The 115,343-nt window shown below is 59.8% G+C and carries 98 protein-coding genes, 1 tRNA gene and 1 other RNA gene (2 of these 100 only partly in view); 69 read left to right on the top strand and 31 right to left on the bottom strand.

The window, feature by feature from the left end:
- On the top strand, positions 1-1,214 hold the 3' portion of the coding sequence (locus ACQUTG_RS03660; RefSeq protein WP_428918084.1) for a hypothetical protein. 445 nt of this gene lie to the left of the window's left edge; 1,214 of the gene's 1,659 nt are visible here — the last part of the coding sequence; the start codon falls outside the window, past its left edge; the stop codon is at positions 1,212-1,214.
- A gap of 83 nt (positions 1,215-1,297) precedes the next feature.
- On the opposite strand, the gene ACQUTG_RS03655 is transcribed toward ACQUTG_RS03660, so the two are convergent.
- Entirely contained in the window at positions 1,298-2,488 is a 1,191-nt protein-coding gene (locus ACQUTG_RS03655) for a helix-turn-helix transcriptional regulator (protein ID WP_428918083.1), read from the bottom strand.
- A gap of 326 nt (positions 2,489-2,814) precedes the next feature.
- Here ACQUTG_RS03655 and exaC point away from each other — a divergent pair, with 326 nt between their 5' ends.
- Positions 2,815-4,335 (top strand): acetaldehyde dehydrogenase ExaC, encoded by a 1,521-nt coding sequence (exaC, locus tag ACQUTG_RS03650; RefSeq protein ID WP_428918082.1) that lies wholly within the window; start codon positions 2,815-2,817, stop codon positions 4,333-4,335.
- Positions 4,336-4,553: 218 nt separating this feature from the next.
- On the opposite strand, the gene ACQUTG_RS03645 is transcribed toward exaC, so the two are convergent.
- The gene (locus ACQUTG_RS03645) at positions 4,554-6,674 is read right to left on the bottom strand and encodes a 4Fe-4S binding protein (protein ID WP_428918081.1); all 2,121 of its coding nucleotides are present in this window, start codon (positions 6,672-6,674) and stop codon (positions 4,554-4,556) included.
- 230 nt (positions 6,675-6,904) lie between these two features.
- Here ACQUTG_RS03645 and pqqA point away from each other — a divergent pair, with 230 nt between their 5' ends.
- The 11 genes from pqqA (at position 6,905) to ACQUTG_RS03590 (ending at position 17,183) form a co-directional block, all read left to right on the top strand.
- Positions 6,905-6,976 (top strand): pyrroloquinoline quinone precursor peptide PqqA, encoded by a 72-nt coding sequence (pqqA, locus tag ACQUTG_RS03640; RefSeq protein WP_007153157.1) that lies wholly within the window; start codon positions 6,905-6,907, stop codon positions 6,974-6,976.
- Between the two features lie 52 nt (positions 6,977-7,028).
- Positions 7,029-7,958, top strand: a complete 930-nt coding sequence (gene pqqB / locus ACQUTG_RS03635; protein WP_428918080.1) for a pyrroloquinoline quinone biosynthesis protein PqqB — start codon at positions 7,029-7,031, stop codon at positions 7,956-7,958.
- Entirely contained in the window at positions 7,955-8,713 is a 759-nt protein-coding gene (gene pqqC, locus ACQUTG_RS03630) for a pyrroloquinoline-quinone synthase PqqC (protein ID WP_428918079.1), read from the top strand. Before pqqB ends, pqqC begins: the two co-directional genes overlap by 4 nt.
- Positions 8,710-8,988 carry a pyrroloquinoline quinone biosynthesis peptide chaperone PqqD gene (pqqD, locus tag ACQUTG_RS03625; RefSeq protein ID WP_428918078.1) on the top strand — a complete coding sequence of 93 codons (279 nt, stop codon included), beginning with the start codon at positions 8,710-8,712 and terminating at the stop codon, positions 8,986-8,988. The genes pqqC and pqqD overlap by 4 nt, the downstream gene beginning before the upstream one ends.
- Entirely contained in the window at positions 8,979-10,127 is a 1,149-nt protein-coding gene (pqqE, locus tag ACQUTG_RS03620) for a pyrroloquinoline quinone biosynthesis protein PqqE (protein ID WP_428918077.1), read from the top strand. Before pqqD ends, pqqE begins: the two co-directional genes overlap by 10 nt.
- A complete protein-coding gene (locus ACQUTG_RS03615; RefSeq protein WP_428918076.1) occupies positions 10,093-12,009 on the top strand; it encodes a prolyl oligopeptidase family serine peptidase in 1,917 nt (638 codons plus the stop codon). The genes pqqE and ACQUTG_RS03615 overlap by 35 nt, the downstream gene beginning before the upstream one ends.
- Positions 12,010-12,054: 45 nt before the next feature.
- Complete coding sequence (gene ercA, locus ACQUTG_RS03610; protein WP_428918075.1) at positions 12,055-13,218, top strand: alcohol dehydrogenase-like regulatory protein ErcA; 1,164 nt, start codon at positions 12,055-12,057, stop codon at positions 13,216-13,218.
- On the top strand, positions 13,202-14,866 hold the full coding sequence (locus ACQUTG_RS03605; protein WP_428918074.1) for a hybrid sensor histidine kinase/response regulator: 1,665 nt from the start codon (positions 13,202-13,204) through the stop codon (positions 14,864-14,866). Before ercA ends, ACQUTG_RS03605 begins: the two co-directional genes overlap by 17 nt.
- A gap of 67 nt (positions 14,867-14,933) precedes the next feature.
- On the top strand, positions 14,934-15,218 hold the full coding sequence (locus tag ACQUTG_RS03600) for a hypothetical protein (protein ID WP_113861418.1): 285 nt from the start codon (positions 14,934-14,936) through the stop codon (positions 15,216-15,218).
- 83 nt (positions 15,219-15,301) lie between these two features.
- On the top strand, positions 15,302-16,678 hold the full coding sequence (locus ACQUTG_RS03595; protein WP_428918073.1) for a class II fumarate hydratase: 1,377 nt from the start codon (positions 15,302-15,304) through the stop codon (positions 16,676-16,678).
- Positions 16,679-16,700: 22 nt separating this feature from the next.
- Positions 16,701-17,183, top strand: coding sequence for a CDP-archaeol synthase (locus ACQUTG_RS03590; RefSeq protein ID WP_428918072.1), 483 nt, complete (start codon positions 16,701-16,703; stop codon positions 17,181-17,183).
- Positions 17,184-17,208: 25 nt separating this feature from the next.
- Here ACQUTG_RS03590 and ACQUTG_RS03585 read toward each other — a convergent pair whose 3' ends face one another.
- Complete coding sequence (locus tag ACQUTG_RS03585; RefSeq protein WP_428918071.1) at positions 17,209-18,183, bottom strand: metallophosphoesterase; 975 nt, start codon at positions 18,181-18,183, stop codon at positions 17,209-17,211.
- A gap of 202 nt (positions 18,184-18,385) precedes the next feature.
- Here ACQUTG_RS03585 and msrA point away from each other — a divergent pair, with 202 nt between their 5' ends.
- Entirely contained in the window at positions 18,386-19,036 is a 651-nt protein-coding gene (gene msrA, locus ACQUTG_RS03580) for a peptide-methionine (S)-S-oxide reductase MsrA (protein WP_428918070.1), read from the top strand.
- A gap of 11 nt (positions 19,037-19,047) precedes the next feature.
- A complete protein-coding gene (gene msrB, locus ACQUTG_RS03575) occupies positions 19,048-19,473 on the top strand; it encodes a peptide-methionine (R)-S-oxide reductase MsrB (RefSeq protein WP_428918069.1) in 426 nt (141 codons plus the stop codon).
- A 49-nt stretch (positions 19,474-19,522) separates the two neighbouring features.
- Here msrB and ACQUTG_RS03570 read toward each other — a convergent pair whose 3' ends face one another.
- Positions 19,523-19,843, bottom strand: coding sequence for a c-type cytochrome (locus tag ACQUTG_RS03570; protein WP_428918068.1), 321 nt, complete (start codon positions 19,841-19,843; stop codon positions 19,523-19,525).
- Between the two features lie 66 nt (positions 19,844-19,909).
- Entirely contained in the window at positions 19,910-21,136 is a 1,227-nt protein-coding gene (locus tag ACQUTG_RS03565; RefSeq protein ID WP_428918067.1) for a sulfite oxidase, read from the bottom strand.
- Between the two features lie 204 nt (positions 21,137-21,340).
- Here ACQUTG_RS03565 and ACQUTG_RS03560 point away from each other — a divergent pair, with 204 nt between their 5' ends.
- A complete protein-coding gene (locus ACQUTG_RS03560; protein ID WP_428918066.1) occupies positions 21,341-22,105 on the top strand; it encodes a lysophospholipid acyltransferase family protein in 765 nt (254 codons plus the stop codon).
- A 17-nt stretch (positions 22,106-22,122) separates the two neighbouring features.
- Here ACQUTG_RS03560 and ACQUTG_RS03555 read toward each other — a convergent pair whose 3' ends face one another.
- Together ACQUTG_RS03555 and nhaD are read right to left on the bottom strand one after the other, a co-directional pair.
- Positions 22,123-23,112 (bottom strand): calcium/sodium antiporter, encoded by a 990-nt coding sequence (locus ACQUTG_RS03555; protein WP_428918065.1) that lies wholly within the window; start codon positions 23,110-23,112, stop codon positions 22,123-22,125.
- 13 nt (positions 23,113-23,125) lie between these two features.
- Positions 23,126-24,376 carry a sodium:proton antiporter NhaD gene (nhaD, locus tag ACQUTG_RS03550; protein ID WP_428918064.1) on the bottom strand — a complete coding sequence of 417 codons (1,251 nt, stop codon included), beginning with the start codon at positions 24,374-24,376 and terminating at the stop codon, positions 23,126-23,128.
- 322 nt (positions 24,377-24,698) lie between these two features.
- Between nhaD and mqo the strand changes: the two genes are divergently transcribed.
- The 5 genes from mqo to ACQUTG_RS03525 all read left to right on the top strand — a co-directional run bounded on the left by mqo (position 24,699) and on the right by ACQUTG_RS03525 (position 32,294).
- Positions 24,699-26,180, top strand: a complete 1,482-nt coding sequence (mqo, locus tag ACQUTG_RS03545) for a malate dehydrogenase (quinone) (RefSeq protein ID WP_428918063.1) — start codon at positions 24,699-24,701, stop codon at positions 26,178-26,180.
- Positions 26,181-26,336: 156 nt separating this feature from the next.
- Entirely contained in the window at positions 26,337-27,569 is a 1,233-nt protein-coding gene (locus tag ACQUTG_RS03540) for an ATP-grasp domain-containing protein (RefSeq protein WP_428918062.1), read from the top strand.
- A gap of 56 nt (positions 27,570-27,625) precedes the next feature.
- On the top strand, positions 27,626-29,650 hold the full coding sequence (locus tag ACQUTG_RS03535) for a hypothetical protein (RefSeq protein ID WP_428918061.1): 2,025 nt from the start codon (positions 27,626-27,628) through the stop codon (positions 29,648-29,650).
- Positions 29,651-29,715: 65 nt separating this feature from the next.
- On the top strand, positions 29,716-31,386 hold the full coding sequence (locus tag ACQUTG_RS03530; RefSeq protein WP_428918060.1) for an acetolactate synthase large subunit: 1,671 nt from the start codon (positions 29,716-29,718) through the stop codon (positions 31,384-31,386).
- Between the two features lie 41 nt (positions 31,387-31,427).
- Complete coding sequence (locus ACQUTG_RS03525) at positions 31,428-32,294, top strand: hypothetical protein (RefSeq protein ID WP_428918059.1); 867 nt, start codon at positions 31,428-31,430, stop codon at positions 32,292-32,294.
- Positions 32,295-32,325: 31 nt separating this feature from the next.
- Here ACQUTG_RS03525 and ACQUTG_RS03520 read toward each other — a convergent pair whose 3' ends face one another.
- Together ACQUTG_RS03520 and ACQUTG_RS03515 are read right to left on the bottom strand one after the other, a co-directional pair.
- Complete coding sequence (locus tag ACQUTG_RS03520; protein ID WP_428918058.1) at positions 32,326-33,015, bottom strand: outer membrane beta-barrel domain-containing protein; 690 nt, start codon at positions 33,013-33,015, stop codon at positions 32,326-32,328.
- Positions 32,985-33,713: an outer membrane beta-barrel protein gene (locus ACQUTG_RS03515; protein ID WP_428918057.1), complete on the bottom strand. Its 729-nt coding sequence runs from the start codon at positions 33,711-33,713 to the stop codon at positions 32,985-32,987. Before ACQUTG_RS03515 ends, ACQUTG_RS03520 begins: the two co-directional genes overlap by 31 nt.
- Positions 33,714-34,174: 461 nt before the next feature.
- Between ACQUTG_RS03515 and ACQUTG_RS03510 the strand changes: the two genes are divergently transcribed.
- The 11 genes from ACQUTG_RS03510 (at position 34,175) to ACQUTG_RS03460 (ending at position 47,047) form a co-directional block, all read left to right on the top strand.
- The gene (locus ACQUTG_RS03510; RefSeq protein ID WP_428918056.1) at positions 34,175-34,852 is read left to right on the top strand and encodes a hypothetical protein; all 678 of its coding nucleotides are present in this window, start codon (positions 34,175-34,177) and stop codon (positions 34,850-34,852) included.
- A gap of 3 nt (positions 34,853-34,855) precedes the next feature.
- A complete protein-coding gene (locus ACQUTG_RS03505) occupies positions 34,856-36,634 on the top strand; it encodes a tetratricopeptide repeat protein (protein WP_428918055.1) in 1,779 nt (592 codons plus the stop codon).
- Positions 36,621-39,470, top strand: a complete 2,850-nt coding sequence (locus ACQUTG_RS03500; protein ID WP_428918054.1) for a tetratricopeptide repeat protein — start codon at positions 36,621-36,623, stop codon at positions 39,468-39,470. The genes ACQUTG_RS03505 and ACQUTG_RS03500 overlap by 14 nt, the downstream gene beginning before the upstream one ends.
- Positions 39,457-40,314: a tetratricopeptide repeat protein gene (locus ACQUTG_RS03495; protein ID WP_428918053.1), complete on the top strand. Its 858-nt coding sequence runs from the start codon at positions 39,457-39,459 to the stop codon at positions 40,312-40,314. Before ACQUTG_RS03500 ends, ACQUTG_RS03495 begins: the two co-directional genes overlap by 14 nt.
- A 9-nt stretch (positions 40,315-40,323) precedes the next feature.
- Positions 40,324-40,644 (top strand): hypothetical protein, encoded by a 321-nt coding sequence (locus ACQUTG_RS03490; protein ID WP_428918052.1) that lies wholly within the window; start codon positions 40,324-40,326, stop codon positions 40,642-40,644.
- Between the two features lie 41 nt (positions 40,645-40,685).
- Complete coding sequence (locus tag ACQUTG_RS03485) at positions 40,686-41,351, top strand: MotA/TolQ/ExbB proton channel family protein (RefSeq protein WP_343812066.1); 666 nt, start codon at positions 40,686-40,688, stop codon at positions 41,349-41,351.
- A gap of 19 nt (positions 41,352-41,370) precedes the next feature.
- A complete protein-coding gene (locus ACQUTG_RS03480; protein ID WP_092003823.1) occupies positions 41,371-41,901 on the top strand; it encodes an ExbD/TolR family protein in 531 nt (176 codons plus the stop codon).
- Positions 41,898-42,407 (top strand): ExbD/TolR family protein, encoded by a 510-nt coding sequence (locus tag ACQUTG_RS03475; RefSeq protein WP_428918051.1) that lies wholly within the window; start codon positions 41,898-41,900, stop codon positions 42,405-42,407. Before ACQUTG_RS03480 ends, ACQUTG_RS03475 begins: the two co-directional genes overlap by 4 nt.
- Before the next feature lie 13 nt (positions 42,408-42,420).
- Positions 42,421-43,365, top strand: a complete 945-nt coding sequence (locus tag ACQUTG_RS03470; RefSeq protein WP_428918050.1) for an AgmX/PglI C-terminal domain-containing protein — start codon at positions 42,421-42,423, stop codon at positions 43,363-43,365.
- A gap of 66 nt (positions 43,366-43,431) precedes the next feature.
- Positions 43,432-46,350, top strand: a complete 2,919-nt coding sequence (locus ACQUTG_RS03465; protein ID WP_428918049.1) for a hypothetical protein — start codon at positions 43,432-43,434, stop codon at positions 46,348-46,350.
- A gap of 19 nt (positions 46,351-46,369) precedes the next feature.
- Positions 46,370-47,047, top strand: a complete 678-nt coding sequence (locus tag ACQUTG_RS03460; protein ID WP_428918048.1) for a hypothetical protein — start codon at positions 46,370-46,372, stop codon at positions 47,045-47,047.
- A 41-nt stretch (positions 47,048-47,088) separates the two neighbouring features.
- On the opposite strand, the gene ACQUTG_RS03455 is transcribed toward ACQUTG_RS03460, so the two are convergent.
- Complete coding sequence (locus ACQUTG_RS03455) at positions 47,089-47,685, bottom strand: exopolysaccharide biosynthesis protein (RefSeq protein WP_428918047.1); 597 nt, start codon at positions 47,683-47,685, stop codon at positions 47,089-47,091.
- Positions 47,686-48,013: 328 nt separating this feature from the next.
- Here ACQUTG_RS03455 and ACQUTG_RS03450 point away from each other — a divergent pair, with 328 nt between their 5' ends.
- The gene (locus ACQUTG_RS03450) at positions 48,014-49,711 is read left to right on the top strand and encodes a putative bifunctional diguanylate cyclase/phosphodiesterase (protein ID WP_428918046.1); all 1,698 of its coding nucleotides are present in this window, start codon (positions 48,014-48,016) and stop codon (positions 49,709-49,711) included.
- A 54-nt stretch (positions 49,712-49,765) separates the two neighbouring features.
- Here the strand turns inward: ACQUTG_RS03450 and ssrA are convergent.
- The 4 genes from ssrA to ACQUTG_RS03430 all read right to left on the bottom strand — a co-directional run bounded on the left by ssrA (position 49,766) and on the right by ACQUTG_RS03430 (position 52,422).
- Positions 49,766-50,131, bottom strand: a transfer-messenger RNA (tmRNA) gene (gene ssrA / locus ACQUTG_RS03445).
- Between the two features lie 73 nt (positions 50,132-50,204).
- Positions 50,205-51,623, bottom strand: a complete 1,419-nt coding sequence (locus tag ACQUTG_RS03440; protein WP_428918045.1) for a wax ester/triacylglycerol synthase family O-acyltransferase — start codon at positions 51,621-51,623, stop codon at positions 50,205-50,207.
- A 140-nt stretch (positions 51,624-51,763) separates the two neighbouring features.
- On the bottom strand, positions 51,764-52,243 hold the full coding sequence (gene smpB / locus ACQUTG_RS03435; protein ID WP_428918044.1) for an SsrA-binding protein SmpB: 480 nt from the start codon (positions 52,241-52,243) through the stop codon (positions 51,764-51,766).
- Positions 52,240-52,422 (bottom strand): hypothetical protein, encoded by a 183-nt coding sequence (locus ACQUTG_RS03430; protein ID WP_428918043.1) that lies wholly within the window; start codon positions 52,420-52,422, stop codon positions 52,240-52,242. Before ACQUTG_RS03430 ends, smpB begins: the two co-directional genes overlap by 4 nt.
- Between ACQUTG_RS03430 and ACQUTG_RS03425 the strand changes: the two genes are divergently transcribed.
- The 3 genes from ACQUTG_RS03425 to ACQUTG_RS03415 are packed head-to-tail and all read left to right on the top strand — an operon-like array spanning position 52,421 to position 54,797.
- Positions 52,421-54,040 (top strand): sodium-dependent transporter, encoded by a 1,620-nt coding sequence (locus tag ACQUTG_RS03425; RefSeq protein ID WP_428918042.1) that lies wholly within the window; start codon positions 52,421-52,423, stop codon positions 54,038-54,040. The genes ACQUTG_RS03430 and ACQUTG_RS03425 overlap by 2 nt on opposite strands.
- Positions 54,041-54,069: 29 nt before the next feature.
- On the top strand, positions 54,070-54,516 hold the full coding sequence (locus ACQUTG_RS03420) for a type II toxin-antitoxin system RatA family toxin (protein WP_428918041.1): 447 nt from the start codon (positions 54,070-54,072) through the stop codon (positions 54,514-54,516).
- Complete coding sequence (locus ACQUTG_RS03415) at positions 54,513-54,797, top strand: RnfH family protein (protein WP_428918040.1); 285 nt, start codon at positions 54,513-54,515, stop codon at positions 54,795-54,797. Before ACQUTG_RS03420 ends, ACQUTG_RS03415 begins: the two co-directional genes overlap by 4 nt.
- A gap of 7 nt (positions 54,798-54,804) precedes the next feature.
- Here ACQUTG_RS03415 and ACQUTG_RS03410 read toward each other — a convergent pair whose 3' ends face one another.
- Entirely contained in the window at positions 54,805-55,131 is a 327-nt protein-coding gene (locus ACQUTG_RS03410) for an outer membrane protein assembly factor BamE (RefSeq protein ID WP_428918039.1), read from the bottom strand.
- Between the two features lie 122 nt (positions 55,132-55,253).
- Here ACQUTG_RS03410 and fur point away from each other — a divergent pair, with 122 nt between their 5' ends.
- A complete protein-coding gene (gene fur / locus ACQUTG_RS03405; RefSeq protein ID WP_428918038.1) occupies positions 55,254-55,676 on the top strand; it encodes a ferric iron uptake transcriptional regulator in 423 nt (140 codons plus the stop codon).
- Positions 55,677-55,762: 86 nt separating this feature from the next.
- Here fur and recN read toward each other — a convergent pair whose 3' ends face one another.
- Complete coding sequence (gene recN / locus ACQUTG_RS03400) at positions 55,763-57,442, bottom strand: DNA repair protein RecN (RefSeq protein WP_428918037.1); 1,680 nt, start codon at positions 57,440-57,442, stop codon at positions 55,763-55,765.
- Positions 57,443-57,721: 279 nt separating this feature from the next.
- Here recN and grpE point away from each other — a divergent pair, with 279 nt between their 5' ends.
- The 7 genes from grpE to greA all read left to right on the top strand — a co-directional run bounded on the left by grpE (position 57,722) and on the right by greA (position 67,778).
- A complete protein-coding gene (gene grpE / locus ACQUTG_RS03395) occupies positions 57,722-58,300 on the top strand; it encodes a nucleotide exchange factor GrpE (protein ID WP_428918036.1) in 579 nt (192 codons plus the stop codon).
- 117 nt (positions 58,301-58,417) lie between these two features.
- Positions 58,418-60,343: a molecular chaperone DnaK gene (gene dnaK, locus ACQUTG_RS03390; protein ID WP_428918035.1), complete on the top strand. Its 1,926-nt coding sequence runs from the start codon at positions 58,418-58,420 to the stop codon at positions 60,341-60,343.
- Between the two features lie 78 nt (positions 60,344-60,421).
- The gene (gene dnaJ, locus ACQUTG_RS03385; protein ID WP_428918034.1) at positions 60,422-61,546 is read left to right on the top strand and encodes a molecular chaperone DnaJ; all 1,125 of its coding nucleotides are present in this window, start codon (positions 60,422-60,424) and stop codon (positions 61,544-61,546) included.
- 28 nt (positions 61,547-61,574) lie between these two features.
- The gene (gene dapB, locus ACQUTG_RS03380) at positions 61,575-62,378 is read left to right on the top strand and encodes a 4-hydroxy-tetrahydrodipicolinate reductase (RefSeq protein ID WP_428918033.1); all 804 of its coding nucleotides are present in this window, start codon (positions 61,575-61,577) and stop codon (positions 62,376-62,378) included.
- Positions 62,379-62,863: 485 nt separating this feature from the next.
- Positions 62,864-63,994 carry a glutamine-hydrolyzing carbamoyl-phosphate synthase small subunit gene (gene carA, locus ACQUTG_RS03375; RefSeq protein WP_428918032.1) on the top strand — a complete coding sequence of 377 codons (1,131 nt, stop codon included), beginning with the start codon at positions 62,864-62,866 and terminating at the stop codon, positions 63,992-63,994.
- 81 nt (positions 63,995-64,075) lie between these two features.
- Complete coding sequence (gene carB / locus ACQUTG_RS03370; RefSeq protein WP_428918031.1) at positions 64,076-67,294, top strand: carbamoyl-phosphate synthase large subunit; 3,219 nt, start codon at positions 64,076-64,078, stop codon at positions 67,292-67,294.
- A gap of 4 nt (positions 67,295-67,298) precedes the next feature.
- Positions 67,299-67,778 carry a transcription elongation factor GreA gene (greA, locus tag ACQUTG_RS03365; protein ID WP_372987798.1) on the top strand — a complete coding sequence of 160 codons (480 nt, stop codon included), beginning with the start codon at positions 67,299-67,301 and terminating at the stop codon, positions 67,776-67,778.
- A 191-nt stretch (positions 67,779-67,969) separates the two neighbouring features.
- Here the strand turns inward: greA and yhbY are convergent, their stop codons facing one another.
- Positions 67,970-68,281, bottom strand: a complete 312-nt coding sequence (gene yhbY, locus ACQUTG_RS03360; protein ID WP_428918030.1) for a ribosome assembly RNA-binding protein YhbY — start codon at positions 68,279-68,281, stop codon at positions 67,970-67,972.
- Between the two features lie 167 nt (positions 68,282-68,448).
- On the opposite strand from yhbY, the gene rlmE reads away from it, so the two are divergent.
- From rlmE to pnp, 14 genes are all read left to right on the top strand, one after another.
- Positions 68,449-69,069 carry a 23S rRNA (uridine(2552)-2'-O)-methyltransferase RlmE gene (gene rlmE, locus ACQUTG_RS03355; protein WP_428918029.1) on the top strand — a complete coding sequence of 207 codons (621 nt, stop codon included), beginning with the start codon at positions 68,449-68,451 and terminating at the stop codon, positions 69,067-69,069.
- 181 nt (positions 69,070-69,250) lie between these two features.
- Positions 69,251-71,194: an ATP-dependent zinc metalloprotease FtsH gene (gene ftsH, locus ACQUTG_RS03350; protein ID WP_428918028.1), complete on the top strand. Its 1,944-nt coding sequence runs from the start codon at positions 69,251-69,253 to the stop codon at positions 71,192-71,194.
- 101 nt (positions 71,195-71,295) lie between these two features.
- Positions 71,296-72,126: a dihydropteroate synthase gene (gene folP / locus ACQUTG_RS03345; protein ID WP_428918027.1), complete on the top strand. Its 831-nt coding sequence runs from the start codon at positions 71,296-71,298 to the stop codon at positions 72,124-72,126.
- A complete protein-coding gene (gene glmM / locus ACQUTG_RS03340; RefSeq protein WP_428918026.1) occupies positions 72,126-73,469 on the top strand; it encodes a phosphoglucosamine mutase in 1,344 nt (447 codons plus the stop codon). The genes folP and glmM overlap by 1 nt, the downstream gene beginning before the upstream one ends.
- Before the next feature lie 75 nt (positions 73,470-73,544).
- Positions 73,545-74,309 (top strand): triose-phosphate isomerase, encoded by a 765-nt coding sequence (gene tpiA / locus ACQUTG_RS03335; RefSeq protein WP_428918025.1) that lies wholly within the window; start codon positions 73,545-73,547, stop codon positions 74,307-74,309.
- Between the two features lie 18 nt (positions 74,310-74,327).
- Entirely contained in the window at positions 74,328-74,705 is a 378-nt protein-coding gene (secG, locus tag ACQUTG_RS03330; protein ID WP_428918024.1) for a preprotein translocase subunit SecG, read from the top strand.
- Positions 74,706-74,713: 8 nt separating this feature from the next.
- Positions 74,714-74,798 (top strand) — tRNA-Leu (locus ACQUTG_RS03325).
- A gap of 327 nt (positions 74,799-75,125) precedes the next feature.
- Complete coding sequence (rimP, locus tag ACQUTG_RS03320) at positions 75,126-75,587, top strand: ribosome maturation factor RimP (RefSeq protein WP_092003906.1); 462 nt, start codon at positions 75,126-75,128, stop codon at positions 75,585-75,587.
- Between the two features lie 54 nt (positions 75,588-75,641).
- A complete protein-coding gene (gene nusA, locus ACQUTG_RS03315) occupies positions 75,642-77,135 on the top strand; it encodes a transcription termination factor NusA (protein ID WP_428918023.1) in 1,494 nt (497 codons plus the stop codon).
- A gap of 18 nt (positions 77,136-77,153) precedes the next feature.
- Entirely contained in the window at positions 77,154-79,733 is a 2,580-nt protein-coding gene (infB, locus tag ACQUTG_RS03310) for a translation initiation factor IF-2 (RefSeq protein WP_428918022.1), read from the top strand.
- The gene (gene rbfA, locus ACQUTG_RS03305; RefSeq protein ID WP_428918021.1) at positions 79,733-80,164 is read left to right on the top strand and encodes a 30S ribosome-binding factor RbfA; all 432 of its coding nucleotides are present in this window, start codon (positions 79,733-79,735) and stop codon (positions 80,162-80,164) included. Before infB ends, rbfA begins: the two co-directional genes overlap by 1 nt.
- Entirely contained in the window at positions 80,161-81,087 is a 927-nt protein-coding gene (truB, locus tag ACQUTG_RS03300) for a tRNA pseudouridine(55) synthase TruB (protein WP_428918020.1), read from the top strand. Before rbfA ends, truB begins: the two co-directional genes overlap by 4 nt.
- 78 nt (positions 81,088-81,165) lie before the next feature.
- Positions 81,166-81,435: a 30S ribosomal protein S15 gene (gene rpsO, locus ACQUTG_RS03295; protein ID WP_428918019.1), complete on the top strand. Its 270-nt coding sequence runs from the start codon at positions 81,166-81,168 to the stop codon at positions 81,433-81,435.
- A gap of 500 nt (positions 81,436-81,935) precedes the next feature.
- Positions 81,936-84,050, top strand: a complete 2,115-nt coding sequence (pnp, locus tag ACQUTG_RS03290) for a polyribonucleotide nucleotidyltransferase (protein ID WP_428918454.1) — start codon at positions 81,936-81,938, stop codon at positions 84,048-84,050.
- 110 nt (positions 84,051-84,160) lie between these two features.
- On the opposite strand, the gene ACQUTG_RS03285 is transcribed toward pnp, so the two are convergent.
- The 9 genes from ACQUTG_RS03285 to ACQUTG_RS03245 form a co-directional block, all read right to left on the bottom strand.
- Positions 84,161-85,054, bottom strand: a complete 894-nt coding sequence (locus ACQUTG_RS03285; protein ID WP_428918018.1) for an alpha/beta hydrolase — start codon at positions 85,052-85,054, stop codon at positions 84,161-84,163.
- Positions 85,024-86,889 carry a DUF4105 domain-containing protein gene (locus ACQUTG_RS03280; RefSeq protein WP_428918453.1) on the bottom strand — a complete coding sequence of 622 codons (1,866 nt, stop codon included), beginning with the start codon at positions 86,887-86,889 and terminating at the stop codon, positions 85,024-85,026. Before ACQUTG_RS03280 ends, ACQUTG_RS03285 begins: the two co-directional genes overlap by 31 nt.
- Positions 86,890-86,970: 81 nt before the next feature.
- Positions 86,971-87,435, bottom strand: a complete 465-nt coding sequence (locus tag ACQUTG_RS03275) for a DUF3015 domain-containing protein (protein ID WP_428918017.1) — start codon at positions 87,433-87,435, stop codon at positions 86,971-86,973.
- A gap of 294 nt (positions 87,436-87,729) precedes the next feature.
- Positions 87,730-88,431 (bottom strand): ABC transporter ATP-binding protein, encoded by a 702-nt coding sequence (locus tag ACQUTG_RS03270; protein ID WP_428918016.1) that lies wholly within the window; start codon positions 88,429-88,431, stop codon positions 87,730-87,732.
- Positions 88,432-88,440: 9 nt separating this feature from the next.
- Positions 88,441-89,196, bottom strand: coding sequence for a high-affinity branched-chain amino acid ABC transporter ATP-binding protein LivG (gene livG, locus ACQUTG_RS03265; RefSeq protein WP_092006350.1), 756 nt, complete (start codon positions 89,194-89,196; stop codon positions 88,441-88,443).
- A gap of 6 nt (positions 89,197-89,202) precedes the next feature.
- Positions 89,203-90,474: a high-affinity branched-chain amino acid ABC transporter permease LivM gene (locus tag ACQUTG_RS03260; protein ID WP_428918015.1), complete on the bottom strand. Its 1,272-nt coding sequence runs from the start codon at positions 90,472-90,474 to the stop codon at positions 89,203-89,205.
- Complete coding sequence (gene livH, locus ACQUTG_RS03255; RefSeq protein WP_428918014.1) at positions 90,474-91,397, bottom strand: high-affinity branched-chain amino acid ABC transporter permease LivH; 924 nt, start codon at positions 91,395-91,397, stop codon at positions 90,474-90,476. The genes ACQUTG_RS03260 and livH overlap by 1 nt, the downstream gene beginning before the upstream one ends.
- 162 nt (positions 91,398-91,559) lie before the next feature.
- Complete coding sequence (locus tag ACQUTG_RS03250) at positions 91,560-92,672, bottom strand: branched-chain amino acid ABC transporter substrate-binding protein (protein WP_428918013.1); 1,113 nt, start codon at positions 92,670-92,672, stop codon at positions 91,560-91,562.
- A 197-nt stretch (positions 92,673-92,869) separates the two neighbouring features.
- On the bottom strand, positions 92,870-93,706 hold the full coding sequence (locus ACQUTG_RS03245) for a tetratricopeptide repeat protein (RefSeq protein ID WP_428918452.1): 837 nt from the start codon (positions 93,704-93,706) through the stop codon (positions 92,870-92,872).
- Between the two features lie 313 nt (positions 93,707-94,019).
- Between ACQUTG_RS03245 and ACQUTG_RS03240 the strand changes: the two genes are divergently transcribed.
- Complete coding sequence (locus ACQUTG_RS03240) at positions 94,020-94,514, top strand: MarR family winged helix-turn-helix transcriptional regulator (RefSeq protein ID WP_092006365.1); 495 nt, start codon at positions 94,020-94,022, stop codon at positions 94,512-94,514.
- 111 nt (positions 94,515-94,625) lie between these two features.
- On the opposite strand, the gene ACQUTG_RS03235 is transcribed toward ACQUTG_RS03240, so the two are convergent.
- The 3 genes from ACQUTG_RS03235 to lon all read right to left on the bottom strand — a co-directional run bounded on the left by ACQUTG_RS03235 (position 94,626) and on the right by lon (position 98,891).
- Positions 94,626-94,967 (bottom strand): c-type cytochrome, encoded by a 342-nt coding sequence (locus ACQUTG_RS03235; protein WP_428918012.1) that lies wholly within the window; start codon positions 94,965-94,967, stop codon positions 94,626-94,628.
- 63 nt (positions 94,968-95,030) lie between these two features.
- Positions 95,031-96,296 (bottom strand): PQQ-dependent sugar dehydrogenase, encoded by a 1,266-nt coding sequence (locus ACQUTG_RS03230; RefSeq protein ID WP_428918011.1) that lies wholly within the window; start codon positions 96,294-96,296, stop codon positions 95,031-95,033.
- Between the two features lie 144 nt (positions 96,297-96,440).
- Entirely contained in the window at positions 96,441-98,891 is a 2,451-nt protein-coding gene (lon, locus tag ACQUTG_RS03225; RefSeq protein ID WP_428918010.1) for an endopeptidase La, read from the bottom strand.
- Between the two features lie 221 nt (positions 98,892-99,112).
- Here lon and trxA point away from each other — a divergent pair, with 221 nt between their 5' ends.
- Together trxA and ACQUTG_RS03215 are read left to right on the top strand one after the other, a co-directional pair.
- A complete protein-coding gene (gene trxA, locus ACQUTG_RS03220; protein WP_428918009.1) occupies positions 99,113-99,976 on the top strand; it encodes a thioredoxin in 864 nt (287 codons plus the stop codon).
- 67 nt (positions 99,977-100,043) lie between these two features.
- Entirely contained in the window at positions 100,044-100,370 is a 327-nt protein-coding gene (locus ACQUTG_RS03215) for a hypothetical protein (RefSeq protein ID WP_428918008.1), read from the top strand.
- Positions 100,371-100,472: 102 nt separating this feature from the next.
- Here ACQUTG_RS03215 and ACQUTG_RS03210 read toward each other — a convergent pair whose 3' ends face one another.
- A complete protein-coding gene (locus ACQUTG_RS03210) occupies positions 100,473-101,837 on the bottom strand; it encodes a KamA family radical SAM protein (RefSeq protein WP_428918007.1) in 1,365 nt (454 codons plus the stop codon).
- A gap of 666 nt (positions 101,838-102,503) precedes the next feature.
- Here ACQUTG_RS03210 and aceE point away from each other — a divergent pair.
- Complete coding sequence (gene aceE / locus ACQUTG_RS03205; RefSeq protein WP_428918006.1) at positions 102,504-105,167, top strand: pyruvate dehydrogenase (acetyl-transferring), homodimeric type; 2,664 nt, start codon at positions 102,504-102,506, stop codon at positions 105,165-105,167.
- A 10-nt stretch (positions 105,168-105,177) separates the two neighbouring features.
- Positions 105,178-106,821 (top strand): dihydrolipoyllysine-residue acetyltransferase, encoded by a 1,644-nt coding sequence (aceF, locus tag ACQUTG_RS03200; protein ID WP_428918005.1) that lies wholly within the window; start codon positions 105,178-105,180, stop codon positions 106,819-106,821.
- Positions 106,822-107,284: 463 nt separating this feature from the next.
- Here the strand turns inward: aceF and ACQUTG_RS03195 are convergent, their stop codons facing one another.
- A complete protein-coding gene (locus ACQUTG_RS03195; RefSeq protein WP_428918004.1) occupies positions 107,285-108,394 on the bottom strand; it encodes a DcaP family trimeric outer membrane transporter in 1,110 nt (369 codons plus the stop codon).
- A 163-nt stretch (positions 108,395-108,557) separates the two neighbouring features.
- On the opposite strand from ACQUTG_RS03195, the gene ACQUTG_RS03190 reads away from it, so the two are divergent.
- The 6 genes from ACQUTG_RS03190 to astB form a co-directional block, all read left to right on the top strand.
- Positions 108,558-110,009, top strand: coding sequence for an exonuclease domain-containing protein (locus tag ACQUTG_RS03190; protein ID WP_428918003.1), 1,452 nt, complete (start codon positions 108,558-108,560; stop codon positions 110,007-110,009).
- Positions 110,010-110,103: 94 nt separating this feature from the next.
- A complete protein-coding gene (locus ACQUTG_RS03185) occupies positions 110,104-111,318 on the top strand; it encodes an aspartate aminotransferase family protein (RefSeq protein ID WP_428918002.1) in 1,215 nt (404 codons plus the stop codon).
- A 180-nt stretch (positions 111,319-111,498) separates the two neighbouring features.
- Complete coding sequence (locus tag ACQUTG_RS03180; RefSeq protein ID WP_428918001.1) at positions 111,499-112,515, top strand: arginine N-succinyltransferase; 1,017 nt, start codon at positions 111,499-111,501, stop codon at positions 112,513-112,515.
- Between the two features lie 28 nt (positions 112,516-112,543).
- Entirely contained in the window at positions 112,544-113,677 is a 1,134-nt protein-coding gene (astA, locus tag ACQUTG_RS03175) for an arginine N-succinyltransferase (RefSeq protein WP_428918000.1), read from the top strand.
- Between the two features lie 42 nt (positions 113,678-113,719).
- Positions 113,720-115,195, top strand: coding sequence for a succinylglutamate-semialdehyde dehydrogenase (gene astD, locus ACQUTG_RS03170; RefSeq protein ID WP_428917999.1), 1,476 nt, complete (start codon positions 113,720-113,722; stop codon positions 115,193-115,195).
- Positions 115,196-115,208: 13 nt separating this feature from the next.
- On the top strand, positions 115,209-115,343 hold the start of the coding sequence (astB, locus tag ACQUTG_RS03165) for an N-succinylarginine dihydrolase (protein ID WP_428917998.1). It continues 1,206 nt past the right edge of the window; the window shows 135 of its 1,341 coding nt (coding positions 1-135); the start codon lies at positions 115,209-115,211; its stop codon lies off the right edge, out of view.

Raw genomic sequence — 115,343 nt, 5'->3', positions numbered from 1 at the left:
AGTCCGCTGCCGAATTTGAAACCCAGTTTACGAATGAGGTGACAACCGCGGTTAACAAAACGCTGATCAGTGCGGAGGAGGCTGAAGCCCACTTTTACGCCTCCCAGCACGCAGACCTGCGTGGCAGCTGGGTATTCGTGGAACCCGCCGGTGAAAGTAGCAATGGCCAGGGCCCGGATGGCGAAGAAATCAATATCCTGACCTTCCTGGACGATGGCACCTACATCATTGCCCACAAGTACGGCAACGACGATCAGGGAGCGGCAACGGCGGAGTGGGGCAATTACACCTGGAACCCGGCAACCGGAGAAATGATCATTTCGGTGCTCGGCGAGTCAGAAGGTGGCGAAGGGGGGCTGTGTCCGGGCCTGGCTGCGGACCTGGGAGACTGTACGGAAACCGTCCAACTGGTGGGCGACGAGTTGCACTTTGGCAGCGAAGCAGCTGCCGCGACACCGTTCCAGTCCATCAATGATGCCAGTAACACATACGTGGGTGCCTGGTATTTGCCAGAAGGGGAAAACTTCAACGTGCTGACCATTCTGGATGACAGCCATTATGTGATCGCCCATAACGCCAATGGCGAGGTGTACACGGGTGATGATCTCGTGGAGGTTTCTTCAGAATGGGGCACTTACAGCGTTAGCAATGGCAGCTTCCAGGTGACCGACATCGAGACGGAAACGGATGGTCCGGGCGGGCTTTATGACGCCAACGGCGCAGGGGGCCTGAACGCCGCGTCGGAAGTGACGAGATACGGAGATCTCCAACTGGAACCCGCGGGTGATGGCGTGATTGCCCTGCGAAGGGTGGGGCGCTTCAGTGTGGAGCTGAGCGATCTGGCCGGCAATACCAGCAGCATTCTTGTCGAGCGTACCGGTGGTGTCTTTGCTAATGGAACGGACAAGTCATTTGAGTTTGATCTCGTGGGTGAGGGTGCAGCCGCCGAGGTCATCCTCTCAGGAAGTACAGGCTCGGTCACCTATCTGGCCGATAATGAAGAAACTGTTATTGACTTCTGGACTGTGAGCGCCGGCGGCACCCTCGTCTACGAAGAGACCAATCCTGATGACTCGTCCACCGGGAGCTGGGTATTCGCTCCCATCAAAACCGCCGACGGCAAAGAGTGGGCACTGGTGGATTTCCGGCATATTGATGGTGGAACTGAGAATCTGCTGGGCTTTTTTGTCAGTGAGCTGAGGCCGCTGCCCTAGTACTCTTGCAAGGCTTTACTGGTGTGAATGTAAAGGGCGAACTTCTATGAGTTCGCCCTTTACTTTTAAGTAGCTGATGATTTTTAGCCCAAAGCCCGAACCAGCATGGACACCAGCTCCGTCTGCTTGCGATAGCCGTTTTTCGCCAGCAGGTTCTTGATGTGTTGGCGAGCGGTATGGATGGAAATCTGCTTTCTATCGGCAACATCGCTGGCACTCAGGCCCTGGGCCAGATCGGCGGCGACAGCGGCTTCTGCCGGTGTGCACTGGAACAGCGCCTGTAGTCTCTGCTGATCCGGCTCCAATGAAGTGTCAAAACAGAACAATTCCGCCAACACGCCGTTATTTTCAGCGCTCTCGGCGATCAGGGGTGTCAGGCAGACCGCGATACGTTCATGGCCGCGACTGGTGAATACCGTTTGCGGCGAGAGAATGCCTTTGTGGGAGTGGACGATGCAGGTGGTAATGGCATCCTGCAGCTGGCGGGTAATGCGGCGATCTGCGCTTTGCAGTCGCTCGGAGCCGGTAATGGACAGGCTACTGCTGCTTTCCATAAGAGTCAGGGCCGCGTCGTTGGCCTGGGCAATATTGCCCAGTGCGTTGAAGACGATGAGCGGTTTTTTTACGTGGTTGAGTGCCATCGCCAGGTTTTCATTGTCGCTGCGCGTCTCGTACAGTTTCAGATGCAGGGCCACGGCATTCTCGATATGGGGAGCCAGCAGATTCATCTGCAGTAGTTCGTCTGTGGTATAGGGGCCGAATTCCTTGTGTCTGTTGGCAATGAACACCACATTGGTGCCATTCTCCCGGGTGGCGAGCATGCCCGCACTATCGCCCATGCCAACCTGTTCCGCCCAAACACGAGTTTGACTTTCCGGGGCGAGAACATCGAAAACGGTGCGACTGGTGTCTCCCCGCAGAAAAGAATCAAACTGGCGTGGCGGAAGTCTCACAAAGCGGGTGAGGGCTTCATCCCGTTCCGGTAGATCACTGTTGATGTACCACTCTTCGAAGCCTTCCGGATAGCCAAAGGTCCAGCCATACACCATGCGCTGTGGGTTACTGGTGAGCCCCAGGATGCCACCTTGCATAGCCTTGAAGCGATGTTGGAAGGCATCAAAGAACGGCTGGAAGCCGGTATTGTCATGCAGGCATCGGTACAGGGTGCTGACGAGTGTGTTATACGCCTGCAGATCCTCGCCTCCAAGCGAGGGGAAAGGAAAAGCGAGCTCACCCGCGGGCTCTTCAGAACGGGGAATGTTCGGGTTTGTCACAGGGAAGGCCCCTTCCATCCAAGGCATTCACATCCCGCCATCTGACGTTATATGAGGCCTCAGTATTCTTGACCATTATCAAACGACACAGTTTGTTAGGTCTCATCCTAGTCGAGCCAGGTGGATGGAAACGTAAAATAAGGTAAAAACTCCCGAATCCCACCTATGTCACACCGCTCAAGCGTCAGGACCGGCCATCTACTACCAAGGAACGAGTTTTTCGCCTCTATCGCATCATTCAACTATTCCGGATCGGGGTCTACATTGAATGGGTAAACGCGAAAGGCCGCGTTGCCCTGCGATAAACACAACAAGAGGTCGATAACATGATCTACGCACAACCCGGAAAAGAAGGTTCTGTCGTCTCCTTTAAGCCCCGCTATGAAAACTACATTGGCGGTGAGTGGGTGGCGCCCGTCAAAGGCGAGTACTTCGACAACATCACGCCGGTGACCGGCGAGGTGATCTGCGAGATTCCCCGTTCCACCGCCGAAGACATCGATCTGGCGCTGGATGCTGCCCACAAGGCCGCGCCGGCCTGGGGCAAGACCTCGCCAACCGAGCGTTCCAACATCCTGCTGAAGATTGCCGATCGCATCGAGGCCAACCTGGAACAACTGGCGGTTGCCGAAACCTGGGATAACGGCAAGGCCGTTCGTGAAACACTGAACGCCGACATCCCGCTGGCCGCCGATCACTTCCGTTATTTTGCCGGTTGCATCCGGGCCCAGGAAGGCCACATGGGTGAGATCGACCACAACACCGTGGCGTACCATTTCCACGAGCCGCTGGGCGTTGTCGGCCAGATCATTCCCTGGAACTTCCCGCTGCTGATGGCGGCCTGGAAGCTGGGCCCCTGTCTGGCTGCCGGTAACTGCACCGTGCTCAAGCCGGCCGAGCAGACCCCCGCCAGCATCCTGCTGCTGATGGAAATCATCGGTGACCTGCTGCCGCCGGGCGTACTCAACGTCGTGAACGGCTATGGCATCGAAGCCGGCCAGGCTCTGGCCACCAGCAAGCGCATCGCCAAGATTGCCTTCACCGGTTCCACCCCGGTGGGCTCCCATATCCTCAAGTGCGCTGCCGACAACATCATTCCGTCCACCGTTGAGCTGGGCGGCAAGTCCCCGAACATCTACTTCTCCGACGTCATGAAGGCCGAGCCGGAATTCATCGACAAGTGTGTCGAAGGTCTGGTACTGGCGTTCTTCAACCAGGGTGAGGTGTGCACCTGCCCGTCCCGCGCTCTGGTCCAGGAAGACATGTTTGAAGAGTTCATGCAGAAGGTCGTCCAGCGCACCAAGGCCATCAAGCGCGGCAATCCGCTGGATACCGACGTTCAGGTGGGTGCTCAGGCCTCCAGGGAACAGTTCGACAAGATCATGTCCTACCTGGAGATCGGCAAGCAGGAGGGCGCCGTCGTGCTGACCGGCGGTGACCGCGAGCATCTGGACGAAGAGTTCAGCAATGGCTTCTACATCCAGCCGACCCTGTTCAAGGGCGACAACAAGATGCGTGTGTTCCAGGAGGAGATCTTTGGCCCGGTGGTGGGTGTCACCACCTTCAAGACCGAAGAAGAGGCCCTGGCCATTGCCAACGACACCGAGTTTGGCCTGGGTGCCGGCGTCTGGACCCGGGACACCAATCTTGCCTATCGCATGGGCCGCAACATTCAGGCCGGTCGGGTCTGGATGAACTGCTACCACGCCTACCCGGCGCACGCCGCCTTCGGTGGCTACAAGAAGTCCGGCGTTGGCCGCGAAACCCACAAGATGGCGCTCGAGCACTACCAGCAGACCAAGAACATGCTGGTCAGTTACGACACCAACCCGCTGGGTTTCTTCTGAGCTGAAAGCATCGGTTCGCGGGCCTGAGGGCCCGCGCTTCGTGTCCCCACATGGATGTGAGTTATCTCTCTTGGCCCCTCCCCGGGGCTTTTTTGTTGTCTCAGGCATGACACGGGGTCTGATGAAAGCCTTCATCTGACCCCTTTTTAGGTCGAGACTCCGGGGGCTGGATTTGAAAATGGGGTCAGAAGAAAGCGTTCTTCAGACCCCGTGGTCACTTAGGCCCCTGCGGCATCCGTCGCCAGGATCCTGGCACGCTGCTTCCGCTCCTGTTTGTTACGAACGATACTGTCCACGCACTGCCCCTCGTCCCGCAGGATCACCACACACTCCAGACACTGGATGCATTCGTCGTAGTCGATCTGCCCATCCTTGCGGATGGCGTTGATACCGCACTCGTTCTTGCAGTGCTGGCAGGGTGAGCCGCAGCGGTCGATGCGCTCCAGCCAGCTGAACAGCCGGAACCGGCCCAGTACCGCCAGTCCGGCGCCGAGCGGGCACAGGTAGCGACAATAGAACTTGTGGATGAACATGCCGATCACCAGAAGTGCCACGGCATACACCACGAACGGCCAGTAACGGACAAAAAACAGGGTGATGCTGGTCTTGAACGGTTCCACTTCAGCCAGCTGTTCGGCCAGGGTCAGGGAGTAAAACGCGGTGCCGACCAGCCCCAGCAGAATCGGGTATTTCAACAGTATCAGCCGGCGGTGCCAGTGCTCGGGCACCTTGATTTGTGGGAAACGGAGTTTCTCACCCAGCCAGGCCGCCATTTCCTGCAGGGCGCCAAAGGGGCAAAGCCAGCCACAGAACAGCCCCCGGCCCCAGATAAACAGGGTGATGAAGGTATAGGTCCACAGGATGAAGATCACCGGGTCGAGCAGGAATACATCCAGGGAGAAACCGTCCCACAGGGCGAGCAACAGGGTATAGATGTTCACAACCGACAACTGGCCCTGGGCGTAGAAACCGATAAAGAACAGGGTGAAAAACAGGAAGCCCCAGCGGAATCGGTGCACCAGTTTCGGGTGACGGCTGAGGGTTTTCTGCCTGGCAAAAACCATCGTCAGCATGGTGAGCCCGGCGACCAGCAGGGCAATTTGCCACCAGCGTTCCTTCCACAGGCCGACCCAGACCGGCTCGCGGGTCGATTCCGCTGGAGTGGCGATTTCCACCGTTTCAAACAGTGCCTCATTGAAGGACACCGGCAGGTCGAAGGTGGCGCTATCTGATATCAGGTGGTTTCGCGCCAGTTCGACATGGAGCTTGAGATGTGCTTCGGCTCCGGGGTTGAAGCCAGCGTTGCCGCCAATCCGGAACAGGTTGACTGCAGCAAATCCGGGCATACCCTCTGCCATCAGGGGCAGGTTCTGATCGAGCCAGTTGAGATCCCGCATTTCTACCGCCAGGTTGTTCTGCACCAGGCCTATGCGGTCGGGAGAACTTCCGGGGGTGAAGTCCTCGCTCACATGGGGAAATACTCCCCGGGACGCAACCAGCATGACCTTGTCATTCTCCCCCAGCCGCTCCATGAACCGGCGGTAGCCGTCGTTCCCCAGCAGGTTCCGGCCAACCATTGGCGAGTTCATGTAGGCAAAGAACAGTTCGGCAAACGGCTCGTTTCCGGTGGGTTTCAGATCGGCGGCGTAATCGGACAGCGGTCGCCCGAGCTGTTCCTCCACTGTTTCGACCGGGATGGCGGCGCTGCCTAAGAAGCCTCGTTCGATCAGTTCGCTCCATTCCAGCGGTTCGAAGAAGTCGGGCCGGGCACGGGTGGGAGCAGCCTGGGCAAAGGCCTCCAGCTTTTGGCGCGCCACCTTGAGGCCGGAGGAGAGGATCGTGTCATTGATAATCAGGACCGAAACGGTGGCCTTGCTGACCCCATCGAAATACACCACATCCCCCTCCGAGGTTTTACCGGAGCGGGAGGAATTCGATGACTGCACGATGATCTGCTCCCGCAGGGACCTGCCCTCATACTGTTCCACAAACTCGAACATCGGCTCTTCACCCAGTCCATGCAGGAACACCGGTTCGTGGTGGTCCAGCACTTTTACACCGGTAAAGCGGCCCCTGGTGTCGAGCCCGATCATCATCCGGATGGGTTTGCCGGCAAAGCCCTGGAGCCGGCTCAGATCCGTGGACTCGTAGGCATATCCCAGAAGCTCCTGAAGCTGGTATACCGGGTAGACCGGGAAGTCTGTCAGCTTGTCTTCAATGACGGTGGCAGATGGGAACAGCTCCTGGATGGCCGCACGCCTGGCGTCCGTGAGCTTGGCCTGCAGAGGCATCGGGAACAGGGAAAGACACACCAGCAAAAGCACAATTCGCCCGGCCATCGGGAGACTCCTTAAAGTTATTATTTTCCTTGTTCCATGCTAGGGAGATCGGGGGGAGTCTCAATTCGACCTCGGAGCGAGGGCGGTGCTACTTTCAGGGGGCGAAGAACAGTTCTAAAGTACCATATTGGCCGTTTTCCACAGTCTCTAGTATAAGTAGGTGTAGTCGGTGATGCCGGCTGTCACACCCGATGTTCGAACAATGATGACAATGACAAGAGGTGAGCATTATGTGGACCAAACCAGCCTACGAAGACCTGCGGATCGGTTTTGAAGTCACCATGTACTTCGCCAACCGCTGAGTGAGAGTCGGCCAGCGCTGTCGGGCTGGCCGTTTCCTCTCCGGACTTTTCCATGCAGATTCATATCCTTGGTTCCGCCGCCGGTGGCGGGTTCCCCCAGTGGAACTGTAATTGCAGCAACTGCGCCGGGTTCCGTAGCGGCACCCTGAATGCACAGGCGCGCACCCAATCCTCCATTGCGGTCAGCGAAGACGGCGAACACTGGATCCTTTTCAACGCATCTCCGGACATCCGGGCGCAGCTGGCCGCGTTTCCTGCCATGCAGCCGGCCCGCGCACTGCGTGACACCGGGATCAGCGCCATCGTCCTGATGGACAGCCAGGTGGATCACACCACCGGCCTGTTATCCCTGCGCGAGGGGCTTCCCATGGACGTATGGTGTACCCGCCAGGTACACGACGATCTCAGCTCCGGATTCCCCCTGTTCACCATGCTGAAGCACTGGAATGGCGGTCTGAGCTGGCGGGAGATTGAAGCTTCGGAACAGGTGGAATTCAGCATTCCCTGCGCCCCGTCCCTGCAGTTGACAGCCATTCCGCTGCTGAGCAACGCGCCGCCATATTCACCCCGGCGCGACAACCCGCATCCGGGTGACAACATCGGTATCTTTGTTCGGGATACCCGCACCGGGACCACGGTGTTGTACGCGCCGGGGCTGGGCCAGCCGGATGAACGGATCCTTGGCTGGATGCGCAAGGCGGACATCCTTCTGGTGGACGGCACTGTCTGGCACGACGACGAGATGATCCGGCAGGAAGTGGGGACCAAGACCGGGCAGTCCATGGGACATCTGGCCCAGAGCGGGCCCGGCGGCATGATCGAGGTGCTCGATACCATGCCCGCGAGCCGCAAGATCCTCATTCACATCAACAATACCAATCCGATCCTGGACGAGGATTCCCCCGAGCGCGCCGAACTGGGCGAGCACGGCATCGAAGTGTCCAGGGACGGTATGCATATCGATCTGTCGGGGCAACCATGAACGCCAAAGCGAACAACACCGCCATGAACCGCCAGGACTTCGAGCAGGCCCTGCGCAGCAAGGGGCAGTACTACCACATTCACCACCCCTACCATAAAGCCATGTATGGCGGGCAGTGCACGCCGGAGCAGATCCGCGGCTGGGTTGCCAACCGCTACTACTACCAGATCAGGATTCCCCAGAAGGACGCCGCGATCATGGCCAACTGTCCGGATGCCCGTGTGCGCCGGCTCTGGCTGCAGCGCATCCTTGACCATGACGGCCACGACGGCGATGTCGGTGGCATCGAGGCCTGGCTGTCCCTGGCCGAGGCGGTGGGCCTGAGCCGGGAAGAGGTGATCGACCAGCGTCATGTGCTGCCGGGTGTGAGGTTCGCCGTGGATGCCTACCTGAATTTTGCTCGCCGGGCAACCTGGCAGGAGGCGGCCTGTTCGTCCCTGACCGAGCTGTTCGCCCCGGAGATCCATCAGTCCCGGCTGGACAGCTGGCCGTCCCATTACCCGTGGATCGAGGAGGGTGGTTACAGCTACTTCCGCAAACGGCTGTCCGAGGCCCGCCGTGATGTCGAGCACGGGCTCAGCATCACCCTGGATCACTTTGTCACCGAGGCCCAGCAGAGCCGGGCCCTCGACATCCTTCAGTTCAAGCTGGATATCCTGTGGTCCATGCTGGATGCGCTGACTATGGCCTACATGCATCAAACGCCCCCGTACCACACGGTCACCGACCGGCAAGTGTGGCACCGGGGGCTATGAGTGAGAGCACTATGAGCCAGATTCCCCGTTTTCGTCGTGGTTTCCGGTTCCAGTGGGAACCGGCCCAGGACTGCTATGTGCTGCTATACCCGGAGGGAATGGTGAAACTCAACGGCAGTGCCGGGGCGATCCTGAACGAGGTGGATGGGCAACGGGATGTAGATGCCATCGTGGCGTCGCTGAAGCAGCAATTCCCCGAAGCTGGCGACCTCGGGCCGGATGTCCGGGACTTTCTCAGGGATGCCGAGCAACAACACTGGATCGAATGGGTATGACTGGCGCATCACAGGCAACACCAGGAGTCGGACCGCCACTGTGGCTGCTGGCGGAACTCACCTACCGCTGCCCGCTGCAGTGCCCTTATTGCTCCAACCCCCTGGATTTCGCCCAGACCGAGCAGGAACTGACCACCGAACAGTGGCTCAGTGTGCTGCGCCAGGGCCGCGAGATGGGCGCGGCCCAGCTTGGCTTCTCCGGCGGTGAACCACTGGTGCGCCCGGACCTGCCGGAGCTGATCGCCGAAGCCCGCAAACTGGGTTACTACACTAACCTGATAACCTCCGGTTTGGGTCTCACCGAAGCCAAGGTGGACGCCTTCGCCGAGGCCGGTCTCGACCATATCCAGGTCAGCTTCCAGGCCTCCGACCCGGAACTGAACAATGCCGTGGCGGGGTCCCGCAAGGCGTTCGAGCAGAAGCTGGCCATGGCCAAAGCCGTTAAGGCCGCCGGTTACCCGATGGTGCTCAACTTTGTCATTCACCGGCACAATATCCATCAAATGCCGGACATTATTGAGCTGTGTGAACGGCTGGATGCCGACTACGTCGAGCTGGCCACGTGCCAGTACTATGGCTGGGCGTTCGAGAACCGGGAAGGGCTGATGCCCTCCAAAGCCCAGCTGGACAAGGCGGAAGCGGAAGTTAACGACTTCCGGGCCCGATTGCAGGCCAGGGGGGCGGCCATGAAGCTGATCTTTGTTACGCCGGATTACTACGAAGAACGCCCGAAAGCCTGCATGAACGGCTGGGGCAACCTGTTTCTGACCGTGGCGCCGGATGGCACTGCCTTGCCGTGCCACAGCGCGCGCCTGCTGCCGATCGACTTCCCGAATGTGAAGGATCTGAGCCTGAAAGAGATCTGGTACGACAGCCCGGGCTTCAACCATTACCGCGGTGATGCGTGGATGCCCGAACCCTGTCGTTCCTGCGATGAAAAGGACAAGGATTTTGGCGGCTGCCGGTGCCAGGCCTACCTGCTGACCGGTAATGCCGACAACGCCGACCCGGTGTGCAGCAAGTCGCCGCACCATGACCGCATTCTGGCGGCACGGAGAGCCGCCGACCACGCCACGGCCGGCCTTGACGAGCTGGTGTATCGCAATGCCAATAACTCCAGGCTGTTCTTCCGGGGCTGAACCGTCCCGGCAACCCGGGGGGACCTCCCTGTCATCTCCTTTACTGAGCGCCCATCAGGTCTGTGCCGGCCATGCCCAGCGGTCGGAACTGGCGGTTTCCGAAGCCGGGGTGTTCTGGCTGGAGGCGGATCCCGACTGTGGTGGCAATGTTATCCGGCGGCTGGGCGAAGACGGGCTCACAACCCTGCCGACCGGTACTATGGGTATCGGCAGCCGAATCAATGGTTATGGCGGCGGTTCGCTGGCGGTACTGGCTGACCGGGTAATAGCCGTCACCGACCAGCAACAACTGATCGTTGTGTCGCTGTCGTCGTTGCAGTCGGAGCTGTTGCTGGAAGAGCCGGAAGCGAACTGGGGCGGACTGGTTGCCGATGGTCGGCGTAACCGGGTTCTGGCCGTGAGGGAGACTGGCGGCCGGCAGCAACTGGTGGCAATCGCGAGCGACGGCCGCCCACAGACGTTGCACGAGGGCGAAGATTTCTACGGTGCTCCGGCACTATCCCCGGATGGCCAGAGGGTTGCCTGGATCAGTTGGCAACTGCCGGATATGCCGTGGCTGCGTACCCAGCTCTGGACCGGGGAGCTCGATGCGTCCGGGCAATTGCAAAACCTGCAATGCGTTTCGGCACCGGCAGAGGGTGCCATCCAGCAACCGGTTTTCGAGGGACAGGGCCTGTGGGTCCTGTCAGATCACAACGGCTGGTGGCAGCCCTGGCGTCTGAGCCAGCAGGGCGGGGATATCTTCTGGCATTCGTCGTCTGCACCCCGGCTGGATCACGCAAATGCTCCCTGGCAGCTGGGAGAATGCCATCATTGCCCCTTGCAGAATGGCGGCTGGGCACGGGTCCGCTATCGTGAGGGCAGCGGTGAACTGTGGGTCAGTGCCGGGAATAACGCCGAAGAAGTCCGGATGGCCGAGGGTTTCACCGATTTCCGGTCCCTGGCTCACTGGCGTGGGCGGCTGTTCTGCGTGGCTCGCTCGCCTGACCGGCTGGATGCCATTGTCGAGGTGAACCCCCGCAACAGTGAGGTGAGAATCCTCGCCGGATTTGAGCAGCCGTTCCATGACTACTCAGTCATTTGCCCCGATTCCTTTACCGTCCCGGCACAGGACAGCCATGGGTTGCCGGTACAGGGCTTCCTGTATACGCCCGAGCATGTCACCAGTGAACCTGCGCCCCTGATCCTGCTGGCCCATGGCGGTCCGACCTCGGCCGCTTACCCGGTCTACAATCCCCAGGTCCAGTTCTGGTGCCAGCGAGGGTTTGCCGTTGCTGAGGTGAACTACCGGGGCAGCAGCGGTTTCGGTCGGGGCTTCCGCCTGGCCCTGGCCGGACGCTGGGGGGAGATCGACGTGGCGGATATGAGCGCCGCCGCGGATTACCTGGCCTCCCGGGGGCGCGCGGACAGTCAGAGGACGTTCATCCAGGGACGCAGTTCCGGAGGCTATACCGCACTGATGGCGTTGATCGGCAGTGACCGATTCGTCGCCGGTGCCAGCCTGTTCGGGGTTACGGATCCCATGAGACTTCGGACAATGACCCATCGGTTCGAGTCCGGTTACCTTGACTGGCTGCTGGGATCGCCTGACCTGCATCCGGAGCGCTGGCGGGCTCGTACCCCGTTACATCATGCCGCCCGGATCCGTGCGCCGCTGATCCTTTTCCAGGGTGGGCAGGACCGGGTGGTGGTGCCGGACCAGACCCGCGCCATGGTCCGGGCCATGAAAGCGGCCGGTGGAGCGCCGGAACTCCACTGGTTTGAAGACGAGGGACATGGTTTTCGCCAGCGTCACAACCAGGCCAGCATGCTCGAGTGGTTGCACAGTTTCTATCGCCGACACAGCCAAAAGGCCAATGATCGACCAGATTACTTGAGTTAAACTGTTGGCTATTCCTATAACAACAAGCCGACGAGAACAGCCTTCATGAGCCATGACATCTCTGCGCTTCGCAAGTTTGTTTCACCGGAAATCGTTTTTGGTGCAGGGTCGCGCCGGTCTGTGGCCAATTTCGCCAGCAACTTCGGTGCCCGTCATGTGCTTCTGGTTTCTGATCCCGGCGTCGCTGCGGCAGGCTGGGTCGGTGAAATCGTCGCCCTGCTGACCGAGGCTGGCATCCAATCGACCGTGTTCACCAACGTGTCGCCCAACCCGAAGGTTGACGAGGTAATGGCCGGAGCAGAACTCTACCGGTCCAGTGAATGTGACGTCATCGTTGCCATTGGTGGCGGCAGCCCCATGGACTGCGCCAAGGGCATCGGTATCGTGGCGACCCATGACCGCAGCATCCTGGAGTTCGAAGGTGTCGATACCATCACCAATCCCCCGCCGCCCCTGATTCTGATTCCGACCACCGCCGGTACCTCGGCCGACGTGTCCCAGTTCGCGATCATTTCCGACCCTGACCGCCGCTTCAAGTTTTCCATCATCAGCAAGGCGGTGGTGCCGGATGTGTCTCTGATCGACCCGGAAGTTACGGAGACCATGGATGCCTACCTGACCGCCTGTACCGGGGTGGATGCCCTGGTGCATGCCATCGAGGCGTTCGTATCCACCGGCAGCGGGCCACTGACCGATACCCATGCCCTGGAGGCGATCCGGCTGATCAACCGCAACCTCGAGCCGCTGGTGGCCAATACCGCGGATCCGTATTTGCGGGAGCAGATCATGCTGGCTTCAATGCAGGCCGGCCTGGCCTTCTCCAATGCCATCCTGGGCGCGGTGCATGCCATGTCCCACAGTCTGGGAGGGTTCCTGGATTTGCCCCATGGCTTGTGCAACGCATTGCTGCTCGAGCACGTAGTGGCCTATAACTTCCCCTCCGCGGAGGACCGTTTCCGTCGGGTGGCGGAAGCCATGGATATCGACACTCGGGGCATGGGCAAACAGGAGATCAAGAAGCGACTGATGAGTCGTATTATCGGTCTGAAGCGGACGGTCGGCCTGGAGGCCCGCCTGGCGCAACTCGGGGTGACCACTTCGGACATTCCCTATCTGTCAGGCTATGCCCTGCAGGACCCCTGTATTCTCACCAATCCCCGCAAATCCTGCCTGAGGGATGTACAGGTCGTCTATGAAGAAGCCCTCTGATCAACAGGATGCCGGCTACGGAATAGGCGATCTGCTCGGGCTGGGAAGCCAGTCCGTGCGCAAGAACTATTACCCGGCACTGCAGGAGCGAATCGACGAACTGGAGCAGGAACGGAACCGCTACAAGTGGCTGTTCGAGAATGCCCTGCATGGCATCTTCCAGGCCAACCTCCGGGGTGGTTTCCTGGCCTGTAACCCGGCCATGGCACGTATCTGCGGCTATGACAGCCCGGAGCACCTGACACAGAAAGTGATCCGCCTGCGGGAGCAGCTGTTCTGCCGTTCGGCCGAGTTTGACGCCATCCGCCAGGAGTTGCTGGACCAGGGCAGTCTCAGTGCCCGGGAAACCTGTCTCCAGCGCGCGGACCATAGCCCGGTGCATGTGGCGATTACCCTGCTGCGCCGCCCCGATCTCGGGCCGGAAGTGGTGGAAGCCTTCGTCGCCGATATCACCGAGCGGGTCCAGGCACGGCAGAAGCTCGAACAGATGAATCTTGACCTTGAACGGCGGGTCGAAGAGCGAACTGAAGCCCTGCAGAATGCCATTCTCAGCAAGGACAAATACCTGGCAGCGGCCAGCCATGACCTGCTGCAGCCACTCAATGCCGCCCGGCTGATGATTTCCGCCCTGCAGGATAGCCAGTTGCCTGCGCAGGAAAGCCGGATGGTGCACCAGGTCCACCGGGCGCTGGAGGGAGCCGAGGAATTGCTGGCGGACCTGCTCGATATCTCCAAGCTGGATCAGCAGGCGATGCTGCCCGATCTGGCCCCGGTCAATCTGGAAGAGTTGCTGCGTGGCCTGGGTGAGGAATTCGAGGCGGTGGCCGCCAACGCAGGTTTGCAATTCCGGCTTCGCTTGTGCCCTGCCACCGTCCGCACCGACCCGCGAATGCTGACCCGGATCGTGCGCAACCTTCTCAGCAATGCCTTTCGTTATACCCGTACTGGCGGGGTGGTGTTGGCGGTTCGGAAGAAGGGGGGGCAACTCCGGATTGAAGTCTGGGATACCGGTGTTGGTATCGAGCAGAGCAAGCTCCGGGAAATTTTCACCGAGTTTCACCAGCTGTTGCCACAGGGAACCGGCGGGCGCCAGGGGGTTGGCCTGGGACTGGCGATTGTGGAGCGTATGTGCCGGATTCTCGGTTACCAGGTGGATGTTGCCTCCCGCCCCGACCGGGGTTCCCGCTTCATGGTGACTCTGGCTGGCGAGGAAGCGGTGATGGCGCCGGTCGCGAGCACCCCCGGTCCGCTGGCGGCAGTCAGTGAGGGCTTTGGAAATGCCCGGGTACTGGTGATCGACAACGAACCTGCGGTACTGGAAAGCATGGGCTTGCTGCTTGAACGCTGGGGCTGTCAGGTGATGACGGTGGCGAGTGAGGCCGAAGCCCTGGTCATGCTCGATGACGACCACGAACCGGATGTGATCCTGGCAGACTTCCACCTGAATGACGGGCTTACCGGTTGCGAGGCAATCAACGGTATTCGCCGCAGGCTGGGGCATGAGGTGCCGGCCGCGATCGTCACCGCCGACCGGAGTGACGGGACCCGCCGACTGATGCGTAGCCGGCAACTGCCGATTCTCAACAAGCCGGTCAAACCGAATCGCCTCCGGGCCCTGCTTTCCAGCCTGCTGGGCGCGGTTTCCTGATCCCACGATTTTGCCTGCAGGGTCTACACTTACCTCAGCAACCCCAGGGAAAAGGAGACCCAGCGCCATGAGCAATTCCGATACCGGACTGACCAACCACGAAGTCACCATCTGCCTGGACGGTGGCGCCGTACTCGGACCATTCAACGCGACCTGGACCAAGAACGAGGGTGGTGATGTGCGCGAACTGGTCCGTGAGTACGATGCCTTCCTGCAGGGAGAGAAGCAGCAACGCTTCAAATTTCACCTGCACGATACCTATACCAACACCGTCCACACCCTGATCCTGAATTTTGGGCAGGTGACGGGGATCTGCGACCATGTACGCCTCCGAAGCCACGCCAATGACTGAACGGATTGCGCAGTGATACGGACGCGAGGTGGCTTCGTAACTGCGGGTAAAACCTCAACGTAAACGGACGGACAGGAGGGAGCATGAGCGAATTCAGAACGGAGAAAGACAGCCTGGGTGAGGTCCATGTGCCCGTCGATGCACTCTGGGGCGCCCAGACCCAGCGAGCCGTCGACAACTTCCCGGTCAGCGGCCAGCCAATGCCGGCCACGTTCATCAAGGCGGTGGCGCAGATCAAGAAAGCGGCTGCCGAGGCCAATACCAGCCTCGGGCTGCTCGATAATGCGCGGCGCGATGCCATCGTCCAGGCCTGCGATGCCCTGATCAGCGGCGAATATGCGGACCAGTTTCCGGTGGATCGTTACCAGACCGGATCCGGCACCAGCACCAACATGAACGCCAACGAAGTAATCGCCGCCCTGTGCCGGAAGGAAGGCGTGGATATTCATCCCAACGATCACGTCAATATGAGCCAGAGCTCCAACGATGTGATTCCCACGGCGATCCACGTCAGTTCGGTCATGGCGGTGAAGGAATCCCTGGTGCCGGCTCTGACCCATCTGCGCGGGGTTGTCTACGAGCGGGAAGCGTTGTTTGCGGAGCAAGTGAAAACTGGCCGGACCCATCTGATGGACGCCATGCCGGTCACCCTCGGGCAGGAACTGCGAACCTGGCGCGAGCAGCTGGCGGCGGCACAGCAGCGTGTGGAAGCGGCAACCGACGAACTGATGGCCGTGCCACAAGGCGGCACGGCTGTGGGCACCGGTGTCAACGCCGCGCCGGAGTTCGCCGGGCAATTCGTGAAGTTCCTCAAGAGCAATACTGGCTATCCTTTCCGGTCCCTGGAGCACAAGTTTGTCGGCCAGAGTGCGGTGGACGCGCCGGTGGCGCTGTCATCCCAGCTGCGAGGCGTCGCGATTGTGCTCACCAAGATCGCCAACGACCTGCGCTGGATGAACAGTGGCCCGATCCACGGTCTGGCGGAGATCAGCCTGCCCGCGCTGCAACCGGGTTCCAGTATCATGCCGGGCAAGGTCAACCCGGTCATTCCCGAATCGGTGGCCATGGTGGGGGCCCAGGTGATGGGGCTGGACAGTGCTGTGGCGATTGCCGGTCAGTCCGGTAACTTCCAGCTCAATGTTATGCTGCCGCTGGTGGGTGGCAACCTGCTTGATATGGTCAGCCTGTTGCACAATGCGGCTACCATTTTGGCGGACAAGGCCATCAAGGATTTCTCCGTCAACACGGACAACCTGAATGCCGGTGTCGGCCGCAACCCGGTACTGGTCACCGCGCTGAATCCGGAGATCGGCTACAGCCTGGCGGCGGATATCGCCAAGGAAGCCTACCGGACGGGTCGCCCGGTGATTGATGTGGCCGAGGAACGCAGCGGTCTCAGCCGGGCGCGACTGGAACAGTTGATGGACCCGCTGAAACTGACCCGGGGCGGTCTGGACTGAAAAGCAAAAGGAGCACTGGCCGTTGCTGTTATCGCTGGAGTTGTATGTGATGCTGGTGCTCGCCAATGGTGCCCCCGTGGTGGCGGCCAGGATCCTCGGGGAGCATTGGGATCAGCCTGTTGATGGCAACCGGCTCTGGTCCGATGGCCGGCCGGTGTTGGGAAAAAGCAAGACCTGGCGGGGGCTGGTCAGCGGATGCTTGGCGTGCGCCCTGTTTTCCCTCGTCACCGGGCTGGGCTTCCTGTTCGGTGCGCTGTTCGGGTTTCTGGGGTTGTTGGGTGACATGATCAGCAGCTTCATCAAGCGCCGGATGGGCTTGCAGTCCAGTGCCCGGGCGCTGGGCCTGGATCAGATTCCGGAAGCGGCCCTGCCCATGATCCTCGCTGTCTTCTGGGTGCCGATCGGGTGGGGCAGTGCCTCGCTGGTCGTTGTCCTGTTCACGCTTTCCAATATCCTGCTTTCCCCGCTACTGCACCAGCTCGGGATTCGAGACAAGCCCCACTAGTGTCCCGTCCGGGTAATTCGCTGACCTACTGCGGACCCCGGGTCAGGGTGTGGATGGTGACTTCCGGTGGGCAGTTCAGCCGGACATTGAGCACCGATGTGCCGGCCCCGGGTGAGGTGTAGCCCTGCATGCCGTTGACCCGCCAGTAGCCGCGACCCAGATGGCGGGGGCAGTCGGAGTCAAGGGTCACAGGAATGCCGCCGGGCAGGCAGATCTGGCCGCCGTGGGTGTGGCCGCACAGGAATACGTCATACCCGGCATGGGCCGCCTCACGCCAGATTTCCGGGGTGTGGCTGAGCAGGATGCTGATGGCTCCGACGGGGATGTCATCCCCGGCCCGGTGCAGATTGTGGACCTTGTAGAAGTGAGCGTCATCCACGCCGGCCAGGTACAGCTTCTGGCCGTTGCGTTCCAGGGGGGCCATCTCATTGAGTAGTAGCTGGTACCCCATATCCTCCAGCGCCGGCACCATGCGGATACTGTCATGATTGCCCAGTACTGCGTAAGGCTTGCCTTTGATTGCCGCGCGCAACCGGCCCATACCCGCGAGCGCCTCATCCACCGGCCCTCGGGTCAGGCGCCGATAATCCCCGGTCAGTACGCACAGGTCGTAGTCTAGGGGCTCGATCTGGCGAATCACCGCCTGCAGGTTGGCCTCGTCCATATCCACATGCAGGTCGGTAAGGTGCAGGATGCTGTAGCCCTCGAAGGCCTCGGGGAGGTCGGGAATGACGAACTGGTTGTGAACGGTGGACAGTTTCAGGGTATTGGCCTGGGCCCGGCGAAACAGGCCGACACACTTGAGGCAGAACCGGATTAGTCCGGGGGCATTGGTCAGGTTTTCCAGGTGAAAGGAATGGTGGTCCTTGCCAAAGACCAGGGCCTCGGATTCTTCCTCAATGCCCAGCCTCTGGCGTGCATGGACCGGCCCGAGACGCAGGCTGAGGCGGTACTCCAGCAGTTCATTCTGGTTTTCAGGTGCACGAGCCCTTGCCGTCATTATTCTTTCCTTGATGCCGAGCGGGTTCTGGCTGAGTGCCTGCAAAAAGCAATGGCAAACCCTGTCTTTCATTATGGTTGGCTGATGGGTGGATGCAACTGGCCAGATGCGATGTTCATGTTTGGTAATGGAAGTCCCGGATTGGGGTTTGTTCGTAAAACTCTTTAAGCTAGATGTAAAGACATCCAAACCAGAGGTGACTATGACAGAGTCATGCAATATACCGGGACTGACGGTGCCGCGCAGCCGCTTTCCGGACCCGGAGCGGGATTTGCCCGCTGATGCTGGTGAGGCGCGCGTAGTGCTGGCCGGAGGCTGTTTCTGGTGCGTGGAAGCGGTATTTCTGGCTATGGACGGCGTCAGCCAGGTGACCTCCGGTTATGCCGGGGGCAGCGCCGAAACCGCGAACTACGAGGCGGTCTGTACCGGTACCACCGGCCACGCCGAGGTGGTGGAAATCCGCTATGACCCGGCGAAGGTCAGCTTTGGCGAGCTGCTGAAAGTGTTCTTCTCCGTGGCACACGATCCGACCCAGCTCAATCGTCAGGGCAACGACCGCGGTACGCAATACCGCTCGGCCATTTTCTATGAAAAGCCGGAGCAAAAAGCCGTGGCGGAGGCCTACATCCACCAGCTGGATGCGGCCGAAGTCTATCCCGACCCGATCGTGACCAGCGTGGAGCCGCTGGAGGCCTTCTATCCGGCGGAGGAGTACCACCAGAACTTTGCTGCCCGGAACCCTTATCAGCCCTACATCATGGCCGTGGCGGCCCCCAAGATGGAAAAGCTGGTGGACAGCTACGGCGACCGCCTGAAACCTGAATTCACCGACAATAAACCGGGCCAGGCCTGAGGAGGCAGATTATGACCGTATCCGTATCAGGTTACGACCTGACGCCATTGACGCAGGCTCAGGTGGACGAGAAAGCGGCGGATCTGACGCCGGACGAGCGGCGTGTCCTGCTCGATCACGGCACCGAGCACCCGTTCTGTGGCACGTTGCTGGATAACAAGAAGGCCGGTGTCTACCACTGCCGGCTGTGTGACCTGCCCCTGTTCAGTTCGGACTCGAAATTCGATTCCGGGACCGGCTGGCCAAGTTTTTTCCAGCCCTTCGACCCGGATCATATCCGCTACCTGGAAGACAGCAGCCTGGGCATGACCCGCACAGAGATCCGGTGCCCGCGCTGTGACAGCCATTTGGGGCATGTCTTTCCAGATGGCCCACCACCGACCGGACAGCGTTACTGTCTGAACTCCATTGCTATGGTGTTCAGAGAGAAGGATTGAGCGGGAGAAATCCAGATAAAAGGAAACGGGGCGCAGGCCCCGTTTTCTGTTACTTGCCGCCGGTCACTGTTGCGACGTAATGGGCGACAGCCTTGATCTGTTCTTCCGACAGGCTTTCCTCGAACGATGGCATGACGCCAACGCCCTGGGTCACGGCCATCCTCACCTGATCCTCGGTGGGTTTGAGGTCGTCCAGGTTCGGGCCGACGGCACCGGCAGATCCGGCATCGGCGAGGGTGTGGCAGATAGTGCAGGAGGGTTGGGCTTCCTGGGTAAAGACATTCTTGCCCTGGGTGGCCAGGTCATCTGCTGAAGCGTGGAGAGAAAAGGTCATCAGGCCAGTGATGGCCAATACAGCTTTTTTGTTCATCTGGTATGGATCCGATAATGATAATGACGGGGCGGCTGTTTCTCCCTGGTCAGCCGCCCCGGATGGTCAGCTTACAGTGATGGTCACTCCGTGATCCTTCCAGCCATTGTGCCCGTAGCCGCGCTCGTTCTCGGTACGGCCTTCCGGCTGGCTGTTGCCGACCATGTCAGTCGCCTTACTGACGATACGATGCTCGCCCGCCGGGAGATCTGCAGCCAGCACGAACGGACGCCAGGCGTAGGGGCCCAGAGCCGGCCCCAGGAACTGTGCCTGCTTCCAGCTCTGGCCGCCATCGGTGGAGACTTCCACCTTGTCCAGGGACTTGGTGCCACCAAAGGCCACGCCATAGATCATGTTGCGACCGGCACGGGCGGTTTCCAGCGGTGCGGTCACCCAGGACTTGACGTTCATCTCCCACATGGACGGCTGGTCGGGGGCGCCTTTCTTGCCCACGTCACGGATGCGGTAGCCGGAGGCCTGGATCTTGGCGTCGGTCTGGGTTTCGGTAAAGGCGACGTTCTTGACGTACTTGACGTTGTTAACGCCATAGAATCCCGGAACTACCATCCGCAACGGGCCGCCATGGGTCAGCGGCAGGGGCTCGTCATTCATCTCCCAGGCCAGCATCGCAGTGTCCAGTGCGTGCAGCGGCACGGACCGTTCCACCATGATTGTCTTGGGATCAATGCCATCCGGCAGGGATTCGCCACCAGTACTGGTAATGTATTTCATGCCGTCCACCGGGCCGCCCAGGGCCTCGACAACGGTTTTCAGGGGTACACCGGTCCACATGACGCAACCTGCGGCGCCAACTGACCACTGGGTGCCGCTGGCGCCGTGGGGGAAGAAGGCCCGGCCGTTACCGGAACATTGAAGCACGGATGCCACGGTGGTGACGCCCATGGTCTTGAGTTCGCCGATGGTCAGGGCGCGCGGGTTCTTTACGCCCTCGATGTTTACTTCCCAGCCATCCCGGTCGGCCACGATCTCTTCGGAAGGCGCCGGCAGATTGTTGCGGACAAACAAGCGGTCACTGGACGTGATGACCCCCTGGCCGATAGCGCCGCGCTGGGTTTCCATGGTGTTGGCACTATGAAGAATGAGTGCGTTGCGCTCCTTCCAGGCCACGTAATCCGGGAGTGTTTTGGGTTCTTCGCCCCGGGCCAGCGGGGTAAAGCCCAGCAGGCTGACGGCGGCCATGGCTCCAGCGCTGCCCAGCAGCATGGTTCTGCGTCCGGGATTTTCGAGACCTGGGTCGTTGGGTCCCCGTTTCATATCGGTCGGGTGTTTCATGGTGCCTCTCCTTTTTGGTCTTGTAAGAAGGCTGTGCCTTCCGTGGCCGATGGGCCACAGCTATATCCTTATCATTTATAGAACTAGTTCAATAATTGATCAATGCATATTTCCGCTGTTATCCAGTGGCAACGGGACCGGCTATAATGCGCGGCTACTTGTAAGGCGCTCAAAAACCGATGATCAGGAAAGGGCAGAGCAATCATGATCCGACTGAAACTGAATCCGCTGACCGAGTCCGCCACCCTCTTGCGCCGTGCCGGTGTGGTGCTCGGTTCAGTGGGGCTGACTGCTCTGTATTCACTTCTGATTCTGCTCCGGGCTTTGTTTGGCAAGCTGGATCGCGGAATCGTGGACAAGTACTGCCGGGAATGGTCGGCTGCCCTGCTGAGGCTGGTGCGGGCAAACCTGACGGTACGGGGAGAGGTGCCGGATTTCGGGGACGGCCGGCGGTACATCATCATGTGCACCCATGCCAGTCATTATGATATCCCGGTTAGTTTTGTCTCCCTGCCGGGGTCCATCCGGATGCTGGCAAAGAAGGAGCTGTTCAGTATCCCTCTGCTCGGGCAGGCCATGCGGGCCGCCGAGTTTCCGTCGGTAGACCGTTCCAACCGCAACCGGGCCGTCCGTGATCTGGAGAAAGCCCGGGATATGATGGAAAGCGGCATTGTGCTTTGGGCTGCACCGGAGGGGACACGATCACCGGACGGCAAGCTACTGCCGTTCAAGAAAGGCTGTTTCCATCTGGCTCTGGATACCGAGGCGGTGATTGTGCCGGTGGCCATCCGCGGTATTCACCAGGTGTTGCCGGCGAGAACCTGGCAGATCAATCTGGGACAGCCGGTGGATGTGCGTGTCGGCCAGCCCCTGGATGTGGCTGGCAGGTCCAAGCAGGATCTGCCGGAAATCATGGCCGAGGTGCGAATCCGGCTGGAAGACCTACTGGGAGATGGCGAGGCTGAGTGAGCCGTCCCCGCGACGGATCAGGTGGCGGATGTTCCTGCGGTTACCACGGTGGTGAGCAGGTAGCCGGTATAGGCAACGTACACCAGCAGCAGTGCGCCGCCGTCGAATCGGGAGATGCGCTTGCGCCAGCCGGTCAGGCCAAAGCCCATGATCAGTAGGCCAACGGTCAGGGCGAGCATCAGCGTCCAGTCCCGGTACAGAACCTCCGGATCCACTTTCAGGGGCTCGATCGTAGCTGCAAGCCCCACCACCGCAAGGGTGTTGAAGATGCCCGATCCCAGAATATTGCCGAGGATCAGGTCATGTTCGTTCTTTTTTACTGCAGCCAGGGCCGAGGCCAGTTCCGGCAGGGAGGTGCCGATGGCCACGATGGTCAGGCCGATCACCAGGTCACTCACGCCGAGGCTCTGGGCAATGGTCACCGCGCCCCAGACCAGAATCCGGGAACTCACCACCAGCAACACCAGACCGACCATCAGCCACAGGATGGCGGATTTCAGTGGCATGGGATGGGAGATGATCTCGGCATCGGTCTCGCCGCCGAGCGGATCATCCTTGCCACGGATACCCTGGAAAATGGACCAGCCCATCACTCCCGCAAACACCAGCAGCAGGACGGCGCCGTCCAGCCGGGTCAGGTCGCCGTCGATCAGCTGTGATCCGGCAATCAGGGTCAGGATTACCAGCAGGGGCAGCTCCTTGCGGATGACCTGGGAGTGCACTGCGATGGGCGCGATAACGGCGGTCAGGCCGACAATCAACGCGATGTTGGTGATGTTGGAGCCGTAGCCGTTCCCCAGGGCCAGGCCCGGATTGCCGTCGGCGGCCGCCATGGCGGAAACCGCCAGCTCGGGTGCGGAAGTGCCGAAGCCGATGATTACCATGCCGATCAGCAGGGTGGGCATGCCCAGATGCTTGGCGGTTGCCGCCGCCCCCTCGACGAATTTGTCGGCGCTCCAGACCAGCAATACCAGCCCGGCAATGATTGAGCCAAAAGCCATCAACATAATAAATAAAGCCTCAGTGGATGAATCGTCCGAGCATGAACACTCCGGCATAGCCCAGGGTGTAAGCCGCCAGGAGGTGGGCAAGATACCGCATGTATGCTCCGAAGGTCAGCCCTTGGATCTTGCTCATGGCCACAATCCCGGCAGCAGAACCAATGATCAGCAGTGAGCCGCCAACACCGACGGCGTAGGTCAGCCCCATCCATTCTCCCGGCGTCATGGTGATGCCTGCTTTCAGGAGGGCTGCGGTCAGCGGCACATTATCAATAACCGCAGAGAAGATTCCCATCAGGTAATTGGCGTACAAAGGGGGTAGCAGATCGTAGATCGCCACCAGGGAATCCAGGGCGTGGATTTCTTTGAGCATGCCCACCAGCAGCAGGATGCCGAGGAAGAACAGCAGAGTCTCGAATTCGATGACCCGGATGTATTCGAGGATCGGGTCCAGGTCCGAGTCATCGCTCATGAAGCGGGAGACCAGGAACATGATCGAAAGGCCGAACAGGAAAGTGAGAACCGGCGGAATGCTGAACAGGGCATTACCCGCAATGGTGCTCAGGATTGTTAACAAAAACAGGGCGCTGATCACTGCATCCACCTTCCGTACCGGTGTGGTGTTGGAACGCAGTGTCACAGTTCCTGTCAGTCCTCTCGAGAGGAAAACCGCGAGAATGAAAACGGTGATGGAGGCGGGGATGGCCAGGGTCAGCAAGGTCAGTATTTCCACCTTGTCCGCGAGAAATATCATCAATGTGGTGACGTCGCCGGTGATCAGTGAAACGCCCCCCGAGTTCACCGCAAAAACCACCAGAGTGACGAACTGCAGACGCTTTTTCAGCTCCAGGTTCAAGGACAGAATCAGGGAGCATGAGACTAAAGTGGCAGTTATATTGTCTGCTAAAGACGAGAAAATGAAGCAGAACAGACCGGTCAGGAACAGCAGTCGCCGTTCGCTTACCTGCCTCGGCATGATCAGGTAGATCACGTTCTCGATCATTCCCTTTTTGTTCAGGTAGGCGACAAAGGTCATCGCCGCGACCAGAAACAGCCAAAGCCCGGCGATTTCGGCAATGCTCTCGGTCAGTCCGGTGGTGACGGCCTCGGTTTCAGCGGGCGAGTCGCTGAACAGAAAGAGCAGCATCCAGGCCAGCGTGCCGAAAAAAAGCGTAACCTTGGCCTTATTGACGTGGGTGATTTCCTCAAAGATGACACCCAGCAGCGCCAGGACAGCAAGAATAATCAGAACAGTATCAATAGCGGACATTGGGCACCCCGAAGTGGTGACTCTGGCAAGGCCTCAGGCAGGCCATAAAAAAGACGCGCCGGATTGTAGACGTTTGACCCGTTGGGGGCCACTGTCCGTAACAGACACTCAGCACCGGATGCATGTCGGTCCGAAGCCGGCAGGATCGCAACGGTTGACATTCGCAATTTATTATTTCGGCGAAAATCGGGATAATTGCGCGCAAATTCAGACAGGAAGCACACGGCAGCGTCATTTACCTTGCGCGAGACCGGCTTCCGAGAGGCGCCGCTGCTGATCGTGGCGGTGCGAACAGGTTCATTACTAACCAGGGTACAAACCAATGGCCGTTAGACAGGCAGACGTAGTGCTGGTCGGCGGTGGCGTCATGAGCGCCACCCTCGGCATGATGCTCAAGCAGCTCGATCCGTCGCTGGACATCGTCATGGTGGAGCGTCTTGACCACGTTGCCCATGAAAGCACGGACGGATGGAACAACGCAGGCACCGGCCACGCCGGGTACTGCGAACTGAACTACACCCCGGAAACCGATGATGGCGACGTTTCCATTGAGCGGGCGCTGAAGATCAACGCCCAGTTCGAGGTTTCCCTGCAGTTCTGGTCCTACCTGGTCGAGCAGGGCGTACTGCCCGACCCGAAGTCGTTCATCAACCGAACACCGCACCAGAGTTTTGTCTGGGGCGAAAAGGATGTGGCGTTCCTGAAACGTCGTCACGAAAAGCTCAGTGCCCATCACCTGTTCCGGGAAATGGAATACACCGAGTCTCCGGATGTGCTGGAGGAATGGATGCCGCTGGTGGTCAACCACCGCGACCCCATGCAGCGCGTGGCCGCCACCCGGATCAATCACGGTTCGGACGTAGACTTCGGTTCCCTGACCCGCAGCATGGTCAAGTGGCTGGAGACACAGGACAACTTCGAGCTGATGCTCAGCTGTCCGGTGCACTACATTGATCAGCGCGACAACGGTCGCTGGAAGGTCCGGGTGAAAAACCAGAAGACCGGCGAGCTCACCAAGCTCGAGGCCGGCTTCGTGTTCCTTGGCGCCGGTGGCGGTGCCCTGCCGCTGCTGCAGAAGTCCGGTATCGACGAGGCCCGTGGTTACGGTGGCTTCCCGGTCAGCGGCCAGTGGCTGGTATGTGGCAAGCCTGACATCGTCGGGCAGCACAACTCGAAGGTGTATGGTAAGGCCCCGATCGGCGCGCCGCCGATGTCTGTGCCGCACCTGGATACCCGCATCATCAATGGCGAACCGGCCTTGCTGTTCGGACCGTTTGCCGGTTTCACCACCCGCTTCCTGAAGCAGGGCTCCATCTTTGATCTGATCGGTTCGGTTCGCACCACCAACCTCAAGCCGATGCTGTCGGTGAGCAAGAGCAACATGGACCTGACCCGCTACCTGATCGGCGAGGTGTTCCAGTCTCACACCGACCGGGTGGCCTCCCTGCGTAACTTCTTCCCGGATGCCCGGGAAGAGGACTGGAAGTTGCAGATGGCCGGCCAGCGCGTACAGATCATCAAGGAGACCGAAGACGGCGGTGGCAAGCTGGAGTTTGGTACCGAGATCGTCGCAGCCAAAGACGGCACCCTGGCCGCCCTGCTGGGCGCCTCCCCGGGCGCGTCCACTGCGGCTAATGCCATGCTGGATGTGCTTGAGCGCTGCTTCCCGGAAAAAATGAAATCCGCCCAGTGGCAGGAGCGTATCAGGGATCTGGTGCCGTCCTATGGCCAATCCCTGGTGGACGACGAGGCTCTTCTCAACAAGGTGCGCGGGCGGACGCTCTCCACCCTCAAGCTTACCTGATATAACCAATCAGTATAGATAGAGCTGCGAACGCGGCGGACAGTGGGACTAACCTCCTGTCCGCCGCGTTTTTTTTGGTCCATACAGCCGCCTTTGGTTGCGATTTATTTCAGGAAGCCTAGGGTTAATAGACACCCAGTAAAAAGGAGAAAGCCTATGAGTGAGCACAAGTACGACCCGGACAAGGGGTATGTCGCGTTACTCGGCTGGAGCCTGAATGCCGTGGAGGCAGCGGACAAGTTTGACCGCCGATATGTGGTTGTGGCTCCGGACTGGGCGGAAGCCTATTGCGAGGAGCACAATATTCCGTATGTGCCCTGGAACTTCGAGAGGCTGAACGAGCGCTCCTTTGAAATCGCCCATGCGCTAAAAGACATGGGGGTCGATGTGGCCATTCCTTTGTTCGAGGAAACGGTCGAGTGGGCGGGCGCCATCAACTCGGTTCTTATGGATAAGCCTAGGCTGTTTGGTCAGGCCATGCTGCTCCGGGACAAGGCGCTGATGAAGCGGCGTGCCCAGCTGGGCGGCATCCGCGTGGGAATCTTCGAGGAAGCCCACGACCGGGACGATGTGATCCGATTCCTGAAGCGGGTAAACCAGACGCTGCTGAAACTGGACGGCGACCCCAACGATCCCATTCACCTCAAGGCCTTCGACAAGGCCGGTTGCCTCGGGCACCGGGTGATACGCACACCTGACGAGGTGGATACCATCCCGGAGGAGGAATTCCCGGTACTGATGGAATCCCACCTGGATGGCTGGGAATTTGCCGTGGAGGCCTGGATTCATAACGGCAAGATCCGGTTCCTGAACATTTCCGAGTACGTCACCCTCGGCTATTCGGTGTTCGTGCCGGCAACGCCGGACCTGGAGAAATACCGGGCGCAGATCACCGCGGAAATCGAAAAGCTGATCAAGACTTTCGACATCGATTTCGGCTTTGTCCATCCGGAGTACTTTGTCACCAGCGATGGCACCATGTACTTTGGTGAGGTGGCCTATCGTCCGCCGGGCTTCAAGGTGTTCGAGCTGCTTGAGCGTGCCTATGGCTTCAATGCTTACCAGGGTCTGATCCTGGCCTTTGATCCCAAAACCACCGAGGACGAGATTGACGCCTTCTTCCCGAAAGAGGTTGTCGATGCCAAGGGTTATGCCGGATGCTTCGGGGTTTATCCAAGACGCCGGGTGGTCAGCCGGCTGGAGATTCCGGAAGAAACCGAGAACGACGACTACTTTGAAAGCCATGAGCTAACGCCTCCGGTGGAGGAGACGGTTACCAAGCGGACCGCTTTCGGCACGCATTGGGGCCTGGTCTATTTCTTCGGTGATGACCCTTACCGGATGAGGGATTTGCTGAAACATCAGGAAGAGCTCGATTTCTATGTATAATCGGGAGAGCAATCAATAACAAACGGGTTTGGTGCAGGCCCTCAGGAGAACGTCGTTTGAACGATCACCAATCGGGCAGTGCAGCACCGGCAGTGAACTTTGACAAGCTGGTGCAGAGACTTGATGAGTCGATCCAGGCTCTTGAAGAAAGCCGGTCCTTTGCCAGGGCCGGCAAGCTCCCGCGGGTATTTGATATTGCCCGCAGGGTGCTTTTGCAGCCGGGTGGCTGCCAGGTCATTGAGGAGAGGGCGCAACGGCTGGAGCAGGCGGGTGTCTTCGCCGGCACCGACTGGGCTGAGCCGGGCATCCTGCTGCCGTCGCTGACCACCCACTCGCTTCAGAGCACGAATACCGATACCGTGGTCGTTGAGGCCTTCAGCGAGCTGCGCCTGCTGGCGGTGGCTCGGGGGCTCTATCTGCACCCTTCGGTCTCCTCGGAGCAGGCTCACCATTACCTGACCCAGGTACTCGCCATCAATCTTGGCCTGCTGTTCGGCATGACCGGCGAAGCCGAGCGAGAGCAGGGCAAGCTGGCTTTGATCAGCCAGGCCGTTGTCCAGTACGTGGCGGAACATATCGGTTACGAGCATGTGATCGACAGCCTGATCGAGGAGATCTGGCGCATCCTGCAACAGCGGCCGATTCAGGTCACCGATGTGCGCCGGATGATCACCCAGATTGCCCTGTGCCGGGCTGATCCGAACGCCGATCTTGGCAGCGCAGGCCGGGGAGCGGACCGGCTGATCTCCAGCCTCTACGGCCCGACCCGGGCGTGCAGCGAGGATCCCGGTACCCTGGTCTATGGACAACGGCTGGAGTCGATGGATGGCCAGGCCTTGCAGAACGAGGCTACCGGGTTTGCCCGGTCCATGCACGACACCGGCCTGGTGTCACCGTATCACGCCACGTTCGTGCGTTTTATCCTGGAAGACCAGGATGCCCTGCTAAGCGAGGCCCTGGGCCTGTCCAGTACCGGTCGTGATTGCCTGCTGTGCTATAGGGAACTCGTCCACACCCTGATCCGGGAGGGCATTTTCCCGGAGACCGCCCAGGGTCTGTATGGTCTGGCCCTGATGCTGGAGCGGGGCATCCTGTACCAGCCCCCGGTGGCCCCGGCGCTCTGGCGCCAGGTCCGCTTGTCCCTGTGTCCGGAAGCCCGCGAGCGACTGCAACTGGCCTATGGTTACGAGCCGCAGCCCGCTGCCTGGTTGATCCAGGGCGTGCTGAGTATGCTGGGTCAGCCCCTGGGCGTCGGTCAGGGCAACAATCCTACCTGTCAATCGGCCCGGGCCCTGTCAATGTGGGCCTACAATGACCCGGATTATCTTCTGCAGATGGTGGCCTGGGCGGCCCGGGACAATGAAATCATGATGCACTTCGAAGGTAAGCCGGTGTCCTCGGCGCAAAGTGCCGGTGGGGTGGCTTCAGAGGTCACTCTCGATCTCGATCCGGTGTCCCTGGTGGTGGTGCCGCACCTGGATCGTATCTACGCAGAAATGGGGCGACTCTGTGCCGACCGGGAGGGCGATCCTCACAGATGGGTGAATCCGGAATTCCATGGTTGGTCCGCCGGTCGCGGTTTTGCCATCAACGTGGATGTGGGGACCGGCAAGCTGGAGGACCCCGAGGGCTTCATCCGCCATTTCTACGCCAGCTACCACCCCTACTACAACGGCAATCAGCCCCTGATCCACCCGCAGCCCGCGGGCGTTGCAGTCACCGACAGTGCCGCCCGGTTCATCGGCTGGCACGCCATTACCATCCTGCGGGTGGCGTTGGACCCTGAGGGGGAAATGCGGGTCTTTTTCTTCAATCCCAATAACGACAGTGGCCAGAACTGGGGCGATGACGTGCGGGTTAGCACCGCCGGCCATGGCGAACGGTTTGGCGAGTCGTCGCTGCCGTTCGAGCAGTTCAGCTCGCGACTTTATATCTTTCATTTCGATCCCCTGGAGCGTGGAGAGCCGGCAGATGTCAGTCAGGATGAACTGAACCGGGTCCTCGAAGGAATTTACCGGAGTTGGGGCGTGGATCGGGTGCCTGCGGACAGTCTCCAGGCAGAACCGCCCCGGACCGACTGACTACCTGCAGCGAGCGAAAAGAATGCTATGCTCGGAGGCAAATTGGCCTGACGGGGAAGCAGAGTATGACCAACGCGCAAGCCACGCCGCGTAACGGGGCGGAACTGTTCGTCCGGGCCCTGGAGAACGAGGGCGTCAAATACATCTTCGCGGTACCGGGTGAGGAGAACCTGGACCTGCTGGAAGCGCTCCGGGAGAGCGACATCCAGTTGATCCTTAACCGCCATGAGCAGGCGGCGGGTTTCATGGCGGCCACCTATGGCCGCCTGACCGGCCGGGTCGGGGTCTGCCTGTCCACCCTGGGGCCGGGCGCCACCAACCTGGTCACGGCTGCCGCCTATGCCCAGCTCGGCGGCATGCCCATGATGATGATTTCCGGGCAAAAGCCGATCAAATCCTCCAAGCAGGGCCTGTTCCAGATCCTCGACGTGGTGGATCTGATGCGGCCGCTGACCAAGTACACCCGCCAGATCTCCAACGCCAATACCATCCCGGCCAAGGTCCGGGAAGCCTTCCGGCTGGCCTCCGAGGAGCGTCCTGGGGCGGTGCATCTGGAATTGCCGGAGGACATTGCCGCCGAGGTGCCGGCACCGGATACCCACATATTCGCACCCAGCGACGCCCGGCGCCCCTCGGCCAGCCAGAAGAGCCTCGAGATCGCCTGCGACATGCTCCGTGAAGCGAAGCACCCCCTGATCATGATCGGGGCTGGTGCCAACCGGAAGCGGGTCTCCCAGGCACTGATCCACCTGGTGAACACCACCAACATCCCGTTCTTTACCACCCAGATGGGCAAGGGTGTGGTCGACGAGCGCCATCCCCGCTACCTGGGTAATGCCGCGCTGTCGGCGGGAGACTTTGTGCACCGGGCCATCGATCATGCCGACCTGGTGATCAACGTCGGTCACGATGTGGTGGAGAAGCCGCCGTTCTTCATGCGGCCGGGTGGTAAGAAGGTTATCCACGTGAACTTCTCCGGGGCCGACGTGGACCCGGTGTATTTCCCGCAGCACGAGGTCGTCGGGGACATCGCCAACAGCGTTGAGTACATGGCGGAGAACTGCGGCATCTGTCACAACCATGACTTCAGCCGGTTCATGGAGGTTAAGGCTGCCGTCGACCGGCACTTGGGGGACAAGGCTGAGAGCGACCGTTTCCCGGTGATCCCCCAACGCATCGTTCACGACGTCCGGGCGGTGATGCCGGAGGACGGCATCATTGCCCTGGATAACGGGATGTACAAGCTCTGGTTCGCCCGTAACTATCCGGCCTACGACAACAATACCGTGCTGCTGGACAACGCGCTGGCCTCCATGGGCGCCGGTCTGCCCAGCGCCATGATGGCATCCATGCTGTACCAGGACCTGAAGGTGATGGCCATCTGCGGTGACGGCGGCTTCATGATGAACAGTCAGGAGCTGGAGACGGCGGTCCGGCTGGACCTCAACCTGGTGGTGCTGATCATCAATGACAGCGCCTACGGCATGATCAAGTGGAAGCAGGCCCAGGAAGGCCTGGCCGATTTCGGTCTGGATTACCGCAATCCGGACTTCGTGAAATACGCCGAATCCTACGGTGCCACCGGTCACCGGGTTGCCCGCACCGAAGATCTGCGCCCGACCCTGGAACGCGCCCTGGCCGCCGGCGGTGTGCATCTGGTGGATGTGCCCGTGGATTACAGTGAGAACCGCCGGGTGTTTGACGAGGAACTGGCGGAACTGACCCGCCAACTTTAGCGTTGTATCATTGCGATCGATTTGACTGAAGGATGTACGCAATGATGTTTTCCCGACTCCGATGGCTGGTACTGGCCGCAGGGCTGCTGGTGCTGGCCGGATGCAGTAAACCCGAAACCCCGCAGGAAGTAGCAGCTGCCTTCTGGCAGGCCATGGCAGAAAACGATGTAGGCGATGTGGTGGAGCTCTCCACTCTGACTGACGAAGCGCAGTTTGATGCCTTCAAGCGTGACTGGACCAATGCCGTACCTTCCTTCGGCCGGGTCGTGATCGAGGAGCGGGAAGCCACCATCGTTACCCGCCTGCCTACGGAGGAAGGTTCGGAAGGCGAGCGGCTGGAGCTGGTCACTTACCTGGTGTCGACCACAGAAGGATGGCTGGTGGATTACCAGCGCACCGGCGACGCCATTCTCAACCCCTCCCCGTTCAGTGGCCTGATGGGCCAGATCAACAGTCTGGGCGAGAAGCTCTCCGCCAGCTTCTCCCGATCCTCGGAAGATCTTGAAGCTCGAATGAACGAGCTGTCTCGGGACCTGGAAGCCTACTCGGACGAGCTCCGGATCCGGGCTGAGAGTGCCATGGAAGATTTCGCCGAGGCGCTTCAGGAGGCGATGAAAGACCTCGAAGAGTCCCTGAACGAATCCCTGGAGGATAACGATCAGGCCCCACAGGAAGATCGGGTGATCCTGGAGCAGGCCTCTCGGGACCTGGATCAGAAGGCCGAAGCCCTGGATGAGCCAACGGCAGAACATCTGGCCGAGGCCACCCGGGCGGTGGCTGAAGCCGGAGAGAACCTGTCCCGCCTCAGCAGCGAGACCTGGGCTCAGTACCGGGATCAGTGGGAGGCCCGGCTCGACGAAATCCGGGCCGATACCAGGGCCTTTTTCGAGGATCTGGGCCAGCGCTGAGCGCTGGCCCCAAAATCCGCGCTGGCCGGGATCAGAAGAACAGGGTGATGCCTGAAGACAGTTCGATGTTGTGGGTCAGCTGGGATTCGCGGATCAGGTCGCTGTTGAACATGTGGTCACGGAAGTCGACGTGTACCGTCAGCCAGTCCAGCAGCACGATGCGAAACCCGGTCCCGATGGTGGTGGTGAAATTACTCTCTCCACCGAACTCGGTGTTGCCGACGCCACCGACCAGGTAGAACGCCGAGTTGAAGGTCAGCGAATCGCTGAAAAAGATCTCCCCGGGAAAGATGTTGTAGCCCACCAGGAAATCGTAGTAGCTGTAGTCCCGGTCATCGTCCGTCAGCAGGCGGACATTGGCGCCGCTGAGTTCTTCGAAGGAGGTCAGGCCGGCTTCGCTCATCCCGTAGTTGAACTGCAGGAAGAAATCCTCGGTGGCGTGGAACGCGGCGCTGACGCCAACAAGTGGTTCGCTGCTGAAGTTATCGATCGTCAGCATCCCGGCAAAGGCGCCAACCTCGAAGAACTCCGCATCGATATCCGCTTCGCTGATACTCCGGGGCTCAATGTCGGGCTCGATGACCTGCACCGGCGCCGGGCCCCCCTCTTGCGCCTGCGCCGGACCCATCGGCGTCAGCGCCAGCAGTCCGGTTAACAGCGCAGTACTGATGCCCCGCGGCTTGCGGGTGCTCAAAAGAAGGTGTTGAGACCGATTTTCCATTCGCTTAGACCTGTGCTGTCAGAGTTGGACGACACCGAGTACACCCGGTACTCGGCCCGAATCAGGAAATTCCTGCCGATGTAGTAACCCAGTCCGCCGCCAAAGGTGACGCCATCGGCATCGCCGAGCTCGCTCAGCAGTACTTTCTGTCGCGCATCAAAGGAGAACTGGCTGTAGCCGGCAAGGACGTAGGGGGTGAGGGACCACTGGTGCAGGGGCTCGATCACCAGGTTGGCGCCATAGTAGTCGCTGGTCACGGACTCGTTGTAGATCTTGCCCGCTTCCAGTTCGGCGCCGAGCCAGGTCAATGGCCGGTAGCCGGCGGTCAGGCTGAAACTCGGGGACTCCTCGAACATGCCGGCGGTAAAGCCCACCCGCCAGCTCGATTCCAGGTACTGGCCATGGGTGACCTCGGGCAGATCAGCGGGAAGACCTGTCGGTTGCAGCGTGCGACCGAGTTGCGTGGCCTTGGTCCAGCCGGTTTCGCCGGAAACGGCTTTCACCTTGTACCAGTTGGTTTTCCGCTTCAGCAGCTCGACCTGCTCGCCCTTTTCGATCACATGAAAAACCGGATAGCCCCGGCCGGGCGCCGTGTGTAGCTCGATAAAGGGATCCGCCACCTCCAGGACAGGGGCGGGATCCGCAGCCTGTGATACCCCGGGGGAGGTTCCGGCGGTCAGCACCAGCGCTGTGAACAATGCCGGTACCCACCGGTTTCTGAAATCGCCCCGGCGAGACCGGCTCAATCGAGATGTGGTTCTGCACGTCATCCTGATCACCAGCTTGACCACCCGCGTCAAATGTTAAAATACGTTAAACAATGTAAATAAATGTTTTTAAACAAAAAAATTTTGAATTGCGGGGAACTTTGGCTGCCATTCCGGCGTTGGGCAACTGTCACTTCGGTTTTTTGAGATGGCCTCCACAGAAACAAAATCAGAAGTCAAATCATTCGTTTTTATTTCGGGAAGCTGTGCTAGCGTATTTCACACAATTTGACGATTGAAGCATTCCCGAAAAGAACCTGACCGCTCCAAAAAAAGAGGCCGCGAAAAAGAGCCTTCGGAAGCAAAGTCGGGCAACCTGAAAGTCAGTCCCCTGAATGTTCATCAAGCGTTGTCGGCGTACGCCCCAGGCAGGCCGGCGCAGGAGCAGGATGGTGGCTTTTCAATTTAAAAATGGACTGAGTGGTGCTGCCGGCACCGTGTTGTGGAGCCGTCTTGGGATTCTGGTGTTGTTGTGCCTGGCCCTTGTGGCCGGGCCGGTCTATGCCGCCGAGCCGGCAACCGGAGGCCAGGAAGAATCCGGAGAATCTGCAGCGGGCGTGGCCCTGGATCGCATCATCGAGACCCCCTTGTCCGTCCGGGAGAGCCGGGAGCGGGCGCAGCGGGCGGTGAACGAGTTGTCCCGGGATATCCAGGATCTCAAACAGACCGTGGTCACCCTGAACAAGGATCTTCGCGTGCTCGAGGAAGATCTGCTGTTCCCGGCCAACACCCGGTTCCACGTTTTCGTTTCCCTGAATGTCGGTGAGTATTTCCGCCTCGAAGGTGTCGAGTTGCGCCTGGATAACCGCGTGGTGTCCACCTACCTGTACAGCGCCGAAGAACGCCAGGCCCTGGCGAAGGGCGGCAAGCACCAGCTGTATCTCGGCAATCTGAGCCCGGGTCAGCACACCCTGTCCGCATTTTTCGTCGGCCAGGGGCCCAATGGCCGCGAGTACAAGCGTGGCAGCAGCCTGAGATTCACCAAGGAGCAGGGCCCCAAGTTCGTCGAACTGGCCGTGGCTGACTCCGAAGCCCGTCAGCAGCCCGAATTCACGGTTCGGGAGTGGTAAGCCATGATTCTCCGGCGCGCACTTCAGCAGGCAAAATCCCTCCGGACGGTGGCGGCACTGATGCTTGCATTACCCTCCGCAACGATGGTTTCGGCTTCCGAAACTGAAGCCCGGGATCTCAAGTACGGAGCGGTCCTCTTCCAGTACTACCAGCAGAACTACTTCGAAACCCTGGTCGAGTACGCCTGGGCCGAGGAGCATGGTGGCATCGCCAATCACGGCACCTACCCGGAACTGCTCAAGGGTGGTGTCAGTCTGTCCTATGGCCTGGATGAGCAGGCCGAGTCCATCTTTGACCGCCTCGCGGAGAGTAACCTCAGTGAGCCAGTGCGCAACCGGGCCCGTTTCTTCCTGGGCAAGATGCAGTATCTGCGTGGTGAGGCCGACACCGCTGCCCGCAACCTGAATCGGGTCCGCGGTGAGCTGCCCGATAGCGTCGATGCCGAGTACCGCTACCTGGCGGCACTGGTCAATGTGAAGCTGGGTTACCTGGATGCCGGCAAGGCGGTGGCCGATACCATCGGCGAAGACAGTCCCTACGCGCCCTATTTTTACTTCAATCTCGCCATTGCCCTGGAAGGGCAGGGCCGCACCAGCGACGCCATCGGGGCCCTGAACCGTGTCCTGGAACTCAATGACGGATCTGCCGAACTGCAGCGTCTGGCAGACCGTGCACGCATGGCTCTGGCCCATGTCTACGCCAGCCACGAGGACAGCCTGAACGCAGGATTGCAGCTGGCCAGCATCAACACCACCGGTGCCTACTCCAACCGAGGCCTGCTGGGCGCCAGCTGGATGGCGATCAATGCCGGCGAATTCCGGCGTGCCCTGGCGCCGCTTGATGTGCTGACCACCCGCTCCCGGGCTTTGCCGGAAGTGCAGGAGGCGATTCTTCTGCGCCCTCACGTGTATGAACGCATGGGCCTGGAGGGGCGCGCTGCCAAGGATTTCATTGCTGCGGACCGTCAGTTCCGGACCACCCTGAGGGAGCTTCAAGCCGCGCGGGAGGCCTTGCAGGACGCCGATGTACTGGAACTGTTCGTCCGCAACCTCGATGACGTGCTGGACGAGAGCGACTGGTTCGGCAAGGCACCGGCGGTAGCGGTCAACCGCCTGTCCCCGTTCCTGGTGGAACTGATGTCGGACCACAGTTTTCAGTCCGTACTGAAGGATCTGCGGGATCTGTACGCCATCCGCAACAACCTCGAGCGCTGGAAGGAGCGCCGCTCCGACTTTGACACCATCATGGCCGCCCGGGCCGGTAGTGCCGGTGGCCCGAGCCATGGCGACCGGGTGCGCCTGATTTCCCGATCCCTGGCGGATGCCCGGGATCGGCGCGAGGCGTTGAATGCCCGCCTGGCCGGACTGCCGGAGGACAAGCGCGAGTCCATCGAGTGGTTGCTGGAGGAACTCACCTTCGAAATCACCCGGGCCGAGAGTGCGCTGGCGGCCCTTCAAGGCAGCAAGGCACTCTCGGATAACAGCTATTTCCAGCAGTCGGTCAGTCGCATGATGGCCGAGGTCGACGCCCGACTGGTCCAGACCGAGGGCCTGATCGCACGTCTGGAAGACGTCATGCTGGCGTTGGTGGCCACCGAGCTGGATATCCACGAGCAACGGCTCAAGCAGTACCAGGTCGAAGCGCAGCTGGCCAAGGTGCGCATTCTGGACCGGTCCCTGCAGACACTGAACCCGGATGAGGAAGTGCCTGCCGATCCAGGTCCAGAACAGGCGCAAAGCCAACCGTCTCCAGAGGAGGGAAGCGGCGATGAAACGATCTAGTCTCCTCATCCTGGCGGTCATGGTCAGCGGCTGCGGCACTTTCCAGAACCCCTCGACCATTGCCAGTCTCCAGAAAGAACAGAAGCCGCTGGAGGATGTACCCCTGCCGAGAGTGATGCACGAAGACGTGCGTCGCGAATACCGGGAACTGCTCGAAACCATCGAGGATCGGCGTCTGTACGAGCAGATCGAGCGCCGCATTGCCAGCGTGTACATGCTGGAGGGCGACTACGATCAGCTTCGTGGCGTGATGCCGGGCGAGGATGGCTACTTCCCGGAAGCGATTACCGCCTATCACCAGCTGCTCAACAAGTACCCCGATTCTGAGCGCAATGCCGAGGCCATGTACCAGCTGGCCAAGGCCTATGACCTCGATGGCCGCGACCAGGAAGCCAAGGCTGTGCTGGAGGAATTCATTACTGAACATCCGCACTCACATCGGCTGGCGGAGGTGTATTTCCGCAAGGGCGACATCCACTTCCGGCATGAGGAGTACGAGCAGGCGGAACAGGCTTACCGTTCGGTGGTGGCCATCGGTGAGGAATCCGCATTCCTGAACAACTCCTGGTACCTGCTTGGCTGGTCCCAGTACAAACTGTCGGATTACGACCAGAGCCTGATGTCCTTCTCCCGTGTCCTCGACCGGCTGGTGCCCGACGACGGCAAGATCGAAAAGCTGGACAAGGTTAACCGCTCCCTGGTGGATGACACCCTGCGCATCATGAGCGTGGGGCTGGCCTATGCCGGCGGCTCCTCGAAGATCGACAGCATGTTTGCCAACCGGCCGGAGGCGAAGAAATACACCTGGATTCTCTATTCCAGCCTTGGCCAGCATTACCTGGAGAAGGAGCGGTATGAGGATTCGGCGTCCTCGTTCCGCGCCTTCGTGGTGCAGAACCCGGATTCCGAGCGGGCGCCGGAGATGCATGCCGAGATGATCCGTGCCTATGTCGATGGCGAGTTCTCCCAGCAGGTGCTGCCGGAGAAAGAGAACTACGTGCGCAACTACGGTGTTCATTCCGAGTTCTGGAAGACCAAGCCAGCGGATGTGAAAGCCAAGGTTATTCCCAACCTGAAGACCTTCATCGACGAACTGGCCCGGCACTACCACGCTACCGGCCAGCGCCTGACCCGGGAGCTGGCGGATGGCGCGATCAAGGCGTCAGCCGTGGCAGCTACCGAAGCTTCACGCCAGACCAGCTTCCTGAAGGCGGCCCGGTTCTATGGCGAGTTCGAGCAAACCTTCCCGAACGATCCGAAAGTTCCGGAAATGGTCTACATGCGCGCCGAAGCTGCCTTCGATGGTGGCGATTACCCCACCGCCATCACCCACTACGAGCGCACCGCCTACGAGTTCGGCAACTCCGAATTCGGTGCCGATGCCGGCTACGCCGCCATCGTCGCTTACCAGAAAGAGGCCGAGCGTTTGATCGCCCAGGCGGGTGAGGACAACGAACGGCTCCGTGACTGGCGCAGCAAGGGCGTGGAGAGCCAGCTGCGATTCGTGCAGACCTTCCGTGATGACGAACGCTCCGGTGCCGTGCTGGCAAAGACTTCGGAAGAGCTGTTCGCCCTGGGCCGTTACGAAAAAGCCCTGGAAGTGGCCACCAGCATCGTCAGCAAGGCCGGCGAGGTGGATCGCGAGCTCAACCGCACCGCCTGGGGTGTCATTGCCCACAGTCAGTACGAGCTGGCTGACTTTGCCGCGGCCGAGGAAGGCTACCGTAACCAGTTGCGTTACATCGACCTGGACGATCCCGAGTTCAAGGCGGTTACCGAGCGCATGGCGGTCACCATCTACAAGCAGGGTGAGCAGGCCCTGGCCGCCAAGGACCTGGAAGGCGCCATCGACCACTTCCTGCGCATCAAGGCGGTGGCTCCGAAGACCGATGTCCGCGTGGTGGCACAGTTTGATGCCGCCACCCATCTGCTGACCCTGGAGGAGTGGGAGCCGGCGCTGACGGAAATGCTCGAACTGCGCCGCCTGTTCCCGAACCACAAGCTGGCGAAGGACCTGGACCAGAAGATCGCCTGGACCTACGAGCAGGACGAGCAGTGGCAGATGGCCGCCACTGAGTACGAACAGATCTACCGGACCGACGACCGCGCCGACGTACGCCGGGATGCCCTGTTCCTGGCGGCAGAGCTGTATGAGAAAGCCGGCAACGAGGACCAGGCCCTGGAGTACTTCAAGAAGTGGGCCTTCGACTACGAGGAACCTTTCGATACCCGCATGGAAGCCCGTTACCACGTTGCCTACCTGTACGAGCGCCGGGACGACTACCACCGCCATCTGTACTGGTTGCGCCGGGTCATCGACGGCCACAACAAGGCCCCGGAGAACTGGCAGTCGGACCGCTCTGCCTGGCTGGCAGCCTGGGCCAACAACAAGTACGGCGACTACTGGCGCATCGAGTTTGATCGCGTGCGCCTGAAGCACCCGCTAAACAAGAGCATTCCGCGGAAGAACGAGAAGCTCAAGAACGCCCTGGACCGTTACCAGCAGGCGGCCGACTACGGCGTGCTCGATCAGACCACCCGGGCCACTTTCAACATTGCCGATCTCTACGGCCAGTTTGCTCGGGAGCTGATGGACGCGCCGCGGCCCAGCGGACTGAGCCAGCTCGAAGCCATGCAATACGAGCTGGTACTGGAAGAACAGGCCATTCCGTTTGAGGACCTGGCCATCGAGGTGCACCAGGCCAACATCGAGCGCTCCTGGAGCGGCACATTCAATCCCTGGATCGAGCGGAGTTTCGAGGCGATGGCCAAGCTCAACCCCGCCCGGTTCGACAAACAGGAAGTAAAGGTGGCGTATGGCGATGGCATCCGTTAAGGCATCCACCCCGGCCGCGTTGCTGGTGCTGGCCCTGCTCCCCGGTTGCGCCGGCGTCCTGCCGGTCAAGCAGACCGAATCCGGGCCGAAAGTGGTCGAATCCGGGCCCGCCGAGAAAAAGGCGCAGGCCGATCCGGCCGAGAGCAGCGGCGGCGTGTTCCTGCCGCAACAGGCCTACGATGCCGAGGGCAAGAAAATTCCCTATGTGCCGGCACCGAACCCGTACACCCAGCAGCCGGCGCCGGTCCCGCCGGCCGCTCAGGCGGCTTTTGCCCATGCCATGGCGTTGATGAAAGACGGTGATTTGCGGATGGCCCGCAAAGGGTTCTGGGCCATGACCAAGGACTTCCCGGAGCTTTCCGGCCCCTGGGTAAAGCTGGCCGAGCTCGCCGAACAGCGGGAGAAGCCCGAAAAGGCCCGGGAGTACTACCAGAAGGCCCTGGAGGTCAACCCGGCCAACGTCAACGCCTACCTGAAACAGGCGATGTTCGAGCGGCGCCAGGGTGAATTTGCCAGGGCCCGGGACGCGTACCTGGAGGCCCTGGAAACCTGGAACGACTTTCCCGAGGCGCACCTGAATCTGGCCATCCTCTATGACCTGTACATGAACCGGCCGGAGGAGGCCCAGCCCCATTACGAGGCCTACGACTTCCTGACCGGTGGCTCGGACCCGAAAGTGGCGGACTGGCTCATCGAGATCCGTCGCCGCACCGGCATTGAAACCAGTTTCATCGATAACCCACCGCCGGAGCCGGAGGTACCTGCCGAACAGGGCGCTGAGGGCGAGGCGGTCTCAGCGGACGCCACCAGCGGGGGATCCCCGGAAACCGAAGAACAAGGCTAGGAGAGTGTCATGGGAATACTGAATCCAGGGGCCGGCTGGCTCGTTGCGGCGACCCTGTGTCTGGGTGGGGCGATTGCGGCTCCGGCCAGCGCCCAGGAGTCCATCGATCTGGAGAGTACCTTTGTCGGGGACAAGGAACAGCCGTCGGTGAGTTACTTCATCCCCTGGAAGCCACCAGAGGGGCCGGACAACCTGTACCGCTCGATCACGTCGGTGTCCGGCCGGGTATTCGAGGTGGTGGATCGGGACATACACGCCCGGACCATGCGCTTCTACGACGAACTTTCCCTGGAGGCCCCAGCCGGGCCCTCGGGGCAAAGCACTAACTGAAAATCTGCAACCGAACGAAAAGAAAAGTCTGGAGACCTGCCATGAACGTTTACACAAGCATTGTTTCATTCTTCCAGGAAGGCGGCGCTTTCATGTTCCCCATCGCCCTGGTGCTGTTTGTCGGCCTGGCCATTGCGGTGGAACGCTGGGTATTCCTCAAGCGGGCCTACCAATCCAACCGGTCCGCCTACAGCGAACTGTTGCCGCTGATGAATGAAAACAAATTCGATCAGGCCGAGCAGGCGGCCCAGTCCGGCAACTCCGCGATCTCACGTCTGATTTCCGTTGGTCTCGACACCATGCGAGCCTCCCCGCGCCGGGATGACATCCACGCCGCCATGCAGGAAGGCGTGATGGAGAGCATTCCGCGCCTGTCCAAGCGCACCAACTACCTGTCCATCCTGGCCAACGTCTCCACCCTGCTGGGACTGCTCGGTACCATCATCGGTCTGATCGCCGCCTTTACCGCCGTGGCCAACGCGGATCCGGCGGACAAGGCTACGCTGCTGTCCCAGTCCATTTCCGTGGCCATGAACACCACGGCCTTCGGCCTGATCGCGGCGATCCCGCTGCTGCTGATCCACTCCCTGCTGCAGAACAAGACCCTGGAAATCGTCGAGAGCATCGAAATGGCCGGCGTAAAGGCCCTGAACACCATCGTTCGCAGCAACCGTCGCGCTGTTAACACGCGTGAGTCTGACGCCTGATCACAGCGGGTAATTCCTTATGTTTACAAAACGCAGAGAACAGGAAGAGGCGGATATCGACATCACGGCGTTCATGAACCTCATGATCGTGCTGGTGCCGGTACTGCTGATGAGTATGGTGTTCAACCATATCTCGATTCTGGAGCTCAATCTGCCCGACCTGACCGGTGCCCAGACCGCCAGTGCCGAAGAGAACCGGCAGCTGGAAGTGGTGGTTCGGCAGTCCGGCATCGAGGTGTATTACCCCAGCGGTAATCTGGTCAAGACCATCGACAAGATTGAGCCTGAGGCCGAGGGCGAGGAAGCCCGCCACGATTTCCGCACCCTCTCCGAGGTGCTCCAGGAGATCAAGCGCCGGCTTGCAGCGAAGAACATCGCCAAGAACGATGCCTTGTTGTTGTCCGAGCCGGGCGTCACCTACCAGTCCCTGGTGTCCACCATGGATACCCTTCGGGTCGCCAAGACCGTCGTGGTAACCGATGCGGTGGATGTCGAGCTGTTCCCGGAGATCTCCCTGGGGGATGCGCCCAAGAAGGGAGGTAAGTCATGAACGCGAACGACAAGTTCACGTCCTTCGGCCTCCAGAGCAGCGCCAAGACCTTCATGAAGCCGGCCAAGCTCAACCTGGTCTCGCTGATGGACATCTTCACCATCCTGGTGTTCTTCCTGCTGTTGAACTCCGGTGCCAACCAGCTGATCAAGGTCAACGACGTTTCCCTGCCGGACTCCACCGCAGAGGAACGCCCGAAGGAGACCACCGTGGTCACGATCACCGAAGACGACATCCTGGTGGATGGCCGCCCGGTCGCCACCCTGGATGAGGTGATCGCCTCCGACGGCCTGATTGATGGCCTGATGGAAGAGTTGACGTTCCAGGCCAGCAAGCGCACGGAACTGACCGAGCGCGAGAAAAGCCTGGGGCGTGCGGTGACCATCCTCGGTGACCATGAAATCCCCTACGCGCTGCTCAAGCGGGTCATGTTGACCTGCGCCAAGGCGGACTATCGGGACCTCTCCATGGCCGTTTCACGGGTATCCGGCAGCAGCGGCGCATGACAGGAGGGAATCGATGACAGCAATGACAGCAACACCTTACGACTTTTCATTGCCCTGGGACGCTAGCGGTGACGAGGACAGCCGCTTCAAACGCATTCTCAAACGTTTGTTGCTGCTGCTCCTGCTGCTGGCGGTGATTTTTCCCTGGCTGCCGCTGCCGGAAATCGATCGGGAGGAAAAGGAGCGGGTACCCCCGACCCTGGCCAAGGTCCTGATCGAGCAACGCAAGGTGGCCCCGCCACCTCCGCCGCCCGAGCCGGTGAAGCAGGAAGAGAAAACCGAGCCCACCGAGGCCAAGAAGGCGGCTCCGGAGCCGGCACCGGCCAAGGAAGTGAAAAAGGCCCGGGAGAAGGTTTCGAAGATGGGCGTCGCGGCGTTCTCCAAGGAACTGTCAGCCCTGCGCAGCTCCACTAACGTCGCCAAGCTCCAGGCCGAAAACACAAACGTGAAAACTGGCGCCGCCGCCAAGGCCGCCCGCTCGGTACTGGGGGCCACTTCGGCCAACAAGACCAGTGGTGGGGTGAACAGCTCGGTGATGAACGATACCGGCTCCGGTACCCAGCTGGCCGGGAAAGGCTCCACCGCGGTGGAAAGCCCCATCGGCAATGGCTCCGGTGGTGGCAGCGGTGCCAGTGGCAACGGTGGCTCACGCAGCTCGACGGTGGCCGGTGGCCGGGACATGGAATCCATCCGGCGGGTCTTCGAGCAGCACAAGGGGGCCATCTACGCGCTCTACAACCGGGCATTGCGCAGCGATCCCGGACTGCAGGGCAAGTTTGTCTTCCACATCGTGATCGAGCCGGACGGCAGTATCTCCGACATAGAGCTGGTGGACAGCCAGCTGGGGGATCAGCGCCTGGAGCTGAAACTGCTGGCGCGGATCCAGATGATCTCGTTTGGCCCGGAAGACGTGGCGGCCACCCCCGTCAATTACAAGTTTGATTTCATGCCTGGTTGATGAAGGCACCGGGCCCGGCCTCCGCCGGGTACCGGTGCAACGGATGTGCAGGTGGAGAGAGACATCATGATCGGATTTAGCAGCGGATTGCGCCTCCTGGCCCTGGCCAGCCTCGGACTGGTCGGGCTGACCGGATGTTTTGAGGGACAGATCAGCGAAGGGCAGGAGGAAATGCTTTCCGACCAGCCCTTTGCCTATGTGGTCCGGGACTACCCGGACATGGGCGAGACCGCCTCGGTCAATGCCCGGCCACCGCTGGACCCCCGAGCGCCATACGCGTTCAAACCCGGGGCAAAGCTGATGGTGCGGGACCGCATTGCTCTCAGTTCGGACGAACGCCATGTGCTGGCGGGGTATTTCGGCGGGGACTATGACGTCAAGGATCTGGATGTCTCGCCGGACGGCGAGCGCATGGTCTTTGCCGCCCATGGCCCGGCGGACAGCCCGGACAACTTCACCTGGAACATATTCGAGTACACCTTCGCCACCGGTGAGGTGCGACGGATCTTCGAAGACGATCTGGTGGCCAATGCGGGTGAGGACACCAACCCCACCTACACCAACGAAGGCCGGATCATTTTCTCCTCCAGTCGCCAGCACTCCCGGGGCGACTGGCAGAAGCTTGACCTGCGCGAGTACCTGGAAGACTTCGACGAGCCGGCCTCGCTGCTGCACTCGGTCAAACCGGATGGCAGCGAACTGGTCCAGATCACCTTCGGTGCATTTCACGATATCGAGCCCAGCACCATGAATGACGGGCATGTGGTCTTCATCCGGTTCGGCCGCATCTATGAAACCCTGACCGACTGCACCCTGGAAAACATCGACGACCCCAACTTCAACCAGCACCCCCACGGCGGGGGGTATGGTCAGGGCAATGGTGGTGGCTTCCCCTCCGGCCTGGAGGATCCGAAGGAATGGACCGTAGAGGATAAATGCAGCGCGTCCCTGGCTGGTGAAGTCGAAGGCGAGCGGGTGTTCGTGGAAGACGTGCTGAGCATGTACCGCATCACGCCGGCCGGCGGTAACGTGCACCGTTACTTCGGCAGCCTGAGCGAGGAGTTCTCCGACGCCTCCTTCATCCATTACATGGACCCGATTCCCCTGGATGACGGCAACCTGCTGACAACCATGCGCCATATCTACAACCCGATTTACGGCGGCGATGTGGTGAAGATCAACAGCAAGAATTTCTTTGCTGTCGGCAAGCCCGTAGACGAGAGCGTGATCGGCGAAGCCGAGGAGTCCATGACTCCCGGGCTGGTCAACTTCTACCCCAACCAGGTGTCCCCGAACGGCTGGTACAGCGCCGTTGCGCCATACAACGATGGCTCTGCCCGTCTGCTTGCCAGCTGGGCCCAATGCCTGACCACCGATGGCACCACCAGTACTCCCTGTGAGGGCAGCGCCACCACCGAGAATCTGGGTGAGCCCCGATACGGCATCTGGATGGTGGACCCCATCGAGAATACCCGGCTGCCGGTGGTCCAGGGCCACAAGCAGGCTCTTTATACCGACATCGTCATCGCCGATCGTAACGAGCTGGCCGAGCCCTACACCGGTGAGCGCCATGACCTGCAACTGGAAGACAACACAGCCCTGTTCGAAATCCGCAGCATCTACGATATGGACGGCGCCGACATGGCCGAGCTGTACGACGGCGGCATCGAGACCCGCCGCGATCCGAGCTTGACCCGTCCAGACGATCGCTCCGAACGCTTCATCCGGGTGGTTGGCGTACGCCAGATTCCCCCGGAACTGGAGCAGGCCATTCTGACCGACGAGATCCTGAACCCGCCCGATGGTCCGCAGCCGCCCCTGGGTCTGACACCGCTGGTGGGTTCCGGTAACCGCATTCTCTACGATGTTCTCTCTTATGCCATGGTCGAGCCGGACGGCTCCGCCATGGTCAAGGTACCGGCGGACACCAACTTCAGCTTCGAGGTGGTGAACAAGTACGGCAAGCGGGTGGATCTGATTGCCGCGCCGGATTACAACTACAACTACCTGATGCAGCATCCCCAGCCACTGCGCCTGGAGGAGGGCGAGAAGCTCAAGTGCTATGGCTGCCACGACCCGGAAGTGGACATTCCCCACGCCCGGACCGATGTCGAACTGGCCTCCGCCAACCCGGGCGCGCCGGGTGATGGCATGCCGTTCCCCAATGCCAATCCGCAGATCCGGGCCGTGAAGTGGAAAGACACGATGGCGCAGGCACTGGTGGACTCCCTCCAGGGCCTTCAGGCCACCTGGGCGGACACCATGCATTTCGAGGATTTCTGGACCAATCCACCCGATCCATCCCTGGCCTTCGAAGTTCGCTACAGCGGACTGACCACACCGAAACCGGTCACGGATCCGAGCTGCCTGACCAACTGGACGGCGGACTGCAAGGCCACCATCAATTACCAGGAGCACATCCAGCCGATCTGGCGGGAATGCCGGATCAACCCGAACACCGGCAATACCACGTCATGCCAGAATTGCCACACCGCCGCCGAACAGGGCGGAAAGCCCTGTCCCGGAGACTCCGGTAGTGGCGCCTCGAACGGCCTGTTACTTGGCGACGGCCATGCCTCCTGGGATGGTCGCCAGCTCGAGTCCTATGTCGAGCTTTTCGAGCCGGACTACTACATCCGCGAGACCGAGACCGGTGATTGGGTCGAGGTGGACAAAACCAACCTTGATACCGAATGCCCGGACGGCATCCAGGGCGACATGACGGTCCTGCCAGACCCGGGCGTATGCTTCGCCCGTCGCTTGATGAGTGGTCGTGGCGCCATTGCCAGTGCCCGCTTTTTCACCCTGTTTGATGACGATCCGGATGACGACGAGTACGAGGTGGAAACCGCGGAAACCGATGCCATCCGGCAGAGCCACATGGGCATGCTCACCGAAGCCGAGCTCCGCCTGATTGCGGAATGGCTGGATACCGGCGCGCACATCTACAACGACCCGGACAAGTTCGAATTCCCGACACAATAAAAGAATAAGGAGACGTAACGTGACCATTGCTGTGACCCAGGAGGATGTAATTGAACTGGATCGATGGAGCGTGCCAGACCTTGAAATGCAACGGGACGGCTGGAGCGTCCCGCCCCGGGACAGCTGGCGGATTGACCGCCGGCTGCGCCAGACCCGGGTATCCGCGAAAATCAGCACACTGTTTACACGGTTCAGCAGCCATTACCTGCTGATCCAGACCAACCGGCGCAAGAAAGACCTGCCGGAGCAGGTGATTGACCTGACCTTCGTCCAGGAAGAACCCAGGGAGATCCGGGATTACCGGCTTGGCCTCTGGCTCGCCGGCGCCATCTGCATGACGGTGCCAGCCGCCCTGTATTCGGTATTTCCGGCACCGTTGCCCTGGCTGATTGCACCGCTGGTGCTTGCGGTTATCTTCATGTCCCTCGCCGTTCGCACCACCCGGCATGTCTTCGAGTTCCGGGCCCTGAACAGCGATGTGGTGTTATTCACCATCGACGCCCGCACCCCGAGCCGGGAGCAGGTGGATTCGTTCCTGACCGAGCTCCGGGAAGGCATACTCCGTGGCCAGCGGCAGCTGCCCGAGGGCAAGCGGCGAATTCCCCTGGCTGTCGCGGAAATGCGCCGGCTGGCGGAAGCCGGGGTTATCGGAAAAGACGACTACGAGCAAATCAAGCGCAACTGGTTTTCCATGTGATCGGGAAGTGAAGATTGTGATGAGGGCAGGGACCGCCGCTCTCACCCCATCAACCCGGAGATCACAAACCAGAAGGTGCCCAGAGTGATCGATGTCGCGAACAGTGCCAGCAACCCGTCCCGGGCGATCATCGCCAACCCGAACGCCATCAGTGCCAGCCCACCACCATTGGCGCTGAACGGAACCACCTCCATGGTGGGCATCGCGAGCGCCACGGCCATACACACCAGCGCCATCAGATATTGCCCCGGGCCCCGGGTGAGCCAGACCAGGCGCGGCCTGGTGTGCCGATCCAGATAACGCGCCGGCTTCTCGACCCAGTCCAGCCCCTTGGCCAGTTTGGCCTGTTCCAGCTTTCTAGTGGCAAGAGTGGGGGGCAACCAGATGGAATGACGCCGGAACAGTAACTGCCCGAGCGTCAGCAGCACCAGCAGTCCAAGCAGGGTGGGTACACCGGGAATGTCTCCAATCAGCGGTGCAACCACAACCAGGCCCGCCACCAGAGCGACGGGGCCGAAAGATCGCTCGCCGACGGCATTCAGGATGTCCGCCACCGATACCTGGGCCTGACCATCGGTGTGGGTGCGCAGGCGGTCCAGCAGTTGCTCGAGATTTTCCGGATCGTCCGGCTGGTTCATGGGGCTACAGAGCCTTCCAGTAAGAATTCGTTCTCAACCCTATCCGGAAGATAGCCGTAGTTCATTGGGGAAATGTTACGAAGCGCACAGGGAGACCGGAAGGGGCAGCCAAAGGATCGCTAACACCATCGAATCAAAGATCATTTAACAAAGATTTACAGATGGTTGGGGTAGTTCAGCTACCTTTGAAGCATTAATGTGAATTCTGGCTGTATCAGGACGTACGAACATCGAAGTCCAGGCTGGTAACCGACGCGACCGGCGTGTTCCTATCGATTGTCGGAATGAATTGAGGGGATGGAAGCATCGTGTCCTTATGGTGTTTCAGATGAATGCTGACAATTTCGCTGTAACTCCCTTAGGCCGTACGGCACTCGATTTTAGTGGCCGGGACAGAACGCTGCGGACGGTATCGCGAGTACTCGTAGTCGCGGCATCGTTAGCCATTGGTGCCTCGATTGTTTATGCAACTGGAGGCACTGGGTACGCATACCCCTATATTATTCTGCTTCCTGTTATTTTGACGGCGGCCTGGTTTGGGCTCGTCCCGACGGTGTTGAGTGCTGTAATTGCAGGCCTGCTTTTGGGCCCATATATGCCCCAGGATGTTGGAAGAGGCCTGATGCAGTCGCCCCAAAACTGGCTGGCCAGGATTTCTTTTTTTGTACTTATTGCTGTGTTTACCAGCTGGCTCTTCCATAGTCTCCGCACTTCAAATCAACGACATTTGCGGGATCTTCAAGTTGATCGGGAGACGGGGCTGCCCAATCAAGCTGCTCTAAGAGAAGATCTCCATCGTGTTTTGTCTGCTGGCCGATCTCGACAACCGGTTTCGGGCACTCCGGCAGTTATATTGGTCCGTCTGCAAGACCTATGGGAAGTCATGGAGGCCATGGGGGCGCAAACTGCTGATAAGGTTGTCCGCAGTCTTGCAGATCAAATCAGTGTAGCCATTCCTCGGGAACACCACGTTTATCGGTTTAGCACCTCGGAGCTTTTGCTCCTGTTCTTTGGGGCATCCCGGGAGGAAGTTGATTCTGTTGCCAATGCTGTGCGTTCTGCCGGAGAAAACGAGGCTGAAATAGATGGGATTCCGCTCAGAGTCCAACTGGTTGCTGGTAGCTATTTCGTTGAAACAGGTGTTATTGCGCCTGATTCTGTGGTGAACCGGGCAAGAACGGCCCTCTATGCAGCTATAGATTCCAACGGATTCTATCGGTCTTACGATCCGATGTTTGACCAGAAAACAGCCGAGCGAGTGCGCCTGATATCAAGTGTTCGCAAAGGGCTACGGGAAAATGAGTTTTCTCTCTTCTATCAGCCCAAAATCTGTTTGAAAAGCGGTCGCCATATGGGGGGCGAGGGGTTGTTGCGGTGGTTCAGCAGCGATGGATCCATGGTTTTGCCAGGTTTGTTTATGCCCAAACTGGAAAACACCACATTAATAGATCCCGTTACCCGATTTGTGATCAGGAAAGCGTGTGAGGATATCAAGCAGCACGACTTACTCCGGGTAAGCATTAACTTTTCCGCAAAGAATCTGATGGATAGTGCTTTGGTACAGAGTTTAGGTCGTATCGTCTCTTTGTACGGGGTTGAACCTGAAAAACTGGAGATTGAGATTACTGAGGGAGCACTGATCAGAGATCCTGCTCATGCCAAAGTGGCCGTCGAGAGTTTGCGAAACCAGGGGTTCCTTGTGAGCCTGGATGATTTCGGTACGGGGTACTCATCATTCCAGTACCTCGCTCATTTGCCGCTCTCGGGACTGAAGATTGACCGTGCTTTTGTGTCGAGCCTGAATGAGAGCTCTCATGCCCGGACGGTTCTGAGTTCTATGATCAGGATGGCACACGCATTGAATCTGCACGTCACCGTCGAGGGAGTCGAGACGGAGGAGCAGCATCAGATTGTCTTAGAGTATGGGGCAGATACGGCGCAGGGCTTCTACTATGCCAAGCCACTTCCGGTACCCGACTATATTAACTGGAAATGTGGTCCCAATGTGGACACTGTCAGCAGCTGATTTCGTGAACTGCAAAAAAAAGCCCCTGAAATCAGGGGCTTTTCTCTGGGTGTTTGGTGGAGACGGCGGGAATTGAACCCGCGTCCGCCAGCACTCAGCCTTGAGGTCTACATGCTTAGTGTCCTTCTATTGTTTTAACCTCAAGCGACCCGAAGGTCAGGGTGCAAGAGGCGAGCTCTTTAATCTTAGCCGCTATCCAGTGAGCTCTGGGTAGCGGAGCAGCCTATAAGCGATGACGTCCTGGGATGTTGCTACTGAGTTATAGGCGCCTCAGCCAGGACGACTGGAACGGCTTACGCCGCCAGTGCGTAGTTTTCGTCGTTTGCGACTATTTTAAAGCAGCTTTGGATTTACGAGATTCGCTGCCATCTCGACATGCACCCAAGGGTTCGTCACCGGCGTCGAAGCCAAGTCGTCCCCCTAGTGATTCCAGTATATGTGTCCGGAATACCGGACTTCAAGGGGTAATTGCGTTATTTATACCTACCCCTGCTCAGCTTGCGTGGCGCTTCACTGCTTCGGGGCGTCCGGCCAGAGCCGCGTGGCTCAGGGCCTGGAAGCTCTCCCGGAAGTAATCCATTACGGCATCCGGATCGGCGTGAATCGCCTTGTCCACGGTGATGCCGAATTGCACGGTGCCGGCATAGCTCAGGATGCTCATGCCGATACCGATGGTGCCGCTCTGGGGCACCCAGAACATGGGCTGGGTCAGCTTGCTGCCTGCCAGGTACAGGGGCTCTTTCGGACCGGGCACGTTGGTCAGCACGGCGGAGGCCTTGTTACTGAGCAGATCCAGAGCCCTTCGTTCGATAACATCGGGGCCCCGACCGAAGATATCAAGCAGGCTGTAGGTAACTTGGGCCTGATAGGAGCGCTTGAGGCGGTTCATGTTCTCCTGTACCTGACGGAAGCACAGGAGAGGGTCCATTACTTCTACCGGGAGCGTAACCAGCACCAGGCCGAACTTGTTGCCGAGTGTTTCGATAGGTTGATCAAGAGGCCGCAGGTTGAACGGCACCGCCACGCGGATGCCGCACTCGGGGATTGTCTCCTTGTGAGCCGCAAAATGCCGCTGCAACGCCCCGGTGACGGTGCAGAGCAGAGCGTCGTTGATCGTGCCGCCCAAAGCCTTGGCGCAGGCCTTCACTTCGGCAAGATCCAGAGGATCCGCCCAGGCTACCTGCTTGCGTCCGGATAGCGGTTCCTTCAGGCCGGTTCTGGGCTCTCCAGGGGCCAGGCCAAGCTTGAAAAGGTCGAAGGCTACGCCGCCGGCGGTGGATGCCAGTTTCAGGGGATAGTTGGGCTCATCGCGAACGGACTGAATGAACAGTCTTGCCTGATTGGTCGCCGTTTGCGCGCTGTCTACAGCACGGTGCAGGAAGTTCTGGATTGTCGATCTCTGGTGGGGTTTGGAGCGACGCTTGCGGGCCACTTTGCCCAGTCTGGGTTCCGGCGTTTTATCGGTCAGTGACAGCATCACCCGCACCAGCGAGATGCCATCGGCAATGCAATGATGAATTCGAATCAGCAGTGCGCCACCGTCGCCGTAATTGTCGATGTAGTGCATTTGCCAGAGCGGTTGCCGGAAATCCAGGGAGGTGCTGTTCATGTCACTGACCAGCTTCTGGAGCTCGGCTTTGTCCGCCTTGCCGGGCAGGGCGATGCGGTGCAGGTGGTTGTCCAGGTCGAACAAGGGGTCGTCCTGCCAGTAAGCCCGGTCTCCGGTGTCTATGACCCGTTGCCGGAACCGGTCGAAGCACAGGAATCGCTCTTCAAGCGTGTGCCGAAGGCGGCTCATTGAAACCGGCCGTTCCAGTGCCCATACCCCGCAGATCATCATGGGGTTCTGGGGGGTATCCATGCGCAGCCACGCACGGTCTACGGAGGACATCGGCGTCTGTTTGGGTGACATAAGCGGCTCCCTTTGCCATGCACCGGAATTCCCGAGTATAGGCCTGTTGGATTTCTGAACAAAGAGAGCAAGTATGCGACATACCCCTCGGCGCCGGCCATGACCGGCGTCAGGTATTTGCTAATCCGTGGGGAGCGGAATCAGAGGTTGGCTTCGCGCAGAATGCGCTGCTTCTGGCGGTTCCAGTCGCGCTCTTTCTCGGTGGCGCGCTTGTCGAATTGCTTCTTGCCCTTGGCCAGGGCGATCTCGCACTTCACCTTGTTGTTCTTCCAGTAAAGGGCGAGGGGGATGCAGGTGAAGCCTGCCTGGTTGACCTTGCCCAGGATCTTGGCGATCTCTTTCTTGTGCAGCAGCAGTTTGCGGGTGCGGGTCGGATCGGGGATCACGTGGGTGGAAACGGTGCTCAGGGGGGTGATGTGGGCGCCGAGTAACCAGGCCTCGCCGTTCTTGAGCAGCACATACGCGTCCACCAGCTGCGCCTTGCCGGCCCGCAGGGATTTGACCTCCCAGCCCAGCAGGGACAGACCCGCCTCGAAGCGTTCCTCGATGTGATACTCGTGTTTCGCCTTCTTGTTCAGGGCGATGGTACTACTCGGCGTTCCGGGTTTCTTCTTGCTCATGAATCAGTGATCCGGGTTCGGATAAATGAACGAACGGCCGGGCTTGCCCCGGCAAAACGCGCATTGTAGCCCAGGACTGCCAGACCGGTCACGAAAACGCCGTAATCGTGACCAATGAGGCGTGCGACTTTGCCGGCATCGGCTACAATGGCCACGCAGATACTTTCAGGGAAATGCATGTCGACGTCGTATCAGACAGCGAACGGGGCCTTCACCCGTAAATCTACATTCTTCTGGGCCTCCGTGGGCGCAACGGTGGGGCTGGCCAACCTGTGGCAGTTTCCCTACCTTGCCAGCCTGCACGGGGGTGGCCTGTTCGTGCTGATCTATCTGGCCTGTCTCCTGCTGATCACGCTGCCGCTGATGGTGACCGAATCGGCCCTGGGGCGTTATTCCCGCCACGGCATTGTCCTGGCCGTGGATGGTCTGATCCGCAGCACCCGGTGCTCCCGTGGCTGGATGCTGGCCGGTCGGCTCAGTGTGCTGGCGGCGTTCGTGGTGCTCTCCTATACCGCGGTGTTCGGATCGATTGCCCTGGCTTATGTATTCTTCGGGGCCATGGGGCGGTTGTCCTCCGGTAGTGAGGCGGAGGCCGCTTCGGTGCTCTCGGGGCTGGTGTCGGATCCCGGGCAGTACCGCTACTTCATGGCCTGGCATGCATTCTTCCTGCTGCTGGTGGTCTGGGTTTCCGTTCAGGGTGTGGCCCGGGGACTGGAGCGCACCATGCGGGTGGTGGTGCCGGGTGCTCTGGTGTTGATGTTGGTGCTGTTCGGGCTGGCTGCCTGGCAGGGGCGGGTCGATGGCGCGTTTGCTCACATCCTTGAACTGCGTCCGGAAGACGTCTCCCTCGGCAGCATCAAGGCCGCACTGTTCCACGCGTTCTTTACCCTGGGGCTCGGCATGGGGGTGTGGACGGTTTTCGGCACCTACACCACCCCTGATACCCGCTTCAAGCGGTCGATCCTCGCCGTCGTGCTGATGGATACGCTCGTCGCGGTGCTGGCCGGCCTGATGATCTTCGCCCTCGCCACCGGGAATACGGACTTTGACGGGGAGCGGGGCTTCACCCTGCTGTTCGTCTCCCTGCCGGTGTCCCTGGCCCAGTTCCCCGGTAGCCAGTTGATCATTGCCTGTGCGTTTCTGTTAGTGGTGATGGTTGTCTGGACCACTTCGTTGGCGTTGCTGGAGCCAGTGGTCGGCTGGTTACGGGAGTGGACCGGAGCGCCCAGGGGAATCTCCGTGGTGCTGATCGGGCTGCTGGCCTGGCTTGCGGGGCTGGTAACACTGCTGTCTTTCAATATCTGGGCGGAATACCGGCTTTACGGAGCAACCCTGTTCCGGTGGCTGGAGCTGTTTACCGGCGGCCTGTTGATTCCCCTGGTGGCGATCCTCATTGCCCTGTTCACCGGCTGGTGCCTGACCCGCCGGCTGGCGCACCAGCTGATCGGCCGGACCCCGGCCCTGTTTGCCCGGGTCTGGTACTGGGATATGCGCACAGTACTGCCGGTGGTGGTGGCCTATGTCGGTGTCATGTACACCGCCTTCTCGCTAAACAACCTGTGTGAGAATGGAAGTGCTGCGCTCTGGTGCGAGCGTCCGGCGCCGCTTGTCCTGGAGATTGCCCCGGATGGGGGGGAAGGCGCCGACTCCGGACCGTCGGTTTCCGCCGGGAAGGACGGTGACCCTCCGTCGGAGGCGACGGAACCAGCCGACGGGGATGAGAAGGCCGCTTCGGAACCGGTGGATCAGCCTGAAAATGCCCCCAAAGAGGACGAGATCCTTTATCATAGCGTCTGATTCAGGCTGTACTTTTTACTGAGGAGCCCATGGCCCATCAGATTGATAAAACCGCACTTGTCATGCACTCCGCCGAGCGCATGTTCCATCTGGTCAATGATATTGCCCGCTATCCCGAGTTCCTGCCCTGGTGCGCCGGGGCCGAGGTCCACGACCAGGGTGAGGAACAGGTGACCGCCTCCCTGGAAATTTCCAAGGGTGGTATCCGCCACCGTCTGACCACTCGCAACCAGCTGCTGATGCCCGAAGCCATCGAGATGAACCTGGTGGACGGGCCGTTCCAGAACCTGACTGGCCGCTGGCATTTCAAGGCGCTGGACGACAATGCCTGTAAGGTCATCCTGACCCTGGAGTTCGAGTTCTCCGGATCCCTGTCCCGGATGACTTTCGGGCCGGTATTCTCTCAGGCGGCCAATACCATGGTGGACGCTTTCTGCCGCCGGGCTGACGAACTGTATCGGGGAGGGAGCAGATGATTCGGGTAGAAGTGGCCTACGCCCGTCCGGACAAGCAGGAGATCGTGCCGGTGACGGTACCGGAAGGCACGACCGCGCTTGAGGCAGTGAAACTCTCCGGGATTACCGACATTTTTCCGGAGGTGGATCCGGATTCAAATGACATGGGCATCTTCGGGAAGGTGATCAAGGATCCGACCGCCCACGAACTGCGTGAGGGTGACCGCGTGGAGCTTTACCGGCCCCTGAAAATCGACCCGAAACAGGCACGCCTGAATCGGGCAAAAAAGAAGGACGCCTGAGCGAGGATCAGTAGGCGGGGGTTTCCTCGAGCAACTGTGCTTCGTAATGGGAAAAGCTATCGCCATCATAGTAGACGATAATGCGTTGCTCCCGGATGTCGCCGCCTCTTCGCTGGAATGTGTAGACGTAGTATTCCCGGGAGAGGTCCACCGGATTGATGGTCAGCGGTGTGCCCAGCAGCGCGTGGACCTGGCTCCGGGGCATGCCGGCGTTCAGTGAAGTCAGCTCTTCATCGGTCACAATGTTGCCCTGCTGTACGTTGATCTTGTACACGCCGGGGAAGACACAACCGGTCATAAAGAGAGTGAGAATGAGAGCTGTGAGCTTTTGCATCGCCGGGGGAAATCCTCTATCTTGAAATCGCCTGCCAGAGGCAGGTGTGACACGGGTTGACCGTTAAATGGCGGCTTCATCATACCGGAAGCCGTGAGGCACACCAAAGAGCGAATAGTAACATGTCATCTGAAAACACCGAATTACGAAAAGTCGGTCTGAAGGTCACCCTGCCACGGGTCAAGATCTTCAATATTCTGGAGAACGCCGAAGAGCACCATCTGAGTGCCGAAGACGTTTACAAGAAGCTGCTTGAGCAGGGAGATGACGTGGGGCTGGCAACCGTCTACAGGGTGCTGACCCAGTTCGAGGCGGCTGGCCTGGTACTTCGGCACAACTTCGAGGGCGGCCATGCGGTCTTTGAAATGGCGGGCGATGATCATCACGACCACATGGTATGCACCCAGACGGGTGAGGTCATCGAGTTTGTGGACGAGGTGATCGAGGAGCGTCAGAAGAAGATCGCCGAGGAGCATGGCTATGAAATCGTGGATCACAGCCTGATTCTCTACGTGAAGCCGGTCAAAGCCAAAGAAGGCGAATAAGCAGACGAACATAAAAAAGGGGGCAGGTATCAGCCTGCCCCCGAACAGCTCTCAGGATCGAGAGGGGTAGAGGTTCTGGTCCGCCGTCAGTGGTGGGTGGCCTGCCCCTTGGAAAACATCTCCCGGGCATGGGCAATGGTCTGCTCGGTCATGTCCACACCACCCAGCATTCTCGCCACTTCACTGATCCTTCCCTTGTCATCGAGTGCCTCGATTTTCGAGAAGGTCGCGTCTTTTTCCGTAAATTTGCTGACAAACAGGTGTTGATGGCACTGCGCCGCCACCTGCGGCAGATGGGTTACGCACAGCACCTGGCCGTTGGTGCCGAGGGTCCGCAGTAGCTTGCCGACCACCTCGGCGGTGCCGCCACCGATGCCGACGTCCACTTCGTCGAACACCAGCGTGGGTGTGGTAGACGTCTGGGCCACTACCACCTGGATCGCGAGGCTGATCCGGGACAGTTCCCCGCCGGAGGCGACCTTCGCCAGGGATCGTGCCGGCTGACCCGGGTTGGCGCTGACCAGGAACTCGATGTCTTCCATGCCGTGGGGAGCTGGCTGCTCATCGTTGTTGCGGTTCAGGTGAGTGACGAACTGTACTGACGGCATGCTCAGCTGCGCCAGCTCCTCGGCAATACGCTGGTCGAGCTCCACGGCAGCTCGCTGCCGGGCTTCGGTGAGCTGGCTGGCCAGTTCATCAAAGCTGGCACGTTGCTTCTCCAGTTCTGCTTCCAGTTGTTCAAGGCTGCCTGCGCCGCCGTCCAGTTCGGCCAGCTCGCTGCTCAGGCGCTCGTGCAGTTCCGGCAACTCTTCCGGGGTGATTCGGTGCTTGCGGGCCATCTGGTAGATGGCGCTCAGGCGCTCCTCCACTTCGGCAAGCCGGGCAGGGTCTGCTTCGTAATCCTCCACGAACCGGCGCAGGTTGTCGCCGGCTTCTGAAACCTGGATCTGGGCTTCGTTCAGCATCTGGATGGTGTCCGCCAGGGCGGGCACCTCGACTGGTAGCTGCTCCAGTTGCTGCAGGGCCTGGCGGATCAGGTCCGAGGCACTGGTCTCCTCCTCGGTACAGAGCAGGGCGGCCTGGTGGCTGCTGTGCAGTACTGAATCCGCTTGACTCAGCTGGGCCTGTTCCTGCTCCAGGGCTTCCTGTTCGTCGTCTTCGAGGGCCAGCCGGTCCAGCTCTTCCACCTGGTAGCGCAGCAGTTGCAGTCGGGCTTCCGCCTCATCGGCGTTCTGTTGCCGTTCGGTCAGGCGCTGGCGGGTCAGGTACCAGGCTTTCCAGGCAGCGCGGGTATCGGCGGCCAGGGTTTCGAGGCCGGCGAACTCGTCGAGCAGTTTGCGGTGGGTTTCCTTGCGCAACAGGGACTGATGCTGGTGCTGGCTGTGGATATCCATCAACAGACCGCCCAGTTCCTTCAGGTGTGCCAAAGGGCAGGGCTGGCCGTTGATGTAAGCCCGGGAGCGGCCGTCCTTGCTGATTACCCGCCGCAGGATGCAGTCGTTGTCATCGTCCAGTTCGTGCTGGTCCAGCCACTCCACCGCCTCGGGAATGTCGCTGACGTCGAAGGTGGCGGTAATATCCGCCCGCTTGGCGCCATGACGGACGGCCCCGGCATCGGCGCGGCCGCCCATGGCAAGCCCGAGGGCATCAAGGACGATGGATTTGCCCGCGCCGGTCTCCCCGGTCAGTGCCGTCATGCCCTTGTTGAACTGGAGTTCCACTCGTTCGGCAATGGCGTAATTGGAAACCGTAAGTTGTGTGAGCATGGATAACCTCCGCTCCCGATTCAGAATCCGTTGTTGAGTGCTCGGCGGTGCTTTCATGAAGTACTGGTTTTACATACAGTGACTGTGAATATATACAGGGTTTTTCCTGTTTGCAAACGGAGTGGCGGGATTTTCTTCACGAATACGGAGGGAAATGGTTGAAACCGGACAAGCGGGCCCCATATCCGTTCGCAAATACAGTTTTCCGGCTCGCTTCGGCCGGGAGCACATTTCAATCGGCCGTGTTGTCAGGCCGCTGTAGATCTAGCAGGAGAAGTCATGAGCACCGACGAGAACCGCAACGAACAGGCAGAGGAATTGAAGGAAGCGACCGAGGCGGCCGCCGAGGAAGCGCAGGCAGCCGGGGAGACAGCTCCGGAAGGCGAGGAGGTTTCCGAAGTGGATGCCCTCAACGCCCAGGTCCAGGAGCTCAAGGACCAGATGCTGCGCACCCAGGCGGAAATGCAGAACGTGCGTCGCCGCTCCGAGATCGATGTGGAGAAAGCCCACAAGTTCGCCCTCGAGAAGTTCGTGAAGGAACTGCTGCCGGTGGCTGACAGCCTGGAGAAGGCGGTGGAAAGCACCGAGGGCCAGGAGCAGTCCGGTGAACTGGTGGCTTCCATCCGCGAGGGTGTGGAAATGACTCTCGATCTGTTCATGAAGAGCCTGGCGAAGTTCAATGTCGAGCAGCTGAACCCGGTGGGTGAGCCGTTCGATCCGCAGCAGCATGAGGCCATGTCCATGGTGCCGGCGCCGGACGCCGAGCCCAACAGCGTGGTCAACGTGGTGCAGAAGGGCTATCTGTTGAACGGCCGTGTGGTGCGCCCGGCGATGGTTATCGTTGCCAAGGCCGAGTAACGAAAAATTCGCCGGCGGGCTTGAAAAGCCGATTAAAGCGCCAATATAGCGAGTAAATAGCGAGAAGCCGGGGGCGACATACTCCGGGAAAGCATTCAGAAGATTTGGAGTGATTCGATGAGCAAGATTATTGGTATCGACCTGGGAACCACAAACTCCTGTGTGGCCATCATGGATGGCGACAAGGTAAAGGTAATCGAGAACGCCGAGGGTGATCGCACCACCCCGTCCATCATTGCCTACACCGAAGATGGCGAAACCCTGGTTGGTCAGTCTGCCAAGCGTCAGGCGGTAACCAACCCGAACAACACCCTGTACGCCATCAAGCGTCTGATCGGTCGTCGCTTTGAAGACGACGTGGTTCAGAAAGACATCAAGATGGTGCCCTACAAGATCACCAAGGCCGACAATGGCGACGCCTGGGTTGAAGTGAAGGGCCAGAAGATGGCGCCGCCGCAGGTGTCCGCAGAAGTTCTGAAGAAGATGAAGAAAACTGCAGAAGACTACCTGGGCGAGAAGGTAACCGAAGCGGTTATCACCGTGCCGGCCTACTTCAACGATAGCCAGCGCCAGGCCACCAAGGACGCCGGCAAGATCGCCGGTCTGGAAGTGAAGCGGATCATCAACGAGCCGACCGCCGCTGCCCTGGCCTATGGCCTGGACAAGAAGAGCGGCGACCGCACTGTCGCAGTGTATGACCTGGGTGGTGGTACCTTTGACCTGTCCATCATTGAAATCGCCGACGTGGACGGTGAGCACCAGTTCGAAGTGCTGGCCACCAACGGTGACACCTTCCTGGGTGGTGAAGACTTCGACCTGAAAGTGATCGAATACCTGGCGGATCAGTTCAAGAAGGACAGCGGCATCGACCTGCGCGGGGATTCCCTGGCGATGCAGCGTCTGAAGGAAGCTGGCGAGAAGGCCAAGATCGAGCTGTCCAGCAGCCAGCAGACCGACGTGAACCTGCCGTACATCACTGCAGACGCGTCCGGTCCCAAGCATATGAATGTGAAGCTGACCCGCGCCAAGCTGGAATCCCTGGTCGAAGACCTGGTCCAGCGCAGCCTGGAGCCCTGTAAGGTGGCCCTGAAGGACGCTGGCATGAATGCCAGTGAGGTTGACGAGGTTATCCTGGTCGGTGGTCAGACCCGTATGCCGCTGGTACAGGAAAAGGTGAAGGAATTCTTCGGCAAAGAAGCACGCAAGGACGTTAACCCGGACGAAGCCGTGGCCATGGGTGCTGCTATCCAGGCGGCTGTGCTCTCCGGCGATGTGAAAGACGTTCTGCTGCTGGACGTAACCCCGCTGACCCTGGGTATCGAAACCATGGGTGGCGTGGCAACTCCGCTGATCGAGAAGAACACCACCATCCCGACCAAGAAGTCGCAGACCTTCTCCACAGCGGAAGACAACCAGACTGCCGTGACCATCCATGTAGTGCAGGGTGAGCGCAAGCAGGCGTCCGGGAACAAGTCTCTGGGCCGTTTCGACCTGGCGGACATCCCGCCGGCGCCACGCGGTGTGCCGCAGATCGAAGTAACCTTCGACATCGACGCCAACGGCATCCTGAACGTGTCCGCGAAGGACAAGGCCACCGGCAAAGAGCAGTCCATCGTGATCAAGGCCTCTTCGGGTCTGAACGATGACGAGATCGAGAAGATGGTGCAGGACGCCGAGGCCAACGCCGAGGAAGATCGCAAGTTCGAGGAACTGGTCCAGGTCCGCAACCAGGGTGATGCCATGGTTCACGCCGTGCGCAAGACCCTGAGCGAAGCCGGTGACAAGGTCAGCGACAGCGAGAAAGAGTCCATCGAGGCCTCTATCAAGGAGCTGGAGGAAGCGCTGGAAGGTTCGAACAAGGAAGATATCGAGGCCAAGACCCAGAAGCTGACCGAAGTGTCTTCCGAGCTGGCCCAGAAGATGTACGCGGATCAGGCCGACCAGGCACAGCAGGCTGGCGGGCAGGAAGGTGCCCAGTCCCAGTCAGCTGACGACGCCGTCGACGCCGAGTTCGAGGAAGTCAAAGACGACGACAAGAAGTAAATCTGACGTACATCAGGTAGTTGGAAAACGCGGGGGCTTCCCCGCGTTTTCCGCGTTATAAATACAGGGTTTTATAGCATGGCCAAGCGCGATTATTACGAAGTTCTCGGTGTATCCCGGGACGCGGACGAGAAGGACATCAAGCGGGCTTACCGTAAGCTCGCCATGAAATACCATCCGGACCGTAACCCGGACGACGAAGACGCCGAGAACAAATTCAAAGAGGCCAGCGAAGCCTACGACGTACTGGCGGATTCCAGTAAGCGTGCCGCCTATGACCAGTTCGGTCACGCCGGCGTTGATGGTCAGGCCGGCGGCGGCTTCGGCGGCGGTGGCGCCAGCTTCTCCGACATCTTCGGGGATGTGTTCGGGGATATCTTCGGCGGCGGTGGTCGCGGCCGCAACACCCGCGGTGCCGACCTGCGCTACACCCTTGAGCTGGACCTTGAAGAAGCGGTCAGAGGCAAGAACGTCGAGATCACCATTCCTGGTCACGAAGAATGCGAAGCCTGTGATGGCAGTGGCGCCGAAAAAGGTTCCGGTGTCGAGACCTGTGGTACCTGTAAGGGTATGGGGCAGGTACGCATGCAGCAGGGCTTCTTCGCTGTACAACAGGCCTGTCCGACCTGCCGTGGTTCCGGCCAGATCATCAAGAACCCCTGCAAGGTGTGCCGCGGCCAGGGCCGGGTACGGAAAGAGAAGACCCTCTCTGTCAAAGTGCCGCCCGGTGTCGATACCGGCGACCGCATCCGGCTTTCCGGTGAAGGTGAAATGGGCGTCGACGGTGGCCCCCCCGGCGACCTGTACGTCCAGATCGCGGTGCGCGAACACTCCATCTTCACCCGCGAGGGTCGCAACCTGTATTGCGAAGTCCCCATCAGCATCGTGGACGCTACCCTCGGTGGTGAGCTGGAAGTGCCCACCCTCGATGGCCGCGTGAAGCTCAAGATCCCGGCCGAAACCCAGACCGGCAAACTGTTCCGCCTGCGCAACAAGGGCGTCAGCCCGGTCCGTGGCGGTCCTGCCGGTGATCTGCTGTGTCGTGTGGTAGTGGAAACCCCGATCAACCTCACCAAGCGACAGAAAGAGTTGCTGGAAGAGTTCCAGCAAACACTGGACGGCAGCAACGGCACCCATCATGCTCCGAAGAAAACCTCCTGGTTCGAGGGAGTGAAAAGCTTCTTCGACGAAATGAAATTCTGAGCGTGAGCCAAACAAGGGAAAAGCGAACATGAGGGTAGCAATCATCGGCGCCGCCGGGCGCATGGGTAAAGTCTTGATCGAAGCCGTCGACGGCACCGAAGGTCTGGAGCTGGGCGCCGCCATCGTCGAGCCGGGCAGCAGCCTGGTGGGCGCCGACGCCGGCGAACTCAGCGGCATCGGTAAAACCGGCATCAAGATGATCGGCAGCCTGGCAGACGCGAAGGACGACTTCGATGTGCTCATCGACTTCACCTTCCCGGACCTGACCCTGGAAAACGCCGAGTTCTGCAAAGCCAACGGCAAAATGCTCATCATCGGCACCACCGGCATGTCCGACGCCGAAAAAGAGCAGCTGGCCATGGCCGCAGAATCCATCCCGGTGGTGTTCGCGCCCAACATGAGCGTCGGCGTCAACGTCGTCCTCAACCTGCTGCGCACCGCCGCGGCAACCCTGGGCGACGACTACGACGTCGAAATCATCGAAGCCCACCACCGCCACAAAAAGGATGCCCCCTCAGGCACCGCCCTGCGCATGGGTGAAGTGGTTGCCGACGCCCTCGGTCGCGATCTCAAAGAGTGCGCCGTCTACGGCCGCGAAGGCTTCACCGGCGAGCGCACCCGCAAGGAAATCGGCTTCGAAACCATCCGCGCCGGTGATGTGGTCGGCGACCACACTGTCCTGTTCGCCACCGAAGGCGAGCGCATCGAAGTGACCCACAAGGCCAGTAGTCGCATGACGTTTGCCAAGGGCGCGATGCGGGCGGCGCTGTGGCTGAAAGGCAAGCCGGCCGGTCTCTATGACATGCAAGATGTACTCAACCTGAAAGGGTAATGCTTATCCCCGTGCGGCTGGCTATGCGGGCTGTCTCGGAGGCAGGGGGTTGAGATCTTCCTTCCGGGAATGTTGAAGGCCAAGGATGGCCTGAAACAAGCGCACATGGGTGAGGCCGAGCGTTTATGAAGCGAAGCTTCATGCGACAGCCGAACGACAGCAATCTGTGATTGCTGGCTGGACCCCGGAGGGGTGCTTGTAGCGGTTCCCGGAAGGATGGCTTCAAGCGCCTGCCGGATTACCGGTAAAGCTCTTGCCCGGTGCTCCGTCCAAACACGGAGGAGGGACATTTCCCGTGGACAGAAAGCGCCAAATTTCCTACAATAAGGCGATTTAACTGCACCAAGCGTAGCTTTGAGAAGCTAAAAGAGTTTTATGAAAAGCGGGACGGAGTCTCTACTCCCTCTCGCTTTTTTGCGACCTGAATTTGCGCTTGCGTTCCTGTTCGTGACGAACTTATCCGCCACTCGATGAGGATACAAGCCTTGAGCACACCAGCAATCCTTGCACTCGCAGACGGAAGCCTCTTCTACGGCACCGCCATGGGCGCTGACGGAGAAACCAGCGGCGAGGTGGTATTCAACACCGCCATGACCGGCTACCAGGAAATCCTGACCGATCCGTCCTACTCTCGCCAGATCGTCACACTGACGTATCCGCACATCGGCAACACCGGTGTCAACGAAGAGGATATCGAATCCGACCGCATCCAGGCCGCCGGCCTGATCATCCGCGACCTGCCCCTGCTGGCCAGCAACTGGCGCAGCCAGGGTAGCCTCCAGGACTACCTGCGAAGCAACAACGTTGTTGGAATTGCCGACATCGACACCCGCCGCCTGACCCGAATACTACGGGACAAGGGCTCCCAGAACGGCGCCATCGTCGCCGGCGAAAATGCCACCGCCGAGCGCGCCCTGGAGCTGGCCAAGGCGTTCCCGGGACTCAAGGGCATGGACCTGGCCAAGGAAGTCACCTGTGACAAGACCTGGCAATGGAGCCAGACCGAGTGGACCTTGGGCTCCGGTTATGGTGAGCGCGCCGAGGCGAAATTCAAGGTGGTCGCCTGGGATTACGGCGTCAAGCTCAACATTCTGCGCATGCTGGCCGCCCGTGGTTGCGACATCACTGTTGTTCCGGCCCAGACTCCTGCTTCGGAAGTGCTGGCCATGAATCCGGACGGCATCTTCCTGTCCAACGGCCCCGGCGACCCCGAGCCCTGTGACTATGCCATCACGGCTATCCAGGAAGTGCTGGAAACCGAAATCCCGGTATTCGGCATCTGCCTCGGCCACCAGTTGCTGGCCCTGGCCAGTGGCGCCAAGACCATGAAAATGGGCCATGGCCACCACGGCGCCAACCATCCGGTGCAGGACATCGCCAAGGGCACCGTGATGATCACCAGCCAGAATCACGGCTTTGCCGTGGACGAGGCAACATTGCCCGCAAACGTTGAGGCAACTCACAAGTCCTTGTTTGACGGCACGCTGCAGGGCATCCGCCGGACCGACAAGCCGGCTTACAGCTTCCAGGGTCACCCGGAAGCCAGCCCCGGTCCCCACGACGTGGCGCCCCTGTTTGACGAGTTTATCCGCCTGATGGAAACGCGATCCGCCTGAGTGCGGATCGCCCCGGAAAGCTCACAGGTGCCGCGTTTTGCGCTGCAAGAATTCAAAAGTTGCTGACAGGTTTACCAAGACATGCCAAAACGTACAGACATCCAAAGCATCCTGATCCTGGGCGCCGGCCCCATCGTGATCGGGCAGGCGTGCGAATTCGACTACTCCGGAGCCCAGGCCTGTAAGGCCCTGCGCGAAGAGGGTTACCGGGTCATCCTGGTGAATTCCAACCCGGCCACCATCATGACCGACCCGGTCATGGCCGATGCCACCTACATCGAGCCCATTACCTGGAAGACGGTCGAGAAAATCATCGAGAAAGAGCAGCCGGACGCGCTGCTACCCACCATGGGTGGCCAGACCGCACTGAACTGCGCCCTGGACCTGGAAAAGCACGGCATCCTGGAGAAACACGGCGTCGAGATGATTGGTGCCAATGCCGACACCATCGACAAGGCCGAGGACCGGGACCGCTTTGACAAGGCCATGAAGAAAATCGGCCTGGAGTGCCCGCGCGCTGCCATCGCCCACTCCATGGACGAAGCCTGGAAAGTGGCCGAGGACATCGGCTTCCCGTGCATCATCCGTCCGTCCTTCACCATGGGCGGCTCCGGTGGCGGCATCGCCTACAACAAGGACGAGTTCGAGGAAATCTGCACCCGCGGCCTGGATTTGTCCCCGACCAACGAGCTGCTGATTGACGAATCCCTGATCGGCTGGAAAGAGTACGAGATGGAAGTTGTCCGGGACAAGAACGACAACTGCATCATCGTCTGCTCCATCGAGAACTTCGATGCCATGGGCGTACACACCGGTGACTCCATCACCGTGGCCCCGGCCCAGACCCTCACCGACAAGGAATACCAGATCATGCGGAACGCCTCCCTGGCGGTCCTGCGTGAGATCGGTGTGGAAACCGGCGGCTCCAACGTCCAGTTCGGTATCAATCCGGATACCGGTCGCATGGTGGTGATCGAGATGAACCCGCGGGTGTCCCGTTCCTCCGCACTGGCCTCCAAGGCCACCGGCTTCCCGATCGCCAAGGTCGCGGCCAAGCTGGCAGTGGGCTACACCCTGGACGAGCTTCAGAACGAAATCACCGGCGGTGTGACCCCGGCCTCCTTCGAGCCGAGTATCGACTATGTGGTCACCAAGATTCCCCGCTTCACCTTTGAAAAATTCCCCCAGGCCGACGCCCGCCTGACCACCCAGATGAAATCCGTGGGTGAGGTCATGGCCATCGGCCGGACCTTCCAGGAATCCCTGCAGAAAGCCCTGCGCGGGCTGGAGGTGGGCTCCGAAGGCTTTGACGAGAAGCTCGATGACCTGGATTCCGAGAATTCCCGGGAAACCCTGACCCGCGAGTTGAACGTGCCCGGCGCCGACCGTATCTGGTACATCGGTGATGCCTTCCGTGCCGGCATGAGCGTGGAAGACGTGTTTGCCCACACCAAGGTGGACCCCTGGTACCTGGTGCAGATCGAAGACCTGATCCGTGAGGAGGAGGCGCTCCGGAGTGCCGGCAAGGCCGACATCGACCAGGCCACCCTGTTCCGCCTCAAGCGCAAGGGTTTCTCCGACGCCCGCCTGGCCAAACTGCTGGGCATTTCCGAAGTCAGCCTGCGCAAGCTGCGCCATGACCTGAACATCCGCCCGGTTTACAAACGGGTGGACACCTGTGCCGCGGAATTCGCCTCCGACACCGCCTACATGTACTCCACTTATGAGGAAGAGTGCGAGTCGGATGCCAGCGACCGCGACAAGATCGTGGTGATCGGTGGCGGCCCGAACCGGATCGGCCAGGGCATCGAGTTCGACTATTGCTGTGTGCACGCGGCCCTGGCCATGCGTGAAGACGGCTACGAAACCATCATGATCAACTGCAACCCGGAGACCGTGTCCACCGACTACGACACCTCCGACCGGTTGTACTTTGAGCCCATCACCCTGGAAGACGTGCTGGAAATCATCTACGTCGAGAAGCCCAAGGGCGTGATTGTCCAGTACGGTGGCCAGACGCCACTGAAACTGGCCCGTGGGCTGGAAGCGGCCGGCGTGCCGATCATCGGTACCAGCCCGGACGCCATCGACCGTGCCGAGGACCGGGAGCGGTTCCAGCAAATGATCACCCGCCTGGGCCTGAAACAGCCCCAGAACGCCACTGTGCGGAGTCACGAGGAAGGTATCCTGGCGGCCCGGGAAATCGGTTACCCGCTGGTGGTGCGCCCGTCCTACGTGCTGGGTGGCCGGGCCATGGAAATCGTCTACGACGAGACCGAGCTGGTGCGCTACATGCGCAGTGCGGTGCTGGTCTCCAACGACAGCCCGGTGCTGCTGGACCACTTCCTGAATGCTGCCATCGAGGTGGACATCGACGCCATCTGCGACGGTGAGGATGTGGTTATCGGCGGCATCATGCAGCACATCGAGCAGGCCGGCGTACATTCCGGTGACTCCGCCTGTTCATTGCCGCCGTACACCCTGTCCCAGCAGGTTCAGGACGAGATGCGCGATGCCGTCAAGAAGATGGCCATCGAGCTGGATGTGGTAGGGCTGATGAACGTGCAGCTGGCCTGGCAGGACGACGAGATCTATGTGATCGAGGTGAATCCGCGGGCCTCCCGTACCGTACCGTTCGTGTCCAAGGCCATTGGTGTGTCCCTGGCTGCGGTTGCGGCCCGGGTCATGTCCGGCAAGACCCTGAAGGAGCTCGGCTTCACCCAGGAGATCGTGCCGCGCTACTACGCGGTGAAGGAATCGGTGTTCCCGTTCAACAAGTTCCCGGCGGTCGACCCGATCCTGGGCCCGGAGATGAAGTCCACCGGTGAGGTCATGGGCCTGGGTGACAGCTTCGACGAGGCCTTTGCCAAGGCGGCCCTGGCCGTGGGTGAGCGCCTGCCGGACAAAGGCGTCGCCTTCATGTCCGTGCGGGATGTGGACAAGCCCGGCGCCGCCAGGGTTGCCCGGGACCTGGTCGATGCCGGTTTCAAGATCATTGCCACCACCGGTACCGCGAAGGCGCTGGAAGCCGCCGGGATCGAGGTTGAGCGGGTGAACAAGGTCCGTGAGGGCCGTCCGCACATCGTCGACGCCATCAAGAACGGCAAGGTGCAGTTGATTATCAACACCACTGAAGGTCGCAAGGCGATTTCCGACTCGGCGCAGATCCGCCAGTCCGCCCTGCAGGCCAAGGTGACCTATACAACGACACTGGCGGGTGGCGAAGCCTTCTGCCGGGCCATCAAGTTTGGCCCGGAGCGTACTGTTCGTCGTCTCCAGGATCTACACGCAGGAAAGTAAGACTATGGCTGACAGAGTACCCATGACCAAGGCGGGTGAAGCCCGCCTCCGCGAGGAGCTTAAGAAGCTGAAGTCCGAAGATCGTCCGCAGGTGATCGCGGCGATTGCTGAAGCCCGTGAGCACGGCGATCTCAAGGAAAACGCCGAGTACCATGCTGCCCGTGAGCAGCAGGGCTTCATCGAGGGTCGGATTCAGGAAATCGAAGGCAAGCTCTCCGCTGCCCAGGTGATTGACGTCACCACCATGGAGAACACCGGCAAGGTCATCTTCGGCACCACCGTGCACCTGGTAAACGTGGATACCGATGAGGAAGTGACCTACCAGATCGTCGGCGAGGACGAAGCCGATATCAAGCAGGGCAAGCTCTCCATCTCCTCCCCGATCGCCCGCGCCCTGGTGGGTAAGGACGAAGGCGATGTAGTCGCGATCCGCGTGCCGTCCGGCACCGTGGAGTACGAGATTACCGAGGTGGAGTACATCTGAGGGTGTGAGTGAGTGAAAACGGGGTCAGATGAAAGCTTTCATCTGACCCCAACATCAGTGCCCGAGCCTGGGGGTCAGCCTAACTCCGGGGTCAGATGAAAACGTTCATCTGACCCCATCTTCACCCCAGACCCCAGGCACAAAAAAGCCGGTTACGGTCCCCCGCAGCCGGCTTTTCTTTTGAGCTTTGCTCAGTGCTTGTGCCGAAGCAGGTTGGACAGCTTCGGGTTCGGCTTCCTGGCCCGGCGCAGCAGGACAGCAATCTTGCCGATGGTCTGCACCACCTCGGCCCCCGATGCTTCACACAGGGCAGTAATGGCTTCCTGGCGGGCTTCACGGTCCTGGCTGGCAACCTTGATCTTGATCAGTTCGTGATCGTTCAGTGCGCGCTCCAGTTCTTCCTGGAGTCCTTCGGACAGGCCCTTGTCTCCCACGATGATCACGGGTTTCAGGTTGTGGGCGATGGCCCGGTATTCCCGGCGCTGTTCCGGTGAAAGACTCATGATGTAATCTCTTTATAGGTGCAATTAACAAAAGGTCAGCGGCGTATTCGCTGGCATAATCGTATAATCTGCGGATTGTAACAGATCGTTCGGCCCCGCAAATGCTTGTTAACCCGTATCGACGGTGGCCACAGGCGGTCTGTACCAGAAAGATTTTGGAGGTAGGTTTGGCTCGGTCCAAGTCCAGCGATCGCTGGCTCAAGGAACATTTCGACGACGTTTGGGTCAGAAAGTCGCAGGAAGAAGGGTATCGCTCCCGCGCCAGCTACAAACTCGTTGAGCTGGACAAGAAGGACAAGCTGTTTCGGCCGGGCCAGCTGGTTGTGGATCTCGGTGCCGCGCCTGGCGGCTGGTCCCAGGTGGCCGTGGAGCGCGTGGGGGATAAGGGGGTGGTGATCGCCAGCGACATCCTGCCCATGGATCCGATAGCCGGTGTGGATTTTGTCCAGGGCGATTTTACCGAGGATGAAGTCTTCGAAAGGCTGCTGGAATTGCTGGGTGACCGTCAGGCGGATGTTGTAATTTCGGATATGGCACCCAATATGAGTGGTATGGCTGCGGTAGATATTCCGCGGGCGATGGGGCTGGTAGAACTGGCCCTGGATATGGCCCGGCAGGTACTGCGGCCCGGAGGCGTGTTTGTTGCCAAGGTGTTTCAGGGTGAAGGCTTTGATGCATTGCTGGCTGACATGCGTGACAGCTTCAAGACCGTTGTAAGCCGGAAACCGGACTCTTCCCGGGCGAGGTCGAGAGAGATCTACCTGGTGGGAAAGGGCTTCAAGGGTTAGCGTGGAGTCAGAGTTGAAGTTGGGGTCAGATGAAAGCGTTCATCTGACCCCGTTTTCAGATTCCGCCTTCTCTGCGGCCGCTACGGATGGGCCGTTTCTGGTGGACGAGCGTACAATTGGTGTAAGGTGTCGGAAAAGGTTGTCTTTGATCGGGCTTCCTTCAATTCACAGGTGATGATCCTTGAACGATATGGCAAAAAATCTGGTTCTCTGGCTGATAATAGCCGCCGTGCTGCTGATGGTGTTTCAGAATTTCTCTCCCACCACCACCGGCCAACAAGTCAACTATTCCCAGTTCGTGGAGATGGTCCAGCAGGGCCAGGTTCAGCGGGTGACCATTGACGGTCTGGAAATCCAGGGTACCCGCGGCGACGGTTCCCAGTTCCAGACGATCCGGCCCCAGGTGTCGGATAACAAGTTGATGGACGACCTGCTGGCGAACAACGTCGAGGTGATCGGTAAGGAGCCTGAGCGCCAGAGCCTGTGGACACAGCTGCTGGTGGCAGCGTTCCCGATACTGATCATAATCGCTCTATTCGTCTTCTTTATGCGCCAGATGCAGGGCGGCGGTGGCGGCAAAGGCCCCATGTCGTTCGGCAAGAGCAAGGCGCGCCTGATGAGTGAAGACCAGATCAAGACCACCTTCGCGGACGTCGCCGGTGTCGATGAAGCGAAGGAAGATGTGAAGGAACTGGTGGACTTCCTGCGGGATCCCAGCAAGTTCCAGCGTCTGGGCGGCAGCATTCCCAAGGGTGTGCTGATGGTCGGTCAGCCGGGTACCGGTAAGACTCTGCTCGCCAAGGCGATTGCCGGCGAGGCCAAGGTGCCGTTCTTCTCGATTTCCGGTTCCGACTTCGTGGAAATGTTCGTGGGTGTGGGTGCGTCCCGTGTCCGTGACATGTTCGAGCAGGCCAAGAAGCAGAGTCCGTGCATCATCTTCATCGACGAGATCGATGCGGTCGGTCGTCATCGTGGCGCCGGCATGGGTGGTGGTCACGACGAGCGTGAGCAGACCCTGAACCAGTTGCTGGTCGAGATGGACGGCTTTGAAGGTAACGAGGGCGTTATCGTAATCGCCGCTACCAACCGTCCGGATGTTCTGGACCCGGCCCTGCTGCGTCCAGGTCGTTTCGACCGTCAGGTCGTGGTTGGTCTGCCGGACATCATTGGTCGTGAGCAGATCCTGAAAGTGCACATGAAAAAGGTACCTCTGGCAGACGGCGTGGAGCCGGTCCTGATTGCCCGTGGTACACCCGGATTCTCCGGTGCGGATCTGGCCAACCTGGTGAACGAGGCGGCCCTGTTTGCCGCACGCCGCAATCAGCGTCTGGTGTCCATGGAAGAGTTCGAACTCGCCAAGGACAAGATCATGATGGGCGCCGAGCGCAAGTCCATGGTCATGAGCGAGAAGGAAAAGCGGAACACCGCTTACCACGAGTCAGGCCACGCCATCGTTGGCCGTCTCATGCCCGAACACGATCCCGTATACAAGGTGAGCATCATCCCCCGCGGCCGTGCCCTGGGTGTGACCATGTTCCTGCCGGAAGAAGACAAATACAGTCACAGCAAGCGCTTCCTGATCAGCTCCATTTGCAGTCTGTTCGGTGGCCGTATCGCGGAAGAGCTGACCCTAGGCTTCGATGGTGTCACCACCGGTGCCTCCAACGACATCGAGCGTGCCACCAGTCTTGCCCGGAACATGGTGACTCGTTGGGGCCTGTCCGAGAAGCTGGGTCCTCTGCAGTACGATACCGACAGCGAAGAGCCGTTCCTGGGTCGTTCAGCTGGCCAGTCACAGACGGTTTACTCGCCGGAAACCGCCCAGCGGATCGACGAGGAGGTTCGTAACATTATCGACACCTGCTACGAGACCGCCAAGCAGATCCTGATCGACAACCGGGATAAGCTGGACCTGATGGCCGAAGCATTGATGAAGTACGAAACCATCGATCGCTACCAGATCGACGACATCATGGAAGGTCGTGAGCCGCGTCCGCCCAAGGGTTGGGGTGGCAGTGGCCCGGCCGGTGGTGTGCAGGCCGGCGAGCCGGAAAAGGCTCCGGAGCCGAAGGGTTCCGATGATGGCCGCCAGCCTGGCGTAGGTCGGCCGGCCGGAGAGCACTGACCCGCTCCCAGACCAACAAACAGGTCGATTGAATGCGCCGCCCGGACTCCGGGCGGCGTTTGTTTTTGGTACCGCTGAATGTTTTTCAGAAAAGGTTTGCTATGGAAATGAACTTTGCCGGACGGGTGTTGGACATGTCCCGTTGTCATGTCATGGGAATCCTCAACGTTACCCCGGATTCCTTCTCCGACGGTGGAAAATTCAACTCCCGGGACGCGGCCCTGGTGCGGGCCCGGCAAATGGTCGCCGATGGCGCGACTTTCATTGATGTTGGTGGTGAGTCCACCCGGCCAGGCGCGGCACCGGTGTCTGTGCAGGAAGAGCTGGACCGGGTCTGCCCGGTGGTGGAGGCGATCGCTGGGGAGCTGGATACGGTGATCTCCGTGGATACCAGTTCCCCCGAAGTGATGGCCGAGACTGCACGGTTGGGGGCCGGACTGATCAACGACGTCCGCGCGCTTCAGCGTAGTGGTGCCGCGGAGGCAGCCGCTGCGGCCGGTATTCCCGTGTGCATCATGCACATCCAGGGCGAGCCGGACACCATGCAGGACCGCCCGGAGTACCGCAACGTCCGCCGGGAGGTCAGTTCGTTCCTGACCGAGCGCATGCGGGTGGCGGAGCAGGCCGGCGTGCTCCCGGAGAATATCATCCTCGATCCAGGCTTTGGTTTCGGCAAGAGTCTGGAGCACAACCTGCAGTTGCTCGCCTCCATGGAACAGCTCCACATCCTGGGGCACCCCCTGCTGATTGGTATCTCCCGCAAATCCATGTTGGGCAAGATTACCGGCCGTGAGGTGGATGAAAGGTTGCCCGCAAGCATTGCGGCCGCGACAATAGCCGCCATGAAAGGTGCCAGCATCGTGCGTGTCCACGATGTCCGGGAAACAGTGGATGCCGTCAGGGTAGTGGCGGCGATGAAGGAGGCGGGTTGATGTCCGATCGCAAATATTTTGGTACCGACGGTATTCGTGGCCGGGTCGGTGAGTTCCCGATTACCCCGGAATTCATGCTGCGCCTGGGTTGGGCTGCCGGCCAGGCGTTCAAGAAAGATGGTCAGCGCAACAGTGTGCTGATCGGCAAGGACACCCGGTTGTCCGGTTACATGTTTGAATCTGCGCTTGAAGCAGGGTTGTCTGCCGCGGGTGTTGACGTGAAGCTGCTGGGCCCGATGCCGACCCCGGCCATTGCCTATCTTACCCGCACTTTTCGGGCCTCCGCCGGTATCGTGATCAGTGCGTCCCACAACCCGCACCACGACAACGGCATCAAGTTCTTCTCGTCCGCCGGCACCAAGCTTGATGATGCCCTTGAGGCGGAAATCGAGCGCTGGCTGGACCGCCCGCTGGAAGTCTGCGAGCCCTCCGAACTCGGCAAGGCGTCACGGGTGGATGATGCGCCCGGCCGGTACGTGGAGTTCTGCAAGAGCACGGTGCCCAACGAGTTCACCATGGACGGCCTGCATATTGTCCTGGACTGCGCCCATGGTGCCACCTACCACGTGGCCCCCAAGGTGTTCCGGGAGTTGGGGGCAAAAGTATCGGTGATTGGTGCTGACCCCGATGGCCTGAACATCAACCTGAATGTTGGCTCCACCCACCTGGATGCGCTCAAGGCCGCGGTGGTGGAGAACGGTGCCGATATGGGCATCGCCTTCGACGGCGACGGTGACCGGGTGCTGATGGTGGATCGCGATGGCTCGGAGGTGGATGGCGATGAGTTGCTGTACATCATTGCCTCCCAGCGCCATGCCGAGGGCAGGCTGAAAGGAGGGGTGGTCGGTACCCTGATGACCAATCTCGGTGTTGAGCTGGCGTTGAAAGACGCCGGTATCGACTTCGAACGTGCCAAAGTGGGCGACCGCTACGTGATGGAGCGGCTGGTGGCGAATGATTGGGTGCTTGGCGGCGAAGGCTCCGGTCACATGGTGATCCGGGACTGCACCACCACCGGCGACGGCATTGTCTCGGCCCTGCAGGTGATGCTGGCTATCCACAAGTCCGGCAAGACCCTGGCCGAGCTGCGCCAGGGCATGACCAAACTGCCCCAGAAGATGATTAATGTACGGGTGGCGGAGCGTTTTGACCCGCTGTCCCGTGCCGACATCGTTGACGCCTTGCGCCAGGCAGAAACGGAGCTGGGCGAAGCCGGTCGGGTCCTGCTGCGGGCGTCGGGCACCGAGCCTTTGATCCGGGTTATGGTTGAAGGCCAGGTCGAGGCGGACATTGTCCGGGTGGTCGAAGAGCTGGCCGGTGTGGTCGAGCAATCGAGCAGGTAATTTTGCGTTTTCAATCGGTTGTGTGAGGGCAGGGACTGCTGTATAGTTCGCCCTCCCTTACGTTCGGGAAGAGTTATGCGTCGCAAGATCGTAGCCGGAAACTGGAAAATGAACGGGTCTGCGGACCTGGCAAAGCAGCTTGTCGGTTATGTGCGGGCTGAGGCGGACACCCTTGATAATGGCGTGGAGGTTGTTATTATTCCTCCGGCCCTGTATGTCCGGGATGTGCTCGATCAGTCGGGTGATGTGCTCGGTGTGGGCGTCCAGAACGTAAGTCAGTGGGTTGCCGGTGCCTACACCGGTGAGACAGCCGCTGACATGGCAAAAGATCTGGGCTGTGGTTTCGCCCTGGTCGGTCACTCCGAACGTCGCGAGTACTTCGGCGAATCGGATGACGTGGTTGCCGCCAAGGTGGAGCGGGTTCTGGCCAGCGGTCTTACTGCCGTGGTTTGTGTTGGCGAGACGCTCGAGCAGCGGGAAGCAGGGCAAGCCCAAGCGGTTGTGGCTGCCCAGGTCAAGCAGGGGCTTGCCCGTGTGGAGGCCGGTCAGTGGTCGGATATCGTGGTTGCCTATGAGCCGGTTTGGGCCATCGGCACCGGCAAAACGGCCACTGCCGAAGATGCCCAGAGCATGCATGCGGCAATCCGCAAGGTGCTGGCTGAGATGGGCGCGCCGTCAGAGGATATTTCTCTGCTTTACGGCGGCAGTGTAAAAGCGGATAATGCGGCCGCTTTGTTCGCCGAGCCTGATATCGACGGCGGGTTAATCGGCGGTGCATCGCTGGTTGCAGAAGATTTTGTGAGTATTTGCCGGTCCATGCCGGCGGGTACCAACGGTTAAAGGTTCGCGGGATTCGTTATGGATTGGATGGAAACACTGGTAGTTGTTGTGCACGTCGTCATTGCCGTCGCACTGGTGGGTCTCGTTCTGATCCAGCAGGGCAAGGGTGCCGACGCAGGTGCCGCCTTTGGTGGCGGTGCCTCCCAGACCGTATTTGGTAGTCAGGGTAGCGGTAGCTTCCTGACCCGTGTGACCACGATCCTGGCGATCGTGTTCTTCGTGACTAGTTTTTCGCTGGCGGTGTTCGCCAAGCAGCGTGCTGAAGTGGCAGGCGAGGCAGGTATTCCGGTAGTAGAGGAATCCGCCGAGCAGGCTCCGGCCGAGCCTGCTGCCGACTCCGCTGATAGCAGCGAAACCGAGAGCGGGAAGGGTTCCGATCTTCCCGAACTCGAGTAAGAGATGTTGCCCGGGTGGTGAAACTGGTAGACACGCTATCTTGAGGGGGTAGTGGCGAAAGCCGTGCCGGTTCGAGTCCGGCCCCGGGCACCATATTTAAGAGAAACGGCTTGGATTTTCCAGGCCGTTTTTTTTGGTCAGTCCTTGACCAGTCCGGCCGGCGTCTCTATACTCCGGCGGATATTGGAGCCGGTGGGCTGTTCCCCGGTTTCCTGGCAGGCCAGGTGTCTGTCAGCAGGAGGTCATGCTCGTAGTGAGAGCGGCTTTCTGTGAGTTCTTGCGACAAAAGGCCCCAATTTAAGGGGCTTTTTGATTAAGGGGCCTGGCGCATCGGGCCCTGGTGCATAAAAAGGGCTGATCAACAGCCCTTTTTTTGTTTGTGGGGCCGGTAAAAATTCCTGAAATGGAGATGGCATAACTTTGTCAGCCAAGATTAAACAACTGGAAGACCTCCTTCGGCCGATCGTCGAGGGTCTGGGGTACGAGTTCTGGGGGATTGAATTCCGTTCCCAGGGCCACCACTCCCTGTTGCGTGTCTTTATCGACGATGCCGAGAACGGCATCGCCATCGACGACTGCGAGAAAGTCAGTCGTCAGATCAGCGGTGTGATGGATGTGGAAGACCCCATCCAGACCGAGTACACCCTGGAGGTTTCCTCCCCGGGGATGGATCGCCCGCTGTTTCGCCTTGAACAGTACGAAGCCTTTGTCGGCCATCAGGTCAAGATTCGTTTGCGCATGGCCTTCGAGGGTCGTCGCAAGTTTCAGGGGCTGATCAAGGGTGTTGAAGGAGACGATGTGGTGATCGTGGTGGATGACCACGAATACCTGTTGCCGTTCGACAGCATCGAAAAGGCACACATCGTCCCGGTATTTGAATGAGTCGAATTGAAAAGTCAGTGGACGCACAGTTTATTTTGAGGGCAGGGCAATCCAATGAGTAAAGAGATCTTGCTGGTGGTCGAATCCGTCTCGAACGAGAAGGGTGTCGAGAAGGATGTGATTTTCGAAGCGATCGAGCTTGCGCTCGCCACCGCTGCCAAAAAACGCTACGAGGATGAAGAAGCGGATATCCGGGTTGCCATTGATCGCCGCACCGGTGAATACGAGACCTTCCGCCGTTGGCTGGTGGTCGACAACGATCAGGTTCCTGCCCTGGGGACTGAGCTGACCCTTCAGGAGGCGGAAGAAATTGATCCGAACCTGAAACCCGGCGACATGTACGAGGAGAAGGTTGAGTCTGTTTCCTTCGGTCGTATCGGCGCCCAGGCCGCCAAGCAGATCATTTTCCAGAAGGTCCGCGAGGCCGAGCGTTCCAAGATCGTGGACAGCTACCGCGATCGCGTGGGTGAGCTGGTTTCCGGCACCGTCAAGAAAGTGACCCGTGACAATGTCATCGTTGATCTGGGCGGCAATGCCGAGGCGCTGTTGCCCCGGGAACACCTGATTCCCCGGGAAACCTTCCGCATGGGTGACCGCGTTCGCTCACTGCTGCTGGAGATCCGCACTGACCACCGCGGCCCGCAGCTGATCCTGAGCCGGACCGCGCCGCAGATGCTGATCGAGCTGTTCCGGATCGAAGTGCCGGAGATTGCCGAAGACCTGATCGAGATCCGCGGCGCTGCCCGTGACCCCGGTTCCCGCGCCAAGATTGCGGTCAAGACCAATGACCGTCGCATCGACCCGGTCGGTGCCTGTGTCGGTATGCGTGGCTCCCGTGTCCAGGCCGTCTCCAACGAGCTGGGCGGTGAGCGTGTGGACATCGTGCTGTGGGACGACAACCCCGCACAGCTGGTGATCAATGCCATGGCGCCGGCCGAAGTGGCCTCCATCGTCATCGACGAGGATCGGCACACCATGGATGTGGCAGTAGCCGAGGACAACCTGGCCCAGGCCATTGGCCGTAACGGCCAGAACGTGCGCCTGGCGACGGAACTGACCGGCTGGACCCTGAACGTGATGACCGAGGAAGAAGCCGGTGAACGTCAGGAGCAGGAATACAATCGCCTGCTGGACCATTTCACCTCCAACCTCGATGTTGATGAGGAATTCGCCAGCGTACTGATCGAGGAAGGCTTCACTTCCCTGGAAGAAGTGGCCTATGTCCCGATGGAGGAAATGCTGTCGATTGAAGGTTTTGATGAAGAAACGGTGACCGAGCTGCGCCGCCGCGCCAAGGACGTTCTGTTGAACCAGGCACTGGCAAGTGAAGAGGCGCTCGAGGGAGCCGAGCCGGCCGAAGATCTGCTCAATATGGAGGGCATGGATCGGTCGCTGGCATTCAAATTGGCCGGAATGGGTGTTCGCACCATGGAAGATCTGGCTGAGCAGTCAGTAGATGACCTGCTCGATATTGAAGGTATGGATGAAGAGCGTGCCGGTCAGCTGATTATGACGGCGCGTGCCCCCTGGTTTGAAGACCAGGCTTAATTCGGGAGGAGGACCAGTATGGCTGAAGTAACGGTAAAACAACTGGCCGCAGATGTAGGCGCTCCCGTGGATCGTTTGCTGAAGCAGATTGTCGAGGCAGGCCTTGATGCCCGTTCCGAGAACGATGCTGTAACCAGCGATGAGAAGCAGCAGTTGCTGGCCTATCTGAGAAAGACGCACGGTGAGGCGGAGGCAGAGCCCCGCAAGATCACCCTGAAGCGCAAGACCACAACAACCCTGAAGGCGGGCAAGGCCAAGACAGTGAATGTCGAGGTTCGCAAGCGTCGCACGTACATCAAGCGCGCAGAATTGCAGCCTGAAGCGGAAGCGCCCAAACCGGAAGAGAAAGCCGAAGAGCAGAAGCCGGTTGAAGCGTCGGCGCCTGCAGAGGAAGCACCGAAGGTGACTGCGGAAGCCGAAGCGCCGAAGCCGGAGGCCGAGAAGCCTGCAGAAGCAGAGGCTGCCGCGAAGGAGGAAGCTCCGAAGGCCGAGGAACCCAGGGCCGAAGAGCCCGAGGAAGCGGCAGAGCCTGCCGTTCAACCCGAGCCGCAGCCGGAAGAAGTGCCGATTCCGCCGCCCGAGAAAGAGGGCAAGGATCGCAAGCCCAAGAAGAAGAAAGAGAAGGGCCGTGAACGCGGTGAAGAACTCGAGGAAGGCAAGCCGAAGAAGAAGCAGGCTGGTCACCGTGGTCCTCGCAGTCGTCCGGTGGAAGAGCCGGTTATCCTGTCCGAGGACGAGGAAGAGTCTGCGCCGCGCAAGTCGCTGCGTATGAAAAAGAAACCCAAAGAGAAGCGTCACGGCTTCGAGAGGCCGACCAAACCAATGGTCAGAGAAGTAGAGATTCCTGAAACGATTACCGTGGGTGACCTTGCCCAGCGCATGGCCGTCAAGGCCGCAGATGTCATCAAGACCCTGATGGGTATGGGCGTGATGGCTACCATTAACCAGGCCCTGGACCAGGAGACTGCCATCCTGGTAACCGAGGAGCTTGGTCACAAGGCCAAGGCGGTGAGCGAGGATGCCTTCGAAGAAGAAGTCCTGAGCGAGCTCACCGAAACCGCCGAGGGCAAAGAGAAGATCAAGCGGGCGCCGGTTATCAGCGTGATGGGTCACGTTGACCACGGCAAGACCTCGCTGCTGGACTACATCCGTCGCACCAAGGTGGCTGCCGGAGAATCCGGTGGTATTACCCAGCACATCGGTGCCTACCATGTGGAAACCGATCACGGCATGGTGTCCTTCCTGGATACCCCGGGCCACGCGGCGTTTACCGCCATGCGGGCGCGCGGTGCCCAGTGTACCGATATCGTTATCCTGGTCGTGGCTGCCGATGACGGCGTGATGCCGCAGACCAAGGAAGCGGTGGATCATGCCCGCTCTGCCGGCGTTCCCATCGTGGTTGCCATCAACAAGATGGACAAGGAAGAGGCTGATCCGGACCGTATCAAGAACGAGCTGGCGGGTATGGATGTGATCCCCGAAGACTGGGGTGGTGACACCCAGTTCGTGCCGGTGTCAGCGCATACCGGCGAGGGCATCGAGGACCTGCTCGAAGCGGTTCTGCTGCAGTCGGAAATGCTGGAGCTGGAAGCCTCTCCGGACGCGCCGGCCAAAGGTGTTGTCGTTGAATCCAGCCTGGAACGTGGCCGTGGTTCGGTGGCGACCGTTCTTGTTCAGAACGGTACCCTGCGCCAGGGTGACATGGTTGTCGCCGGTTCCTTCTTCGGCAAGGTTCGCGCCATGACCGACGAAGCGGGCAAACAGGTCAAGGAAGCCGGTCCGTCCATTCCGGTCGAGATTCTTGGCCTGAACGGTACCCCGGATGCCGGTGACGAGTTCTTCGCTGTGGCTGACGAAAAGAAGGCCAAAGAGCTGGCCGAGTTCCGTCAGACCCGTGAGCGTGAGCAACGTCTGCAGCGTCAGCAGGCGGCCAAGCTGGAAAACATGTTCGAGAACATGGGCAAGGACGAGGTCAAGACCCTGAACGTGATCCTGAAGACCGACGTTCGCGGTTCCCTGGAAGCGATTACCAAGGCCCTGCTGGATCTTGGCAACGATGAAGTCCAGGTCAAGATCGTGTCCTCCGGTGTCGGTGGTATCGCCGAGACGGATGTGAGTCTGGCGGCCGCCACCAACGCGGTTATCTTCGGCTTCAACGTCCGTGCCGACTCCGCTGCCAAGCGTCTGGTGGAGCAGGAAGGTCTGGATCTGCGCTACTACAGCATCATCTACAACCTGATCGATGACGTGAAGGCGGCCCTGACCGGCATGCTGGCACCGGAATTCCGGGAAGACATCGTCGGTATCGCCGAGGTGCGGGATACCTTCCGCTCACCGAAATTTGGCCAGGTGGCCGGCTGTATGGTGGTTGAAGGCACCGTTTACCGGAACAAGCCGATCCGGGTACTGCGTGACAACGTGGTGATCTTTGAGGGCGAACTGGAATCCCTGCGTCGCTTCAAGGACGACGTTCCGGAAGTCCGTAACGGCATGGAGTGCGGTATCGGCGTCAAGGGCTACGACGTGAAGGTCGGTGACCAGATCGAGGTGTTCGATCGCGTCAGGGTCGAGCGTAAGCTCGAATCTACGGGGGCCTGATGGCACGCGAGTTCAGTCGACTGGATCGCATCGGCGATCAGATGCAGCGGGAGCTGGCCCAGCTTATCCAGCGGCAAATCAAGGACCCGCGGGTAGGTATGGTCACGGTCAATGACGTGAAGGTCAGCCGTGACCTGGGCTATGCCGACATCTATGTATCACTGCTCTCCACCGAGGAGCTCACTGAAGAGTCTCCGGAGGTCAAGGAGTCCCTGGCTGTCCTGAACAAGGCGGCCGGTTTCCTGCGTGGTCAGGTGGGGCGTGCCATGAAGCTGCGGGTGGTTCCCCACTTGCGCTTCCACTTCGACACCCTGCTCGGTCACAGCCGGAAAATGGACAAGCTCATCCGTGAAGCGGTTGGCGACAAGCCGGCCGTACCCCGGGATGACAATGACGATCCGGTCTCGGACAATCCGGAGCGAGACGCTTGAGCCGAAGACGCAAAGGCCGTGATGTAAACGGCATTCTGGTAATCGATAAGCCCCAGGGCGTCACTTCCAACGGTATCCTCCAGCAAGTAAAGCGACTGTATGGCGCGGCCAAGGCCGGCCATACCGGCGCCCTTGATCCGCTGGCCACGGGCGTCCTGCCCCTGTGCTTCGGGGAAGCCACCAAGTTCTCCCAGATGATGCTCGACAGCGACAAGGCCTACATCACCACGGCCCGGCTTGGTGTGCGCACCGAAACCGGTGACAGTGAGGGTCAGGTCGTCGAGGAGAAACCGGTGCCGCCCCTCGATGCGGGCCAGGTGGAAGCCGTTCTCGACCGCTTCCGGGGTGCTATCGAGCAGGTCCCATCCATGTATTCCGCGCTCAAGCACAAGGGACGCCCCCTGTACGAGTACGCCCGGGAAGGCATCGAGGTGGAGCGACCGGCGCGGCCGGTCACTATCTACGCGCTGACCCTGCTGGAGCTGCGGGACAACGAGATGGATCTGGCGGTCAGCTGCACCAAGGGTACGTACATTCGCTCACTGGTTGAGGATATTGGCGAGGCTCTGGGCTGCGGCGCCCACGTGAATGCCTTGCGCCGGACCATGGCGTCCGGGTTTACCCTGGCAAACGCCCATGACGTCAGTGAGTTGGAAGCCATGCGTGAGCGTGGCGAGAGCCTTGATGGCCTGCTCCAGGCTCCTGACAGCGCGCTGTCCATGTTCCCCGAGGTGCGCCTGGAGGGAAGTGCAGCGGTATCGATCTTGAACGGGCAACAGGTTAGAATAAGCAGTCAACCTCTTGAAGGCTTTGTGCGCCTCTACGGCGAGCAGGGTTTCATCGGGTTGGCAGAAGCTTTCCCGGAAGGCGAGCGGGTCCTGTTGGTCCCCCGTCGGCTGGTGAAAGGCAGCGCCGGACGTTAGTCAAGGCGCTGCATAGCCGGGCTGTAGAGATGCGCGGTTCGGCCGGATTTATCAGCATCGCAACCAATGAGGTGAAATATGGCACTTTCTGCCAACGAGAAAGCACAGATCGTCAAGGATTATCAGCAAGGTGATGGCGATACCGGTTCCCCTGAAGTTCAGGTGGCACTGCTGAGCGCCAACATCAACAAGCTGCAGGATCACTTCAAGGCCAACAAGCAGGATCACCATTCCCGCCGCGGCCTGATCCGGATGGTAAACCAGCGTCGTAAGCTGCTGGACTACCTGAAGCGTAAGAACGCTGACCGTTACCTGGACCTGATCCAGCGTCTGGGTCTGCGTCGCTAATCCGGGTTGTTCGACCTGGGGCCTGTTCCCCGTGCTGGAACAGGCCGTCAACCGGCGGGCCCCCGGGCCCCCGGTTGAGCTTTTCTCAAGCGCAAAGAGCTGCAGTTGATTTGTCAGTGATACCGAAGGATTCCCTGTCGTAACCGAAAGCCGAAATTGATAGCAGGTTGTTGAAAAGCCCGGGCCGGATGGCATTGATGAGCCATCCTTTTGACCGGGGTTTTGCAACAGCCTGTTAGCTTTCAGACGGGTTGTCCCTTCCGAGTATCACGCAAGCACCTGCAGTCAGACAAAAAAGGGGGCAGATCAGCTGATCTGGCCCCGGGTTCCATACTCTGGAGCTGACTTGAAAACGGGGTCAGATGAAAGCCTTCATCTGACCCCAGGTTCAACACTCCGGGTTCGGCCTGAAAACGGGGTCAGATGAAAGCTTTCATCGGACCCCACCTTCACGGCAAACCCCGGATTCATGACTGAAAAATCAGGAGTTTGTTGTGCATTTGCAACCAACCAAGAAAACATTCGAAATGGGTGGGGAAACCTTCACCCTGGAAACCGGCCGTATTGCCCGTCAGGCTACCGGTTCGGTACTGGTCTCTACCGGTGACACCGCTGTTCTGGGTACCGTTGTCGGCGCCAAGGAAGCGAAGCCGGGTCAGCCGTTTTTCCCGCTGACTGTGAACTATCAGGAGAAGACCTACGCCGCCGGCAAGATCCCGGGTGGTTTCTTCAAGCGTGAAGGTCGTCCTTCCGAAAAGGAAACCCTGACCTCCCGCCTGATCGACCGTCCGATCCGCCCGCTGTTCCCGAACGGCTTCATGAACGAAGTACAGGTGATCTGTACCGTTATGTCTGCCAGCAAGGAGCACGATCCGGATATCGCCGCGATGCTGGCAGCCTCCGCCGCGCTGGCAGTTTCCGGTATTCCGTTTGATGGCCCGATCGGTGCCGCCCGTGTTGCCTTCACCGACGAGAACGGTTACTTCCTGAACCCGTCTTTCGAACAGCTGGAAAATTCCATGCTGAACATGGTTGTGGCTGGCACAGAAGACGCGGTGCTGATGGTTGAATCCGAAGCCAATGGCCTGAGCGAAGACCAGATGCTCGGTGGTGTACTGTTCGCGCACCAGCAGATGCAGACTGCGATTTCCGCTATCAAGGAGTTTGCCGCAGAAGTTGGTAAGCCGCGCTGGGAGTGGAAACCCGAGCCGGAAAACACCGATCTGCTCGAAGCTATCAAGGGCGAATTCAGTGGTGCTATCGAAGAAGCGTACGGTATTCGCGACAAGATGGCCCGCTACGAGCGTCTGGGCGAGATCAAATCCGCTGCGGTAGAGAAGTTCGCCGGCGAAGAGGAAGGTCAGCCGTCCGATGACGAGGTCAAGAAGTACTTCGGCAAGATCGAGAAGAACGTGGTTCGCCAGCAGGTTATCGATGGCAAACCGCGGATCGATGGTCGTGACAACAAGACGGTTCGTCCGATCGAAATCGAAGTGGGCGTTCTGCCCAGCGTCCACGGTTCCGCCCTGTTTACCCGTGGCGAGACCCAGGCCATCGTGACCGCTACCCTTGGTACTTCCCGGGACGTGCAGATCATTGACGCCCTGGAAGGCGAGCGCAAAGACCCGTTCCTGTTCCACTATAACTTCCCTCCATACTCCGTAGGCGAAGCTGGTCGTGTCGGCTCTCCGGGCCGTCGTGAAGTGGGTCATGGTCGTCTGGCCAAGCGTGGTGTGCTGGCAGTTATGCCGACCCTGGAAGAATTCCCGTACGCAATCCGTGCCGTTTCCGAGATCACCGAATCCAACGGTTCCAGCTCCATGGCCTCTGTTTGTGGTTCCAGCCTGGCACTGATGGACGCGGGTGTGCCCATCAAGGCGCCGGTTGCCGGTATCGCCATGGGTCTGGTCAAGGAAGGCGACAAGTTCGCGGTTCTGACCGACATCCTGGGTGACGAAGACCACCTGGGCGACATGGACTTCAAGGTTGCCGGTACCAAAGACGGTGTTACTGCCCTGCAGATGGACATCAAGATCAACGGCATCACCGACGAGATCATGGAAATCGCTCTGGAGCAGGCGCATGAAGCACGTCTGCACATCCTGGGCGAGATGAACAAGGTGATCGCCGAGCCGCGTGCCGAGCTGTCCGACCGGGCACCGAGCATCACCACCATCAAGATCCACCCGGACAAGATCCGTGACGTGATCGGTAAGGGCGGTTCCGTGATCCGTGGTATCTGCGACGAGACCGGCGCTTCAATCGACCTGGACGACGACGGCAATGTGAAGATCTACGCGGACAACCAGGCGGCAGCCCAGGCTGCGGTCAACCGCGTCAAGGAAATCACTGCCGAGATCGAGGTTGGTGCCATCTATAAGGGCCGCGTTGAGCGCATTGTGGACTTCGGTGCCTTCGTCAACATCCTGCCCGGCAAGGATGGTCTGGTACACATCTCCCAGATCTCCGACCGCCGCATCGAGAACGTCACCGACGAGCTCAGCGAAGGCCAGGAAGTTCTGGTCAAGGTCCTGGACGTGGACAACCGCGGCCGCGTGAAGCTGTCCATGAAGGAAGTGAAGGAAGGCGAGCAGCCGACCGACTTCACTGACTGATAGCCAGCGGTAAAGACGGGGTCAGAAGAACGCTTTCTTCTGACCCCTTTTTTGTGCCCGAAACCCCGGAGTCGGGTCTCTAAGCCTAAGCCGGGGTCAGATGAAAGCCTTCATCTGACCCCACTTTCACCCTCTCCCATAAACTCCAAAACCGCCTCCCGATAAGCCGGAATCACAAACGTCGACCCATGCCCCGTATCCGTCCGCAGAAACCGCTTCGGCTCCCTGGCAGCCTCATACAGCGCCACTCCATGGTGAAACGGAATAATCCCGTCCCGCGCGCTGTGAATCACCATCACCGGCACCGGTGAAATGTCGTCAATCCTTTCCAGACCCTCGTATTCGGCGGGGATGGTCCAGCCCAGTGGCACCTGGAACGGCCAGGTCAGCCAGAAAGCATCAAGCTTTTCCCGGGCAATGCGCCGGAAGCCGGCGAAGGTGCCGTCGAGGATAATGCCGTCCAGCGCCGGGCGTTCCGCCCGTACAACCCATTCACTGGCGAGGGCAATCCCGAGTGCACCACCAAGGCTCTGGCCGAGCATAAAAATGGGCTTGTCGGCCACGTCATCCCGGTTAACCAGCCAGCGAAACCCGGTCTCCACATCGTGCAGGGCGCCCTCTATGTCCGCCTCACCGGTGGACCGGCCGAAGCCCCGGTAGTCGATGGTAAACACGTTATAGCCTTGCTCGGGCAGCCAGGCGACGTTCAGGATATGACTGCTGATGTTCTGGGCATTGCCGTGCAGGAAATACACCGTACCCTGGGGCTCATCGCCGTTCGTCCGGGCCGGCAGCCACCAGCCGTGAAGCCTCTCGCCGTCCGCGGTATCCAGATAGACGTCCTCGTAATCGAGGTTGAGCCGGTCCGGGGTGACATAGGTGATGTCATCGGGGTAGAAGAAAACACTGCTGCAGCCGCCCTGAACAACCGCCAAAGCGGCAATCAAGACGGTGAGCAGTGGTTTCCTGAGACTCAAAAGTAAGCGTGCAGTCCGGCGTGCCATGTGCTCTGGTACCTGTCGTAATGGTCTTCCCGGGTGAACTCGGCAAACAGGCTGAATTCCCGGCCGAAGTGCCAGTTGCCCTTGATATAGGCCTGATCCTGGCGATGCTGGCTGCTGACAATCCAGGCCTTGGTTCGGGCGCCGGCCATCAGGCTGAACCGGTTGTTCTGGTATAGCACGCCGAGGTCCGCGCCCGGCGCGGCGTCGTAGCCCCGGCGCAGGTCGTCGTCGATTTCCAGGTCCGCGGTGGCGATAGCGAAAGCCTGGGTGGAATCCCCCAGAGCCCAGCTGCCTCCGGCGCCCCCTTCAAGGTAGGGTGTCAGTACCCGGTCATTTCCTGTGTCCGTCCGTCTTCCACCAAACCCGACCTGCCAGGACAGCGGCGAGAAGAACTGGTCCCTCGGGCTCAGGGAACGGATTTCCACGCCCACCAGTTGCTCCACCTGCAACTCGTCGTTGTCGGTGTAGTATCGGGCATCGAGGCGCAGGAACTGCAGCTGTGCCCCGGGCCGGTAACCCGCTGGCGGGTCCAGCACGTCATGGTAGGCCGGACGGAAGGTGAGCTGGGTAAATTCCCGGTGAGCCAATTGACCGGCGCCGAGGCTCACCCGGAACGTGTCATGGCCCTGGTCGTCGCGAACCTCGGGTTCCGGCGGTCGGGAGCTGGTTTCCACGCCGTCAATCCGGCTCCGGGAGACCAGGAGCTCATGGGAGAGGGGCGCGGCATGTTCCCTGGGCCAGCCTTCGGCCTCGCTCTGGTAACGCACATAATCGTAGGTGGCATCCAGCACCCTGGCCCGTTCCCGGTCACTGAGTTGTTGCAGCTCGGGCGCATCGGTTTCCACATAGCCATTGGCAATGGCTGCGGACAGGGTCTGCTGCTCGTCCGGCAGCTCCGAGATCTGGTAAGCCACCGAAGTGGCCGCCGAGGGCCGGTAATACACCTCTTCCACCAGGTTCTTGTCCACGACCCAGCGGACGGTATCGGAGGGGATGGCGTGAGTGCTCACTTCCTCCAGCAGGTCGGTTCCCGGGCGCGCCACATCAATCAGCGCCAGCAGCCGGTAGGCGCAGTTTTCGTCGAAGAAGTAATAGTCGAAGTTCTTGTCCCGGATTTCCCAGGCGTGGGCCAGCAGCAGGTCGACCTCGCTCTGGTCCAGGTTCAGGGTGTACTCCCACAGGTCCCGGTGTTCGATGTCCGAGTACAGGCGGATCTTCTCGTAATAGGGTTGCACCGTGGTGATGCCCGGATAGCCACCGAAGATGCCCTTGTAGGCGAACAGGATTTCACTGTCGTGGGCGGCTGCATCGGCCGCATAGGAAATGGTATTGGCCAGCAGCAGGTTGGTTTCCTCGTCCTCCTGGGGTGGGTCCAGCCGGAGGAAGGTGTGCCCGAACATGGATGAGGGACTGTTCAGGTAGGAGGCTGCAAACACCAGGGTAACGGTCTCGGTATTCAGGGTGTCTTTCCAGTCCTGGTAGTCCGGGCAGGATACTTCGGAATCCGGCAGGTTCAGACGTTCCCGGAGCCAGGCATCCCGGGCCGGGAAACGGCAGCGGGCATGATCGTTGCCACCGCCGGGCTCCTGGATTGCCGCCAGGGTGGCTTCCAGTTCGGCCCGGGGCGAGTGCTTGCCATTCTCGCTCAGGAAGAAAGCAGGGTCATCGGCCTGACTGGTGTAACCATCTCCGAAGGTGTCGGTGTGGTAGTGGCCCAGTGTCAGCCAGGCCGGGTCCTGGTGCAGGGTTTCTGGAGTCGGTTGTTCGTTGGCGTGGAGGTTGAAGCTGAAGGCAAGGCAGAGAATCACTTGCCCGAAACGCACGGTCTGGCCCATGGAGAAGAATGATCCGGGTCGTTGGGGAAAACGGTCAGGCGCCATCCCTGGCGCCATGTCCTTCCTTGCTGTAAACGACAGTTATGCCGCTACGTATTTGCTCAGGTTCTTATCCTGCTCCAGCAGGGCAACGATGGCATCGACGGCCTCACCGGAAGTGGTGTCGGCATCCGGGAAGATGGCAGCGAAGTTATCCTGGAGTACTTTGCGGAATGCATCGCGGTCAGCTTCCTCTACACCCAGCAGAACGGCGAGGGTGTCGAGGTTTTCACCGGAGCCACGGGACATGTCCCGGGCAACCTTGTCGATGTTGCTATCCATGTACATGGCCATGGATTGAACCGCCTGATTGGTCTGACAACCCAGGGTGCCAGAGGTCATACCAAAGGTCTGGTTACCGAAGGTACCGTTGGTGGTGGCGGCCAGAACGTGGGGAGCAATACCGGATTGTCCTTTCCAGATCATGGCACCCACGCCGCAGCCCGGCTGGGCAAAAGCCATGGAGGACGCACCCAGAAGAATTGCACCTGCGAACAGTTTTTTCATTATCCACTCCTTTCTGTGGTTTTTTTGCAGTCGTCGCATTGATCTCCCGGCCGGCCCCATTGGGGACAGCCGGGAAAGAACGGCCCTGACAGGTCCTGTGGAGACAGGTAGACCGTTGGCTTGAGTATAGCCCAAGTTCCGGATTCGCAAGTGAAGGGATTTGTGAGTAATTGATTTATGTCGGATTTTTTCACTGCGCCCGCGCCGGAATGTGTCTCTTTTCAGGCCACATTCATAAAAAAGCCGGGGCGTGTTGCCACACCCCGGCAGTTCTGCCGATCCTTCGGGGAGCTGTCAGCCGCCGAGGTAGGCGTTGCGCACGTCCGGGTTGGCCAGCAGATTCTTGCCGGTATCGTGCAGCCGGATCCGTCCGGTCTCCAGCACGTAGCCGCGGTCAGCCAGGTTCAGGGCCTGGTGGGCGTTCTGCTCCACCAGGAATACCGTGATCCCTTCTTCACGCAGCTGACCGATGATCTCGAAGATCTGCTGGATCACAATTGGCGCCAGCCCCAGGGATGGCTCGTCCAGGATGATCATCCGGGGTTTGCTCATCAGGGCGCGGCCGATGGCGAGCATCTGCTGCTCACCGCCGGACATGGTGCCGGCGCGCTGGTGCTCCCGTTCCTTGAGCCGGGGGAACAGGTCGTAGACATGGTCCTGGCTCTTGCGGATCTCTGCCTTGGTGTTGAAGAACCCGCCCATGTGCAGGTTTTCTTCCACGGTCAGCCCGGAGAACACCCGGCGCCCTTCGGGCACGATGGAGATGCCCGAGCGCATAATCTGGGAGGTGGGTTCCCGGGTTATGTCCCGGCCTTCCAGGATGACCCGGCCGGAGCTGGCCTGCGGAGTGCCGCAGACGGTCATCAGCAGGGTGGTCTTGCCGGCGCCGTTGGCACCGATCAGGGAGACGATCTCGCCTTTCTTGACCTCGACCGATACCCCGTGCAGCGCCTCGATTTTCCCGTAGTGGGTATGAACATTCTCAAGTACTAGCATGGTTGGTCCTCAGGCCTCGCCCAGATAGGCTTTGATCACGTCGTCGTTCTGGCGGATTTCCTCTGGGGTGCCACTGGCCAGGGGACGACCCTGGTTAATGACGTTGATCCGGTCGGAAATACCCATTACCAGGCTCATGTCGTGCTCAATCAGCAACACGGAAACGTTGTAGTCCTCTTTCAGGCTGACAATCAGCTGATCCAGTTCCTTCGTTTCCGCCGGGTTGAGGCCGGCTGCCGGTTCGTCCAGCATCAGCAGCTGCGGTTCGGTTACCATGCAGCGGGCGATCTCCAGGCGCCGTTGTTGGCCATAGGCCAGGTTGCCGGCTTCCCAGTTGGCCATCTCAAGCAGGCCGACCCGGTCCAGCCAGTACCGTGCCCGCTCCAGTGATTTCTTCTCCCGCTCCCGGTAATCCGGGGTTTTCAGCAGGCCGGCCAGCAGGTTGGTGTTCAGGTGCCGGTGCTGGGCCACCAGCAGGTTCTCCACCACCGTCATCTTGCTGAACAGGCGGACGTGCTGGAACGTGCGCACCATGCCCAGGCGGGAAATCTTGTAATCGGGCTTGCCCTGTATTTCCTGCCCCTGGAACAGGATTTTGCCGCCGGTCGGTTTGTAGAAACCACTGATGCAGTTGAACACAGTGGTCTTGCCGGCGCCGTTGGGGCCGATAATTGACACGATCTCGTGTTCCCGGACATCCACGGATACCTGGTCCACCGCCAGCAGGCCGCCGAAGCGCATGGACAGATTCTGTACTTCAAGCATTGTCTGTCACCCCTGCTCTTTGAGTTCGATTTGAATGCGGCGCATGGGCAAAAGGCCCTGCGGACGCCAGACCATCATCAGTACCATGGCGGCACCAAAGATGAGCATCCGGTATTCGGAGAACTCCCGGGCGAGCTCGGGCAGGATGGTGACGGCAATCGCAGCCAGGATCACCCCGACCTGTGAGCCCATGCCACCCAGGACCACGATGGCCAGGATGATGGCGGACTCCAGGAATACGAAGGATTCCGGGCTGATAAAGCCCTGCTTGGAGGCGAACACGGTACCGGCAAAGCCGGCAAAGAAAGCGCCGATGGTGAAGGCCGAGAGCTTCACCGCGGTACGGCTCATGCCCAGGGAGCGGGCTGCGATCTCATCTTCCCGCAGGGCTTCCCAGGCACGACCCACGGGCATACGCATGAAACGGCGGATGACAAGCAGGGTAAAGATGGCCAGCAACAGGGCGATCAGGTACAGGAAAATCACCTTGTGCTCACCGGAATAGGCGATGCCGAAGGTTTCGTGGAAGGAGACGTTGCCTTCCTCCTTGACCCGGCGGCCAAACTCCATACCGAACAGGGTCGGATCCGGAATGCCACCGATGCCGTTGGGGCCGCCGGTGAGCGAAGTCCAGTTGTTCAGCAGGATACGGATAATCTCCCCGAAGCCCAGGGTGACGATGGCGAGATAGTCACCGCGTAAACGGAGCACCGGAAAGCCCAGCACAAACCCGAACAGGGCGGCGAGCAGGGCGCCAATCGGCAAAGCCAGCCAGAAGGAGATCCCGAAGTACTGGGACAGGAGCGCGAAGGTGTAGGCACCCACTGCATAGAACGCCACGTAGCCGAGGTCGAGCAGGCCGGCCAGGCCCACCACCACATTCAGCCCAAGCGCGAGCATGATGTAGATCAGCACCAGGGTGGCCAGGTCGACCGCGCCGCGGGACACGATAAACGGCCAGACCAGTGCAAGCAGGATGATTGCTACAAAGAACACCCGTTCCATCAGCAGGCGCTTTTCCATGGATACCGGACCACGCTTGGCCAGCGGGTTGAGGTTCGGAACCTTGCCGAACGCACCCATGATGTTGTCGCGGAACAGCTGGAACAGGAAAACCGCCACGGCAGCCAGGAATACGTTGACGACGGTCGCGGTGGTCGCGCCTTCCAGGCCAACGGACGTGCCCTCGGCAACCAGATTCAGGCCCAGGATTGGATAGGCGATGATTACAGTGATAATTGCACAGAACAGTGCATGTCTAAAATTTTGAGCAGCCATCAGATCTTCTCAACCTCCGGTTTGCCAAGCAGGCCGGTGGGTTTGAACAGCAGAATCAGAATGAGCAGGCTGAACGAGATGACATCCTTGTACTCGCCGCTGAGGTAGCCGGAGGTCATGCTTTCTGCCACGCCGAGTATCAGACCGCCGAGCATGGCGCCCGGGATGCTTCCGATACCACCGAGGACGGCTGCTGTGAAGGCTTTCAGGCCGGCAATGAAACCGAACAGAGGATCGACCGAACCGTAGTACATGCCGAGCAGGAGCCCTGCCACGGCTGCCAGGGCGGCACCGATCACGAACGTTGCCGAGATGATCCGGTTGGTATCAATGCCCAGCAGGTTGGCCATGCCCAGATCCTGGGAAACGGCGCGGCAGGCGCGACCGGTCCGGGAGCGGGCAATGAACAGCGACAGGGCCGTCATACAGATCAGCGTGGTGATGAAGATGGTGATCTGCATGTAGGAGAGGGACATCTGGAAGCCCTCCGATGAGCCGAACTGGAAGCCACCCTCGATCAGGGCCGGGAAGCCGATGTTGCGGGAACCCTGTGCCAGATGGACGTAGTTCTGCAGGAAGATGGACATCCCGATGGCGGAAATCAGCGGGATCAGCCGGTGGCGCCCGCGAACCGGCCGGTAGGCGACCCGTTCCACGGCCCAGCCCATCGAGCTGGAAACCAGCATGGCGCAGATCAGCGCCACAATCAGGATTACCGGCAGCCAGGCAACGCCAAGGGAGGCCAGGCCGGTGATGGCAATCAGCGCGGTGTAGGCGCCAATCATGTAGATCTCACCATGGGCAAAGTTGATCATGCCGATGATGCCGTAAACCATCGTGTAACCGATGGCGATCAGGGCGTAGGTGCTCCCGATCGTCAGCCCGTTGATGAGCTGCTGAGAGAAGTAAAGGAGGTCTTGCATTGTTTTTGAACTCCGAAGGCCCGCTCCCTCCGCTTCCGTGCCTCTGGTCCGGGTTATCCGCACCGGGGACAGGGGAGAATCAACAGGAGCCTAGAAAAACACCTTCTCCCGGATCGCGGTGAGAAGGTGCTCTCATTATTACCGTTTGTTAACGATTTTGGCTCAGTTTACCGGAGTTTTGCTTCCATCTGAATGCCACTCGTAGACCACGAACTCGAATGACTTCATGTCGCCGGCCTGGTCGTATTCAACGGTGCCGATTGGAGTCTGGAAGGTGCCACTGCGCAGGGCTTCGGCAACTTCGAACGGATCGGTGGATTCGGCCTGCTCGATGCCGTCGGCAATCAGCTGGACCGCAGTGTAGGAAGTCAGCACGAACGGACCGGAGGGGTCTTCACCCTTGTCCTGGAAGGCTTTGACCAGTTCCTGGTTCTCGGCCTTCTTGTCGAATGCCGGTGGCAGGGTTACCAGCAGGCCTTCTGCAGCTTCGCCCGCGATGGTGTTGATGTCCTTGTTGCCGACACCTTCCGGGCCCATGAACTTGGTATCCAGATCAGCCTGGCGCGCCTGGCGCAGGATCAGGCCCAGTTCCGGGTGGTAGCCGCCGTAGTAGACGTAGTCCACATCCGCCTGCTTGAGCTTGGTAACCAGGGATGAGAAGTCCTTGTCGCCAGCGGTGATACCTTCGAACATGGCGATTTCAACGCCCTGGTCCTTGAGGGTATCGCGCACGGCGGTAGCGATGCCTTCACCATATTGCTGTTTGTCGTGAACAATAGCGACACGTTCGGGGTTCTGGCTGGCAATGTAGTTACCCGCGACCGGGCCCTGCATGCTGTCCAGACCGATGGTGCGGAAGACCAGCTCGTAGCCACGCTCGGTGATGTCCGGGCTGGTGGAAGCCGGAGTGACCATCAGAATGCCTTCATCCTCATAGATGTCAGAAGCCGGCTGGGTGGAACTGGAGCACAGGTGGCCTACCACAAAGCGAACACCGTCGTTGACCAGGCTGTTGGCCACGGTTACGGCCTGCTTCGGGTCACAGACATCATCGTACTCGACGGCAACGAGCTCTTCGCCCATCACGCCGCCGTTGGCGTTGATCTGCTCGATGGCCATGCGGGCACCGGAGAACTGCATGTCACCATACTGGGCCACGGGGCCGGTCATCGGGCCGGCAATGCCGATCTGGATCTCTGCAGCTGCCTGGCCGGCGGCCATCAGGGCGACGGAAGTGCTTACAGCGGTTGCGAGTTTCTTTACTGAGGTTCTCATTGGGTCAGTCCTGTTTGGTTCAGGGTTATTCTTGTGTTCTCAGAGAGTTAAACAAACACCACGAGCCACTGGTTGTCAAGCAATCGGGGCCGGGGTTTGTTCAGGAACACAACTTTTGCAAAACATGTCCGTGTTGAAGACAGAAAGCTTCAAACTGGCAGACAGCTTGCAAAGCGTGTGCCTGGCTGAGAAAAGTGTCACGCGTCCGTGCTGTTGTCCTCCTGATCCGGAAACACCAGTGTGCGGAAGCTTTCATGTTCACGCAACTGCTCGAAACTCGGATCCACGGAAGCATCGTCCCGATAGGCTTCCGATATATCGATGGCTTTCTCCAGAGTGCTCACGGCATCTTCCCAGCGGCCGATTTCCGCATAGGCGCAGGCGAGCTGGTAATGGGCGTGACCGTTCTCCGGATCCAGCTTGAGAGCTCGTCGGCAAAGGCTGATGGCCCAGAGGGGTTCCTGCATTTCAAGAACGGCATCGGCCTTGTAGCTGAGGGCTTCCACATCGTCCGGCCGGAGGTCGAGGATGCGGTCGTAGGCGGCGATCTTGTTCTGCTGTGAGGTTTCCTGGCTTGCCTTAAGCCAGAGCGAGTGCACCTCGTTAGTGCGTTCAATCTCGGCCTGGTTCTGGTGAATGATGTCGGACTTCTGCTGCAGCTGTTCCTCGATGGATTTGAGGCGCTTCTCGTATTCAACCACCAGCTCATTCACGCGTTTCTCTGCCACGCTGGCCAGCTGGTTACGCATGTCCCTGATCGAGTTCCAGCCGATCACAACCAGGATGGAGGTGGCGCCGGCAATCAGGTAGAAGAAGTAGGTGACGGTATCGGTGGCGTAGGACATGGTCTTGTCGGCCACGGAAAGCTCCTTGTCGACCACCTTCTCGATCAGTTCGGCGCGGGTATCCATCATTTCCTTGCGCAGGGCCTTGCTTTCCTCCAGCAGGTAGAGCTCGATGAACGGCGTGTACATGGGCTCTTCGAGGTCGGCGAGCGCAGCGGCCACGTCATCGGAGGTGACATCGTCGTCCATGGATGGCCGGTCTCCGGTGTCCTGGGCGGCCGCAGTCCCGGCCAGGAGGAGCAAGAACAGCATCGCGCCGGCACGCAATGTCTTGAGCAATGACGGTAGCGAGAGGGTGAATCGGTTGATCATGGTACTGCGTCCGTTTTGCGGTATTGGAAAACAGCTGACCTTAGCATAGTGGCTGGCGGAAAAAATGCCGTACCGACAGCTTGAAGGAGAATAGAGCGAGGTTAAGTGGAAGTGCCCACTTGCATTTAACGGTACAAAGACCTCTAATAGTTAGAGGTATAAACAAGTGTTGAGCAGTCGGAGCAACTCTGTGGACAATTATGAACAGGTGCTGGTAGCGCTTCGCCGCGTCATCCGGGCAACGGATCTTCATTCCAAGCGGCTGAGCAAGCACGCCGGGCTCACCGGCCCGCAACTGTTGATCATGCGTACCATCCGGGATCTGGGGGAAGTGACCATCGGCACCATCGCCGACAAGGTCAGCCTGAGCCAGGCCACCGTGACCACCATCCTGGACCGGCTGGAACACCGTAAGCTGGTCTATCGTGTCCGCAGCACCAAGGACAAGCGCAAGGTCCACGCGCATCTGACCGAAGAGGGCGCCGACATCCTCTCCCGCGCCCCGAATCCCCTGCAGGAAGACTTCATCCAGAAGTTCCAGAGCCTGCACGAGTGGGAGCAGACCATGATCCTGGCCTCGTTGCAGCGTGTGGCGAACATGATGGATGCCGATGAAATCGACGCCTCGCCGGTGCTGACTGTGGGTTCGGTGCTGAAAGACGACGGCTGGAAGGAGAAGGCCTGAGGCGTGAAAAAGGGGTCAGAAGAAAGCTTTCTTCTGACCCCGTTAACCTCCGAAGTTGAGCCGGCCCCCGGAGTCAGATGAAAGCCTTCATCTGACCCCATCTTAGCCAACCTATTCGGGCATCCTGGCTCTGATCTCGATGGATTGGTACCAAGCGGCAAGATCCGCGATTTCCTGATCGGTCAGGTTCTTGGCCACCACCGACATCATTTCATGTTCTCGCTTGCCGCTGCGGAAGGCCTTCAGCTGGTTCTGAATGTAGATCTGGCTTTCGCCGGCAAGGTTTGGTGCGATCGGTATTTTGGCAATACCATCCAGGCCATGACAGGTCTTGCATTGGGACGCCAGTTTCCGACCCTCGGCGGGGTCGGCGGCAAGGGCGGCGGAAGTAAACGCCAGGAGGGAGGTCAGGAGTACCGTGCCGGATAGCGCGGACTTCATCTTTCTCTGCATACAGGCTCTCCAGTCAGCCGGGGAGTCGGCACCTCCCCGGCACTTCAACGGATGGGGTAAGGCTCAGGAATCTGATCCGGTATAGGCAATCCGGTAAACAGCTCCGGCAAGGTCGTCAGAGACCAGCAGCGAACCATCTTTCAGTTGCGCCACATCCACCGGCCTGCCCAGGTATTCACCGTTTTCATCCAGCCATCCTTCCGCGAAAGGCACGGTCTCACCGGCAATATTGCCCTCCGCGTCCACCGGCGTGAACATCACCCGTGCCCCAATCGGCACTGTCCGGTTCCAGGAGCCGTGCTGAGCAGAGAAAATTCCGCCCTGATACTTTTTCGGGAACATCCTGCCGGTGTAGAACATCATGCCGAGGTCTGCTGCATGGGCCACGGTCTCGGAAACCGGGAAGACTACCTCGACCGGCACTTCCTCACCTTTGTACTCGTTGGTGCGGACATCTCCGCCTCCGTACCAGGGATGACCAAAATGCTGACCCATGGCAGTTTGCCGGTTGATTTCACCGGGCGGGATGTCGTCCCCCATGCCGTCCACCTGGTTGTCCGTGAACCAGAGTTCGCCGGTGGTCGGGTGGAAATCATGACCAACCGAGTTCCGGATGCCGCGGGTGTAAACCTCGCGCTCGGTGCCATCCTGATTTACCCGGATCATGCCGCCGATACCAACTTCGTTGAATGTGTCCAGATGCTCGCGCGGTGCCACGTTATAGGGCTGGCCCAGCGAGATATAGAGCTTGCCGTCCGGACCCACGTCGCAGACCCGTGCGGTATGGTTGTAGCTCACGAACTGCTCCGGGATCAGCTCGCCCTGGGGGATGACCTCGGAGGCCACCACGTCGCCACCTTCATAGAAGAATTCAGCGGCAGGGTAGGCAAGCACCCGATTCTGCTCGGCGATGTAGAGTACGCCGTCTGGCGAGAAGCAGGGGCCATTGGGCACGGCCTTGGACAGTGAGGGGGCGAAGTTCTTTACTTCATCGGCTACGCGATCCTTGTCACGGTCGGTTACCGCCCAGACTTCTGTTTTCCGGGTCCCCACGAAAGTGACCACGCCCTGGGGGCCAACGGCCATGTGGCGCGCGTCAGGGACCAGGGCATACAGGCTTATTTCAAAGCCTTCTGGCAGCTTAATTTTCTCCAGCGTTTTGCGGATAGCGTCGGCACTGTCGCTGTTCTGGTCGATAACAGTGAACTCGGCTTCTCCAGTGGTCTGGAAGTTGCCCAGTTTTTTGAGTGTGTTGTCGGACTGGCTGTGAGCGAAGGGAACGAAAGCGAGGCCTGCGGCCACGCACAGGATTGAGGCTTTTTTGTTCATTGTTTTACCGCTCTCTTTATCAACGAGTAGGGCGCCGGTACATCGAAACGCACCGGCCGTTTACTTTTTGATCAAAATCAAATCGAGTAAAGACAACGGTCCAGTGAGCGTCAAGGTGGTCGCTCACTGGTTAGACCAGTTATGTCAGTGCACGCTCGATCCCTTGCGAGGCTTGTTACCAAAGCAGACCTGAAACACGTCGTTGTAATGGCGGGCAAAACTCACCGTCAGTCCTTCCCTGAGATATTCCGGCAGCTCCTCGTAATCCCCCCGGTTAGCCTCTGGCAGGATCAGGTTACTGATTTTTTGCCGCCGCGCGGCGATCACCTTTTCCCGGATGCCGCCGACCGGAAGCACCTGACCGGTCAGGGTCAGCTCCCCGGTCATGGCCACGTTCTGCTGTGGCGCTTCCTTCCGGGCGATGGACAGCAGCGCGGTGGCCATGGTAACCCCGGCACTCGGGCCGTCCTTCGGCGTGGCGCCCTCGGGCACATGCAGGTGCACAAAGGACTTATCGAAGAAGGTCGGATCGCCCTTGTACCGTTTCAGGTTCGATGACACATAGCTGTAGGCGATCTCCGCCGACTCCCGCATCACATCCCCCAGTTGCCCGGTGAGCTTGAAGCCACGCTGGCTGCTGTGGATTCGGGAAGCCTCGATGCTGAGCGTCGCGCCGCCCATGGCGGTCCACGCCAGGCCGGTTACCACGCCGGTGCCTTTGAGCGACTTTTCCTTGCGGAATGCCGGCTGCCCGAGGTACTCGGCAAGGTCCGCCACGCCTACCTTCACCGGCTTGTCTGGATCATCCAGAAGTTTCACGATGCCCTTGCGGATGATCTTGTGCAGCAGCTTTTCCAGACTCCGCACGCCGGCTTCACGGGCGTAGCCCTCGATCACCTGCCTGAGGGCGGCGTCGGTGATGTTGAGTTGCTTTTTCAGCAATCCGGCCCGTTTTAGCAGCCGAGGCATCAGATGATGTTTGGCGATCGCCAGCTTCTCCTCAGTGATGTAGCCGGACAGGCGAATGACATCCATCCGGTCCAGCAGCGGCCGGGGAATGGTATCCAGCTGGTTGGCGGTACAGATGAACAGCACCTTGGAGAGATCCATGCGGACATCGAGATAGTGGTCGAGGAACTCCCGGTTCTGCTCCGGATCCAGGGTTTCCAGCAGGGCAGAGGCCGGATCCCCCTGGTAGGACGCACCAATCTTGTCGATCTCGTCCAGCATGATCACCGGGTTGGCGACTTTCGAATCCTTCAGGGCCTGCACAAACTTACCAGGCATTGCGCCGATGTAAGTGCGGCGGTGCCCCTTGATTTCCGCCTCGTCACGCATGCCGCCCACGCTGAAGCGGTAGAACTGACGGCCAAGAGCATCGGCAACAGAATGGCCGATGGAGGTCTTGCCCACGCCGGGCGGGCCGACCAGTAGCAGGATCGAGCCGCTGACTTCGCCATTGAAGGTGCCCTCGGCCAGGAATTCGACGATGCGGTCTTTCACGTCATCCAGACCATCATGGTCCCGGTCGAGAATGCGTCGGGCTTCGGCCAGGTCGAAATGATCTTCCGAGTACTGGCCCCAGGGCACCTGGGTGAGCCAGTCCAGATAATTTCGGGTCACGCCGTATTCCGGAGAGCCCTGTTCCAGCACCTGCAGTTTCTGAAGTTCATCCCGGAAGCGTTCCTGTACCGGCTCGGGAGGATTCAGCTTGGCCATTCGCTCCTCGAAGCGCTCCGCATCGGCGGTCTTGTCGTCCTTGGCCATGCCCAGCTCGCGCTGGATCACCTTGAGTTGTTCGCGCAGGAAGAACTCTCTCTGGTGCTTCTGCACCTTCTCGTTGACCTCTTCGCTGATCTCCGATTGCAGGCGTGCCACTTCCTGCTCCTTGCGCATCAGCAGCAGGACTTTTTCCATACGCCGGAGCAGCGGCACGGTATCCAGCACGTCCTGGAGCTCGGGCCCGGGGGCGCTGGTCATGGAGGCCCCAAAGTCAGCCAGGGGTGAACTGTCGTCCGGACCGAAGCGGGAAAGGTACTGCTTCACTTCCTCGCCATAGAGCGGGTTGGTACGCAGCAGCTCCTTGATGGCGCTGATGATGGCAAGGGTATAGGCCTTCAGTTCGTCGGCGTCTTCTTCCGGTTCACTCGGATATTCCACTTCCACCAGATAGGGTGGCTTGCGGCGCAACCACTGGACAATGCGGAATCGCTGCAGCCCCTGGGCGATGAACTGGACTTTGCCGCTTTCCTTCTGGGCATGGTGCACGCGCACGGCGCAGCCGATGGTTTCCAGTTGCTCACTGGCGGGGATGTTCTGTTCGGCGTCGTGTTCTTCCACGTAGCAGATACCGAGGACACGATGATCGGTCTCACCCACGCGCTTCAGGGTTTCATGCCAGGGATCCTGGTTGACCACCACCGGCTGAACCTGGGCCGGGAAGAACGGCCGATTGGAGACCGGCAGCACGTACATGCGCCGGGGCATGACCTGCTGGGTCAGGGCAAGGCTCTTGCTGTGCTCATCCTTGCCGATGTATTCGGTCACGTCTTCCTCAAATTCCTCAAGGCTGTCATTGCGGTTTTCGTCATTCATGCCGTCGTTGCATCCCTCAAAGGTTGTCATCGAGCGGGCGATAGTGAACAGTGGCCCGCGATCATGTCTACTTGCGTATGTAGCGGCAGTTACGGCTATTTCAAGGATTTGGCCTGGTCGCAGACCATAGAATCAGAGGCCATCGGGAGCTTGATTTTCCCGCTATTGGCCCCATGATCGAAGCAGATTCTTATATTCATTCAACGGTTTCAGGTGCCCCGATGAGCAACTCGCCCTACGTTTTTGACGCCACCATGGAGAATTTTCAGCAGGAGGTAATGGATGCCTCTGCCAACACGCCTATTCTGATCGACGTCTGGGCTGAGTGGTGCGCACCGTGCAAGCAGCTGATGCCGATTCTCGAGAAGCTGGCCAATGAATACGAAGGCGGCTTCAAACTCGCCAAGATTAACGCCGACGAACAGCAGGAGCTGACCGCAAGCCTCGGCGTGCGCAGCCTGCCGACCGTGATCCTGGTGAAGGATGGCCAGGCCGTGGACGGCTTCAACGCCGCCCAGCCAGAGAGCGAAATCCGTAAAGTGTTGGACAAGCACGTGGAGGCACCGAAAGAAGATCCCTATGACGCCGCCCATAGACTGTGGGAGAACGGCGACGTCAACGGTGCCCTGGAGATCCTCACTGAGCTGAACCGCCAGGACCCCGAAAACATGAAGGTCCTGATCGACCTGGCGCAACTGAAGGCGGAAACCGGCGACCTGGAAACTGCCGAGCAGGTACTGGATAGCCTGCCGCCGGAAGAAAAAATGCAGCACCAGGCCAGGCAACTGGCGGCCCGAATCAAGTTCATGAAACAGGCCGGCGAGCTGCCCCCGGTGGTCGAGCTCCAGAAAAAGCTGGAGGCCGACCCGAAAAACGCCGAAGCCCTCCATCAGCTGGCCCTGCAGCACGTGCTCAAAGACGAAAACGCCGAAGCCATGGACCTGCTGATTCGCCTCATGCAGGCCGACAGCACCTACAAGGACGGCATCGCTAAAACCACCCTGATCGAGCTGTTCGACAAACTCGGCAACAACAATCCGGACGTACGCACCTATCGTAGAAAACTCTACACCTTGATGCACTGACGGTGGAGGGGCACCGGGGTCTGATGAAAACCTTCATCTGACCCCACCTTCAAACCACCTTAAAGCCATGCTCAAACTCCCACCCCAACCAGACCACTGCGAACTCTGCCAACGCCCCGTCGCCAAACTCACCCGCCACCACCTCATCCCCAAACACCTGCATCGCAAAAAGCGGTTCCAGAAACTGTTCACCAGGGAAGAACTGATCACCCGGACCCTATGGGTCTGCCGGCCATGCCATAACGCCATTCATCGCGCGTGCTCCGAGTACGAACTTGGGCTGCATTACAACACCCGGGACAAGCTGATGGAGCTGGAGGAATTGCGGGTATTCGTGGACTGGATTCGGGAGAAGCCGGCGGGGTTTGTGCCGAAGTGCGGACGGGGCCGATGATAAGATAAGAAAAGGGGTCAGATGAAGGCTTTCATCTGACCCCGCGGTTTCGGCCCCGACACCGAGTGGGGCTATCCCCATCTCGGGGCTGGCAACGAGTTCTTAGCCGTTGCCTTTCTTCATCTGCTCATATTCGTCCTCGAAGAAGAACTTCTCCTCCCCGAAGGCCGGTTCCAGCTCATGCAGCCAGGTGGCTGTGTCGCTGTACTTGGCGAAGAACGGGCGCTGTACCCAGTCCGGGTTGCGGCCCTGGAGGAAGCGCAGGACGAAGACTTTCTCGCCTTTGATTTCGGTGATGCCCTGGATCTCCACCTTGCCGGGGCCGGCGCTCATGCTCGGGCCGCGGGCGGTGCGGGCGAGACCGGAGACCTGCTTCATGGCTTCGCGGTAGATATTGTAGGCCTCGGCCAGGGGTACCTCGAAGTAGTTCTTGGCGCCGGTGTCCCGCTCTACAAACATGTAGTAGGGGATGATGCCCAGCTTCACTTCCTTCTTCCACAGCTTGGCCCAGGCGTCGGCATCGTCGTTGACGTGCTTGATCAGCGGGCCCTGGGCGCGGATCTCGGCACCGGTGGCGCGGATGCGACGGATGGCCTCTTCCGCGATCTCGGTGGTGATTTCCTGCCAGTGGTTGTAGTGGGCCATGATGGCTACGTGCTTGCCGGCGTCGACCAGCTTGGCGAACAGCTCGATCAGCTCGTCCGCATCCTTGTCGGTCACGAACCGGTAAGGCCAGAAGGTCAGGGCCTTGGTACCGATGCGGATGGTCTGGATATGGTCGAATTCAGGCTCCAGAAGCGGCTCAAGGTACTGGACCAGGTTCTTGGTCTTCATCACCATCGGGTCACCGCCGGTGACCAGCAGGTCGGTCACTTCGGTGTGCTCTTTCAGATAACCATGAAGCTTCTCCGCTTCGGTGCTGGCCATCTTCAGGTCCTTGTCACCGACAAACTGTGCCCAGCGGAAACAGAAGGTGCAGTAGGAGTGGCAGGTCTGGCCCTGGGCCGGGAAGAACAGCACGGTCTCGCGGTACTTGTGCTGCACGCCGTCCAGTACTTCACCGTCCAGTTCCGGCATGTTCATTTCCATCTGGCCGGCCGGGTGGGGGTTCAGTTCGTCCCGGATCTCCTTGGCGGCGGCCTGGATTTCCTTCTTGTCGGCACCTTCTTTGTGCAGCGCTGCCATGCGCTCGAAATGTTCGTCCTTCAACATCCCTTTTTGAGGGAAGACAAGTTGGTAGATCGGATCGTTGGGTACCTTGTCCCAGTTGATCAGTTCGTTGATCACGTACTCGTTGACCCGGAATGGCAGCACGCTGGCTACCACCTTCATTTCAAACAGGGTCTCTTCGGGGAGATTCTGGATGATGTCGATCTTGTCGAGCTGGCGGTCGGTGTAGACCTTGAAACGCCGTTCCTCGAACTCCGTAGTGGGAATCCGGTTCGGAAAGGTGACGATGGAGTTCATAGATCGCCCTCTGTTGTTGCCAATGGCTGAAAAAGTGGTCGGACCACTTTTCCGGTGGTTAAAAAACGGGCAGGCAAGTATACATAAATCGGAATTTATTTTCAGGTCTAATTAAAAAATGTCGCCAGAAATGGAGGGTGTGGGGCTCGATAGGGCTTAAAAGTAGCTGAAAATAAAGAAAAACTGGCTGTGAGAAAAAGTCCGATTGAAGTTGGATCGTTTAGTAACGCTATGAATTTTGGGAGTGTTCGGAAAACTACGACCTTGGTCTGATTCTGGTTGTGTGGTGCTCTGAAAAAGGTCATTCTTGCGTAAGTAACCGCAATGGAATGTTGTTCGAGGGGGCATAACGGCCCATTTGATTGCTTTATTCAATTAAAATGTAGTAAAAACACTACACTTTCGGGCGCATCAATGTGAGCGCGCTTTCGAATTACCGGCTGGCCGCGGGCCAAAAGCCTGATTCCGCAAGGCTTGCCGGGCAGGAAAACTTTGAAAGCTGTTCTATGCTTGATGGAGATTCCATGTACTGTCCTGCAGTACCGCCATCAGGCTGATACACCCATAACAATTACTCTGCATTTCACGCAGCTTATCGACACCGTATGCGCATCGGCTGCTGATCGTGGCCCGCGCTGCACCTTTTGATGCCAAGGGGAGGGTTTGATGTACCAGGACGATGATCCCATTGAAACCAGTGAATGGCTTGACGCACTGGAATCTCTGATCGAGAACGAAGGCGTTGAGCGAGCCAAATACATTCTGGAGCGACTCTCCGAGCGTGCCAGCCGCGATGGCACCGAGTTGCCTTATTCCATCACCACGCCGTTCCGCAACACCATTCCGGTGATCCAGCAGGCGCAGATGCCGGGCGACCTGTTCATGGAGCGTCGTATCCGTTCCCTGATCCGCTGGAACGCCATGGCCATGGTAGTCCGCGCCAACAAGCGTCCGGGCGAACTCGGTGGCCATATCTCTACCTTCTCTTCGGCGGCCACGCTGTACGACGTGGGCTTCAACTATTTCTTCCACGGTGGCGACGAGAAGCGTGAATCCGATCTGGTGTATTTCCAGGGTCACGCGGCGCCGGGTATCTACGCTCGCTCTTTCCTTGAAGGCCGTTTCGACGAATCGCAACTGGACAAATACCGGGAAGAGGTTGATGGCGAAGGCTTATCCTCCTACCCGCACCCCTGGCTGATGCCGGATTACTGGCAGTTCCCCACAGTTTCCATGGGTCTTGGGCCGATCCAGGCCATTTACCAGGCCCATGTAATGAAGTACCTGCACAACCGCGAGCTGATCGACATGGACGGCCGCAAGGTGTGGGGCTTCCTGGGTGACGGCGAGTGCGACGAGCCGGAAACCCTGGGTTCTATCTCCAAAGCGGGCCGCGAAGGTCTCGACAACCTGATCTTCGTGGTCAACTGTAACCTGCAGCGTCTGGACGGCCCGGTCCGTGGTAACGGCAAGATCATCCAGGAACTGGAAGGTGTCTTTCGCGGTGCCGGCTGGAACGTGATCAAGGTGGTCTGGGGCCGCATGTGGGATCCGCTGTTCGAGAAAGACGAAGACGGCATCATGCAGCGGACCATGGACGAAATCTGCGATGGCGACCTGCAGAACTACGTGTTCCAGGGCCCGGCCTACACCCGCAAGGAATTCTTCGGCAAGTATCCGGAACTGGCAAAGCTGGCGGAGAACCTGTCCGACGACGACATCGCCAAGCTCAACCGCGGTGGCCACGACCCGTACAAGGTCTACGCGGCCTATCATAAGGCTGTGAACCAGGCCAACGGTAAGCCGACTGTTATCCTCGCCCACACCATCAAGGGCTATGGTTTCGGTGCCGCGGGCGAAGCCCAGAACACCGCTCACTCCCTGAAGAAGCTGGACAAGGACACCCTGAAGGAGTTCCGCGACCGCTTCGGTGTGCCCCTGAAGGACGACGAGCTGGAGGAGATTCCCTACTACCGTCCAGCGCCGGACAGCCCCGAGATGGTGTATATGAAGAAGCGCCGGCAGGATCTGGGTGGCTTCTATCCCAAGCGTCGCAAGGATTGCCAGCCGCTACAGATTCCCGAGCTGGATATCTTCAAGCAGGTGCTGGAAGGTTCCAACGGCCGTGAAATCTCCACCACCATGGCGTTCGTGCGCATTCTCACCGCCCTGGTGAAAGACAAGCGCATTGGCAAGCGGGTGGTACCGATTGTGCCGGACGAAGCCCGGACCTTCGGTATGGAAGGCATGTTCCGTCAGCTGGGCATCTACACCTCCGAGGGCCAGAAGTACGTACCCCAGGATCGTGACCAGATCATGTACTACCGGGAGGACAAGAAAGGCCAGATCCTCCAGGAAGGCATCAACGAGGACGGTTCCATGGCTGCCTGGATGGCCGCCGCCACCTCATACAGCAGCAACAACTTCCCGCTGATCCCATTCTATGTGTTCTATTCCATGTTCGGCTTCCAGCGGGTCGGTGATCTGGCCTGGGCCTCCGGTGACATCCAGGCCCGTGGCTTCCTGATCGGTGGCACCGCCGGCCGTACCACCCTGAACGGTGAGGGCCTTCAGCACCAGGACGGTCACAGCCACATCCTGGCCAACACCATCCCGAACTGTAAGGCCTACGACCCGGCCTACGGCTATGAGATGGCTGTGGTCATCCGTCACGGTATGAAAGAGATGTTCGAGGAAAACCGGAACGTCTTCTATTACCTGACCATCGAAAACGAGATGTACGAGCAGCCGGAAATGCCGAAGGACTGCGAGGACGGCATTATCAAGGGCATGTATAAGTACGAGTCCGTTGAAACCAAGGGTCGCAAAAAGACCCCGCGGGTTCAGCTGCTCGGCTCCGGCGCCATCCTCAACGAGGTTCGTGCCGCCGCCCAGATGCTGAAAGACGACTGGGGCGTGGCCTCGGACGTGTGGAGCGTGACCAGCTACAACGAACTGGCCCGAGATGGCCAGCACGTGGAGCGCTGGAACCACCTGCATCCGGACGACAAACCGAAGAAAGCCTATGTCACCCAGATGCTGGAGAAGCAGCAGGGGCCGGTGGTGTCCTCCACCGACTACATCAAGCTGCACTCCGAGCAGCTGCGTGCTTTCATCCCCAAGACTTTCATGACACTGGGCACCGACGGTTTCGGCCGCAGCGATACCCGCCAGAAGCTGCGTAACTTCTTCGAGGTGGATCGCTACTACGTGACGGTCACCGCGCTGTCCGCCCTGGCGAAAGATGGCGAGATCAAGGAAGAGCAGGTTCTCGAAGCCATGCGCAAGTACGGAATCGATCGCAACAAAACGAACCCGGTGCTGAGCTAAGGAGACCGCCATGAGTGAACAGGAAATCAAGGTTCCCGATCTCGGCGGTGCTGATGAAGTCGAGATCATCGAAATCATCGCCAGCGCGGGTGACTCGGTTGAGGAAGAAGATCCGATTCTGACCGTGGAATCCGACAAGGCGTCCGTCGAACTGCCGGCGCCCTTCGCGGGTAAGATCACCAAGATCACCGTCAAGGTGGGTGACAAGGTCAGCGAAGGCGATGTCGTCGGCATGATCGAAACGTCCGGTGAAGCAGGTGAGTCCGCGGAGGACGCGGGCGAACCGGAGCAGCAGGAGGAGAAGGTCGAGGAGAAATCCGAGGCCAAATCCGAAGAGAGCAAGCCTGCGCCGAAGAAGAAATCCGGAGGCAGCCGCAAGGAGACGGTCAAGGTCCCGAATCTGGACGGCTTTGATAACGTGCCGGTGATCGAGATCAACGTCTCAGAAGGCGACACTATCGAGGCGGAAGATCCGCTGGTGACGGTGGAGTCCGACAAGGCGACGATGGAAGTGCCGTCTCCCTATGCCGGCAAGGTGGAGAAGATCCTGGTAAAAGAGGGCGACAAGCTCTCCGAGGGTGATGATCTGCTGGAAATGACCGTCGTCGAGGAAGGTGGCGAGGAAGAGGAAGCGCCTTCCGAACCGGCAAAGGAAGAGAAAGCGGAAAGCAAGCCTGCCGAGAAATCCACGCAGGAAGCAGCGTCGCAGCCCCAGGGTTCCACCTACGAGCCGCCAGCGCCAGGTGCCAAGGTCCATGCCGGCCCGGCCGTGCGCAAGCTGGCCCGGGAATTGGGTGCGGATCTGACCCGCGTGAAGGGCAGTGGCCCGAAAGGCCGGATTGTGAAGGACGACGTCCAGGCCTATGTGAAGGGTCAGTTGCAGCAGGCCCAGCAGGGCGGTGGAGTGGCCACCGGCTCTGGTATTCCGGGTGTGAAATTGCCGGACTTCAGCCAGTTCGGCGAGGTGGAGCGCGAATCCATGTCGCGCATGATGGCGGCCACGGCCACCAACATGCAGCGCAGCTGGCTGAACGTGCCCCACGTGACTCAGTTCGACGAAGCCGACATCACCGAGATGGAGAGCTTCCGCAAGGCGCAGAAGGCGGCGGGCGAGAAGAAGGGCGTGAAGATGACGCCGCTTCCGTTCCTGCTCAAGGCCTGTGCGGCGGCACTGGCGGAACTGCCCCAGTTCAACGTGTCCCTGGACATGGAGCGCAAGGAGGTGGTTCGCAAGAAGTACATCCACATCGGTATCGCGGTGGATACCCCGCACGGCCTGATGGTTCCGGTCATCCGTGACGTGGACCAGAAAGGACTGTGGGATCTGGCGGCCGAGAGTGCCGAGCTGGCACAGAAGGCAAGGGACAAGCAGCTGAAGCCAGCAGAGATGCAGGGCGCCTGCTTTACCATCACGAGCCTGGGTGGCATCGGTGGTACGGCGTTCACGCCGATCGTGAACACGCCGGAGGTGTCGATACTGGGTGTCTCCAAGGCGGCGATGAAGCCGGTCTGGGATGGCAGCGAGTTCCAGCCACGGCTGATGCTGCCGCTGTCGCTGTCCTACGATCACCGTGCGGTGAACGGGGCCGATGCAGCGCGGTTCACCAATCTGCTGACGCAGCTGTTGGGGGATATTCGGACCCTGCTGCTGTAAGTTTTAGGTTCCGTGCTATGGCGCCTCCCAGCCTGCGAGTTGGGAGGCGCGACAAAGGCCGGGGCCGCGTTTCAGGACACGCTACAAGCACATCCATGTGCGCTTGTTTCGGGCCGTCCCTGGCCCTCAACAGTCCTGAAACGTGGCCCCGGCCTTTGTCGTTCTGGCTTCTCAGATACTTCTGCAATGTTCAGCCGGCCCGGGGTCAGAAGAAAGCCTTCTTCTGACCCCTTTCTTGGATCGATCCCTGGAGCCGAGGCGCTACTCTGGGGTCTGAAGAACACTTTCTTCTGACCCCATTCTTGGACTAACTGCCAAAGCTTTGGCGCTGACCTCCAAAACGGGGTCAGATGAAGGCTTTCATCAGACCCCGGAGTCGCATCAGAGCCAGGCTCTCTCCCAGAAACGAAAAAGCCCCGGCAAATGCCGGGGCCTTTCCGAGTTAACTTCTAAAAAGGAAGGATTAGAAGTTATATTGCGCTGCGAACATCAGGCGGTTAGCGTCGTCGTCTTCGCCACCCTGATTCTCAGCATTGTAGTACCCGTACTCAACACCCATCATGACGTTCTCGATCGGCGTCCACTGGTAGTTAATGAAAGCGTTTGTGTTTGTTTCCAGAGCAGTGGGGTCGTTCAGATCATCTACGTCCAGCATGGTCTGGCCATAGGTGGCATTAATGGTGCGGCCGCCACCAAGGCTGATAGTGGCGCCAACACTACCGCCCACGCCGGTAATAGTCTCCAGGTCGCCGGTGGTGGGGTCAATGTAGGCATCCGCGCCGCCAGAGCGGTACAGGTAACCATTAGCGCCATCAGTATAGTTGATTACGCCCCGGATGGTGATCATGTCGGACAGGGCCATACTCGCAGCGCCAAACGCCGCATATCCCATAGCCGTGTCGTCAGTGGTGCCAGTATCGTAAGCGTTCTGCTTGACCAGTGCAGCAGCAGCGTAGGAGAACCCGCCAGCACTGTCTTCCAGTCGTGCACTCAGAGCCGGCATGCCGTTTTTGCTGTTGGCGAAACCACCGCCTTTAGGGTCCTCGATAGCGAACGACAAAGGTCCGGTTGTGTAACGAAGCTGGGCAGTACGTGATCCATAGCCCCCTTGGCCTACCACGCCGTCAAAGTCCAGAGTTGGGGTATAGGCGACAAAGCTATTGTAGTTGGACCAGGTCTGGCCAGCCAGAACGCCATTGTAGGAACCGTAGGCGTGACGAAGGCGAAGGGCTCCACCTGTATAATCCGCACCCATGAAGTCGCCTTCGATATTCACCATGACGCCATTAGCGTGAGTGGCTTTCACACCAATCCGGCTCTGGGAAGCAGCGGCACCAAAATGGCCGTCTACGTCCTGGCTATCATCGATAGTTGGGAAAGTGCCCCCGCGGTGACCTGAGTTTGCGACATTTTCATCCATGTCATAGCTCATGTTCAGACGGGCGTAACCGTAAACGCTCGCATCCACGTCGCCAGCGCTGAAGCTGAAGGCTTGTGCCTGGGCTGCCATACCGAAGATGGTTGCAGCTGCCGTCGCACGAATTGCCATTCTCAGTTTGTTATTACTTTGCATCGTTGTTGTCTCCACACATTTGTTGTTGTTGGACCCACAAACAAGGTAGTTACGAATCCATGACAATTCAAATAAATTCGTCGATTATTTAGACGAATGTCTATAGTCGATTTTCGTTGATATACAGACATCTGCGGTTGACCTTTCGTCGTAATGGTGAGCAATGACCTCCCAAAGTACATACCTTACAGACAACACCTTTGCGTTTCTGGATATTGAAACCACCGGGGGCAATTCGTCCCATGACCGCATAACGGAAATCGGTATCCGGTTCTGGCGGGCCGGGGAGGTGGTCGGGGAGTGGCAGACGCTGATCAATCCGGAAACCCGGATTTCCCCGTTTATTGAACGGCTTACCGGCATCAGCAATGAGATGGTGGCCCGGGCGCCGTTGTTCGGGGAGGTGGCCGATGAGCTGGAAGCGCGGTTGAAGGATTGTGTGTTTGTGGCCCACAACGCGCGCTTTGATTACGGCTTCATTAAATCCGAATTCCGGCGTCTGGGCCGGATGTTCTCGGCCCGGGTGCTGTGCACGGTGAAGCTCTCAAGGCGGCTGTATCCGGAATTCCGGCGCCACAACATGGATGCGCTGATTGCACGTCATGCCCTGGCGCAGGTTCAGCGCCACCGGGCAATGGGTGATGTGTCCGCGATGCTCGCGTTTTTCGAGCATGCCCGGAAGGACCATGGGGACGGGCCTATGGAAACGGCGATCCGGGAACTGCTGCAAAAGCCCAGCGTGCCCTCTAACCTGCCGCCAGGCATGATGGATGAGCTGCCGCGGGTGCCGGGGGTGTACCGGTTCTATGGTGAGAACGATGTGCTGCTCTATGTCGGAAAGAGCACCAATATCGCCCAGCGGGTCGCCTCTCATTTTTCCGGGGACCACAACTCCAGCCGCGGCGTACGGATGTCCGAAAGCCTGCGCCGGGTCGAGTGGACGGAGACGGCCGGCGAGCTTGGTGCGCTGCTGCTGGAACTGAAACAGATCAAGACTCTCAAGCCCATGTTCAACCGTCGCTCCCGGGCGGCAAAAAATCTGGTCAGCATCGAGCTGACAACGAACGAGTCGGGCTATCTCCAGGCAAGGTTGGTGCGGGAAATCGAACCGCACCGGCTCGGAGACTATTTCGGGCTGTTCCGGAGCAAGCGGGATGCGGAACGCGCGCTCAGCGGCATCGCGGCTAAAAACGAACTGTGCAACCAGCTACTGGGCTTGGAGCCTGCGAGCGAAGGCGCCTGCTTCCAGCGTTCTCTCGGCCGCTGCAAGGGCGCCTGTGAAGGGGAGGAGGATGTCGTTCGCTACAATCTGCGGATGCAGGTCGCCTTCCACGGCCTGCGCCTGACAACCTGGCCCTGGCAGGGACCGGTCGGCATCGTCGAGCGCAACGAGAAAACCGGGCGGACGGACATTCTGGTGGTCTACAACTGGATACACGTTGCCAGCGTTCACCACGAAGACGAACTCCGTGACCTCTTCCTGAGCGGTCAGGCCGTGACCTTTGACCTCGATTCCTACAAACTGTTGGTCAAGACACTGATGGGGCGTGACGGAAAGTCCAGACGCCTGATCGAGTTACCGTACACAGGCACTCCGGATGTGCTTATGCCCTGAGTGGCGTATTATGGAACGGTCCGCACTCCTACCTAGTGCGAATCTGAAACATTGCCTGCTATGTTAAAGGTTTGGATCCCGTTGAGAGAGATTTATGAACAAAGAGCCCGTTTCCCGCGAACTGTTTGATGAAGTCATGGTGCCCAACTACGCCCCCGGGAACATCATCCCGGTACGTGGCGAAGGCTCTCGCATCTGGGACCAGGAAGGTCGGGAGTTCGTGGATCTCCAGGGTGGCATCGCCGTGACCTGCCTTGGTCACTCCCACCCCGGGCTCATTGGCGCACTTCATGACCAGGCCGAGAAAATCTGGCATCTGTCCAACGTCATGACCAACGAGCCAGCGCTGCGCCTGGCCAAGACCCTGTGCGACCTCACATTCGCCGAACGGGTATTCTTCGCCAACTCCGGCGGCGAAGCCAACGAAGCCGCCTTCAAACTGGCCCGCCGGTACGCGTGGGAACATTACGGCCCGGAGAAGAACGAAATCATCTCGTTCACCAACTCCTTCCACGGCCGCACCCTGTTCACCGTCAGCGTGGGTGGCCAGCCCAAGTACCTGGAAGGCTTCGAACCGGCTCCGGGTGGTATCCATCACGCCGAGTACAACAACCTGGAATCCGTCAAGGCCCTGATCTCCAAAGAGAAAACCTGCGCCGTAGTGGTTGAGCCTATCCAGGGCGAAGGCGGAGTCATGCCGGCTGATCCCGAATTTCTCAAAGGTCTGCGCGACCTGTGCGACGAAAACGACGCCCTGCTGGTCTTCGATGAAGTCCAGACCGGCGTCGGCCGCACCGGCCACCTGTACGCCTACCAAATGTACGACGTCACCCCGGACATCCTTTCCAGCGCCAAAAGCCTCGGCGGCGGCTTCCCGGTGGCGGCCATGCTCACCACTGCCAAAATCGCCGCCAGCCTCGGCGTCGGCACCCACGGCAGCACATACGGCGGCAACGCTTTGGCCTGTGCGGTAGCCCAGAAAGTGGTCGACACCATCAGCCAGCCGGAAATCCTCAAGGGCGTCAAAGCCCGCTCCGACAAACTCCGCAAGGGCATGATGGATATCGGCGAGCGTTACGGCATTTTCAGCGAAGTCCGCGGTGCCGGTCTGCTGCTGGGTTGTGTATTGACCGAAAAATGGCAGGGCAAGGCCAAGGACTTCCTGAACGCCGGTCTCGATGAAGGCGTAATGGTACTGGTCGCCGGCGGAAACGTTGTCCGCCTGGCGCCGTCACTCATCATCCCGGATCAGGATATTGAAGAAGCGTTAGAGCGTTTCGAGCGGGCCGTTGAGAAGGTGACGGCCTGAACCAGAAGTAGGCCGGAGCCCGGTACCACCTTCCGGGAATGTTGAAGGCCAGGGATGGCCTGAAACAAGCGCACATGGACGTGCTCGTAGCGGTTCCCGGAAGGTGGTACCGGGCTTCGGCCGGGCAGGCACTTCCGAACCTTAGGGAATGCCCAGACCAAGAACAATCAGGGAGCAACTATGTGGCTAGTCCGTCCGGCAACCCCAGCTGATCTGGAACCGATCCTGGAAATCGCAGGCACCCAGGGCGCGAGAATGTCCTCCACGCTCCCGAAACAGAAGGAAGCCCTGGCCAGCAAAATCCGGCACTCCCTGGACTCCTTCGCCGGCAAAACCACGTCCGACGAACCCCCGAGGTTCCTCTTCGTCCTCGAAAACACCGACACCGGCGAAATCCTCGGCACCGCCGGCATCGACACGCGTGCCGGCAATGGCCAGCCATTCTACAACTACCGCCGGGATGCACTGATCCACGCCTCCCATGAACTCGGAGTTTCCCGCCGGGTCGAAGTCCTGTACCCCAGCCACGGCCTGACCGACCAGAGCCTGCTGTGCTCCTTCGCCATCAAACCCGAACTGCGCAATACCGACGCCTTCGAACTGCTGTCCCGGGCCAGACTGATGTTTATCGCCGAGCACAGGGCATGGTTCAACGCCCGTATGGTGGTCGAGATCCAGGGCGTACAGGAAGACGATGGCAGCGTGCCCTTCTGGGACAGCCTCGGCCGGCACTTCTTCAACATGGATTTCCAGACCGCGGACCAGTATTCGGGGACGCTCAGCAAGACCTTTATCGCCGAACTGATGCCTCCCAATCCTATCTACGTGACCCTGCTCAGCCCCAAAGCGCAGGAAGCCCTGGGGCAGCCGCACAAACTCACCGTCCCCAATCTGGAACTTTTACAGCGGGAAGGTTTTCATGCCGGCTGCTACCTCGATATCTTTGATGCCGGCCCGGTGCTCGAAGCCCGAACCGACGGCCTGCGCACACTGGTCACCAGCACCCGCAAGGAGTTGCATGGCAGCCACGAGGATGCCGGTGAAACTTGCCTGATCGCGGCAGGAGAGGGCGATCAGTTCAGATGTACCGTGACGCCAGTAGCGGAAACCCTCGAAGACAAACTGAAAGTTCCGGTCCGCACCTGGCAAGTACTCAACAAGAGTGCCGGTGACACCGTAAGGATTGCGCCACTATGAACCGGAGCCGCAACCAGGAGGCCTGCCCATGCTGGTAATCCGGCCGCTACAACAGAACGATCTCGATGACCTCTACACAATGGCCCAGAACGCGGGCAAAGGCCTGACCACGCTGCCCGCTGACCGGGCGTTGTTGCAGCGAAAGATTGATCACGCCCGTGAAACCTTCAACCAGCGCTGTGCGCCCGAGGCGGGCCTGTACCTGTTTGCGCTGGAGGACACCGAAACCGGCAAGGCAGCCGGGATCAGTGGCATCCAGGCCCGGGTCGGGCTGGACGAGGTATTCTATAACTATCGCCTGAGCCTCACCGTTAATGCCTCCCGGGAGCTGGGAGTGCACGTGCGCACCCCGACACTCCAGTTGTCCAATGACATGACCGACACCAGTGAAATCTGCTCGCTGCTGCTATCGAAGCAGTACCAGGGCGGCGGTAATGGGCTGCTGCTGTCCCGCTGCCGGTTCATGTACCTGGACGACTTCCGCAAGCATTTTTCCGAGAAGGTGTTTGCCGAAATGCGGGGCGTGTCCGACAGCAACGGCCAGAGCCCGCTCTGGGACGCGCTTGGTGCCAAGTTCTTCGACATGGAATTCAGCGAAGCGGACAAGCTCTCCGGGCTGGGCGACAAATCCTTTATCGCTGAATTGATGCCCAAGTATCCGATCTATGTGCCGATGCTGCCGGACTCGGCGCGTGCAGTCATCGGCCGGGTGCACGAGAACACCGTGCCCGCACTGAAGATGCTGCAGGCGGAAGGCTTCAACTTTAATGGTCTGGTGGACATTTTCGACGGTGGCCCGGTAGTGGAAGCGTTTGTGCACAACATCCGCACCATCCGGGAAAGTGTCAATCGCTACGTTCTGGTAACCAGGAAACCGATCAGCCTGGAGGCACCGCCGACGGAACGGATGATGGTCTCGAACCGGTCGTTCCGGGATTTTCGGGTGACCACGCTGCCGACACGGTACATCGGGCCCGAAACGGTCCGGATGCCACCAGAGATGGCGGAAGCCCTGCAGGTACAATCCGGGGATTCAGTGCGCCTCGCGCCCTTGAAAGAAGGCGGTTTCTGGCCCATTCACTTTCATAGGGAAAGCGAAAATACTGATGAACTATCCCAGAGCAGGAACAAGCAGTACCGCAGCCATTCATCGTGGGACTGAGGCGCGGATGACAGTAACTCCAGGACCGGGAGGTTTGGAATCATGGCGAATCTGACAGGTGAAATCTTTATCGACGGATTGTGGCTGACTGGTCACGGTCTACCTTTCGAGTCCGTACAACCGGTCACGGGGGAGACTGTATGGGACGGCACCGGCGCCAACCTGGAAGACGTCGATGCCGCCGTCCGTGAAGCCCGCAATGCATTTGTAAAATGGCAGCGCAAGAGTTTTGCCGAGCGGCAGGCGGTGGTTGAGGCTTTCCGTGATCAGCTGGAAACGCACAAGGAAGACCTGGCGCACCAGATCGGCCTGGAGACCGGCAAGCCGTTGTGGGAATCCCGCACCGAGGTGGCCGCGATGATTGGCAAGGTGGCGATCTCCATCAAGGCCTACAACGAGCGTACCGGTCACACCGAGTCTGATGTGGCCGGCGGCCACGCCGTTCTGCGGCACCGGCCCCACGGGGTGGTGGCTGTCTTCGGTCCCTACAACTTCCCGGGCCATTTGCCCAATGGTCACATTGTTCCGGCGTTGCTGGCGGGCAATACGGTGGTGTTCAAGCCCAGCGAGCTGACACCGGGCGTTGCGGAAATGACCGTCAAATACTGGGAAAAGGCCGGGCTGCCCGATGGCGTGATCAACCTGGTTCAGGGCGCCGCGGCAACCGGCAAGTCCCTGGCAAGCCACCCCATGATTGACGGCCTGTTCTTCACCGGCAGCTCCACCGTGGGTCACCTGTTGCATCAGCAGTTCGGCGGCCAACCCGAGAAAATCCTGGCCCTGGAAATGGGTGGCAACAACCCGCTGATCGTCCAGGATGTGGCGGATGTGGACGGCGCCGTGCACCATGCGCTCCAGTCCGCGTTTCTCTCAGCGGGGCAGCGCTGCACCTGTGCCCGGCGGTTGCTGGTGCCCAAGGGCAAGAAAGGGGACCAGTTCCTGGAACGCCTCATAGAGGTGGCCGGCAAAATCAAAGTTGGTGAATTCGATGCCGATCCCCAGCCGTTCATGGGCTCGGTGATCTCCGTGGAAGCGGCGGAAAAGCTGCTGGCGGCCCAGGCGAGCATGCTGGAGCAGGGCGGCAAGTCGCTGCTGGAGATGAAACAGCTGAAGCCGGATACCGGGCTGTTGTCGCCGGGGATTGTCGACGCCACCGGCCTGGAACTGACCGATGAGGAGTTCTTTGGTCCGCTGCTCACGGTCCACCGATACAAGAGCTTCGATGAGGCGCTGGAGCTGGCCAACAATACCCGCTATGGCCTGTCAGCCGGCCTGCTGTCCGACGACCGCAAGCTCTACGACCGGCTGGTGCAAGAGGTTCGGGCCGGCATCGTCAACTGGAACCGGCCCCTGACCGGTGCCAGCAGTGCCGCACCCTTCGGTGGTGTTGGCGCCAGCGGCAACCATCGCCCCAGCGCCTACTATGCCGCCGATTACTGTGCCTGGCCGATGGCCTCACTGGAAGCCCGTAAGAGCGAACTGCCCGAGAGCCTGGCGCCGGGTCTGAACTTTGACTGACGGAAGCGGAAGCATGAGTCAACACGCGGTGGAAGCAAACTTTGATGGCCTGGTCGGGCCCACCCACAACTATGCCGGGTTGTCCTGGGGCAATGTCGCCTCCAAATCCAATGTCCGTTCAGTGTCCAATCCGAAGGAGGCGGCACTC

It is taken from the genome of Marinobacter sp. DUT-1, assembly GCF_050379415.1.
Lineage (GTDB): Bacteria > Pseudomonadota > Gammaproteobacteria > Pseudomonadales > Oleiphilaceae > Marinobacter.
This window is presented reverse-complemented; position numbering and strand designations above follow the sequence as displayed.

What these genes read in the sequence shown, in the direction of transcription:
- aceE (WP_428918006.1), top strand. Translation starts at nt 102,504, where the DNA reads ATGTACCAGGACGATGATCCCATTGAAACCAGTGAATGGCTTGACGCA.
- ACQUTG_RS03215 (WP_428918008.1), top strand. Translation starts at nt 100,044, where the DNA reads ATGCTCAAACTCCCACCCCAACCAGACCACTGCGAACTCTGCCAACGC.
- nhaD (WP_428918064.1), bottom strand. Translation starts at nt 24,376, where the DNA reads ATGTCCGCTATTGATACTGTTCTGATTATTCTTGCTGTCCTGGCGCTG.
- ACQUTG_RS03425 (WP_428918042.1), top strand. Translation starts at nt 52,421, where the DNA reads ATGTCGACGTCGTATCAGACAGCGAACGGGGCCTTCACCCGTAAATCT.
- livG (WP_092006350.1), bottom strand. Translation starts at nt 89,196, where the DNA reads ATGCTTGAAGTACAGAATCTGTCCATGCGCTTCGGCGGCCTGCTGGCG.
- smpB (WP_428918044.1), bottom strand. Translation starts at nt 52,243, where the DNA reads ATGAGCAAGAAGAAACCCGGAACGCCGAGTAGTACCATCGCCCTGAAC.
- dnaJ (WP_428918034.1), top strand. Translation starts at nt 60,422, where the DNA reads ATGGCCAAGCGCGATTATTACGAAGTTCTCGGTGTATCCCGGGACGCG.
- dnaK (WP_428918035.1), top strand. Translation starts at nt 58,418, where the DNA reads ATGAGCAAGATTATTGGTATCGACCTGGGAACCACAAACTCCTGTGTG.
- ACQUTG_RS03465 (WP_428918049.1), top strand. Translation starts at nt 43,432, where the DNA reads ATGATCGGATTTAGCAGCGGATTGCGCCTCCTGGCCCTGGCCAGCCTC.
- folP (WP_428918027.1), top strand. Translation starts at nt 71,296, where the DNA reads ATGGAAATGAACTTTGCCGGACGGGTGTTGGACATGTCCCGTTGTCAT.
- ACQUTG_RS03190 (WP_428918003.1), top strand. Translation starts at nt 108,558, where the DNA reads ATGACCTCCCAAAGTACATACCTTACAGACAACACCTTTGCGTTTCTG.
- ACQUTG_RS03210 (WP_428918007.1), bottom strand. Translation starts at nt 101,837, where the DNA reads ATGAACTCCATCGTCACCTTTCCGAACCGGATTCCCACTACGGAGTTC.
- exaC (WP_428918082.1), top strand. Translation starts at nt 2,815, where the DNA reads ATGATCTACGCACAACCCGGAAAAGAAGGTTCTGTCGTCTCCTTTAAG.
- ACQUTG_RS03540 (WP_428918062.1), top strand. Translation starts at nt 26,337, where the DNA reads ATGAGTGAGCACAAGTACGACCCGGACAAGGGGTATGTCGCGTTACTC.
- astD (WP_428917999.1), top strand. Translation starts at nt 113,720, where the DNA reads ATGGCGAATCTGACAGGTGAAATCTTTATCGACGGATTGTGGCTGACT.
- ACQUTG_RS03605 (WP_428918074.1), top strand. Translation starts at nt 13,202, where the DNA reads ATGAAGAAGCCCTCTGATCAACAGGATGCCGGCTACGGAATAGGCGAT.
- ACQUTG_RS03565 (WP_428918067.1), bottom strand. Translation starts at nt 21,136, where the DNA reads ATGAAACACCCGACCGATATGAAACGGGGACCCAACGACCCAGGTCTC.
- ACQUTG_RS03185 (WP_428918002.1), top strand. Translation starts at nt 110,104, where the DNA reads ATGAACAAAGAGCCCGTTTCCCGCGAACTGTTTGATGAAGTCATGGTG.
- ACQUTG_RS03410 (WP_428918039.1), bottom strand. Translation starts at nt 55,131, where the DNA reads ATGCAAAAGCTCACAGCTCTCATTCTCACTCTCTTTATGACCGGTTGT.
- dapB (WP_428918033.1), top strand. Translation starts at nt 61,575, where the DNA reads ATGAGGGTAGCAATCATCGGCGCCGCCGGGCGCATGGGTAAAGTCTTG.
- ACQUTG_RS03235 (WP_428918012.1), bottom strand. Translation starts at nt 94,967, where the DNA reads ATGCAGAGAAAGATGAAGTCCGCGCTATCCGGCACGGTACTCCTGACC.
- ACQUTG_RS03490 (WP_428918052.1), top strand. Translation starts at nt 40,324, where the DNA reads ATGGGAATACTGAATCCAGGGGCCGGCTGGCTCGTTGCGGCGACCCTG.
- ACQUTG_RS03260 (WP_428918015.1), bottom strand. Translation starts at nt 90,474, where the DNA reads ATGGCTGCTCAAAATTTTAGACATGCACTGTTCTGTGCAATTATCACT.
- ACQUTG_RS03250 (WP_428918013.1), bottom strand. Translation starts at nt 92,672, where the DNA reads ATGAGAACCTCAGTAAAGAAACTCGCAACCGCTGTAAGCACTTCCGTC.
- ACQUTG_RS03245 (WP_428918452.1), bottom strand. Translation starts at nt 93,706, where the DNA reads ATGGACGACGATGTCACCTCCGATGACGTGGCCGCTGCGCTCGCCGAC.
- ACQUTG_RS03485 (WP_343812066.1), top strand. Translation starts at nt 40,686, where the DNA reads ATGAACGTTTACACAAGCATTGTTTCATTCTTCCAGGAAGGCGGCGCT.
- pqqD (WP_428918078.1), top strand. Translation starts at nt 8,710, where the DNA reads ATGAGTGAGAGCACTATGAGCCAGATTCCCCGTTTTCGTCGTGGTTTC.
- ACQUTG_RS03585 (WP_428918071.1), bottom strand. Translation starts at nt 18,183, where the DNA reads ATGACGGCAAGGGCTCGTGCACCTGAAAACCAGAATGAACTGCTGGAG.
- ACQUTG_RS03600 (WP_113861418.1), top strand. Translation starts at nt 14,934, where the DNA reads ATGAGCAATTCCGATACCGGACTGACCAACCACGAAGTCACCATCTGC.
- trxA (WP_428918009.1), top strand. Translation starts at nt 99,113, where the DNA reads ATGAGCAACTCGCCCTACGTTTTTGACGCCACCATGGAGAATTTTCAG.
- ACQUTG_RS03195 (WP_428918004.1), bottom strand. Translation starts at nt 108,394, where the DNA reads ATGCAAAGTAATAACAAACTGAGAATGGCAATTCGTGCGACGGCAGCT.
- astA (WP_428918000.1), top strand. Translation starts at nt 112,544, where the DNA reads ATGCTGGTAATCCGGCCGCTACAACAGAACGATCTCGATGACCTCTAC.
- ACQUTG_RS03530 (WP_428918060.1), top strand. Translation starts at nt 29,716, where the DNA reads ATGACCAACGCGCAAGCCACGCCGCGTAACGGGGCGGAACTGTTCGTC.
- pqqB (WP_428918080.1), top strand. Translation starts at nt 7,029, where the DNA reads ATGCAGATTCATATCCTTGGTTCCGCCGCCGGTGGCGGGTTCCCCCAG.
- recN (WP_428918037.1), bottom strand. Translation starts at nt 57,442, where the DNA reads ATGCTCACACAACTTACGGTTTCCAATTACGCCATTGCCGAACGAGTG.
- ACQUTG_RS03475 (WP_428918051.1), top strand. Translation starts at nt 41,898, where the DNA reads ATGAACGCGAACGACAAGTTCACGTCCTTCGGCCTCCAGAGCAGCGCC.
- ACQUTG_RS03500 (WP_428918054.1), top strand. Translation starts at nt 36,621, where the DNA reads ATGAAACGATCTAGTCTCCTCATCCTGGCGGTCATGGTCAGCGGCTGC.
- aceF (WP_428918005.1), top strand. Translation starts at nt 105,178, where the DNA reads ATGAGTGAACAGGAAATCAAGGTTCCCGATCTCGGCGGTGCTGATGAA.
- infB (WP_428918022.1), top strand. Translation starts at nt 77,154, where the DNA reads ATGGCTGAAGTAACGGTAAAACAACTGGCCGCAGATGTAGGCGCTCCC.
- mqo (WP_428918063.1), top strand. Translation starts at nt 24,699, where the DNA reads ATGGCCGTTAGACAGGCAGACGTAGTGCTGGTCGGCGGTGGCGTCATG.
- ACQUTG_RS03570 (WP_428918068.1), bottom strand. Translation starts at nt 19,843, where the DNA reads ATGAACAAAAAAGCTGTATTGGCCATCACTGGCCTGATGACCTTTTCT.
- glmM (WP_428918026.1), top strand. Translation starts at nt 72,126, where the DNA reads ATGTCCGATCGCAAATATTTTGGTACCGACGGTATTCGTGGCCGGGTC.
- greA (WP_372987798.1), top strand. Translation starts at nt 67,299, where the DNA reads ATGGCTGACAGAGTACCCATGACCAAGGCGGGTGAAGCCCGCCTCCGC.
- msrB (WP_428918069.1), top strand. Translation starts at nt 19,048, where the DNA reads ATGACCGTATCCGTATCAGGTTACGACCTGACGCCATTGACGCAGGCT.
- ACQUTG_RS03440 (WP_428918045.1), bottom strand. Translation starts at nt 51,623, where the DNA reads ATGTCACCCAAACAGACGCCGATGTCCTCCGTAGACCGTGCGTGGCTG.
- ACQUTG_RS03420 (WP_428918041.1), top strand. Translation starts at nt 54,070, where the DNA reads ATGGCCCATCAGATTGATAAAACCGCACTTGTCATGCACTCCGCCGAG.
- ercA (WP_428918075.1), top strand. Translation starts at nt 12,055, where the DNA reads ATGAGCCATGACATCTCTGCGCTTCGCAAGTTTGTTTCACCGGAAATC.
- ACQUTG_RS03455 (WP_428918047.1), bottom strand. Translation starts at nt 47,685, where the DNA reads ATGAACCAGCCGGACGATCCGGAAAATCTCGAGCAACTGCTGGACCGC.
- pqqE (WP_428918077.1), top strand. Translation starts at nt 8,979, where the DNA reads ATGGGTATGACTGGCGCATCACAGGCAACACCAGGAGTCGGACCGCCA.
- ACQUTG_RS03285 (WP_428918018.1), bottom strand. Translation starts at nt 85,054, where the DNA reads ATGGCACGCCGGACTGCACGCTTACTTTTGAGTCTCAGGAAACCACTG.
- tpiA (WP_428918025.1), top strand. Translation starts at nt 73,545, where the DNA reads ATGCGTCGCAAGATCGTAGCCGGAAACTGGAAAATGAACGGGTCTGCG.
- rbfA (WP_428918021.1), top strand. Translation starts at nt 79,733, where the DNA reads ATGGCACGCGAGTTCAGTCGACTGGATCGCATCGGCGATCAGATGCAG.
- ACQUTG_RS03520 (WP_428918058.1), bottom strand. Translation starts at nt 33,015, where the DNA reads ATGGAAAATCGGTCTCAACACCTTCTTTTGAGCACCCGCAAGCCGCGG.
- livH (WP_428918014.1), bottom strand. Translation starts at nt 91,397, where the DNA reads ATGCAAGACCTCCTTTACTTCTCTCAGCAGCTCATCAACGGGCTGACG.
- ACQUTG_RS03180 (WP_428918001.1), top strand. Translation starts at nt 111,499, where the DNA reads ATGTGGCTAGTCCGTCCGGCAACCCCAGCTGATCTGGAACCGATCCTG.
- ACQUTG_RS03555 (WP_428918065.1), bottom strand. Translation starts at nt 23,112, where the DNA reads ATGTTGATGGCTTTTGGCTCAATCATTGCCGGGCTGGTATTGCTGGTC.
- ACQUTG_RS03230 (WP_428918011.1), bottom strand. Translation starts at nt 96,296, where the DNA reads ATGAACAAAAAAGCCTCAATCCTGTGCGTGGCCGCAGGCCTCGCTTTC.
- ACQUTG_RS03415 (WP_428918040.1), top strand. Translation starts at nt 54,513, where the DNA reads ATGATTCGGGTAGAAGTGGCCTACGCCCGTCCGGACAAGCAGGAGATC.
- ACQUTG_RS03270 (WP_428918016.1), bottom strand. Translation starts at nt 88,431, where the DNA reads ATGCTAGTACTTGAGAATGTTCATACCCACTACGGGAAAATCGAGGCG.
- ACQUTG_RS03560 (WP_428918066.1), top strand. Translation starts at nt 21,341, where the DNA reads ATGATCCGACTGAAACTGAATCCGCTGACCGAGTCCGCCACCCTCTTG.
- ACQUTG_RS03495 (WP_428918053.1), top strand. Translation starts at nt 39,457, where the DNA reads ATGGCATCCGTTAAGGCATCCACCCCGGCCGCGTTGCTGGTGCTGGCC.
- rpsO (WP_428918019.1), top strand. Translation starts at nt 81,166, where the DNA reads ATGGCACTTTCTGCCAACGAGAAAGCACAGATCGTCAAGGATTATCAG.
- ACQUTG_RS03525 (WP_428918059.1), top strand. Translation starts at nt 31,428, where the DNA reads ATGATGTTTTCCCGACTCCGATGGCTGGTACTGGCCGCAGGGCTGCTG.
- secG (WP_428918024.1), top strand. Translation starts at nt 74,328, where the DNA reads ATGGATTGGATGGAAACACTGGTAGTTGTTGTGCACGTCGTCATTGCC.
- ACQUTG_RS03615 (WP_428918076.1), top strand. Translation starts at nt 10,093, where the DNA reads ATGCCAATAACTCCAGGCTGTTCTTCCGGGGCTGAACCGTCCCGGCAA.
- ACQUTG_RS03280 (WP_428918453.1), bottom strand. Translation starts at nt 86,889, where the DNA reads ATGGGCCAGACCGTGCGTTTCGGGCAAGTGATTCTCTGCCTTGCCTTC.
- ACQUTG_RS03275 (WP_428918017.1), bottom strand. Translation starts at nt 87,435, where the DNA reads ATGAAAAAACTGTTCGCAGGTGCAATTCTTCTGGGTGCGTCCTCCATG.
- nusA (WP_428918023.1), top strand. Translation starts at nt 75,642, where the DNA reads ATGAGTAAAGAGATCTTGCTGGTGGTCGAATCCGTCTCGAACGAGAAG.
- carB (WP_428918031.1), top strand. Translation starts at nt 64,076, where the DNA reads ATGCCAAAACGTACAGACATCCAAAGCATCCTGATCCTGGGCGCCGGC.
- pqqC (WP_428918079.1), top strand. Translation starts at nt 7,955, where the DNA reads ATGAACGCCAAAGCGAACAACACCGCCATGAACCGCCAGGACTTCGAG.
- ACQUTG_RS03430 (WP_428918043.1), bottom strand. Translation starts at nt 52,422, where the DNA reads ATGCATTTCCCTGAAAGTATCTGCGTGGCCATTGTAGCCGATGCCGGC.
- ACQUTG_RS03450 (WP_428918046.1), top strand. Translation starts at nt 48,014, where the DNA reads ATGAATGCTGACAATTTCGCTGTAACTCCCTTAGGCCGTACGGCACTC.
- ACQUTG_RS03595 (WP_428918073.1), top strand. Translation starts at nt 15,302, where the DNA reads ATGAGCGAATTCAGAACGGAGAAAGACAGCCTGGGTGAGGTCCATGTG.
- grpE (WP_428918036.1), top strand. Translation starts at nt 57,722, where the DNA reads ATGAGCACCGACGAGAACCGCAACGAACAGGCAGAGGAATTGAAGGAA.
- msrA (WP_428918070.1), top strand. Translation starts at nt 18,386, where the DNA reads ATGACAGAGTCATGCAATATACCGGGACTGACGGTGCCGCGCAGCCGC.
- ACQUTG_RS03505 (WP_428918055.1), top strand. Translation starts at nt 34,856, where the DNA reads ATGATTCTCCGGCGCGCACTTCAGCAGGCAAAATCCCTCCGGACGGTG.
- ACQUTG_RS03645 (WP_428918081.1), bottom strand. Translation starts at nt 6,674, where the DNA reads ATGGCCGGGCGAATTGTGCTTTTGCTGGTGTGTCTTTCCCTGTTCCCG.
- ACQUTG_RS03470 (WP_428918050.1), top strand. Translation starts at nt 42,421, where the DNA reads ATGACAGCAATGACAGCAACACCTTACGACTTTTCATTGCCCTGGGAC.
- lon (WP_428918010.1), bottom strand. Translation starts at nt 98,891, where the DNA reads ATGAATGACGAAAACCGCAATGACAGCCTTGAGGAATTTGAGGAAGAC.
- ACQUTG_RS03480 (WP_092003823.1), top strand. Translation starts at nt 41,371, where the DNA reads ATGTTTACAAAACGCAGAGAACAGGAAGAGGCGGATATCGACATCACG.
- yhbY (WP_428918030.1), bottom strand. Translation starts at nt 68,281, where the DNA reads ATGAGTCTTTCACCGGAACAGCGCCGGGAATACCGGGCCATCGCCCAC.
- fur (WP_428918038.1), top strand. Translation starts at nt 55,254, where the DNA reads ATGTCATCTGAAAACACCGAATTACGAAAAGTCGGTCTGAAGGTCACC.